This is a genomic window from Pseudomonas sp. R4-39-08 (assembly GCF_003852275.1).
Taxonomy (GTDB): domain Bacteria; phylum Pseudomonadota; class Gammaproteobacteria; order Pseudomonadales; family Pseudomonadaceae; genus Aquipseudomonas.
On record NZ_CP027733.1, the window covers coordinates 3,250,793 to 3,364,921 of the forward strand.

Below are 114,129 nucleotides of genomic sequence, written 5' to 3' on the forward strand. Positions count from 1 at the left end.
AATAGCGCGACCATCGACCAGAATGGTCGGAGCGACCCCGCTACCGATGCTGGCGGAAGTGCGATAGAAGTAAACCGTGGCCTCGTCCGGACGGGGTTGTGCCGGTGAAGTGAAGAATGGCTGGCCCGTCAGGTCTGGACCGCTGATGCAGCCGGTCAGTGAGGCCAGGCCTACGAACAGGCTGGCCCAGAGTAGCGTAGAGCGCTTCATAGCATAAAACTCCTTGAACTGGGATCAATGGGCGCGGCCTCGATGACTGTCACCGTTACCGGATTCAGATCGTGCACAGCCCTTTACCGAAGTCAGTGGCATCAGAACTCGGCCAAGGCGCAAAACCGCTCTTTGCCGTCACATTCAAGATGTTCCGATCCTTGAGCATCGGGTACTTGCGCTTCAGCTCCTGCACAGTGCTCTCGGCATTGTTCACGTTGGCTAGGCAAAAGCGCAGGGCATCGGCGCGCAGATCGCCGATATAGAGGGTTTCCCCGGCCTTCACCGAGAAAACCGCAGGCACAGGACGCGGCATCGATCGGCCCGCGTAATACACGTAATGCCACTGCGTGTACTCATACTCTCCAGGCGGCACTTCATACATGAAGTAGTGGCCCAGCACATGGGGTGATGGCTGATCATCTTCATTGCCCAGCGTCGTCAGCCGTAATGCAGTGCCGGGTGCCCCCTGTTGGTTGATCTCAACCACCAGCCCATGCGGCTGCATCATCACATAGCTCTCACCAATCGAACCCACGATGATCGCCTTACTCGGGTCCGGTGCGTGCTTGCCGTCGTAGCGTGACGTAGCGCACCCGGACAAAAGGGTCACGCAAAGTGCGACTGCGGCCCAGACTAGATGTTTACTGCTGACTTTCCCTAGCATTGGTCTTTTCCGATCAGTAATCTTGCAGTTCGTAGATCCCAGCCGAGCGAACTAAAAGTTCGCACATTTGGTCCCTCGTTGCCGGCTCGGCCGGACCTATTGTCCAGCTACCCGCACCTTGATAACAACCCGCTGTTGACCAATCACCTAAGTTATGGGGCCATTGTCTTCAACCCGCATTCGCCGCGGGGCTTGTACTAAAGGGACTGCAGTGGGTCAGGCGTGCTGTTGAGCACCGCATCTTTCGCCGCAATTCGCAGTGCCTGAAGGCAAAATCCGATTCCCTCGCCGCGGCTTGCTCCATTGCCTACGCGTGCGTCAGAATCCGCCGGCTTGTGCGCTAGAGAGGCTGTCTCTAAGGTGGCTCGGTCGCTGAATTGTTCAGTGATCGGGTTTAGTAGCCTGAGGGTTTATCCAAACAATGTGCACAAGCTTCATCGATCAGACATTGCGTCTGTGTTTGATGGTGGCTGTGCGCAGGGCACCTTCGGGTGCGCCGGCTTTGTTTGGATTCCCCGGTCTACTAACCTGCGCACAGCCGCCACCCTTATGTTTAGTAGCTAAAGGATGGTGGCCCTAAACAGGAATTCAAACATGCTCAAATCAGATTCAAGTGCCCTCTTCGATGTTGACCCCAACGCCAGCAACGAAAGCCTCATCACCAACAGCTACGAAACCTTCACCAGCGTCAGCACCCTGCTGCTCGACCTGTCCGAAGACCTCAACGGCAAACACCGCGACGTCGCCCTGGCCATCCACCAACTGAGCGAAATGGGCGTACTCCTCACAGCCAGACTCCTTGACCGAGAAGTGCCCTGCCCTGGCTGATGATCAGCTTCTCAACTCATTAGACCGATGACTCGCCGCGTCGTCGCAAGCTACATACAACGACTCGGCGATTTGGCGTTTGATGGCCTTGGTGGATTACAGCCTCGGCACAACCCCCTCTGCGATGACGAGAGCGGCGCCTGCTTTCGGCCAAGAACAGACTTCAGCTATCTACCAGGCGATATAGCGCTTGAGCGTGGGATGTCGCTAGCCCTGTACGCTGCAAATTTCGGCGACTTTGCGAGCTGGGAAGCGCGGTTGCGGCGATCACAAGACTGCCGTGTTTTTTTGCTTGCTCTATCCGATGAGATATCAGGGCTCCATGGTAGCCCTGGCCTCTTGCATTTTTTCGGGTGGCAGCCGTCCCAAGGTAGGCAACTCCATTGCAGGCCAGGTACATCAACGCTCCTGCCACGACCTTTCCATCAGCTTTAAGGACGTAGATTTTCAGACGTTCATTTGACATCAGTCCTGCGAACGAAGCCTGGTTCAACTGAAGATGCTCTGGCTTGGTATGAAATCCACTCGCATGCACGGCTGCGAACTCAGGAAGCGTTTGTGAGGTGGCTTCTTCGATTTCGAATGAGTGGTGACTCAAGACCACATTTTCGATGGTGCACGCGAGTTGCAGATGCGTCCACCCCTCAGACGCTCCAGCCGCTTCTCACCCACCAAAGCGTACTGTTCCAAAGTCGAGGCCTTTCCGATAAGAGGCGTTACTGTCGAATACTCTGCTGATTCCTTGAGCAAGCTCAATAGTGACTTGGGTCTGTCGGTACTATCGCCGTAGATGCGATTGAGCATCGGGCTAGGTGATGCCTTCACCTGAAAGCATGGAAAAGCCTCGTTGAAAAACACACGAGCACCAAAAGGGTTTCCACTTATCCGAGACAAACTCTCGACGCGGGCACACAAATACTCGCTTTCTGCGGCCTCAATCGCATGAGCCATTCCGACATTCATGTGCATAGTCCTTATTGCGTGATGTCCCAGAAGGTAACGGCAAATTCAACAATACACACCTCCAAACACACTGCTGGTAGATAACCTGCTCCGGTGTGTCCCTTGGGGATCGATAACTGCCTGTCGCGAAGGGCAGCTATCGGCCAAAAGCGGTCATCCAAAATGCTAATACACAGAAAGCAGCGACTCTAACTCCGCGCAGCGTTCAAGCTGCTTGTGGTAAAGGCTATGTGGAAGAGCCGACTCTTCGCTCTGAGTTAACGAAAAGCCACTCTCACAAGTGGCTTTTCTTTCTGCAGATTACTCTGAGCAGGGCGCGTCACAGCAGGGACTTCATACCGAGTACGATGCCGCAAGCGACTGCTCTCGCATCCGTCGATACCCCCAAATAGTTACTAGCAATACAGCGGCTCCGGCTGCCAGAGCAACGCTAAACCCATACCGAGCACCTTCCATATCCACGAGTTGGCCCGACGCCGCAGCACCCATCGCCACCCCAACATTCAAGCCTGCCAGTAGCCAGGTCATGCCTTCGGTCAATTGTCGTTCCGGCACAGTTCGCTCAACCAAGGACATTGCCACAATCATGGTGGGCGCAAAGAATAACCCGGCCACCAACACTGCTCCCGAGAGGCTGGCAATGTTACCAGCCATCAACAAGGGCAGTGTCGTTGCGGCAGTTGCAACGCCACCCAACAGCAGGAGTTTGTGCAACGGCGTTTTCAGTTTTAGCGCACCGAACAACAAGCCCGCGGCGCACGAGCCGATGGCGTAACAGGACAACACGATACTGGCCGCCGCCGGACTGCCCATTTGTTCAGCGAACGCGACACTCACGATATCGACCGTTCCAACGATGACGCCCATCGCGACCATCAGCAATGTTAATAGCCGGACGTCCGCCAGACGAAAAATCGAGGTTGTTCGCGTGCTCTTTTCTTCAGCGGATTCTACTGGCGGTTCGGTGGATACTTGTGCTGCCAAAGCAAGTGCGCCAATCGCCAGCAGTACAACTGCCGCTAACGGTCCTGCCTGGGGGAAGACGGCCACACTCAAACCAACAGAAATCGGGGGGCCTGCAATAAATGTCACTTCGTCCAGCACGGTTTCGAGTGAATAAGCTGTTTGCAGGTGCGGCTTGCCCCTGTAGATCGCAGTCCAGCGAGCGCGGACCATGGCCGACATGCTCGGCATGAAGCCCGCTAACATAGCGGCCACGACCAAAGTCCAATCGGGCGTATGCCAGTAAGTACAGGCAAGCAGTAAAAGAATACCCAAAACGCTGATACCAGCAGACAAGGGCAGTACCCTGCGCTGACCGTATCGATCCACCATGCGTGAAACTTGCGGTGACATCAATGCATACGTCAGGACGAAGGTGGCAGAAACCGCGCCTGCCAGTGCGTAGCTGCCCCGCAACTGCGAAAGCATGGTGATGATGCCGATACCTGTCATGGGGAGCGGTAAACGGGCGAGGAGGCCTGCCAGGGAGAATCCCTTGGTGCCGGGGGCTTGGAACAGTATTCGGTACGGATTGGCCATGCTCGATACTCCTTATCGAATGAGTTCAGCTTGTCGGGCCGTCGCTGAACTGGGAATATACATTCATTACGTATGATTAAAATCCTATAATCATACGCAGTGAATGTAAATAGCTTGTTGGTCTGGGAGATATCATGGTTCGACGTACACGCGCTGGTATGGAAGAAACACGTGCCACGTTGCTGAAGACCGCGCGCCAGGTTTTCAGCGAACATGGCTATGCCGAAACGTCCATGGATGATTTGACAGCGCTGGCTGGCCTGACGAGGGGCGCGCTTTACCATCATTTCGGCGACAAGAAAGGTTTACTCACGGCCGTGGTCGCTCAAATTGATGCGGAGATGGACACGCGGCTACAAGTGATTTCGGACAGTACGGACAACGCATGGGAGGCTTTCAGGGACCGCTGTCGCATGTACCTGGAAATGGCACAGGAGCCTGAAATACAGCGCATCGTATTGCGGGATGCGCGCGCTGTTCTGGGTAGCTCCCCACCAGAAGCGCATCAGCACTGTGCAGCCTCCCTACAAAAGATGCTTGAGCAACTGATGCTGCAAGAGACGGTTGTACAAACCGATCCCGGAGCATTGGCAATGCTGATCCATGGTGCCTTGTGCGAAGCAGCATTCTGGATCGCAGAAGCTGAGCCAGGTTCAGGCAGGCTGTTGCAGGCCCTGGGGGCACTTGAGCTTCTGCTTAAGGGCGTCCGTAGCTGAAATCAGGAGCATAGGGGGCGGAGCCAGTGTGGCTAATACAGTGCGGTTGATAATGGGGTGCTCTTCCCAGACGACGAATTCTTCATGGAGTTTTCGTGGTGGAGCAAAAAGAAGGGCGTAATCATTGCATCAGCATCACACCGAAGTGGCCTAACACCGATACTATCTACAGATCTGCCGAGAAGCTGGCTCGGCTTGCCAAAGTTTTCGAAATGCCCTTGAGCTGGAGGGCATGAGGTCTGATCGGAGAGTAGAACAGGACGCGCCATTGTCGGAGCGGAAGACGGCTATCGGTCAAAAGCGGACACTTGCCAAGTGTAGATTCCACTCTAAAGCTGACGCTTGAAATTGTCTTCGACAGTAGGGACGATTCACACTGGCAGCCTGCGCAGGCCTCACCTCGGATTTGCTCCGGGCCGGGCGCGAAGGCTGGACCATGCTAATCCAAACCTTTCCGGCGGATTGGTGAGTTCACACTTCGAGTTTCCATGCATATCAGATAGTCTTCAGCGAATACCTTTGCTGAGCGTAGCCATGGTCGACACATATACAGATGATCGCGCCCTTGAGCTTTATGCAGCGTTCAGGGGCAATCGGCGAAGTACGCCGCTACTGGAGCTGGCACCCTACCCGAAACTGTTTGGAGGGGAGAGCTTCAACATGGTGGCGATGCCTTTTCATGCGGTTGCGCAGGATGCATTGCGTGAGATTGCCAACTCAATTAACGGCTTCGTGAGATACATTCATTTCTTGCACGCTTGGCATCCGATCTACGAGAAGGCTTCAGAGGAGGATCAATACAATCTGCTGTTGGACCATGTCAAACCGCTGACCACTCTGTGCCTCTCGGCGCCGCAAGCCCTGCGTGGCCGACTAATACATGCAGCAACTGCGACCTCTTTTCATGCAAATGCATTCCTGAAATGGCCTGAAAACCCGCCGCACTGGAATGGTGGTCATACAAGTATGAAGCAGGCCAAGACCATGAGCGAAGCGTGGTCCCGCTGGCCAGTGCTTGCTACCTCATTGAATCGAATGGCAGAACAAACCTTTAATGAGGCGACAAGCGACTTTCGGAATCAGCATGAGCATGGCCATCCTCGCTCAATCGCGTTAGGACACATCAATGTGGTCAGGCGAATCGAAATCAACGGGCGGGTCGGCTGGTCGTTCGGGCAACAGGAGCCAATGCAACTGAGTGAGCTACTGCCTATTTTTGAACAGGAACATGGCTACTCCATGGCCGCGTTCATAGCGTATCTGGAGATGGTCAAGGAGCAACACACTGCCTATGACTTGCTTTAATGCAGATGATGAATGACCGCTCCTTGCCGAAACCCGCCAGTCACTCCCCCCTCACCCCCCATCCCACCCCACCAAAAAATCCACAAACGCCCTAACCCTTCCCGGCATCGCCGCCCCACCCACAAACACCGCATGAATCGGCTCCACATCCCCCGGGTTATACGCCTCCAACAACGGTACCAACTCCCCCCGCTCCAGATCCTCCGCCACACTAAACGCCCCAACCCGCGCAATCCCCGCGCCCAGCTTCGCCAATTGCGCCAACGCCTCTCCACTATTCCCCTCAATCGTTCCCGCAACTTTCAATGAAAAATCCCGCCCATCCACCCGAAACGGCCAGTCCGGCGCCGCCCTGCGGAAGTTGAAGCGCAGGCAGTTGTGTTCAAGTAAATCCTGCGGCGTAACCGGGGTGCCGTGGCGGGCCAGGTAGTCCGGTGAGGCGACGATGACCTGGCCGGTGGAGCCGATGGGGCGGGCGGTCAGGGGGCTGTCGGCCAGGTGGCCGAAGCGGATGGCGACGTCGGCCTGGCCGGCGAGGATATCCACGAGTTCATCGCCGAGCATCAGGTCGACCACGATGGCGGGATAGCGGGCGCTGAAGGCGGCGATCAGCGGCACGACGGTCAGGCGGCCGTGGGCCAGGGCTGCGCTGACTCTGAGGCGTCCGCGGGGGCGCCCTGGTCGGTGATGGCGTCTTCGACTTCGGCCATGTCGGCCAGGATGCGACGGGCGCCGCGCAGGTAGGCTTCGCCTTCGGCGGTGAAGGTGATGGCGCGGGTGGTGCGCAGCAATAGCCGGGTGCCGATGCGTCGTTCGGTGCGGGTGATGATGCGGCTGATGGACGACGGCGTCAGCCCCAGGGCGCGCGCGGCGCCCGACAGGCTGCCGTGCTCGGCGACCATGACGAACACTTCCATCTCTCCCGAGCGGCCGCCGATGTCCATTTGTGCCTCCTGCGCAAAGGTGTAGTTCCCAACCAGGGGCTACTGCTGCAAAAGGCTGGATTGTAGCATTCGGCACACAGATGAGGAGTCACCCATGCGTATCAATCCACCCCTTGTAGCCTTGTCCATCGGTGCCTTTGGCATCGGGGTCACGGAGTTTGCCCCCATGGGCATGTTGCCCGGTATTGCCGCCGACCTTGGCGTATCCATCCCCGCCGCCGGGCTGTTGGTGAGTGCCTATGCCATCGGCGTGCTGATCGGCGCGCCGATCATGACGCTCGCGACGGCCAGGGTGCCGCGCCGATACCTGTTGATCGGGCTGATGGCGATCTTCACCTTGGGTAATCTGCTGTCGGCGCTGGCGACCAATTACCAGACCTTGATGATCGCCAGGCTGGTGACGTCGCTGAACCACGGGGCGTTTTTCGGTATCGGTTCGATTGTGGCGGCCAGTGTGGTCGCGCCGGAGAAGCGCGCGGGGGCTGTGGCCGCGATGTTTTTGGGGCTGACATTGGCGACCATTGGCGGCGTGCCATTGGCCACCTGGTTTGGCGAGAACTTCGGCTGGCGCACGGCGTTCTGGGGCATCAGCGGGCTGGGCGCGGTGGTGATGGCCGCGCTGTGGTGGGCGCTGCCGAATGCACCCGCGCCGAAAGGCGGCAGCCTGATGGCGGAAATCCGCGTACTCGGTCGCGGGCCGGTGCTGGCAGCGTTGGCGCTGACCGTGGTGGGCTCGAGTGCGATGTTTACGGTGTTCACTTACATCGCGCCGATTTTGCGCGATGTCACCCATGCGTCGACCAACTTTGTCACCGGTATGCTGGTGCTGTTCGGTATCGGGCTGACCCTGGGCAACGTGTGGGGTGGCAAGTCGGCGGACCGTTCGGTAGACCGCACGTTGATTACATCGCTGGTGGTGTTGATCGCCGTGCTGTTGGCCTTTTCGGTGCTCATGCAATGGCCGCTGCCCGCCGCGCTGTCGATCCTGCTGTGGGGCGCCGCGAGTTTTGCCTTGGTACCGCCGTTGCAGATGCGTGTGATGGAGGCCGCCAAGGATGCGCCTAACCTGGCCTCTGCAATGAATATCGGCGCGTTCAATTTCGGCAATGCCATCGGCGCGGTGCTGGGCGGTGCGGTGATCAATGCCGGGCTGGGCTACCCCGCCGTTTCTCTGGCAGGTGCGTTGATGGCTGGCCTGGGTTTGTTGATGGTGCTCGGGTTGGGCTGGCGCTCGCGGCGCGCGGGTGCTTGTGGGAAAGACGCCCTGGCGTAGCGATCGTCTAGACTCCAGGCACCTTTCAACCCGGGGAGCCTGCCATGAACAACAAAAATACGATTTGCCTCTGGTACAACGGCGATGCGCTGGAGGCGGCGACCTTCTACGCCCAGACGTTTCCGGATAGCGAAGTGAAGGCGGTGCACTACGCGCCTGGCGACTACCCGGCCGGTAAGCAGGGTGATGAGTTGACCGTGGAATTCAGCGTGCTGGGCATCCCGTGCCTGGGCCTGAATGGCGGCCCTATGTTCAAGCACAGTGAAGCGTTTTCCTTCCAGGTGGCGACCGATGACCAGGAGGAAACTGACCGGTTGTGGAACGCCATTGTCGGCAATGGCGGGCAGGAAAGCGCGTGTGGCTGGTGCAAGGATAAATGGGGCCTGTCGTGGCAGATCTCGCCACGGGTGTTGGTCGATGCGGTGACAAGCAAGGACCCGGCGGTCGCCAAGCGAGCCTTTGACGCGATGATGACCATGCGCAAAATTGACATTGCCGCTATTGAAGCCGCCATCGCCGGGCGCTGATGGGGTGTATGAATGTGGGAGCGCACGAGCTTTAGCGAGGCCGCGATAGCGGTGGGTCAGGTGGTTTATAGGCCAGCAGTACCGCCGCCTTCGTAGCCTCGCTGGGGCTCGACAACTCCCACATTTGATCTGCATTGCCTGCGGGTGCTGTGCCCGCCATCCACCTCCCCCCTCACCCTCCATGCGCCAAAAAAAGTCATGCATCGGACCGCCTGGTTGCGAGCCTGGCGATAGCGGCCTATGTTTCAAGCCATGCTGTTGCTGTCCCCCACCCTACGCCCATTCCGTAACCAGGTGACGACATGCCTAACCTCCCCCGCCCCGCCGTACTTGAACTGATCGGTAACACGCCGCTGGTCAAGGTCAGCCGCTTTGACACTGGCCCTTGCACCCTGTTTCTCAAGCTTGAATCGCAAAACCCCGGCGGTTCCATCAAGGACCGCATCGGCCTGGCGATGATCGACGCCGCCGAGCGTGACGGTCGCCTGCGCCCCGGCGGCACGATTATCGAGGCCACCGCCGGCAACACTGGCCTGGGCCTGGCACTGGTCGGCCGAGCCAAAGGCTACCGGGTGGTGCTGGTGGTACCGGACAAGATGTCCACGGAAAAAGTGCTGCACCTCAAGGCCATGGGCGCTGAGGTGCATATCACTCGCTCCGATGTGGGCAAGGGCCACCCCGAGTATTACCAGGACGTGGCCGCGCGCCTGGCCAAGGATATTCCGGGCTCGTTCTTCGCCGACCAGTTCAACAACCCGGCCAATCCGCTGGCCCATGAAACCAGCACCGCGCCGGAGATCTGGGCGCAGACCCAGCATGATGTGGATGCGATTGTGGTGGGCGTCGGCTCGGCCGGCACCCTCACCGGCTTAACCCGTTTCTTCAAGCGCGTGCAGCCCGAGCTGGCCATGGTGCTGGCCGATCCGGTGGGTTCGGTGATGGCCGAGTACAGCCGCAGCGGTCGGCTTGAAACCCCTGGTTCCTGGGCGGTGGAAGGCATCGGCGAGGATTTCATCCCGTCGATTGCCGACCTGTCCAGCGTGCGCCAGGCCTACTCCATCAGCGATGAAGAAAGCTTCGACCACGCCCGCCAACTGCTCAAGGCCGAAGGCATTCTTGGCGGCTCGTCCACCGGCACCCTGCTCGCCGCCGCGCTGCGCTATTGCCGCGAGCAGACCGAGCCCAAACGCGTGGTCACCTTCGTGTGCGACACCGGCACGCGCTACCTGTCCAAGGTCTACAACGACCAATGGATGAACGACGCAGGCCTGTTGCAGTACAAGCACTACGGCGACCTGCGCGACCTGATCGCCCGCCGCTTCGAAGATGGTCGGGTGATCAGCGTGAGCCCCGACGACACCCTGCTCACCGCCTTCCAGCGCATGCGCCTGGCGGATGTCTCGCAACTGCCGGTGCTGGTGGACGGCAAGCAACTGGCGGGCGTTATCGATGAGTCCGACCTGCTGCTGGGCCTGCATCAGGACGCCACGCATTTTTCCATGAGCGTGGCCAGCGCCATGACCCGCACCCTGCACACCTTGGCCCCCAGCGCCAGCCTGGCCGAACTGCAGGCGGAGCTGGATCGCGGCCTGGTCGCCATCATTGCCGACGCCTCGGGCTTCCATGGCCTGATCACCCGCGTCGACCTGCTCAACCACCTACGGAGATCCCTTGCATGAGCCAGCCCGATAAAAGCGCCTTCGCCACCCGTGTGATCCATGCCGGACAGTCGCCCGACCCGGCCACGGGCGCGCTGATGCCGCCGATCTACGCCAACTCCACCTACCTGCAAGATAGCCCCGGCGTGCACAAGGGCTTTGACTACGGCCGCTCCCATAACCCCACGCGCTTTGCCCTGGAACGTTGCGTTGCCGACCTTGAAGGCGGCACTCGGGCCTTCGCGTTTGCCTCGGGGCTGGCGGCGATTTCCACGGTGCTCGAATTGCTCGATGCCGGTGCGCATATCGTTTCCGGCAATGACCTGTACGGCGGCACCTTCCGTCTGTTCGACAAGGTGCGTCAGCGCAGCGCCGGGCATACGTTCAGCTATGTGGACCTGAGTGATGTATCGGCGTTTGAAGCGGCGTTGCGCGACGACACGCGCATGGTCTGGGTCGAAACGCCCAGTAACCCGTTGCTGAGCCTGACCGACCTCAGCGCCATCGCCCGCCTCTGCCGCGCCCGCGGCATCCTCTGCGTGGCCGACAACACCTTCGCCAGCCCGTGGATCCAGCGCCCGTTGGAGCTGGGGTGCGACATCGTGGTGCACTCCACCACCAAGTACCTGAACGGCCACTCGGACGTGATCGGCGGCATCGCCATCGTCGGCGACAACCCTGATTTGGCTGAGCGCCTGGGCTTCCTGCAGAACTCGGTGGGCGCCATCGCCGGGCCCTTCGATGCGTTCCTGACCCTGCGCGGCGTGAAAACCCTGGCCCTGCGCATGGAGCGCCATTGCCGCAACGCGCTGGAACTGGCGACCTGGCTGGAGCAGCAACCGCAGGTGTCGCGGGTGTATTACCCGGGCCTGAAATCCCACCCACAGCATGAACTGGCCCAACGGCAGATGCGCGGGTTTGGCGGGATGATTTCAGTGGACCTGAACACTGACCTGGCGGGCGCCACGCGTTTCCTGGAAAACGTAAAGATCTTCGCCCTGGCCGAGAGCCTGGGTGGCGTGGAGAGCCTGATCGAACACCCGGCGATCATGACCCACGCCAGCATCCCGGCAGCGACGCGGGCGCAGTTGGGGATTGGCGATGGGTTGGTGCGGTTGTCGGTGGGAGTTGAAGATATAGAGGATTTGCGCGCGGATCTGGCCCAAGCCCTGGCCCGCATCTAAAGTCAGAAATCGATCAAATGTGGGAGGGGGCTTGCTCCCGATAGCAGTCTGTCAGCCACTGGGTCAGGTGACTGAACCACCGCTATCGGGGGCAAGCCCTAATGCCAGTCAGTTAAGGACGAACACTGTACCTGTGGCGAGGGAGCTTGCTCCCGCTGGGCCGCGAAGCGGCCCCAAAAATGGGACTGCTGCGCAGTCCAGCGGGAGCAAGCTCCCTCGCCACAGGTTACTTTTTACCCTTTCTACTTCTTAACTGACTGGCATTAGGGCAAGCCCCCTCCCACATTTTGCCCCTCATGCATCAGATAGCCATCAATGTGCCAAGGTAGCGTTTGCCCTTGCCGCATGCAGTTTCTTGTAGCTCTCGATCAAGCGCAAATGCCGGTCCAGCCCTTCCAGCTTCATGCTGGTCGGCGTCAGCCCATAAAACCGCACGCTGCCGTTGACCGAGCCAATCACCGCGTCCATGCGTTCGTTACCAAACATGCGGCGGAAGTTGGCTTCGTAGTCGGCCAGCTCCAAGTCGTCGTCAAGTTCCATCTCCAGCACCGCATTCACCGCCTGGTAGAACAGCCCGCGTTCGACGGTGTTGTCGTTGTACTGCAGGAACATTTCCACGCATTCCTTGGCCTCCTCATGCTGCTGCAGCGCGAGGAAGATCAGCAGCTTCAGCTCCAGGATGGTCAGTTGGCCCCACGCGGTGTTGTCGTCGAACTCGATGCCGATCAGTGTGGTGATATCGGTGTAGTCGTCCAGCTCGCTTTCGATCAAACGCTCGACCAGCGCGTGCAACTGCGCTTCGTCCAGGCGGTGCAGGTTAAGGATGTCTTCACGGAAAAACAGCGCCTTGTTGGTGTTGTCCCAGATCAGGTCGTCCACCGGGTAGATTTCCGAGTAGTCCGGCACCAGGATGCGGCAGGCGGTGGCACCCAGGTGCTCATAAACCGCCATGTACGACTCTTTGCCCATGCCTTCCAGAATACCGAACAGCGTCGCGGCTTCCTGGACGTTGGAGTCGTCGCCGTGGCCGGAAAAGTCCCATTCGACGAATTCATAATCGGACTGGGCGCTGAAGAAGCGCCACGACACCACACCGCTGGAGTCGATAAAGTGCTCGACGAAGTTGTTTGGCTCGGTCACCGCCTGGGCTTCGAAGGTCGGCTGCGGCAAGTCGTTCAAACCCTCGAAACTGCGGCCTTGCAGCAGTTCGGTGAGGCTGCGCTCCAGCGCCACTTCCATGCTTGGGTGCGCGCCGAACGAGGCGAATACGCCGCCGGTGCGCGGGTTCATCAGGGTCACGCACATCACCGGGAATTCACCGCCCAGGGACGCGTCCTTGACCAGCACCGGGAAGCCCTGGGCTTCCAGGCCTTCGATACCGGCCAGAATGCCGGGGTATTTGGCCAGCACCTCAGCCGGTACATCCGGCAGCGCAAATTCGCCTTCGATGATTTCGCGCTTCACCGCCCGCTCGAAAATCTCCGACAGGCACTGCACCTGGGCTTCGGCCAGGGTGTTGCCGGCGCTCATGCCGTTGCTCAGGTAAAGGTTTTCGATCAGGTTGGAGGGGAAATACACCACCTCGCCATCGGACTGGCGCACGAACGGCAGCGAGACGATGCCCCGCGCTTCGTTGCCCGAGTTGGTGTCGAACAGGTGCGAACCGCGCAGCTCGCCGTCGCGGTTGTAGATCTTCAGGCAGTAGGCGTCGAGGATTTCACGCGGCAACTCATCGTCCGGGCCCGGCTGGAACCAGCGCTCGTCGGGATAATGCACGAAGGGCGCGTTGGCCAGTTCCTCACCCCAGAACTGGTCGTTGTAGAAGAAGTTGCAGTTGAGCCGTTCGATGAACTCGCCCAACGCCGACGCCAGCGCGCCTTCCTTGGTCGCGCCCTTGCCGTTGGTAAAACACATCGGCGAGTGGGCATCGCGAATATGCAGCGACCAGACGTTGGGCACGATATTGCGCCACGAGGCGATCTCGATCTTCATGCCCAGGCCCGCCAGGATCGCGGACATGTTGGCGATGGTCTGCTCCAGCGGCAGGTCCTTGCCGGCGATGTAGGTGCCCGCCTCCGACGTCGAGCTGGGCATCAACAGCGCCTGGGCGTCGGCGTCGAGGTTGTCCACTTCCTCGATCACGAACTCCGGCCCGGCCTGCACCACTTTTTTCACAGTGCACCGGTCGATGGAGCGCAGGATGCCCTGGCGGTCCTTGTCCGAGATGTCCGCCGGCAGCTCGACCTGGATCTTGAAGATCTGGTTGTAGCGGTTTTCCGGGTCGACGATGTTGTTCTGCGACAGGCGAATATTCTCCGTGGGAATATTGCGCGTGGCGCAGTACAACTTCACAAAGTACGCCGCACACAACGCCGACGAAGCCAGGAAGTAATCGAATGGCCCCGGCGCCGAACCGTCGCCTTTGTAGCGAATCGGCTGGTCGGCAATCACCGTGAAATCATCGAACTTGGCTTCAAGCCGAAGGTTGTCGAGAAAGTTGACCTTAATTTCCATGCGGGCACACCAGAATAACGGGCTAAACAAAATGGCCGCCATTATGAAGATTTTCGTCGGGAAGTCTCAGGGTTTTGCGCGTGGGCTGCTGATCGGTATCGCTATGCCAGCAGCGCTCGAGCCGCTGGCATAACGTGATGGCCGGTCAGAGTTCGCGCGAAATCAGGCGTTGCGCCAGGCTGGTTCGATTGATCGCCAACTCGCTGCTGACGTCCGGCCCGCGATAGACCATGGACGTTTCATGGCGCACATAATCGCCCGAGCGCGCTGCGCTCAGCCAATTGAACGAGCCCACGCACAACAGCGCTTCATCGGCCATCACCAGCTTGCTGTGCACCTTGTTGACCACACGCACCTGCACGGCATGGTGCTTCAGGGTCGCCAGCGCATCCTTGAATTCGGCGACTTTGCCGGGGTCCCCGTCGGACTTGCTGCGGCCGATGCCAGTGTTGAAGTGCAAATCGGTATACACCGTGACCGGCACCCCGCGCTGCACGGTGCCGCACATGGCCTCAAGGGCGCCGCTTTCACGCATCCCCCTCAGGCGCACCCAGGGCGTCACGATCTGCACCTGCTGCTGCGCCGTCTCCAGGGTCTGCAACAGGAACTGATCATGTTCGGCAAACTCATGCAGGTGGCTCAACCCGGTGCGCGCCGTCAGCAAATCCGCCCGAGGCTGGAAATCAAAGGTGAGCGCATTGTCCGCGCTGTTCAACAAGTACTGCGCCAACCTGCCACGCGGCTTGCTGGCGGGGATCTGGCTGAACAGGTCCATATCGCCGAACACCAGAAAACTGTCTTTGGCGCGGGAAACCGCCACGTTCAACATACTGTCCCTACGGTCGATAAACGCACCGTCGGCATGCTTGGAATACACCGCAGAAAAAATCACCACCGGTCGTTCGGCGCCCTGGAAGGAGTGCACGGTGCCAACGGTCATTTCACCGTCGCCTTTGCCGGTACGGATACCCAGGGCGGTGCATGCCTCGGTAATGGCCTGGGTCTGCGCGCCAAAGGGGGTGATCACCCCGAGGATTTCCCAGAGCTCCTTGTTATAGCGCTGGGTCAGTTGCTGTTCATTGGCCTTGATCCAGGCAGCGATGGTCTGTGCCTCCAGCAGGTTATGACGGCTGCCGCCTTGCTTCTGCTGGCAGAGCCCGTCGATATGCAGGTAACCCAGGCCCGGCAAACCACCCTGCGGTTTGGCGCCGCGTCGCGGTTGCAGCTTGCCCTTGTAGCAGAGCGCATTGCAGTAATCGATGATCGAGTCATAGCAACGGCGGTGTTCATACAGATAAAGGCCGCGGGCCAGGTCGCGGTCGTAGTGATAGCTGCTGGTGGACTGCGCAATCGCCATGACGCTGCCACTGGCGGCACTGCGCCCGCTGTCACAGAAAGCCTCGTACTCATCGTCCACACGGCTGCGCGACAGCAGGCCGGCAGCGAGCAGGTTGCCGATATCCACCGACGGCGGCACCGACCATATCGGCTCGATTTGTTGCGTGTCGCCAATCACCAACGCTTGCCGCGCCAGGGCGAACGACGGCGCCGCTACTTCGGGCAGCACCTGGCCCGCCTCGTCTACGATCAGCAGGTCGATGAAGTTCAGCGCGTAATCGGCGACATAACCATTGCCGTCACGGCGGCTGCACGACAGCTCGGCCGGCAAGCGGTAGAACGTCGCCACCACGCAAGGCGTGAGCTTCATCCAGCGCCGCCAGTTTTTTTCCAGGGTCTTGCGGCCGTTTTTTTTGCGGCTTTTAAGAATCAGTGGCAGCTCATCGGCGACTTCCAACAGCCAGCGGCCCTCCCAATAATGCGTGGTCAGCAGGAACGTCTCAAAGCGCAGCGAGGTGTCCGCCCAACGGTCGCAGTCCTCCAGCGTCACCTCGGCGGCGGGCTTGCCGATGGCATCGGGTAACCGGGCAATCACCGCCTGCCAGTTCGACAGCTCGCGCTGTTCATCGCGCCGCAATTGCTCCACACGCTCACGCTGGGTTTCAAGGATTTTCAGGCTTTGGGCGGTGTGCGCCACGGCGGCCGTCAGCAGGCGCTCTATCTCATGCACGTCGCTGGCGCTCTGCAGCTGTGCATCAGTTTCATCGATGTGCAGTTTGGCCAAGCGCAGGCGCTTGGAGGCAATCGGGCCGAACCAGCCGAACAGCGTGTAAATCAATGACTCATGGGCCAGGTAATGCTTGAAATCTTTCAGGCGTGCCTTGGCGTTTGCCAACTGATCGGACTGCGCCCGACATTGCCCTTCAAGCGCCGCAATTGCCGTGTATGGATTATCGCCGAGCAAGGCCTTCATGGCGTCGCGCGCCGCGTTCAATCTTGCCCAGCCCTTCTCGATATCGCCCAGTTGCTGCTGACGCAGTTGAATCAGGGCCTGCAGCTTGTCGACGGTGCCCTTGAGCGTGGGCTGCGACGGCCCGGGAAAGGCGATGGCGGCATGCTCCAGATAAGCCTGCTGCGCTTTATCCAGATAGTCCTGCGTCTCCAGCTCCAGGTAAAAGCTTTTGGTCTGGTAGGTGCGGGCCATCTCCGCTTCCGCAGCGGCCTTTGGAAAGTAAGCGCCAAAGCTGTTGATATCCGGAAGCCAGCGCCCAGCAAAGGGGCCGGTGCCTGCCGAGAAGTCCTTGCCAAATGCCTTGATGATATTGGTGACCGCCTGATTGTTCGTAGAACTGGCGACAATCACCGGCGGCTCGCCGCCCTCGGCAGCGGCCTTGGCCCAAAGCGAGGCGACGACCGACAAGAGCAACGTGGTCTTACCGGTACCCGGCGGCCCGTTGACCGCCAGGATATCCCCGGCGTTACCCGCCAGCAGGTGCGCGAGGCTGTCGCGTTGGGCAGGCGCCAGCGCGTATTCGTCACCGGCATGCCCTCCTCGCTCGGCGAACAGGCTGTTGGCGGCCAGGCACGGCTCATCGGGCATGCGCTCACGTTGTGCGAACCGCTCGAACAACGGCGCATCCGGCTTGCCAAGGCGCAGGTGATCGTACAGCGCCACGATATTGCGGCTGAAACCGTCGGCCTTCTGTTCCTTGAAGACATAGCAATAGTTGACCGGATCAAAACCGTCCTCCGCGCCGTTCCAGGCGTTGCAGACGGTCTGGAACATCGTCTTGCAATAGCGCAGGTAAGTGATCCACTGCTCGCGGTAGTGCTCCGGCTGCACCTCTGTGCCGGCGGGTGGCGGCTCGAACTGCGGCGCATCTTGTGCGGTTAGAAACGTATCCAGGTCATGCTGGGCGCCGATGGTGAAGTTGTCGCGATCCAACGGCTCCAGAATATCGCGCGGCACCAGCGTGGGCCCGGTCGGATAGATAAGCCCGTCGCGGGTGACCGACACGCGGCAAATGATCGGCGTGATGAACGCCGGCAGCCCGTTGCGCGCCTGGCGGTGCTCCTGGCGTGAGGCATACACGAATGGGCGTAGCGTGACATCCACCTGGAGCAGTTGTGCCGGTTCGCCGGCAAATAGGCTGTCCACTTGCTCAACCGGCAAACAACCAGCGGCCAGTGAAGCCAAGGGTACTGCGGAGTAGGTTTTGACATGGCTCGGGGATAAGGCGCCATTGCCGTTTTCCGCGTCGGCCAGCGAGGTGCGCCAGTAGTTGGCGAGTTTCAGAGAATAATCGTTCATCGTCCTGATTCAGTGCAGACCGTGACTCACTGTTACGGTCGGTGGGTGGGGATGTGGACCGAGGGTAACGGTTCAGGGAGCAGGTGGGCAATCACTTGGGTTTAAAAGCAAACGGCGCAGGCTTGATGAATTACTGTTTGAATACAGGCCCTGACTGCTATGTTTCGCGCCTCACACGCAAAAGGACAGCTCATGGAACCGTTAGCGATGAACGCGGCGCTGGTGATCATCGATATGCAAAAAGGCATGGGCGACCCCACTCTTGGTCGACGCAACAACCCAGACGCCGAACTGCGCATGCAGCAGCTTCTTACCGCGTGGCGACAGGCGCAACGTCCAATTATTCATGTGCGACATATCTCTCGTTCCCCTGGCTCGGTGTTCTGGCCTGGTCAACCAGGCTGCGAATTCCAGGACGCGCTGCAGCCCCTCTCCCACGAACAAGTGATGGAAAAAAACGTCCCGGATGCGTTCATCGCCACGGGCCTTGAGCGCTGGCTGCACACGCGCTCGATCAGGCAAGTGGTGATCGTCGGAGTCATCACCAACAATTCCGTGGAGTCCACGGCACGCTCGGCTGGCAACCTGGGCTTTGACGTGATCGTGGTCGCGGATGCCTGCTTTACCTTCGATCAGACTGATCTATCGGGGCGGCTGTGGCCGGCGGAAGATGTACATGCGTTGTCGTTGAGTAACCTGGCGATGGACTATGCGAGGGTGGTCGAGGCCCAAGCGCTGCTGGCCTGAGCGCTTGTTCGGACGCGCATTAGATTGATTCCTTTCCGATCACAACGGTCACTGTGGCGAGGGAGCTTGCTCCCGCTGGACTGCGCAGCAGGCCCATTCTTTTAAAGCGAAGAGCGGGGCCGCTGCGCGCGCCAGCGGGAGCAAGCTCCCTCGCCACAGGTTATGGGTTTATTGCCGCTGCGAGGCCATCCAGTCAAGGAATGCATCAAGACGCAGCAGGAACGCTTCACCCTCGGCGCTTGGATTTCTGGCCTCAAACAGGAAGTAGGCGATTTGGGTAATCATGGTCGGGTAACGCTGCCGGAACAGTGCCACATGGTCCTCCAGCGTCTGCGGGCACATCGAGGCTACTGGTGACCGCTGCGTAGGCGTGGAACGGATCAACTTGCTCGCAGCTTCGCCCTGCAAACGCAGGCGCTGCGAGGCGTTCTCGGCTTGCGCAATGTCTGTTCGATAGCGGGTCAGCACATCCATCAGTAAAGGCTCGAAGTCAGACTGCGCAGGCGCGGCGCTCACAGGTGGTTCAGCACTCATAAGCTATGCACCTCGATCACCAGGCCTTCCTCTTCGCTCGGCACACGAAAGTGGCGGGTAATCAGGTCGAATTCGGCATCAGTGGCGGCGAAATCATGCTCGCCGCTGGCGTTGCGTGCGTGCAGTCGAGTCCGGCAGGTGGCGTCATCCAGCGCCAGGTAATGCAGGCAATGCGGTGCCTGGGCGGCCTGCGCCAGGGTGAGCAGCCATTCGCGATTAGCCAGGGTGTTGGCCGGAAAATCCAGCACCACATTGACGCCCGACTTCAGCAGATCGATCACCAGCGGCTCCACGACACCGCGGATCTGCCGGGCACAGGCCAGGTAATCGGCAATCGTCTTGATCTGACCGGGATACAGCGTGGCGAGCCAATGGTCTTCGCTGAGCAAGATGGCAGCGTGATCGGTGGCAAGACTGCTGGCGAGCGTAGATTTGCCGGACGCGATCTTGCCGCAAAGCAGATGCAGGGTAGCCATGGGACGGTTCCTTTGTGGGGCCGCAAAGCATGCCATGTTTCAGGCGGATCGGTGCTGCCAATACGTATGAAACGCCAGGGCGGCGATGTTCTTGTCCTTGGCTTCGAGCATGATGTCAAAGCGATCCAGAAACAGCAGTGCATAGTCGTTGGTCCAGCGGTTCCACATCTGGGCGCTGTGGGCGTAGAGGTCGCGCTTGGACACCACCTTCAGCAAGGCTGCCATTTCCAGTTTGTGCTCGGCGTCAAACCCCAGTGCCTGCAGGCTTTCCGGGGGCTGGGAGTAATGCATCGTGGGCCGAACGCCACGCCAGCTGTCGATGACTTGGGCGACGCGTGGGGAGTCGGGGTCGATGTAGTGGTCTTCGTTGATCCAGCAATGGTGAATGTCCAGCACCACCGGTGCCAGGTCGGCGACTTGCAGGCAATGGTCCAGGCCGTAGGTTTTCTCGTCATTCTCGAAGGTGATGCAGTTGCGCGCCACTTCGGACAGGCGCGGCCACACCGCCCGCGTGCCCTCGACACCCAGGCGCCCGGCGATATGCACGTTGCACTTGAGGTCCTGGAAGCGGCGGCCGTAACCCATCATGCGGATCATGTCGGCGTGGTATTCGAATTCGGCCAGGCTGTTCTCCACCACGCCGGGGTTTTCCGAGGCCAGCACACAGTACTGGCCGGGATGAAACGACAGGCGGATATCCGACGCCCGCGCCAGCTCGCCGATGGCGGCAAACCCTTCCTGCAATTGGCGCTGGATCGCCGGGTCCTGATACACAGCGGCAACGTCGGGGTGGCTGTAGAACGGCAACAGGTCACTGCTCAGGCGCAGCATGCGCAGGGTCGGCGGCAACTCGGCAACGTAGGCCAGCAGGCGCAATTGGGCGGCGAGGTTGTGGGTGACTACCTCGACCAGTTTATCCCGCGCGACCTTGGGCTCGACGCTGTTCATCCAGCGCAACGTGGTGGTACGCGGGTTGAACGGGCCTTCGATCAGCTTCAAGGCACTGGCCGAAGGCAGTCGTTCGGGATGCTTGTACTGGCATGCAAAGCCGATGCGCGGGTGGGTCATGGGAACGCCTGTAATAAGCAATGAAGGTTAGAGGCTTAGGTGAATCCGGCGGCCAAGGGTTCGAAAAACATCCGGACACGAACCTTCGGTGAACTTTCTCACAAACATCGCGCTCCTTTCCTATGCAAAGCCTATGTGCAAAGCCTATGCAAAGTCATCGCACGCCTAGCCAGGCGTGCCGAACGATAAGGAGCTGCATCCCCCATGACTACCCTTCCCGCCTATCGCTGCACGCCAGGCCCGCTGCATGCGACCTTGCTCGCCGGCAGCGTGCCGCTGTTCCTCGGCGCTACGCTCAGTGACATTGCCTACGGCCAGACCTACCAGATTCAGTGGGCCAATTTCGCCTCCTGGCTGATTGCCGGTGCGTTGGTGTTCAGTGGGTTTGCCCTGTTATTCGCCCTGGTCAATCTGCTGCGCGCCGAACGCAAGGCCGGGCGCCCAGCCGCCTACTTTCTGGTGTTGCTGGCCGCTTGGGTGTTGGGGCTGATCAACGCCTTCCAGCACGCCAAGGATGCCTACGCCATGATGCCGACCGGCCTGGTGCTGTCAGTGATCGTCACGCTGCTGGCGATGGTGGCGACGTGGATCGGCCTGACTAACCTGCGTTCGGGAGCTGACCAATGAAAACCACCCACACCTTGACCCTGTTAAGCGCAGCGTTGCTGCTGGCCGCGTGCGGCGGCGAAGGCGACAAGACTCAGGTCCACGGCCCCGACCCCAAGTTACCGGCCCAACAAAGCAGCCTGCTGCCGAGCATGAAGATCGCCGAGCCCGTCGCCTGGGGCGACCAGAAACCCAAGGTACCCGAGGGCTACAGCATCACGGCGATCGCCACCGACCTCGCCATCCCGCGCCAGACCCTGGTACTGCCCAACGGCGATATCCTCGTCGCCGAAGGCCGTGGCGGCAGTGCGGCCAAGCTCAAGCCCAAGGATGTGATCGCCAGCCTGATCAAGGCCGAGGGCAATACCAAGGTCAAGAGCGGCAACCGCATCACGCTGTTGCGCGATGCCGATGGTGACGGCACTTATGAGCTCAAGACCGTGTTCGCCGACAACCTCAACGCGCCCTATGGCCTGGCTTACGCCGATGGGAAAGTCTACGTGGCCAACCAGGACGCGCTGGTACGCTTCGACTATGCCGACGGCCAGACCAAAGCCAGCGGCGCCCCGGTCAAGGTCACCGACCTGCCGGCGCAGATCAATCACCATTGGACCAAATCCCTGGCGGTGAGCGAGGACGGGCGCCAGCTCTATGTCGGGATCGGCTCCAACAGCAACATCACCGAGCGCGGCATGGAAGTGGAAATCGACCGGGCGATGGTCTGGCAGATCGATGCCGCGACCGGTGCGCACAAGCCCTACGCCACTGGCCTGCGCAACCCCACGGCGTTGACCATCCAACCGGGCTCTGGGCAGCTGTGGACGGTGGTCAACGAGCGCGATGAACTGGGCCCGGACCTGGTGCCGGATTACCTCAGCTCGGTGCGCGAAGGCGCCTTCTACGGCTGGCCTTATAGCTACTGGGGCCAGAACGTCGACCCGCGTGCGCAACCGCAGAACCCGGCCAAAGTGGCTGCAGCGATCAAGCCGGATTACAGCCTCGGCTCGCACGTTGCGGCACTCGGTGTGGATTTCTCCATCCCGGCCATGGGCGAAAAATTCGCCGACGGCGTGTTCGTTGGCGAACACGGCAGTTGGAACCGCGATAATCCGGTGGGCTACAAGGTGATCTTCGTACCGTTCAGCAACGGCAAACCGGCTGGCGAGCCTGTGGACTTCGCCACCGGTTTTCGCGGGGAGGATGGCAAGACCCGTGGTCGCCCGGTCGGTGTGACGGTGGACCCGAAAGGCGCGCTGATCATTGCCGATGATTTGGCCAACACGGTATGGCGGGTAACGCGTAATCGATGAACCGACATTGCCGGAGCGGCTTGCCCGCTCCGGCACTCTCACTCAGAGGTCGGTGATTTCCTTATGGCGCGGCACCAGCGTCTTCATCACGCTCCACGCCACCAGGTACGCCAGGGCACAGATCGCAAACATGATCATGTAGCCGGTGTGAATGTCATTGATGGATTTGTAGTAGTCAAAGACCCAGCCGCCGATCTTGGTCATCACCACCCCGCCCAGGCCCCCGGCCATGCCGCCGATACCGACCACCGACGCGACGGTTTTCTGCGGGAACATGTCCGATACCGTGGTGAAGATATTGCACGACCAGGCCTGGTGTGCCGAGGCGCCCACGCCGATCAGCAATACCGGGACCCAAAAGCTGATGTAGCCCAACGGCTGCGCGAGCAGCACCACCAGCGGAAACAGCGCGATCACCAGCATGGCTTTCATGCGGCCATCATAGGGCGCGTCGCCCCGTGCCATGAAGTAACTGGGAAACCAGCCACCCCCGATACTGCCAACCATGGTCATGCTGTACAGCACGGCCAGCGGCATCACGATATCGGCGCCCTTCATGCCGTATTGCGCCGACAGGTAAGTCGGCAGCCAGAACAGGAAGAACCACCAGACGCCGTCCGTCATGAACTTGCCGAAAGCGAAGGCCCAGGTCTGGCGATAGGTCAGCAATTTGAACCACGATACTTTTTTCGGTGTTGCGCCCGCAGCCAATGGCGTGAAGGGTTGTACGGTCTGGTCGCTGCGGATGTAGGCCAGTTCTTCGGCCGACAGGCGTTTTTGCTGCTCAGGTTTTTCGTACACGGCGGCCCACACGGCCACCCACACGAAGCCCAGCATGCCGATGACCATGAAGGCCGCTTCCCAGCCCCACATCCCAGCGATCAATGGCACACAGATGGGCGCCAAAATCGCGCCTACGTTAGCGCCCGAGTTGAAGATCCCGGTGGCGAAGGAACGCTCTTTCTTGGGGAAGTACTCGGCCGTGGCCTTGATCGCGATGGGAAAGTTGCCCGCCTCGCCAATCGCCAGCACCGCGCGTGACAGCATGAAACCGGCAATCGACACCGGAATCACCGCCAGGCCGACGGCAGTGCTGATCGCCGCAAGGCCCTCACCCATCTGCACCGAGAAGGCATGCATGATCGCGCCGGTGGACCAGATGCCAATCGCCACGACGTAGGCGGCCTTGGTGCCGATCTTGTCGACAAACCGCCCGGCAAACAGCATGGAAATCGCATAGACGAACTGGAACACCGCCGCGATGTTGGCGTAATCGGTGTTGCTCCAGCCAAATTGCGTGGACAACTGCGGCGCCAGCAGGCTGAGCACCTGGCGGTCGAGGTAGTTGACGGTAGTGGCGAAAAACAGCATCGCGCAGATCGTCCAGCGATAGCTGCCGACCGCCTGGCCGACACGATGGGCACTGATGGGCTCGTTCAGATTCATGGCATCACTTTTTATTTTTGTTAGGTAGGACATATGTAACGTCATATGTCGTCGTACAACTGTGGCTTTTATATCGGGCTGCCTGGGCAGTGTCAATCTGAAAGATTGCTGTGAGCGAGGATTTACAGGGGTGTGAAAACTGTCAGGCTGAAGCGGTTGTAGGATGACAAACGCGCATCACCCGGCTTGGTGCTTGGCCAGGCACATCATCGAGCAGGCCGAATGGCTGCATGCCGATCTTCTCCAACACCCGGATCGACGCGGCGTGCTCCGGTCGTACCAACCCGAAAACCTCCGGCAAGCCCAGTGTTTCGAATGCCAGCACCAAGGCATCGCGCCCCAACTCAGTGGCATAGCCCTGCCCCCAGGCTTCGACGGCGAAGCGATAGCCGAGGTTGATGCGCGGCACTGTCAGGTAGTTGAGCGGCGCAATGCCGCCGAAGCCGATGATGTGTTCGGGAGCCTCACACCGTGCAACCGCCCACCAGCCGTAGCCCAGGGCAGACCATTGGTCGAGCCAGCGCTCCAGCAGGCGCTGCGCATCATCGACACTGGCCATGGGCCCTGCTGGGTTGAACAGGTTGGTCTGGGGGTCGCTGTAGATGGCGAATAATCGCCCCACGTCAGCAGGCTGTGGTTGGCGGTAGATGAGGCGTGAATGGTTGTTTGGCATACAAATGACGTCCCTATTGGCGGCATAACGCTGCGAGCCCAGTTTAACCAACAGATATGCGCTGAAATGCCATCAATGTGGGAGGGGGCAAGCCCTAATGCCAGTCAGTTAAGCGTACACCGCCGTCTGTAGGAGCGAGCTTGCTCGCGAAAAACGTCAACGATAACGCGTGCTTTCTGAATAAACGCGGTGCCTGTGAGTTTATCGCGAGCAAGGGCTAGCCGCCCGCCTCGCTCCTACAAAAAGCCTTAACTGACTGGCATTAGGGCTTGCCCCCGCTAGCCATAGGTATCTACACAATTTTGTAGCAGCCTACGCTAACCACGATGCGAAGCGAGTCGCTCTTGATCTTGCTTTTGATCTAGGCGCCCCGTTAAACCACGCTGGCCGGAATTCGACAGTGATTTGGGGGGTAAACCGGCAGGGATGCCGGTTTAGCCGCCCCGCGCCATGGATGGCGCGTGGCGGCGGCCCCCCAAATCAATGTCGGATTACGGGCACACCGAGCCTAGGCGAGGTGCCGAGTGGTGGGGCAAGAGCGTTTTGCTTACTTTTGCGCTTTTCAAAAGTGAGACGCCGTAAGGGCGGAACCCTAAGCCGCCGTTACCGCAGCAACGGATATGTACTCGCCTTGATCCAACATCCTGGTCGGCTGTCAGGCCGCCATCGGGAGCAACCCCCCTCCCACAGGCCTCACACCAACGACATTTCGCCAATGCGAGAAAAAATCCCGCGATGGGTGAATTATTTAGTGTCCGCTTGTATCTGAAGTGACAGAGCGGTGCCATCGCGGCGATGGCGCCTCCCGTTCAGCTTCTAGAGTGGCCCGCATGAAATTACGTAAGAAACGCGTCAAACCCATCGGTTTGAACGACATCACCATTGTCGACGACAACAAGATGCGCAAGGCGATCACCGCCGCCGCACTGGGCAACGCCATGGAATGGTTCGACTTTGGCGTCTATGGGTTTGTCGCTTATGTGCTGGGCAAGGTGTTCTTCCCCGACGCGTCCCCCAGCGTACAAATGATCGCGGCACTGGCCACCTTCTCGGTACCCTTCCTGATCCGTCCACTGGGCGGTCTGTTCTTCGGCGCTCTGGGTGATAAATACGGACGACAGAAAGTCCTCGCTGCCACCATCGTGATCATGTCCTTGAGCACCTTCGCCATCGGCCTGATTCCGGGGTACGCGTCCATTGGTATCTGGGCGCCGATCCTGTTGCTGTTGTGCAAAATGGCCCAGGGCTTCTCGGTGGGCGGCGAATACACCGGCGCGTCGATTTTCGTCGCCGAATATGCCCCGGACCGCAAGCGCGGGTTCCTCGGCAGTTGGTTGGACTTCGGCTCGATTGCCGGCTTCGTGCTGGGCGCCGGCATGGTGGTATTGATTTCCACCGTGCTCGGCGAGGCGGATTTCGAGGCCTGGGGCTGGCGCTTGCCGTTTTTCCTGGCCCTGCCCCTGGGCATCATCGGCCTGTACCTGCGCCACGCGCTGGAAGAGACTCCGGCGTTCCAGCAACATGTCGAAAAACTCGAACAGGGTGACCGCGAAGGCCTCAGCCATGGCCCCAAGGTGTCCTTCAAAGAGATCGCCACCAAGCATTGGCGCAGCCTGCTGACCTGCATTGGTATCGTCGCGGCCACCAACGTGACCTACTACATGCTGCTCACCTACATGCCCAGCTACCTGTCGCACAACCTGCATTACGCCGAAAACAGCGGTGTGCTGATCATCATCGCGATCATGGTCGGCATGCTGTTCGTGCAGCCGTTCATTGGCTTCGTCAGCGACAAGATCGGCCGCAAGCCCTTCATCATCGCCGGCAGCATCGGCCTGCTGTTCCTGTCGATCCCGGCGTTCATGCTGATTACCAGCGGCAAGACCGGGCTGATCTTCAGCGGCCTGCTGATTCTGGCAATTGTGCTTAACTTCTTTATCGGCGTGATGGCATCGACGCTGCCGGCGATGTTCCCCACTCACTTGCGCTACAGCGCGCTGGCCAGTGCCTTCAACGTCTCGGTATTGATCGCCGGTATCACGCCTACTGCAGTGGCCTGGCTGGTAGAAAGCACCAACGACCTGTACATGCCGGCTTACTACCTGATGGTGTTCGCCGTGGTCGGTCTGGTCACGGGCCTGACCATGAAGGAAACTGCCAATAAACCACTGCGTGGGGCGGCCCCGGCGGCCTCCGACATGGAAGAAGCCAAGGAACTGTTGCAGGAGCACCATGACAATATCGAGCAGAAGATCGAAGACATCGATGCTGAGATTGCGGCGCTCCAAGCCAAGCGCGAAAACCTGGTGCAACAGCATCCACGGATCAATTAAGACCTGGCTGTGCGTGGTCGCTGCTTGCGGCCACGCCATTGGAGCGTTCACATGATTCCAAGCGTCACCTCTGCCCAATCGCTGCTGAGCGCCGACGAACGCGCTGCCATCGCAGAAATCGAAGCGACCACCAACATCCTTAAACTGGTCACCCGACTGACCGGCATGCGCTTCGCCGGCATCGCCAAATTCACCGACCTGGAATGGGTGGTCTGCTCGGCCTACGACCCCATGCAGATGGGCATCCATGTCGACGACGTGCTCGACCTGGAAACCACCCTGTGCAGTGAGTTTTGCGTCGATCCCCAAGCCTTGTTCGTCCCGCAGATCAGCCTCGACGGCCGCTTTTCCGCACGCCCGGTGGTCAAGCAATTCGCCATCGAGAGCTATGCCGGCGCGCCGATTTTCCTGCCCGACGGGCGCCTGTTCGGCGCACTGTGCGCGCTGGATTCGCGCGCCACGCTGTTCGACGACCCCAACCTGCCAGAAACCCTGAGCCTGTTCGCACGACTGATCGGGTGCATCTTTTACGCTAACTTGACTCCGTCAGATCAGTAACACCTGCCCTGCCCCGCAGCGCGGCCATGTCGCGCTTGGGCGGTACGCCGAACAGGCGGCTGTACTCACGGCTGAACTGCGACGGGCTTTCATAACCGACTTTGAACGCGGCACTGGACACATCCTGGTGCTCGTTCAGCATCAAGCGCCTGGCCTCGTTCAAGCGCAGCCATTTCTGATACTGCAACGGACTCATCGAAGTCAGTTGGCGGAAGTGATGGTGAAAGGTCGCCGCGCTCATTTGCACGCGTGCGGCCAACTCTTCTACGCGCAGCGCGCTGTCGAAATTCAATTTCAGCCAATCGATGGCCTTGGCGATCCGATACCCCTGCCCGTCCACTGAACAGATCTGGCGCAGTCGGCCGGCCTGGTCGCTCTTCAATAACCGGTAGTGAATCTCGCGCTGGATCAACGGCGCCAGCACCGGGATTGCGTCAGGTTCATCCAGCAATGCCACCAGGCGCGCGAAGGCTGCCAGCATGCCGTCCGTCACCCGGCCGATGCCAACCCCTTTCATCATCGCGCGCTCACGGGTTGGCGGCAGGCCGCCCTGGGCGATCAGCTCGGCCAGCATGCGCAGGTCCAGCTTGAACATCAGCCCCAGGCACGGTTGCCCGGGGCTGGCGACCAGCACTTCGGAGTTGGCCGGAATATCCAGCGAGGTCAGCAGAAATCGCGACCTGTCGTAGGGATAGCCCTCACCGCCGACCCACAACCGCTTCCCGCCCTGTACCACCAGCACGACGCTTGGTTCGACCATGCACACCACCGGCGCGGCCGGCTGTTCACGCCGATAGAACCCCAGGCCCGGGATCGGCATCGGGAAGTCGCCGGGCGCCGGGATGCGCGAGCCGATGGCCTGGATCAGCGCGTCCAGCGGCGATTGATGGATCGTCATAGGGCCCTTCCACTGCTTCACTGAATGTCTTGGCAGGACTTTACCCGCGCCAGCCCCAGGCGTCGCCGCCAAACCTTGAAACTCAGAGGATCAGGCAAGTAATCCACTCAAATGCACTACAGAAGCCCGGCCGCCATCGGGAAAATGCTCGGACACTTCGCAAGGAACATCCCTATGAAACGCCTCTTGCTCGCGCTGGGTTTGCTGGTGACCTCCCTTTCTTCATTAGGAGCCGATATGTCCAACGGTGCTGATAACTTCTACACAAGCGACACGGTGACGGCCGAGAACGTCACCTTCAACAATCAATACGGCATGCAGGTGGCGGGCACGTTGTTCACGCCTAAACACCTCGCCGCCGGATCCAAAAGCGCCGCCATTGTCGTCGGCCATCCCATGGGCGCCGTCAGGCAACAAAGCGCCAACCTCTATGCCACCAAAATGGCCGAACAGGGCTTCGTTACCCTTTCCCTGGACCTGTCGTTCTGGGGCGAAAGCGCCGGCACGCCGCGCAACGCCGTACTCCCCGATCTCTACACCGAAGACTTCAGCGCCGCCGTGGACTTCCTCGGCACCCGCCCCCAGGTCGATCGTGAACGCATCGGTGCCATCGGCGTGTGTGGCAGCGGCAGCTTCGTGATCAGCGCGGCGAAGATCGATCCGCGCATCAAGGCGATAGCGACCGTCAGCATGTACGACATGGGCGCCGCCAACCGCAACGGCCTCAAGCACGGCGTGACGCTGCAACAGCGCCAGCAGGTGTTGCGCCAGGCTGCCAACCAGCGCTATGTCGAGTTCCAGGGCGGCGAGACCGTCTACACCGGCGGCACGCCCCAGACCCTCACCGGCGACGCGGTGGGCGATGAGTTCTACGATTTCTACCGCACCCCGCGTGGCGAAGTCACCCCGGCGGGCGCCTCGAAGTTGACCACCACCCGGCCGACGTTGACCAGCAATGTGAAGTTCATGAACTTCTACCCGTTCAACGACATCGAGACGATCTCCCCACGTCCGCTGCTGCTGATTGCCGGAGCCGACGCGCACTCCCGTGAATTCAGCGAAGACGCTTTCCAGCGCGCCGCCGAGCCCAAGCAATTGCTGATCATCCAGAACGCGGGGCACGTCGATCTCTACGACCGGGTCGACCTGATCCCGTTCGCCACACTCACCACCTTCTTCCAGGGCTATTTGAAGTGATGTCTGCTACATCCCAAACCCAACGCTGGGGCGCCGTGCTGGCGATGTCGCTGGCGGCGTTCGCGCTGGTCGCTTCCGAATTCATGCCGGTGAGCCTGCTGACACCCCTGGCCGCCGACCTGCACATCACCGAAGGCCAGGCCGGCCAGGGCATTTCGGTGTCCGGGGTGTTTGCCCTGCTCACCAGCCTGGTGATCGCCTCGATCGCCGCGCGAGTGGATCGCAAGCGCCTGCTGATGACGCTGACACTGCTTATGATCGTCTCCGGCAGCGTGGTGGCGTTCGCCCCGAACTACCTGGTGTTCATGCTCGGTCGTGGATTGATCGGCGTGGCGATTGGCGGCTTCTGGTCACTGTCGGCGGCCACGGCGATGCGTCTGGTGCCCCAGGCCGAGGTGCCGCGTGCCCTGGCCATCGTCAACGGTGGCAATGCACTGGCGACGGTGATCGCGGCGCCACTGGGCAGCTTTCTGGGCGGCATCATCGGCTGGCGTGGCGCGTTTTTCTGTGTGGTGCCGGTGGCCGTGATTGCACTGGTGTGGCTGCTGGTGAGCCTGCCTGCGCTGAAGAACAAGGCCGAGGCGAAAGCCGGCAATGTCCTGAGCCTGATGAAAAACCCCACCGTAGCCCTGGGGATGGTGGCCGTCAGCGTGTTCTTCATGGGCCAGTTCATGCTGTTCACCTACCTGCGGCCGTTCCTGGAAAGCGTGACCCGGGTTGACGTCTCCACGCTGTCGTTGATGCTGCTGGTGCTCGGCCTGGCGGGCCTGGCGGGGACGTTCCTGATTGAACGCTTCCTGAAGCACCACCTGTACCCGACGCTGATTGCCATCCCACTGATAATGGCAGGCATCGCCCTTGCACTGGTGGCGTTCGGCAGTTCCACCCTCATGACCAGCGTGTTGCTGGGCAGCTGGGGCCTGGTGGCGACCGCCGCGCCGGTGGGCTGGTGGACGTGGTTATCGAGAACCACGCCTGACAACGCCGAGGCTGGCGGAGGCTTGATGGTGGCTATCATCCAATTGGCGATTGCCGCAGGCGCCACGGTCGGCGGCGTGGCTTTCGACCTGAGCGGTTACCAGGCGACCTTCGAACTGAGCGCGGCCTTGCTGGTGGTCGCCACCGTGCTGGCCTACCTGGCGTCACGCCGCCCGCGGCCTGCCCGCGTTATCAGCAGCGCTAGCTGAAAAACTGACTCGGCGTCTTGCCGAACTGTTTCTTGAACATGCTGGTAAAGGCGCTGGGGCTTTCGTAGCCCAACTCAAGGGCCACATCGATAATTTTCTCGCCCACCGCGATGCGCTCCAGCGCCAACAGCAAACGGGCCTGTTGGCGCCACTGGCCGAAGGTCATCCCGGTTTCGCGGCGGAACAGGCGTTGAATGGTTTTTTGATCCAGGTCCAGGCGCTGGCTCCAATCGGCGACGGTGGACGCATCGCCCGGGTCTTGCTGCAGCGTCAGGCAGATGTGATTGATGCGCGGGTCGGCGGGCTGAGGAAGCGACAATGGCAGCGCGGGCAGGATAGCTAGCTCATCGAGGATCAGGCGCATGATCCTGGCGTCGCGCGAATCCTCGGCAAAGGGCGGTTTCAAGCTGACCGAGACTTTGATCAATTCACTCAGCAGCGGCGACACCGTCACCGTCTTCGGCTCGGTCGGCAGGTCCGGAAAGCTGTCCGGACGCACGAATACGCTGCGCATTTTCAAGGTGCCCACGCAACGCAGCGCATGCACCTGGCCACAGGGCATCCAGAACCCGCGATTGGGCGGCACCGTCCACTGGTTCAACGCCGAATACACCACCATCACGCCGCCAATGGCGTAGAGCAGTTGATGCTTGTTGTGGCTGTGCTCGGGAATCACCCAGTTTTCCGGGTAGTCAGTGGCCGAGCTGATGACGGCCCAATCGCCTTCATCGATCTCCTGGAGGAATTTGTCGAGGGATTTGATGATTTCGCCCTTTTTGCGATGAATTACGCCCGAATTGCGCGAGACAGGCATTTGCGTCGACTCTAGCATGGCTCCCGAAATAATTAGAAATGGGCCGCCCGCTCAAGTAGTGTCGGCCCCTGTTCGCTGCCTTGTATGGAATGCCTGCATGTCGACCCTCACCGCGACACCCGCCGCTGCCACCACGACGCCCCAGGTCAGCCCTTTGGTCATGCGCGTGCTCGGCGCCTGCGCCCTGGCGCATCTGATCAACGACCTGATCCAGGCCGTGCTGCCGTCGATCTACCCAATGCTCAAGGCCAACTACGGCCTGACGTTTACCCAGGTCGGCCTGATCACCCTGACCTTCCAACTCACCGCATCGCTGCTGCAACCCTGGATCGGCTACCACACCGACCGTCATCCCAAGCCCTGGCTGCTGCCGGCGGGCATGGTCTGCACCTTGATCGGTATTCTGATGCTGGCGTTTGTCGGCAGCTTCCCGCTGATTTTGCTGGCGGCGGGGCTGGTCGGTGTCGGCTCGTCGACGTTCCACCCGGAAACGTCCCGCGTGGCACGCCTGGCCTCGGGCGGCCGCTATGGCCTGGCGCAATCGACGTTCCAGGTCGGCGGTAACACCGGCAGCGCCTTCGGTCCACTGCTGGCGGCGGCCATCATCATTCCCTACGGCCAGAGCCATATCGCCTGGTTCGGCCTGTTCGCGGTGTTCGCGATCCTGGTGCTGTACGGCTTGAGCCGCTGGTACCGCCACCACCTCAACCTGTTCAAGCTCAAGCAAGGCGGCAAGCCGACCCATGGCCTGTCCAAAGGCCGGGTGACCTTTGCCCTGGTGGTGCTGGCGCTGCTGGTGTTCTCCAAATATTGGTACATGACCAGCCTGACCAGCTACTTCACGTTCTACCTGATCGAAAAATTCCAGCTGTCGGTCGCCAGCTCCCAGATGTACCTGTTCCTGTTCCTCGGCGCGGTGGCCGTGGGTACCTTCGCCGGCGGGCCGATCGGCGACAAGATCGGGCGCAAGACAGTCATCTGGTTTTCGATTCTTGGCGCCGCACCGTTCACCCTCGCCCTGCCCTATGTCGACCTGTTCTGGACCGCCGTACTCAGCGTGATCATCGGCTTTATCATCGCCTCGGCGTTCTCGGCCATCGTGGTGTTCGCCCAGGAACTGGTGCCGGGCAATGTCGGCATGATCGCCGGGATCTTCTTCGGCCTGATGTTCGGCTTCAGCGGGATCGGCGCGGCACTGCTGGGCTTGCTCGCCGATAGCCACGGTATCGAATACGTCTACAAGCTATGCTCGTTCCTGCCGTTGGCGGGCATTTTGACGATATTGTTGCCGTCGACCAAAGGGGTGTAGGCCTGCCGCTATCCAGGCGGGAGACGCTTAAACAATGTGGGAGGGGGCTTGCCCTAATGCCAGTCAGTTAAGGCTTTTTGTAGGAGCGAGCTTGCTCGCGAAAAACTCACAGGCACCGCGTTTATTCAGGAAGCACGCGTTATCGTTGACGTTTTTCGCGAGCAAGCTCGCTCCTACAGACGGTGGTGTACGCTTAACTGACTGGCATTAGGGCAAGCCCCCTCCCACATTGGTATTTTGTCGTCAGGTGCGTCGCGTAAAACCATTGACGACGATATACAGCAGCGGCCCTACCGACACGAACACCGCTGTCAGCAGGAAATAGGGGATCAACGACGCCACAGAGCGCCCCCGCCCCTGCGCATCCCGGTACATCCACACACACGCCAGTATCGCCATCAGGTACAGGTCAATCACCACCTGCGCGGTGTCTGGCCGTGACAACAATTGCTGCCCAAACGCAATGAGCGATTGCTCGGCCGTCAACATGGTCGCCACGGTATACAACGAAAACCCGAGCAAACCGGCCAGGGCGATATAGGGTCTGGGCATGTTCTTCTCCTTGGAGTGCAATATGGATCATCAAGCCGCTTACCTTAGCAGCAAGCTGGCACTGGGAAATATCTGTACGTAGACTGCCGCCATACCCCCCACTTGAAGGCGGCGAAAAAAATCTGATGCAAGTTACCGAAGTCTCCATTGCCCAATTGCGCGCTGCGCTTGAATCCGGCCAGACCAGCGCCGTTGAACTGGTGCAGGCCTACATGGCGCGGATCGACGCCTATGATGGCCCGCAGACCGCCACCGCGCTGAACGCCGTGGTGGTGCGCAACCCCGAGGCCTTGCAGGAAGCCGAGGCGTCCGATGCACGCCGGGCAAAAGGCCAGACGCTGGGGCCGCTGGATGGCATTCCCTATACGGCCAAGGACAGTTACCTGGTCAAGGGCCTCACCGCCGCGTCCGGCAGCCCGGCGTTCGCCAAGCTGGTCGCCCAGCGTGATGCCTTCACCATCGAGCGTTTGCGCGCTGGCGGGGCCATCTGCCTGGGCAAGACCAATATGCCGCCCATGGCCAACGGCGGCATGCAGCGCGGCGTCTATGGCCGCGCCGAAAGCCCGTACAACGCCGATTACCTCACCGCACCGTTCGCCTCGGGTTCGTCCAACGGCGCCGGCACGGCCACGGCGGCAAGTTTCGCCGCGTTTGGCCTGGCCGAAGAAACCTGGTCGAGCGGTCGCGGCCCGGCCTCCAACAACGGCTTGTGTGCGTACACGCCTTCGCGTGGGGTGATTTCGGTACGCGGCAACTGGCCGCTGACCCCGACCATGGACGTGGTGGTGCCCTATGCGCGCACCATGGCTGACCTGCTGGAAGTACTCGACGTGGTGGTCGCCGAAGACCCGCACACCCGTGGCGACCTGTGGCGCCTGCAACCCTGGGTGCCGATCCCCAGCGTCAGTTCGGTGCGCCCGGCGTCCTACGCCGAACTCGCGGCGGGCAGCGCGGCCCTGGCCGGCAAACGCTTCGGCGTGCCGCGCATGTACATCAACGCCGACCCTGAGGCCGGCACCAGTGAGAAACCCGGGATCGGCGGACCGACCGGGCAGAAAATCCACACCCGCGCCTCAGTGATCGAGCTGTGGCAAGCCGCACGCCACGCCCTGGAAGCCGCAGGCGCCGAAGTCATCGAAGTGGATTTCCCACTGGTGTCCAATTGCGAAGGCGACCGCCCCGGCGCGCCCACAGTGTTCAACCGTGGCCTGGTGTCCCGGCAATTCCTCCACGATGAACTGTGGGAATTGTCGGCCTGGGCGTTCGATGACTTTTTGCGTGCCAACGGCGACCCGGCGTTGAACCGCCTGGCAGATGTCGATGGCCCGAAGATCTTCCCCCACGACCCCGGCACCCTGCCCAACCGCGAAGACGACCTGGCCGCCGGCATGGATGAATACGTGCGCATGGCCCAGCGCGGCATCACGCCGTGGAACGAGATCAGCAGCTTGCCCGACGGCTTGCGCGGCCTCGAGCAAACCCGCCGGCTGGACCTGGAAGACTGGATGGACCGCCTGGGGCTCGACGCGGTGCTGTTCCCCACCGTGGCTGACGTGGGCCCGGCCGATGCCGATGTCAACGAAGCCTCCGCCGATATCGCCTGGAGCAATGGCGTGTGGGTGGCCAACGGCAACCTCGCCATTCGCCACCTTGGCGTTCCTACGGTCACCGTGCCGATGGGCGTGATGGCCGATATCGGCATGCCGGTCGGGCTGACATTTGCCGGGCGGGCGTATGATGATTCGGCGCTGCTGCGCTTGGCGTCAGCGTACGAAGCCACCGGCAGCAAACGCATGATTCCACCGCGTACACCGCCGTTGTCAGCCGGCTGATCACCGCCCCATGTGGGTGTGGACTTGCCCTAATGCCGGTCAGTTAAGAAGTAGCAGGAGCGAGAACTAACTTGTGGCGAGGGAGCTTGCTCCCGCTGGGGCGCGAAGCGGCCCCAAGCAATGGGACTGCTGCGCAGTCCAGCGGGAGCAAGCTCCCTCGCCACAGGTTCGGTGTCGCCTTAACTGACTGGCATTAGGGCTTGCCCCCTCCCACAGGTTCAGCCGAGTTCCACGTCGGCAAATAAGTAATTTCAGAATATTTCAAGAACCCTCTTTCCTTCCCCTGCCGATTTATTGCATGGTTGTATGACGACAGACCTCATCGTGTCGCTCCCCAACAACAATAAGGACTCCCCATGCAAAATCTCAAAGTGCTGATCGCTTTCCTGTGCCTGTTCTCCGGCTACGTCGCGGCCGCACCGGCGCCCGCCGAGAAGGAAGTAGCCCAGGCGGTCGACCAACTGACCCAGGCTATGTTGCACCTGGACCTCAAGCAACTGCATGCGCTGACCGCAGACACCCTCACCTACGGCCATTCCAGCGGCAAGGTGCAGAACAAGGCGCAGTTCATCGAAGACCTGGAAACTCACAAGAGCGCGTTCAAGACCCTGGAAATGCAAAACCAGAGCATCACCCTCAATGGCGATACCGCTCTGGTGCGCAACCACTTTCACGCCCTGGCGGTGAACAGTGGCGTCGAAGTGCCGACCGATATCGATAACTTCCAGGTCTGGCAGAAACAGAAAGGCCAATGGCTGCTGATCGGCCGCCAGGCCTACAAATACTGACCCTTGCCGGTGAGCCGCTCAGCCACGGCTCACCATTGCACTACTTTGCGCACCTTGAGCAACGCCTCACGCAGCGCCGTCATCGACACCGACCCCAACGCCAGGCGCAGCGCGTGGGGCACATGGGCCGAGACGGCAAACGGCTCGGCGGTGGAAACGCCAATACCCTCGCGCTGTAAGGTCATGGCCACCTGATCGGCGCGGGCATCTTCGGCCAGCGGCAGCCACAAAAAATACGATGAGGGATGGCTGATATAGCTCAGCCCCGTCAGCACTTGCGCAGCCAAACCTTGCCGCGCCTGGGCATCTGCACGTTTTTGCGCCTCCAACTGCGCAACGGTGCCATCTTCGATCCAGGCCACGGTAATCGCACTCATCACCCCCGGCACGTTCCAGGTGGTGGCCATGACGGTGCGCTCCAATACCTTGACCCAAGCCAGGGGCGCCGCGATAAAACCGACGCGCAAGCCGGTGGCGACACTTTTGGAAAACCCACCCACGTAGACAGTGCATTCAGGCGCCAGGCTCGCCAGCGGCGGCGGTGCGTGTTCGGCCAGGAAGGCGTAGGCGGCGTCCTCGATGATCATCAAGTGGTGCTCTCGTGCAATCGCCACCAGGCGCTCGCGCTGCGCCAGGCTCATCACCCAGCCCAGCGGGTTATGCAGGGTGGGCATGCTGTAGACCGCGCGCACCGGCCGCTTGCGGCACAGGGCCTGCAGGTGATCGAGGTCCGGGCCGGTGGCGCTGGCCGGGATCGCGACGATTTCCAGGTGCAGGGTCTCGGCCAATACCTTGAAGCCCGAATACGTCAATGCGTCGACGGCGATCACATCGCCGGGTTTGAGCAGCGCCATCAGGGTTACCGCCAAGCCGTGCTGGGCTCCGCTGACCAGCAATACCTGTTCGGCCTGCACCGCCAGCCCGCGCTGCAACAGGTGCTGCGCGACCGCCGCGCGTTCATGCAGGCGGCCGGCGTGGGGCTGGTAACGCAACAGCGCTTCCAGGTCGCCGGATAACGCCAACTGGCGCAGTGCGCCACGCAAAAGCTCGGCCTGGCCGGGCAATGACGGGTAGTTGAAATTCAAATCGAGCATGCCTGCCGCAATGGGCATCTGCCCACTGCCCTGGCCCGGCGGTAACGCCAGTTCGCGTACGAAGGTGCCACGCCCGGTTTCACCACTGACCAACCCCATCGCCTCAAGCTCGGCGTACACGCGGCTCGCGGTGACCAGCGCCAGGCCATGCTCGGCGGCGAGTTGGCGGTGCGTGGGCAGGCGCGTGCCGGGCGGCATTTTGCCCGCACGAATGGCCTCGGCGAAGGTATCGACCAGCGACTTGTAGCGGGCTCGCGGCATTGGTGATGTATCCATGACAATTTTTTGATTGCCTCAATCTTCAGCCCTAGGATGCCGGGTACGCAACTTCCCTTTTTCGGACATCCTCCATGGAACGCACCTCCATTCTCGGCAGCCTGGACAGCAGCACCCAAGGCTGGATCAACGGTTTTATTGGCGTGGTGATCTTCAGTGGTTCGCTGCCGGCCACGCGCCTGGCGGTGATGGAATTCGACCCGGTGTTCTTGACCATGATCCGCGCGACGCTTGCGGCCATCCTGGGGCTGTGCCTGTTGTGGTGGTTCCGCGAAAAACGCCCCACCCGCCCGCAATGGGCGCCCTTGGCTATCGTCGCGTTCGGCGTGGTGATCGGTTTTCCGCTGCTCACGGCGCTGGCGCTGCAATACGTGACCTCCGCACACTCCATTGTGTTTATCGGCCTGCTACCGCTGGCGACGGCGATCTTCGGCGTGCTGCGCGGCGGCGAGCGGCCGCGACCGGTGTTCTGGTTGTTTTCGGGGCTGGGCAGTGCGCTGGTGATGGGTTACGCCTTCGCCCAGGGCCTGAGCGCCGCACCCGCCGGGGACCTGCTGATGCTATTGGCGGTGCTGGTCTGCGGCCTGGGCTATGCCGAAGGCGCCAAGCTCTCGCGCAGCCTGGGTGGCTGGCAGGTGATTTGCTGGGCCCTGGTAATGTCGCTGCCCGTCGTCGCGCCGTTGAGCTGGCTGCTGGCGCCCGCGTCGTTCACCGGCATCAGCCTGCCGGCCTGGCTGAGCCTGGGTTACGTCGCGCTGTTCAGCATGTTGATCGGCTTTGTATTCTGGTATCGCGGCCTGGCCCAGGGTGGCATCGCGGCGGTCGGCCAGTTGCAGTTGCTGCAACCGTTCTTTGGTTTGGCGCTGGCGGCGGGCCTGCTGCATGAGCAGGTCAGCCTGGGCATGCTGCTGGTCACGGTGGCGGTGATCGGCTGCGTGGCCGGCGCGAAGCGCTTCGCGCGCTAGCGCTAGGGGCCAGGGGCTGCTAAACAGAAATGGCGTCCGCGCCCGTGGCCGCACGGGTTGATCCTGGTCTACATTTGACGGCAACCGCTAATCGAGGACTGCACCGATGACTCGTCTCACCGCCAAAGACTTCGCTCCCGAACTGCTGGAACTCTACGATGGCTACGCCCACGGCACGCTGAACCGCCGCGAATTTCTCGACCGCGCCGCGCTGTTTACCTTCGGTGGCCTGACCGCCTCGGCCCTGCTCGCCGCCCTGAGCCCCAACTACGCATTCGCCGAACAGGTGAAATTCACCGACCCCGCTATCGTTGCCGACTACGTCACTTACCCGTCACCCAAGGGTAATGGCACGGTGCGCGGCTACCTGGTGCGCCCGGCCAAGGCCGTGGGCAAACTGCCTGCGGTGGTGGTCGTGCATGAGAACCGAGGCCTCAACCCGTATATCGAAGACGTAGCGCGGCGCCTGGCCAAAGCCGGCTTTATCGCCCTGGCGCCCGATGGCCTGACCTCGGTGGGCGGCTACCCCGGCAACGATGAAAAAGGCGTGGCCCTGCAGCAGACCGTCGACCCCACCAAACTGATGAACGACTTTTTCGCGGCCATTGAGTGGCTGATGCACCACGACAGCAGCACCGGCAAAGTCGGCATCACCGGTTTCTGCTATGGCGGTGGCGTGACCAATGCGGCGGCGGTGGCCTACCCGGAACTGGCGGCGGCCGTATCGTTCTACGGGCGTCAACCCGAGGCCAAGGACGTACCCCGCATCAAGGCACCGATCATGCTGCATTACGGGGAGCTGGATGCGCGCATCAACGAAGGTTGGCCGGCCTACGAGCAGGCGCTTAAAGCCGCCGGCACGACGTATGAGGCATTTATCTACCCGGGAGCCAACCACGGCTTTCACAACGATTCGACGCCGCGTTATGACGAGGCAGCAGCGAACCTGGCGTGGGAGCGCACCCTGGGATGGTTTCGCAAGTACCTTGCCTGACACACTCCAGCTGTGGGAGGGAGCTTGCCCCAATGCCAGTCAGTTAAGCGTACACCGCCGTCTGTAGGAGCGAGCTTGCTCGCGAAAAACTCACAGGCACCGCGTTCATTCAGAAAGCACGCGTTATCGTTGACGTTTTTCGCGAGCAAGCTCGCTCCTACAAAAAGCCTTAACTGACTGGCATTAGGGCTTGCCCCCGATGGCGGCACCCGCGCAGGCTTCACCCTAAGTCAATCCGTTACAGGGAAACGAAAATAACATGCAGGAAAAATCCCGTTTTAGCGTACGAAACCTGCTGATTTCAGCGTCTCTGCTGGTTGCTACTCCGTGCCTGGCAGCACCCGACCTGCGCGAAGTAGTGGACAGTCACGTCAAGCCACTGATGCAACAACAGCGCATCGTCGGGCTGTCGGTGGCCGTGGTGAAGGATGGTCAGGCGCAATACTTTAACTACGGCGTGGCGTCCAGGGAAGGCAAGCAGCCCGTCACGCAAGACACCTTGTTCGAAGTCGGCTCAGTGTCCAAGACCTTCACTTCAACCCTCGGGGGCTATGCCCAGGCCAGCGGCAAGTTGAAGCTGTCGGACCGCGCCAGCCAGCACTGGGCCGAACTGGCCGGCAGTGTGTTCGATCACATCAGCCTGTTGCAACTGGCGACCTACACCGCAGGCGGCCTGCCGCTGCAGTTCCCAGGTGCGGCCGACAGCGCCGCGACCATGCTCGATTACTACAGGCATTGGCAACCCACCGACACCCCCGGTACGCGACGCCTCTACTCCAACCCGAGCATCGGCTTGTTCGGCTACCTCGCGGCGAAAAGCCTGGGCCAGCCGTTCAATGTCGCCATGGAACAGACCTTGCTGCCGGCGCTGGGCTTGAAGAACACCTACCTCAACGTGCCCGCCGACAAGCTGGGCCGCTACGCCCAAGGCTACGACAAGCAGGAAAAACCCGTGCGCGTGGGCCCAGGCGCACTCGACAGCGAAGCCTACGGCATCAAGACCAGCACCCAGGACCTGGCGCGCTACGTAATGCTCAACCTGCACCCCGAAACCTTGAGCGCGCCGCTGCAACAGGCGATCGCCACCACACACAGCGGTTACTACCGCGTCGACGGCATGACCCAGGGCCTGGGCTGGGAATACTACCCCTACCCCATCACCCAGCAGGCCTTGATAGAGGGCAACTCCACACCAATGGCGCTGGAGTCGCACGCCGTCAAGTGGCTGCAACCGGCGCAGGCCCAACCGGCCAATGTGCTCTACAACAAAACCGGTTCAACCAATGGTTTCGGCGCCTACGTGGCGTATGTACCGAGCAGGGATATTGGCGTGGTGATCCTGGCCAACAGGAACTACCCGAATGCCGAACGGGTGAAAGTGGCCCATGGGATCTTGACTGCCCTGGATAAATAATACCCAGCGCACTGTACCTGTGGCGAGGGAGCTTGCTCCCGCTGGGCCGCGAAGCGGCCCCAAAAATGGGACTGCTGCGCAGTCCAGCGGGAGCAAGCTCCCTCGCCACAGGTTACTTTTTACCCTTCCTACTTCTTAACTGACTGGCATTAGGGCAAGCCCCCTCCCACATCGGCTTGTCGTTGTTTACGGATACTTACTCGGCATACGCCCACGTCATCCGAAACGACGCGCCACCCCACTCCGAGTCCAGCACCTGCACCTGTCCGCCATGCCATTGGCTGACCCGCTGGACCAGCGCCAGGCCCAGGCCGAAGCCGCCGGTACGGCGGTCGCGGCTTGAATCCAGGCGCATGAAGGGTTCAAAGATCTTGGCGCGGCCCTCCACCGGAATACCGGGACCGTCGTCGCTGACCTGCAGTTCGTAACCGCTGCCGAACTTGATCAACGACACTTCAACCCGCCGGTCGGCATAGCGAATGGCGTTGCGCAGCAGGTTGATCACCGCGCGCGCCATGAATCGTGGCTCGATGCGAATCACATCGACCTCACAGGTACGCAGCGACAACTGCACACCTGCGGCCTCGGCCTCCAGCGCCACGCTGCCGATCACGCTGTCCAGCCAACTGTGGGCCTCGATGCTTTCGCGGGTAACCTGGGTCGCGCCGCGTTCCAGGCTGGCGTAGGTCAACAGCTCGGAGACCATTTCTTCAAGTTCGCCAAGGTCGGCGTACATATCGGCGATCAGTTCGCGGCTTTGGCGCGGATCGGCCTGCTGCTTGAGTTGGTCAAGCTCGAAGGACAAGCGCGCAATCGGCGTGCGCAGCTCGTGGGACACTGCGTTGGTCAGTTCGCGCTGGTTGGCGATCAGGCTTTCGATGCGCTCGGCCATCTGGTTGAAGTGCCCGGCCAGCGCACGCACGGTGGAGCGACGCGGCAACAGGATGCGCGAACCGAGGTCGTTGTCGCCAAAGCGCTGCGCCGCCAGGCGGATGTGCTCCAGGTCGCGCCAGTGCGGGCGCACCCAGAAGTACAAGACGATGGCCAGGCTCCCGCCCAGGAGGCCATAGGCCCACAGGTACAACCATTTCGGTTCTTCCGGCAATTGGATTTCGAGCAACTGCGGGCCGTCGTCGATGGGCGCGAGGAACTTCATGAAGTCCTCGCGCACCACCACCTGGCCGGCCGCCAGCAGTGCCTGTTCGCGCGCGCTCAGGTGCTGGCTGGCGCGCTGCACCAGTTGCAGGCGCAGGCCGTAATGCGGTTGCAACTGATCCAGACGCGCCTGGCGCGCCTCGCCCTGTACCGGCCGCAGTTGTTCCACCAGGGCCCACGCCGGACCGCGCAGGGCTTCGCGATTATAGGTTTCATTGGACTCTGGCATGTACGCGTCCAGGCCATAGTTGACCAACCAGATCGCACCGGCCAAGCCAAGCGCGAGGATCAGGTACAAGCGCAGATACAGGCGCAGCATCTACAGCTCCCAGGCGAAAGGATTGAACAGGTAGCCCTTGCCCCAGATGGTCTTGATGCACACCGGCTCGCGCGGGTTGTCATTGAGCTTGCCGCGCAGTTTGCTGATGTACACATCGACGCTGCGGTTCAGGCCATCGAACGCAATGCCGCGCATGCGGTTGAGGATGTCGTCGCGCGAAAGGATGGTTCCCGAGCTGCTCGCCAGTAGCCAGAGCAATTCGAACTCCATGGTGGTGAGGTCGATTTTTTCATCGCCCAGGCTGACCACCCGGCAACTGCGGTTGATCGACAACCGGCCGAATTCCAGGTAATCGCGTACCGTCGTCTCGGGCACTTGCCGACGTTGCAGCGCCCGCAGGCGCGCCAGCAACACCGGCGGCTTGATGGGTTTGATCACATAGTCATCGGCACCGGACTCCAGGCCCAGGATATGGTCCAGGTCATCTTCCTTGGCGGTGAGGATCACAATCGGTGTGTCGGACACCGCGCGGATCTCGCGACACACATGCAGGCCGCTCTGGCCCGGCAACATCAAGTCGAGCACGACGATTTTCGGTTTGAACGCCAGGAATGCCGCCAAGGCCAAATCGCCCCGGTGCACCGCCTGCACCTCGAAACCATGTTGCGACAGAAAATGCGCGATCAGCCCTGCCAGCTTCTCATCGTCCTCGACGAGCAGGACTTTGCCCAGACCCAGGTTTTCCATAAGTTCTCAGTGTGCGAACGCCGATTGAAAGGCCGGCAGTATAGGTGGCAAGCTGCCCAACGGGAGCCGCCGCACGCAGGGTGCCAGCAAGCTTCATGCTTTTAAGAGTTTTTAACAAATAGCCTGCACTCTTTTACGCCATTCACAGGGAGTTATATGCGCAAGGATTATTTGGCGTTCTTCGTTTCACTGTTCCTGTCGCGGCTGGCGGACCAGATTCTGCTGTTCATCGTGCCGCTGATCGTGTTCCAAACCACCCAGAGTGTGTCTTGGGCGGGCCTGGCGTTCTTTGTCGAGTCACTGCCGCGCTACCTGGCCTTTCCGGTGTGCGGGGCGTTGTGCGACAGGTTTTCACCCGTGCGCATCCTGCATGTCAGCCAGGTGTATCGGGCGTTGGCCTGCGTGGTAGCGGTGGCGCTGTACGGGCTGTTCGACGGTATCCAATGGCTGGTGATCCTGTCGGCGTTGTGCGGGGTATTGACCACCCAGGGCATCATGGCGCGGGAAGTGCTGATGCCGCATATTTTCCAGCATTACTCCTACACCAAGACGTTGTCTTATTCGCAGATCGCCGACCAGAGCGGCCTGGTACTCGGGCCGTTGGCGGCGGCGCTGATGCTGGAAGTCTGGGCGTGGCCCTGGGTAGTGCTGGGCATCGCCGCACTGTTTGTGCTGGCGGACCTGGCGATGCTGGCCTGGCAGCGCAACACCCGCGTGAACCTGCAGCCCCATGCGCCGCAGCCCGCGGGCCTCTGGCTGCAGCCACTGCGCACCGCTTTGGGCCACATCCGCAGCCGGGTGGAGTTGAAGCGCATCATTACCCTGGCCATCGGTGTGAACCTGATCGTCGGCGTGACGCTGGCCACGTCGGCGGCCCTGGTCACCGGGCAATACGCGGCGGACAAGGACGCCTACGCCCTGCTGCAAGCCGCTGGCGCGGTGGTCACCCTGGTAATTCTGTTTTACCTCGCGCGTTCGAGCCTGGCGCTGAAGGTGCTCGGCGGGTTGTCGTATTCGATGATTGCCGTGGGCGCGCTGATCACCGCCCTCAGCCCAGGCGTATGGGTGTACGCCGTGGGTTTCCTGCTGGTGAGCGGTTTCGACAAGATGTTCAACGTGTACATGCGCAGCACCCGTCAGCGGGTGATTCCAGTGCAGGATTTCGGCAAAACCGTGGGGGTGATCACCCTGCTCAACAACCTCGCCCAGCCCTTGGCGGGCTTGCTGATTGCGGTGCTGGCAGCGCCGCTTGGCACGCAAACGGTGATCCTGCTGCTGACCGGGATCAGCGCCGTGATCGGCGTAGCCGTGGCCTCAGGCTGGCACGCCACTGTGAAAGCGGAACTCGACGTCGGCTGACTCGATCAACGCCTGCTCGGCCGCCCTCACCCGCTCGATCACCTGGGCGATGTCCTTGGCGTCACCGTACTGGTAGGCCAGTTTCAAGTAACCCTGGAAGTGCCGCGCTTCGCTTTTGAGCAAACCGAAGTAGAACTTGCCGAGTTCTTCGTCCAAATGCGGCACCAGCGCTTCGAAACGCTCGCAACTGCGCGCTTCGATAAAGGCCCCCACCACCAGGGTATCCACCAGCTTGACCGGCTCATGGTTGCGCACCACCTTGCGCAAACCCGAGGCGTAGCGGCCGGCGGACAATTGGCGCAGTTCAACCTTGCGTTTTTTCATCAGGCGCATGACCTGCTCGTGGTGCACCAGCTCTTCACGGGCCAGGCGCGACATCATGTTGATCAGGTCGAGGTGGCCGTGATACTTGGCGATCAGGCTCAGGGCGGTGCTGGCGGCTTTGAATTCGCAGTTCTTGTGGTCGATCAGCAGGGTGTCCTGGTCGGCCAGCGCGGCCTGGACCCAGGCGTCGGGGGTGCGGCAACCGAGGAATTCGTGGATTTCGGGCAGGATCATCGGGCTCACGGGCAAAGGATCACAAAAGGGCGCCGATTATACCGACCACGCCGCAGACCACCAGCCATGGGCCTTGATGTACATCAAGATGACGGCACGCGTGCAGCAACTATAGTTGTTGCAGGCCCACTCCTGGAGAACCGACCATGCAAGCCATCCGCAGCATCCTGGTGGTCATCGAGCCCGAGCATCCCGAAAGCCTGGCCCTCAAGCGCGCGAAGCTGATCGCCGGGGTCACCGACGCGCACCTGCATTTGCTGGTCTGTGACAGAAAGCATGAACATTCGGCGCTGCTGAGCCTGCTCAAATCCGGCCTGCAGGAGGACGGGTACAGCGTCACGACCGAACAGGCGTGGAACGACAGCTTGCATGAAACCATCGTCGACGTGCAGCAGGCCGAGGGCTGCGGCCTGGTGATCAAGCAGCATTTTGCCGACAGCCCGCTGAAAAAGGCCCTGCTGACGCCGGCAGACTGGAAACTGCTGCGCTATTGCCCGACGCCCGTGCTGCTGGTCAAGACCGCTACGCCCTGGGCCGGTGGAGTAATCCTGGCCGCCGTCGACGTGGGCAATACCGACAGCGAACACCGCTCGCTGCACAATTCCATCATCGACCACGGCTTTGATATCGCCAGCCTGGCCAAGGCGCAGTTGCATGTGATCAGCGCACACCCCTCGCCGATGCTGTCGGCGGCGGACCCGACGTTTCAACTGCGGGAAACCATTGAGGCGCGTTATCGCGAGCAGTGCCAGGCCTTCCAGGCCGAATTCGATGTGGATGACGCACACCTGCATATCAAGGAAGGCCCGGCGGATGTGCTGATTCCCCATATTGCCCACCAGTTGCAGGCGGCACTGACGATTATCGGCACCGTGGCGCGCACTGGAATTTCCGGGGCGTTGATCGGCAATACGGCAGAGGTGGTGCTGGATGCGGTGGAAAGCGATGTGCTGGTGCTCAAGCCGCAGACGCTGATGGACCATTTGGAAGAACTCGCCACCCAAGCCTGAAGCAATGAAGATCAAAATGTGGGAGGGGGCTTGCCTCAAGGCTTTTCTGTAGGAGCGAGCTTGCTCGCGAAGAGCTCAGGCCCCCCGCGTTTATTCAGAATGAACGCGTTGCCTGGGCGTTTTTCGCGAGCAAGCTCGCTCCTACAGGGGCCCCCTGTACCGTCAGGTAGATAGCGCATCCTTCAGGAATCCCGGTGCGATATAACGCTGGTAATGCGCCTCGGACAAGATAAAGAACTCCCGATCAATCGCATCGCGCAGGTCTGGCAAGGGCCAGTCGCGAAACTCCGGTAGCAGCACCATGCCATAGGCCTCCAGGTTATTGATCACCCGTGCCCCACGCGCAATCAACTGATAGGCCCAGCAATACTCGGACTGGTGCGGCACGAAGCGAATCTTGCGTTGTTCCAGCTGCCCGCGCAGGGTCTTGGGGGCAAAAACCTCGACTTTGCCGGCCATCACCTGCACCAGCAATTGCTCGAGCCTGAGCCAGACCGCACGCTTTTCTTCTTCGTTATAGCCATTCCACTGGATCACTTCGTGGTGAAAGCGCTTGCAGCCGCGACACACGAGATCGCCGTAGACCGTGGAGCACAGGCCGACGCAGGGGGTCTTGATGGTTTGGTTGGACATGGGCGAAAACACGCAGATCAGCGAAACAGTGCGCCATGTTAGCCCTTTGTCTAAGGTTGATCACCCTGCAAACTTGGTGACGCAACTTACCTTTAGATTTTTTTTGCCGTAGAATCACCCGGCCTTGTAAGGCGCCAATAATCCGCTGGAAGCTGTTTTCAAAGCGTCACGAGCACAGTCGTTCCTTCAGAACGGTGTTGGCGCAGGTTTGACCCAGGTAGGTCAACACTTGCGCCAACCCTCATCAGCTCCGTTCTGCAGGCGTAAAACTTTGAAAGCAGCTTCTGTAAGGACGGTCGGCAGCGCTGGCTTTGCGGCCCAAAAAGCCCCCGAGCGCACGCGTGCCGGTCATTCCTGGATGAGCGTCCCGTGGGACCACTGATGAGGGTAATAACTGTGCTTGAAGCCTACCGCAAACATATCGAAGAGCGTGCCGCCCTGGGTATCGTGCCCCAGCCGCTTAACGCCGAACAAACCGCAGGCCTGGTCGAGCTGCTGAAAAATCCCCCGGCTGGCGAAGAAGAATTCCTCGTTGACCTGATCACCAACCGCATTCCACCGGGCGTTGACGAAGCTGCCTACGTCAAGGCCGGTTTCCTGTCCGCCCTGGCCAAGGGCGAAGCCACCTCCCCCCTGATCGACAAAAAGCGCGCTGTTGAACTGCTTGGCACCATGCAAGGCGGCTACAACATCGTGACGTTGGTCGAGCTGCTGGACGACGCCACGCTGGCGCCTGTCGCGGCCGCCCAACTCAAGCACACCCTGTTGATGTTCGATGCGTTCCACGACGTGGCGGAAAAAGCCCGCAATGGCAACGAACACGCCAAAGGCGTGATCCAGTCCTGGGCCGACGGCGAATGGTTCCGCAACCGTCCGACCCTGGCCGACAAGATCAGCCTGCGCGTGTTCAAGGTCACCGGCGAAACCAACACCGACGACCTGTCCCCTGCCCCGGACGCCTGGTCGCGCCCTGACATCCCGCTGCACGCCCTGGCCATGCTGAAAATGGCCCGTGAAGGCATCGTGCCGGACGAGCAAGGCAAGACCGGCCCGATGAAGCAGATCGAAGAAATGCGCGGCCAAGGCTTCCCGATCGCCTACGTTGGCGACGTGGTCGGTACCGGTTCGTCGCGTAAATCGGCGACCAACTCCGTACTGTGGTTCTTCGGCGACGACGTTCCCTTTGTTCCGAACAAGCGCGCCGGCGGTTTCTGCTTCGGCAGCAAGATCGCTCCGATCTTCTACAACACCATGGAAGATGCGGGCGCACTGCCGATCGAGTTCGACGTCACCAACATGCACATGGGCGACGTGATCGACCTGTACCCGCATGCTGGCAAAGTCTGCAAACACGGCACCGATGAAGTCATCACCACCTTCGAAATGAAGACCCCGGTGCTGTTGGACGAAGTACGCGCCGGCGGCCGTATTCCGCTGATCATCGGTCGCGGCCTGACCGACAAGGCCCGTGCCGAACTGGGCCTGGGCCCTACCGACCTGTTCAAGCTGCCTGAAGCGCCTGTCGACACCGGCAAGGGCTTCACCCTGGCGCAGAAAATGGTCGGCAAGGCGTGCGGCCTGCCGGAAGGCAAAGGCGTGCGCCCTGGCACCTACTGCGAACCGAAGATGACCACCGTCGGTTCCCAGGACACCACCGGTCCAATGACCCGTGATGAACTCAAAGACCTGGCGTGCCTGGGCTTCTCGACCGACCTGGTGATGCAGTCGTTCTGCCACACCGCGGCCTATCCAAAGCCGATCGACGTGACCACCCACCACACCCTGCCTGACTTCATCATGACCCGTGGCGGTGTATCGCTGCGTCCAGGCGACGGCATCATCCACAGCTGGCTGAACCGCATGCTGCTGCCGGACACCGTCGGTACCGGTGGTGACTCCCACACCCGCTTCCCGATGGGCATCTCGTTCCCGGCCGGCTCCGGTCTGGTCGCGTTCGCCGCTGCCACCGGCGTGATGCCGCTGGACATGCCGGAATCGATCCTGGTGCGCTTCAAAGGCAAGATGAAGCCTGGCATCACTCTGCGTGACCTGGTGCATGCCATTCCTTACTACGCGATCCAGGCTGGCCTGCTGACCGTAGAGAAGAAAGGCAAGAAAAACGCCTTCTCCGGCCGCATCCTGGAAATCGAAGGCCTGAACGACCTGACGCTGGAACAGGCTTTCGAGCTGTCCGACGCCTCGGCTGAACGTTCGGCTGCCGGTTGCACCATCAAGCTGTCCAAGGACTCCGTCACCGAGTACCTGAACTCCAACATCACCTTGCTGCGCTGGATGATCGGCGAAGGCTACGGCGATCCACGCACCCTGGAACGTCGCGCCCAAGCGATGGAAGCCTGGGTTGCCAACCCGGAGCTGATGGAAGCCGATGCCGACGCCGAATACGCCGAAATCATCGAGATCGACCTGTCGGAAATCAACGAGCCGATCCTCTGCGCACCGAACGACCCGGACGATGCCCGTCTGCTGTCGAGCGTTGCCGGTGAGAAGATCGACGAAGTGTTCATCGGTTCGTGCATGACCAACATCGGTCACTTCCGCGCTGCCGGTAAGCTGCTGGAGCAGGTCAAGGGCCAGTTGCCAACCCGCCTATGGCTGTCGCCGCCGACCAAGATGGACGCTCACCAACTGACCGAAGAAGGCTACTACGGCATCTACGGCAGGGCTGGCGCGCGCATGGAAATGCCGGGCTGCTCGCTGTGCATGGGTAACCAGGCACGTGTAGAGCCGAATTCGACCGTCGTGTCGACCTCGACCCGTAACTTCCCGAACCGTCTGGGCGATGGCGCCAACGTCTACCTGGCCTCGGCCGAGCTGGCGGCAGTCGCCTCTACCCTGGGTCGCCTGCCGACCGTCGAAGAGTACATGGGCTACGCGGCGAAACTGGACACCATGGCCAGTGACGTCTACCGCTACCTGAACTTCGACCAGATCGCCGAGTTCCGCAAGATCGCGGCAAGCGCCAACATCCCGGTGATTCAAGCCTAACGGTATGTTGATGTGATAGGCGCCGCGTATCGCAAGGTACGCGGCGTTTTTTTATGCCTGGAATACAAACAAATGTGGGAGGGGGCTTGCTCCCGATAGCAGTGGTTCAGTCAATTCATAGTTGACTGATACACCGCCATCGGGGGCAAGCCCCCTCCCACATTTAGTTCTGGGACAGCCTTGGAGATTGCGTCAGACCTTAAGCCATCAGCGAATACACCAACGCAGTAATCGCCACCAACCCCACCGCCGTTACAAACACATTCGACGCTTGCCCCCGGTACTTGGCCATGGCCGGCACTTTGCGGATGGCGTACATCGGCATCAGGAACAGGATCGATGCAATCACCGGCCCGCCCAGGGTCTCGATCATGCGGAGGATGCTCGGGTTAAGCGTGGCGACAATCCAGCACACCACCAGCATGAAGGCGGCCGTCATGCGGTCCAGGGACTTGGCTGCCGGACGGCGGCCGGTCTTCAGCACCAGGCCCTTGAGGCCCTCGCTGGCACCGATGTAGTGGCCCAGGAACGACTTGGCAATTGCCACGAATGCAATCAACGGCGCGGCGAACTCGATGGTCGGGTTGTCAAAGTGGTTGGCCAGGTACGACAGGATCGACAGATTCTGCGCTTTCGCCTCGGCCAACTGCGCCGGTGACAGGGTCAGCACGCAGCTGAACACAAAGAACAGCACCATCACCACCATCAACAGGTGCGCGCGGGACAGGATCTGCGAGCTACGCTCGTCGGCGTGTGCCCCATACTGACGTTTCTGGTCTACCGCGAAGGCCGAGATGATCGGCGAGTGATTGAACGAGAACACCATCACCGGAATCGCCAGCCACAAGGTGTTGAGCAAGGCCGACGGCGCCGGAATCTCACGGGCGGTACTGAGGATGCCGCCCGTCCAATGCGGCACCAGGTATACGGCGAGGAACAGCAAGGCAACGATAAACGGATATACCATCAGGCTCATGGCCTTGACGATCACCTTTTCGCCGCAACGCACCACCGCCAGCAAGCCCAGGATCAGCACAAACGCCAGCACTGCCCGAGGCGGCGGCATGATGTGCAGTTGGTGTTCCATGAAGCTGCTGACGGTGTTGGTCAGGGCCACGCTGTAGATCAGCAGGATCGGGAAGATCGCAAAGAAGTACAGCAAGGTGATCAGCGCGCCGGCTTTAATGCCGAAATGCTCTTCGACCACATCGGTAATGTCGGAGCCTTCCCGGCCGGAGAGTACGAAACGCGTCAGCCCACGGTGGGCAAAGAACGTCATTGGAAAGGCCAGCAGCGCCAGGATCACCAGCGGCCAGAAGCCCCCCAGGCCCGCGTTGATCGGCAAGAACAAAGTACCGGCGCCGATGGCGGTGCCGAACAGCCCAAGCATCCAGGTGGTGTCCTGGCGGCTCCAGCTTGTGAGCGTTGCAGGTGTCGTTGCATAGCGTTCGTCGACGCTATTGGCCTGATCATTCATCCGGTCGGATCTCCGCATTCACACGGCCGGGACGAGTCAGAAAAACCTGACAGGCAGCGCCCCGACCTCAACAGGGGCGCGATTGTCCGGGATTCTCGTGCATAAGCAAAGACTTAGCTGAGGAATGGTTCGGTGGGGGAGCCGGCTGCACGGTAATGCGTAGCGCACTCAACTTCGTTCGAGAGCAAGCTCGCTCCTACAGCAACCTACGTTCCGTCTTACAAATCCCGCATACTCATGCGCTCAAGCACTTCAGGAAGAACCTTGCATGACTACCACTGTTCTGGTCCTGGTTGAGACCATCAACGAATACCTGCAAATCATCGAGAGCAATGATTTCCATGTGATCCTGGCTCCGACGCCTGTCGAACGTGCCCAGGCGATCAAGGCCCACGGCGGGCAGATCAAGGCTGTGCTCACCCGTGGCCCGCTGGGGCTGTATGCCGAGGAAATCGCCGCGCTGCCGCTGCTGGAGATTATCTGCGTGATCGGTGCCGGCTACGAACATGTAGACCTGCAGGCCGCCGCCAACCGTGGGATTGTGGTGACTAACGGCGCCGGGGTGAATGCGCCGTCGGTGGCCGACCATGCCATGGCCTTGCTGCTGTCGCTGGTGCGCGGTATCCCCCAGACTGACGCCGCCGTGCGCCGCAGTGAATGGCCAAAGGTGATGCGCCCTTCCCTGGGCGGCAAGCAACTTGGGATTCTCGGGCTGGGCGCCGTAGGCCTGGAGATCGCCAAGCGCGCGTCCCTGGGGTTTGGCATGGAGGTGAGCTACCACAACCGCCAACCCCGCGATGACGTGGATTACACCTACTGCTCAACCGCCGTGGAATTGGCGCGCACCTCGGATTTCCTGATCCTGGCCACGCCCGGTGGCGCCAGCACTCGCCACCTGATCGATCGCCACGCCCTCGACGCCCTGGGGCCGAACGGCTATCTGGTCAATATCGGTCGTGGCAGCGTGGTGGTCACCGCCGACCTGGTGGCTGCGCTGGAACAGCGACGTATCGGCGGCGCCGCGCTGGACGTCTTCGACGACGAACCCAAGGTGCCCGATGCGCTCAAGCGCCTGAACAATACCGTGCTGACCTCCCATGTAGCCGGCCTGTCGCCCGAAGCCACCCACGACACCGTGCAACGGGTCGCCGACAATCTGGTGGAATACTTTGCCGGTCGCCCTGTACTGACCCCCGTGACACTCCCGTCGCGCAACCCGTAGCGAATACCCGCGCCGGGGCCGTGCCGCCCTGGTGATTTGCGTGGATCAGGCCCGCTGATCATTCCCCAACACGCTAACCTATTAAGCCGCCCCGACCTTGTCGCTGGGCGGTGACGCGCATTAGATTAGCCAATAGTCCAAGGCCTTTAAAATAAGCAGAAGGGATAAGCATGCCGCTTAACGACCAATCGACCCAGATTCGCCCCGGCGAAGAACTTGATGCCGGCCTGATCGATCCCTACCTCAAGGCCCATATTCCCGGCCTGCACGGCACGCTCAAGATCAGCCAGTTTCCCGGCGGCGCCTCCAACCTGACCTATCTGCTGGAATACCCGGACCAGGAATTCGTGTTGCGTCGCCCGCCCTTCGGCCACAAGGCCAAGTCCGCCCACGACATGGGGCGTGAATATCGCATTCTCAACCAGCTCAAGGATGGCTTTCCGTACTGCCCCAAGGCCTACGTGCACTGCACCGATGAAACGGTGATCGGCGCCGAGTTCTATGTCATGGAACGGGTCAATGGGATTATTTTGCGCTCCGACCTGCCGGCCGAACTGGGCCTGGACGCGAGCCGAACCGAAGCGTTGTGCAAAAGCTTTATCGACAAATTCGTCGAACTGCATCAGGTCGACTACACCGCCTGCGGCCTGGCCGACCTGGGCAAGCCCCAAGGCTACGTGGAACGCCAGATCCGCGGCTGGAGCGAGCGCTACGAAAAAGCCCTGACCCCCGATGCACCGCGCTGGGAAGCCGTGCGCGCCTGGCTCAACGATAAAATGCCGGCCGACCACCCGACCTCCAGCATCGTGCACAACGACTATCGCTTCGACAATGTGATTCTCGACCCGCGCAACCCGATGCAGATCATCGGCGTGCTCGACTGGGAGCTGACCACCCTGGGCGATCCGTTGATGGACCTGGGCAACACCCTTGCCTACTGGATCGAAGCCGCTGACCCCGCGCCCGTGCAGTTGATGCGTCGCCAGCCAAGCAATGCGCCTGGCATGCTCACCCGCCGCCAGTTCGTCGACTACTACGCCGAACGCTCGGGCATCCAGATCGACAATTTCGACTTCTACTACACCTACGGTCTGTTCCGCCTGGCCGGCATCGTGCAGCAGATCTACTACCGTTTCTTCCATGGCCAGACCCAGGACAAACGTTTTGCCCAGTTCATCCACATGAACAAGCTGCTGGAACAGATGAGCCTGGCAGTCATCGGCAAATCCGCCCTCTGATAACAATCACAAGGAACCCTTCATGTCCAAGACCCACCTGTTCGACCTCGACGGCAAGATCGCTTTCGTTTCCGGCGCCAGCCGTGGCATCGGCGAGGCCATCGCCAAGCTGCTGGCCCAGCAAGGCGCCCATGTGATTGTCTCCAGCCGCAAACTCGAAGGCTGCCAGCACGTTGCCGACGCGATCATCGCCGACGGCGGCAAGGCCACTGCAGTGGCCTGCCATATCGGTGAAATGGAGCAGATCACCCAGGTGTTCGCCGGTATCCGTGAACAGTTCGGCCGCCTGGACATCCTGGTCAACAACGCCGCGACCAACCCACAGTTCTGCAACGTACTGGACACTGACCTCGGTGCGTTCCAGAAAACTGTCGACGTGAACATCCGCGGCTACTTCTTCATGTCGGTGGAGGCCGGCAAGCTGATGCGTGACAACGGCGGTGGCAGCATCATCAACGTCGCCTCGATCAACGGCATTTCCCCTGGCGTGTTCCAGGGCATCTATTCGGTGACCAAGGCCGCCGTGATCAACATGACCAAAGTGTTCGCCAAGGAATGCGCCGAATTCGGCATTCGTTGCAACGCGCTGCTGCCAGGCTTGACCGACACCAAGTTCGCCTCGGCGCTGGTCAAGAACGACGCGATCCTGAAGATGGCCCTGGCGCAGATCCCGCTCAAGCGCGTGGCCGACCCCAGCGAAATGGCTGGCGCGGTGCTGTTCCTGGCCAGTGATGCGTCGAGCTACACCACTGGCGTGTCGTTGAACGTGGACGGTGGTTTCCTGTCCTGAGGCCGCCGGGTTTCTTCCGATCGATTTGCGCGTAACCTTGGCGCAGATCGATCTGCCCCAGGATGAAACATGGAACTGCACCTCGTCATCAATGGCCGCAAGGACCTGGCGGCCCAGCTTTACCAGCAACTGCGCGAAGCCATCGCCACCGGGCGGCTGGCAGCCGGCGCGCAATTGCCGCCCAGCCGGCTGCTCGCCGAGCAATTGGGCGTATCGCGCAAAACGGTCTCGGATACCTACGCCACCTTGACGTATGAAGGCCTGCTGGTCGGCAGGATTGGCCGAGGCACTTTCGTCAATGCGTGGGCACCGCAGCCCGACCGTGTACAGACCGCCACCGACCTGGCTTGCGCCGCCAACCTGAGCAAATGGGCGGCACTGCCCTCGCCTATGCACCACCCCGCCAGCGGCGACATCCTGCGCTACGAATTCATCGGCGGGGCAACCACGCGCAGTCAGTTCCCCCAGGAAGAATGGCGGCGCTGCACCCAGGATGCGTTACGCCGTATCGCCAAGAACAGCGGTTTCTATAGCCAACCGGAGGGCTTGCCGGCACTGCGCGAGGCCATCGCCGGGCATATCGCGTTTTCACGCGGGGTGAAATGCCGCGCCAGTGACATCGTGGTCACCAATGGCGCGCAGCAGGCGCTGGACCTGATCGCCCGCGTGGTCCTCGAGCCAGGCAGCATTGTCGCCATGGAAGACCCTGGCTACAGCCCGGCGCGCCAGTTGTTCGTGGCGATGGGGGCGAAGGTCGCCAGCGTTCCGGTCGATGCACAGGGCATTCAGGTCGACCAGATCCCCGAGGGCACGCGGCTCGTCTATGTGACGCCGTCCCACCAGTTTCCCCTCGGCATGCCCATGAGCCTGGCGCGGCGCAAAGCCTTGCTGGACCGCGCCATCGAACTCGGCGCGATCATCATCGAAGACGACTACGACAGTGAGTTCCGCTACCAGGGCCGCCCCACCGACTCCCTGCAGAGCCTGGACACGCGAGGCGTGGTGACCTACGTCGGGACCTTTTCGAAAACCCTGCTGCCCGAGTTGCGCCTGGGCTACGCGGTGCTGCCGCCGGCGATCCATGGCGCGGTGCTCAAGGCCAAGCAATTGACCGACCAGCACAGCTCTACCCTGCCGCAATGGGCGCTGGCCAAGTTCATCAGCGAAGGCTATCTGCTCAAACATATTCGCCGCTGCCACAGCGTGTATGCGGGGCGCCGCGAACGGATCCTGCAGCGCCTGGCGGGCGACCTGTCGCCCTGGTTCGAGGCGGTGCCGACGGTGGCTGGGTTCCACCTGGCAGCACTGTGCAAGGTGCCGGTGGATATCCCGTTGCTGATGCAACTGGCGCGGGAGGTGGAGGTCGGCTTGTATCCCCTGGATGGTTTTTTCCACGACGTTGCGCCACGCGCGGGGCTGATTCTCGGCTTCGGTGCCATCGAAACCCTCGATATCGACCCGGCGCTGGATAGGGTGCGCGACATCCTGTTGCGGATTGGCTAGGGGGTTTTCCGGCGGATTGGTCATTGGTCGATCCTGCCCCCGGGCGTAGGGTGAACAGGTCTCCAACCCCGTGGAACCCCATCATGAAACGACTGCTCGCCACCGCTGCGATACTCACCTCGCTCACGGCCTACGGCCACGAGCCGGTGTACAACCAGGAAACCCTCAAGGTGCTGCAAGCGCACGCCTTGACCAATGTGCCCGGCAAGAAAACCATCATGCTCACCGTGGACTACGCCCCCGGCCAGGCCACCGTGCCCCACAGCCACACCGGCACTGCCGTGGCTTATGTGCTGGAAGGTGCAGTCACTTCACGGGTCAACGATGAGAAAGCCGTGACCTACAAGGCCGGCGAGTCGTTCTACGAGCCCGCCGGTTCACGGCACTTCGAATCGAGCAACGCCAGCCAGACCCAGCCTGCCAGGCTGCTGGTGGTGATGGTGCTGGACGACAAGGCCGAGGTGCTGACGCCGCTTGCCCAATAAGCTGCATCCCGTTCCGATCAATGTGGTAGGGGGCTTGCCCTGGCTTCCTGTAGGAGCGAGCTTGCTCGCGAAAAACGTCAACGATAACGCGTGCTTTCTGAATGAACGCGGTGCCTGTGAGTTTTTCGCGAGCAAGCTCGCTCCTACAGACTAAGCCCCCTCCTACATTGTCAGGCAAGGCTCTTGCTGACCACCTCGAACACATCGCTGGACAGCTCGCCCGCGCCCAGGATGCGTTCCAGTTCCGCCTTCATCAGCGCTTGCCGCGCGGCGTCGTATTTACGCCAGCGCGTCAGCGGTGCCAACTGGCGCGACGCAATCTGTGGGTTCAGCGTGTTGAGCTGGATCACCAGGTCCGCCAGGAAGCGGTAGCCCGAACCATCCGCCGCGTGGAAGTTGATCAGGTTCTGCCCGGCAAAGGCGCCAATCAGGGCGCGCACTTTGTTCGGATTCTTGATGGTGAACGCCGGATGTTCCATCAATGCCTTGACCCGCGCCAGCCCGCCCGGCAGGGTGCTGCCGGCCTGTACGCTGAACCATTGGTCCATGACCAGCGGGTTGTCCTTGAAGTTCTCGGCAAACACCGCCAGCGCCTGGGCTTTTTCCGCTTCGAATGGCGAGTTCACCAGCACGGCCAGGGCCGTCAGGCGCTCGGTCATGTTGTCGCTGGTGTCGAATTGGTCCAGCGTCGCCGCCAGCACTTCAGGCCTGCCGCTGAGCATCAAATAGGACAATGCGATGTTCTGCAGGGCACGCCGGGCAAAGTGCTCGGCCTCTGCCACGTAGGGCGTTTTCCGGGACAGGTCACGGTTGGCCTGATAGCGCAGCCACAGCCCTTCGAACAGGTTGTCGGCCAGTTGCTTGCGGGCAAATTCGCGGGCGGCGTGGATCGCATCGACATCCGCCACTTCACTGATTTCGGCCAGGTAGGCTTCGCTCGGCAACGAGAGCATCTCGGCGACCATGGCCTGGTCCAGGCGTTCGTCGCTCAATACCGTGCGCAACGCGTCGATCAGGCGTTGATCGAGCTTCAGCGGCTGCCCCGCCTGATGCTGGCCGATCAGTTCCTGCAACACCTGCACCGACAACTGCTGGCCGGCGTCCCAGCGGTTGAAGCCGTCGCTGTCGTGCTGCATCAGGAACATCAATTGGTCGCGGTCATACGGGAAGCTCAGTTTCACCGGTGCCGAGAAGCCACGCAGCAGTGAAGGCAACGGTTTTTGCGCGACGTCAACAAAGGTGAAAGTCTGCTCGGCTTCGGTCACCGAGATCACACGGGAGGTACCGCTTGCCGTGGCTTCACCTTCCAGGCGCAAGGCGATACCGGCGCCCTTGTCGTCCAGCAGGCCCAGCTCGACCGGGATCACGAACGGCAGTTTTTCTACCTTGTCCGGGGTTGGCGGGCAGCTCTGGCGGAAGGTCAGGCTGTAGGTCTTGGCCGCCGCATCGAAGGACTCGCTCACCGCCAGACGTGGCGTGCCGGCCTGGCTGTACCAGCGCTTGAACTGGCTGAGGTCGACGCCGTTGGCATCTTCCATAGCCTTGATGAAGTCATCGCAGGTCACGGCCTGGCCGTCGTGGCGCTCGAAATACAGGTCGCTGCCTTTGCGAAAGCCTTCGGCGCCGAGCAAGGTGTGGAGCATACCGACGACTTCCGAACCCTTTTCGTACACGGTCAGGGTGTAGAAATTGGAGATTTCGATAAAGCTGTCCGGGCGCACCGCGTGGGCCATGGGGCCGGCGTCTTCGGCAAACTGGTGGGTACGCAGGTACGCCACATCCTGGATGCGCTTGACCGTGGCCGAGTTCATGTCGGCGGAAAAGCCCGAGTCACGGAACACGGTAAAGCCTTCCTTGAGCGACAGCTGGAACCAGTCGCGGCAGGTCACGCGGTTGCCCGACCAGTTATGGAAGTATTCGTGGGCGACGATGGCTTCGACACGCTGGTGGGCCGCATCGGTAGCGGTTTCGGCGCGGGCCAGCACGGCGCTGGAGTTGAAGATATTGAGGCCCTTGTTCTCCATGGCGCCCATGTTGAAGTCGCTGACCGCCACGATCATGAAGATGTCGAGGTCGTACTCGCGGCCGTAGGTCTCTTCATCCCAGCGCATGGATTTTTTCAGGCTGGTCATGGCGTGCTGGCACTTGTCGATGTTTTCCGGCTCGACATAGATGCGCAGCGCGACTTCGCGCTGGGTCATGGTGGTGAAGCTGTCTTCGACACACCACAGGTCACCGGCCACCAGGGCAAACAGGTAGGCCGGTTTCTTGAACGGGTCTTCCCAGGTCGCCCAGTGCCGCCCGTCTTCGCCGGGGCCGCTGGCAATCGGGTTGCCGTTGGACAGCAGCACCGGGTAGCGATGCTGCTCGGCGATCACCGTGGTGGTGAACACGCTCATCACGTCCGGACGGTCGAGGTAGTAGGTGATCTTGCGAAAGCCTTCGGCCTCGCACTGGGTGCAGAACATGCCACCGGATTTGTACAGGCCTTCAAGGGCGGTATTGGTTTCCGGATGAATCTTGACCGTGGTGTCGAGGGTGAAGGTTTCGCTCTGTGGCTGCAGCGTCAGGTGGCTGTCGGTCAACTGGTAGTCAGCAGCCGTCAGCGCCTGATCGGCGAGGTTCACGCTCAGCAGCTCCAGTTGCTGGCCGTCCAGCACCAACGGCGGCAGCCCGGCGCCGCGCTCGGGGTTGCGGCGCATCACCAGCTGCGCGTGGACCAGGCTGTGGTCCTCGAACAACTCGAAGGTCAGGTGCGTCTCGTCGATCAGGTAGTCCGGCGCCTGATAGTCCTTCAGGTAAATCATCTTCGGTTGTTCGGTGCGCATGGGTGGCATCCTTCTACTGATGCACGGCGAGCTGGTAGGCCGTGTATTTACGAATATTGATCACGCCGGTATCGAAGATCAGGTATTGGCCCTTGATCCCCAGCAGCGTGCCTTCGGCAATCGGATTCTTGTCCAGGTTGAAGCTGACGATCTTGGCCGGGTACTGCTGCACCGGATAACGGATCTCGATCGGTTCGATGTCGGCAATGGTTTGGATGGCCTGCAGGCCAAAGCGTTCCTGCAACCCCAGCAAACCTTCGGCGCAGGAGGCGAACAACTCATCGCGTACCTGCTTGAGGTCGACCGACTGCGCGTCGCCCTTGAGCAGCGCGCGCCAGTTGGTTTTGTCGGCCACCTGGCTACGAAACAGATCCTCGACAAAGCCCGATTGCTGGCGGGTGGCCACGCGCATGATCGGCAGCGCCTGGCTGGCGCCCTGGTCGAGCCAGCGGGTCGGCAACTGCGTGGCGCGGGTGATGCCGACCTTGATCCCCGACGAGTTGGCCAGGTACACCACGTGGTCGGTCATGCAGAAGGTTTCACCCCAGCCCGGATCGCGGCAGGTGCCAGCGTCGTAATGGCAGCGCTCGGGACTCATGATGCACAGGTCACACTGGGCCAACTTGGTCATGCATGGGTAGCAATAACCCTGGCTGAAGCTGTTTTTGGTCTTGCGCCCGCAATGGCTGCAATGAATGGCACCAAGGTATTCCAGGCGAATATGGGTGCCAATCAACGGGTTGACCGCAACCTCGGTGTCGCCAAGACGAAACGCGTATTGAACGGTCGGCTCACCGAGTTTCGCCGACATTTTGCTGACTGCACCGCGACCGATTTCAATCAATGGATCGCATCCGACTTGAACAGGATGTTCGGCACCGGTGCCGATTTCGACGCGCATTCCTGCGGGCCCATGTAACCGGTGCGCTGGTCTTCGGGCAGGTTCTGCAGTTCCCAGGCAATCACCGCTTGCAGCGACAGCTCGCGCTGTTCGGCGGTGAGCTTGCGGCCGTCGGACCATTTGCCGATTTCCACGGCGAGCTTGAGGCTCTCGTAGATGTCCGGGGTGATGTTTTCGATCATTTCAGCAAAAGAGGACATAAGGCTCTTCCTTATCAAATAGACGATTTGCGACGGTTGTACAGCCCGCCCAGCAAACCGGTCAGGCAACCGATAACCAAGCCGCCCACATGGGCCGCGTTGGCGATTTCGCCGAAACCGATCATCGAGACCAGCCCCGACAGGCAGAGCACCAGCCACACCAGCATCATCGCCAGCACCCCACGGGGCAGGCGATATGCCGGGTTGGGCGAGAGTAGTTGAAAGATCCAGCAATGCCCGAGCAGGCCATACAACACGCCGGACAAACCGCCAAACAGGCCCGGGCCGCCGTATGCATACTGCGCGTAATTGGAGACCAGGCTGAACAACAGAGTCAGGCCCAGCAGGTTGATGCTGCCCTGGCGCGCTTCGATGCGGCGGCCCAGCTCCCAGTACCACATGCCATTCATGGCCAGGTGCAGGATGCCGAAGTGAATCAGCATTGGCGTGACCAACCGCCACCACTGCCCGGACGCCAGGCTGTCGGCCAGCGGCGTGAACTGAATGTATTCGCCCAGCACCCGGAACGGCAGGAAGGTCAGCCAGGCCACGGTTTGCAGGTTTTCGCCAAGCAGCGTCACCGCGCCGACGACGAGGCTGGCCAGCAGCACCAGCGCCGTGACCGGGCTATGGCGTACCTGCTGGACAAACCCTGGCCGGGCCACGGGCGCCCGTTCGGGAATGTCCAGTTGCTGGTCCGGATCACCGGCGGGAAAGCGTTGGTACAACACGCGCACATCGTCGCTGATGCTCTCGGGCACCCATAGCACTTGTTCGCCGGCTTCCTCGCTGACGCGATGAGGCACCTGCATGCGTTGCAGCAACTTGACGAAACCGCCCAGGTCGACACTCAGGGGCAGGCGCAATACAGCCACGGTACTCATTGACTAACCTCAGGTCGCTCAACGTCGACCCAGACGAATTTATGCGGATCCAGTTGGGTTTCCTGGTCCAGGCGATACGCCACCAGCTTGCCGTACAGCACCGCGCTGTAGTCCAGGCAGGCCAGGTTCGGGCGGATCGGTGCCGGTTTGCCGCTGCGCCAGTAATGGCCGACGAACAACAGCGGCTCGTCGACGCCATAGCGCAGCAGGGAATTTTTTTCAGTGGAAGACAATGGCGTGCGCGCCACCGGCTCGGGCAGGGCATCGGGCTGGAACACGATGTCGCCGTAGGTTTTCGGGTCGTCTTCCCAGAATTTGGTACGGAAGAACGAGCGCGTCAGGCCATCGCCACCGGTCAGAGTGAGCCCGTGGGGCAAGCGCATGTCGGTGCCGCGCAACAGGCGATCGAACGCGTTGCAGGCGAAACTGCCAGGCACGGCGGCGGCCTGCAGGAAATGCTGATCGATGCAGCCATCCGGGAACGTGGCGCGCAGCGGCTGGATGAACCCCTCATCCCAGCACGCATGCACCACCCGGAAACGCCCAGCGTCGACAAACAGCGGCATGTCGTAGAACCAGCCGAGGAAGTCGTGCCAGTCGGCCGGGTGCTGCTCGAACTGGGTCAGGGTTTCCTGGATCAGCCGCCCATGGCGCGGGGTGTGCTCACGCACGAACTGCTTGCCACTGCCCGGCGGTGCCGGCGTGGTCCAACCCAGCGCATTGAACTCATGGTTGCCCATGATGCACAGCGCCTGGCCGGCCTCGGTCATGTCGTGGACGATATGCAGCGCTTCGCGGATGCGCGGGCCGCGGTCGATGATATCGCCGAGAAACACCGCCATGCGCGACGGGTGGCGCCAGGTGCCGCCCTGCTTGTGGTAGCCCATCTGGTCGAGCAAGTGCTCCAGCGTGTGGGCGCAACCGTGCACGTCACCAATCAGGTCGTAGCTACGCGCGGGATCGAGCATCAGTCGCCTCCGCCCCCCAAGCGGCTGCCCCAGCCCAGCTTGGTGCGGCACACTTCGTAGTAGTTGTGGTCCAGCGGGTGGATCAAGCGCAACTTCTGTGCCTTCTTGCTAACGGTGATGGTGTCGCCGGGAGCGCAGGTGAAATGGTTCTGCCCGTCGCAGGACACTTGTGGGTAGATTTGCATATCTTTGGACACCACGATCTTCAGCTCACTGTTGCCATCGACCACAATCGGCCGACTCGACAACATATGGGGGTACATCGGCACGATCACAATGGCATCGAGCTTGGGGTGCATGATCGGGCCACCGGCCGACAGCGCGTAGGCGGTCGAGCCGGTCGGCGTGGCGACGATCAGGCCGTCGGCCTTCTGGCTGCACACGAACTGGCCGTCGATATACAGCTCGAACTCGATCATCCGCGTGGATTTGCCCGGATGCAGCACCACGTCATTGAGGGCATCGCCCTGGCCGATGGCTTCGCCGTGGCGGCGCACTTCGGCCTGCAGCAGGAAGCGGTTTTCCACCAGGTAATGGCCGTCGAGCACCTTGGCCACTTCGACTTCCAGTTCGTCCGGACGGATATCGGTAAGAAACCCCAGGCTGCCGCGGTTGATCCCCAGCACCGGCACGTTATGCCGCGCCAGCGCCCGGGCTGCGCCGAGCAGGCTGCCGTCGCCGCCGACCACGATGACCATGTCGCACACTTCGCCGAGCATCTTGCGCGAGGAAGTCTGCAGGCCGTGTCCCGGCAGGATTTCGCCGATGGTGTCTTCGAGGATCACATGCAGGTGGCGTTCCAGCAGGAATTTTTTCAGCCGGCGGACGGTGTCCAGCACCTGGGTACTGCCCAGGCGACCGATAATGCCGATATTGCGAAATTGCTCCATGGGGCTCCTGCGGGCATAGGGTGCGGCAAAAAGAAAGGATTATGGGCGAAAGGCCGGCTCAGGCAAAATCCTTTGTCGCCGCCGCGCCTTGATGACAATGGTTCTCAGGCGGTTCTCAGCACCTGCACGCAACGTAAGAGGCTATGCTCGCACCATGACTCTGTTCCCCGACTTGCACGCCCTGCCCCGCCAACTGCGACACCCCGAAGTGCGCGACCTGGCGTGGGTGATGCTGGCGCCACCGATGCTCGCACACACGCCATGGCCGCAACGCCATCCGCTGGCGGGCAGCGACTGGGTACAGGCGCCGCAGTTGCTCGAAGCCTGGCTGCGTGCGCTCGATCAGGACAGCAGCGCGCTGCAGCATTGGCTGAGCCTGGCGCGCACCCGGCGCCTGGGCCTTTATTATGAGCGCCTGTGGCAGTTTGCCGTGCAACATGCGCCGGGCGTGGAGCTGCTGGCGGCCAACCTGCCGATCCGCCGCGCCGGGCACACCCTGGGTGAGCTGGACATGCTGCTGCGCGACCGCGATGGCGTGCATCACTTGGAACTGGCGATCAAGCTGTATCTGGGCCCGCAGGCTGGCAACGGCCGCGACACGGCGCAGTGGCTGGGGCCGGGCTGCCATGACCGACTCGACCGCAAACTGGCGCACCTGGCCCAGCATCAATTACCGATCTCAGCACGCCCGGAGAGCCGCGAAGCCCTGGCGGCGCTGGATATCCAGCAGTTCGATGCGCACTTGTGGCTGGGTGGATATCTGCTGTATCCGTGGCCGGGCCAGGCCGAATCACCCCATGGCGCCCATCCGCAGCACTTGCGTGGGCGGTGGTTGCATCAGCGGGATTGGCCGGACTTTGTCAGCGCGAGCGCGGCAGGCCGCTGGCAACCCTTGCCTCGGCATGCCTGGCTGGCGCCGGCGCATTACCCGGCAAGCGAGGTGTGGAGCGAGGAACAGATGCAGGGCTGGCTGGCAGACCTGGACCCGATGGCGCCCGCGCAGTTACTGGTGCGGTTGGTGCAGAAGGGTGAGGACTGGGAGGAAGCCGAGCGCTTGTTTCTGGTGGCGGATCTTTGGCCGAATGTGCCGGGGGCTGGCTGATAAATCTGTGCTGTACTGGCGACCGCTATCGGGAGCAAGCCCCCTCCCACAGGGGAATGCATTCCAAATGTGGGAGGGGGCTTGCTCCCGAATGCATTGGCTCAGGCGCTATAACTGGTCGATATGCCGATACTCCAGCTGCAACCCGGCAGCCAACTCCTGCGCCCGCCCCAGCCTGATCGGCCCGCGCTCGATGTCCACCAGTAACCCCGGACACGCCAACTGCGCCAACCCGTCGATCGCCTTGAGCCGCCCATCGGTCATCACCAGCATCCGCTGCTGCTCCGCCGGGTAACGCTTACGCCGCGCCACCAACCAATGGGCCGCCTCGCTCAAGGCTGCCAGCAACGGCGTACCGCCACCGGCGCCTAGCTGTTCCAGCCAATCCGCCAAGCCTTTCGAGGCCTTCAAACCCTGCACCTGCCACTGCGGCGACTGCCCGCTGGCGGTCAACAACGCCAGGCGCGCCCGTTGCCGGTAGGCGTCATCGAACAGCTGCGCCAACAGGCCCTTGGCATCGCTCAACGCCCGATGCCGTCGGGTGGAGGCCGAGGCGTCGACAATCACCAGCCACAGCTCATGGGCCGAACGGTTGCGCACCTGCCAGCGCAGATCCTCATGGCGCTGCGGCCTGCCACCGAGCAAGGTGCCCGGCCAGTTGATCAACCCCAGCTTCGCACTGCGCGCCTTGCCCTGCCTGCCATTGTCCAGTCGCCCCGCCTTGGGCCGGGCATCCGCCCCCGCGTCAGGTCGGGGGCGAATGCCTAGGGCTTTTTTGGCCAGGTGGGCACATCGCGACGGGAACCGGTGGCCAGGGCCGGCGCAGGCATGTCGCCCCATTGGCCTTGGCCCGGCGAGGTATCCGAGGGTTGCGGCGACTGCCCTGGATTCGGCGGGCTGGCCGGTGGCGACTGTTCCTGGCGCCGATGACGCAAGGCAAATTCCGCAACCGCTTCAATGTCTTCTTCGGCAATCCTGTCAGCGCCCCGCCACGCGGCATGAGCGCGGGCGCCGCGTAGCCAGACCAGGTCGGCACGCAAACCGTCGACCCCCGCAGCAAAGCAGCGCTCGGTGATTTGCGCCAAGGCGTGATCATCCAGTTCAATACCGTCCAGCCGTGCCCGCGCCTGGGTGCAGCGCTCGCGCAGCGCCGCCTGCGGCTCATTCCACTGCTGACAGAACGCAGCGGGATCACGGTCGAAATCCAGGCGACGACGAATAATCTGCCCACGCTTGGTGGGCAGCGTTTGCCCGCTCAATGCCACGTTGAAACCAAAGCGGTCGAGGAGCTGTGGACGCAACTCGCCCTCCTCCGGGTTCATCGTGCCGATCAGCACAAACCGCGCCGAGTGCCGATGGGAGATGCCATCACGCTCGATCAGGTTGGTGCCGCTGGCGGCCACGTCCAGCAACAGATCGACCAGGTGATCGGGCAACAGGTTGACTTCATCGACATACAACACGCCGCCATCGGCCTTGGCCAGCACGCCGGGGGAGAACTGCGCGCGGCCCTCGCCGAGCGCGGCGTCCAAATCCAGGGTACCCACCAGGCGCTCTTCGGTAGCGCCCAGGGGCAAGGTGACAAACTGCCCACTGGCGAGCAGGTCTGCCAGGCCACGGGCCAGGGTGGACTTGGCCATGCCGCGCGGGCCTTCGATCAGCACGCCGCCGATTTGAGGATCGATAGCGGTCAGGCATAGCGCCAGTTTCAGCGCGTCGGCACCGACCACGGCGGCCAGCGGGAAATGCGGAATATCGGTCATCAGTGGTCTTCTTCTATATCCAGCAACAGGTTTTCCAACGCTTCGCGGTAGGCGCCCGGCGCTTGCCACAGGCCGCGTTGCTGGGCTTCGAGCAGGCGCTCGGTCATGTCGCGCAGGGCGTCGGGGTTATGTTGTTGCACAAAAGCGCGAGTGTCCGGGTCCAGCAGGTAGGCGTCGGCGAGCAACGCGTACTGGTGGTCGTCGATCAGTGCCGTGGTGGCGTCGAAGGCGAACAGGTTGTCCACGGTCGCGGCCATTTCAAACGCGCCTTTATAGCCGTGACGCTTCACGCCCTCGATCCACTTCGGGTTGGCCGCGCGGGAACGAATGACTCGGTTGAGCTCTTCCTTCAAGGTGCGGATCTTCGGCAGGTCCGGCTGGCTGTGGTCGCCATGGTAGCTGGCGGCCTTGGCGCCGCTCAGGGTTTCCACAGCGGCGAGCATGCCGCCCTGGAATTGATAGTAGTCGTTGGAGTCGAGCACATCGTGTTCACGGTTGTCCTGGTTCTGCAACACCGCCTGCACCTGGCTCAAGCGCTGGGCGAACTGCTCGCGGGCGGCGGTGCCTTCGTCAGCGCCGCCATAGGCGTAGCCGCCCCAGTTCAGGTAGACCTCGGCCAAGTCCTCGCGGCTTTGCCACAGGCGGCCATCAATCGCGCCCTGCACGCCCGCGCCATAGGCCCCCGGCTTGGCGCCGAAAATGCGCCAACCGGCCTGTTTCGCCGCAGCCTCTTCATCCAGGCCCGATTCGCGCAAGGCCTGGCGCTCACTGCGCACCTTGGCAGCCAGCGGGTTCATGTCGTCTGGCTCGTCCAGGGCGGCGACCGCTTGCACCGCCGCATCGAACAGGCGGATCAGGTTGGCGAAGGCATCGCGGAAGAAGCCGGACACCCGCAACGTCACGTCGACGCGGGGACGATCCAACAGGCTGATCGGCAGGATCTCGAAGTCATCCACGCGCTGGCTGCCGGTGGCCCAGACCGGCCGCACGCCCATCAGCGCCATGGCCTGGGCGATATCGTCGCCGCCGGTGCGCATGGTGGCCGTGCCCCACACCGACAGGCCCATCTGGCGCAGATGATCGCCGTGGTCCTGCAGATGCCGTTCGAGCAGCAGGTTGGCCGACTGGAACCCAATGCGCCAGGCCGTGGTGGTCGGCAGGTTGCGCACGTCCACCGTGAAGAAATTGCGCCCCGTGGGCAGCACATCCAGGCGGCCGCGGCTCGGCGCGCCGCTGGGGCCGGCCGGCACGAAGCGACCGCTCAAGGCGTCCAGCAGGCCGCGCATTTCTGCCGGGCCGCAGGCATCCAGACGCGGCGCCACGACCACGCGCAGGCTTTCGACAACGGCCTTCACGTCCTCCCAGCCAGGTTCCTCCAGCTCTTCCAGCGGCCCTTCCAGCGCCTGCTCGATCAAGCGCGCCGCGTACAGCTCCAGACGCTCGCGGGTGTCGCCGGCGGTGCGCCACACCTGCGCGTCAAGGTCGCGCAACACCTCGGGCCGACGCCCGGTCCACGGTTCGGCGAGCGCGCAGTCCAGAGGGTCGAAGCCCAGCTCGAACGACTTGGCCAGCACCCGCAACAGGCTCGATTGCGCGCCACGGCCATCGCCCCGAGGGATGCGCAACAAGGCCAGCAAGGTATCGATGCGCAAGCGCCCAGCCGGCGACTCGCCAAAGATATGCAGGCCGTCGCGGATCTGGGATTCCTTCAAGTCACACAGGTAGGTATCCAGGCGCGGCAACCAACTGTCGGCATCGGCATTGCCGTCCAGCTCAAGCTCCTCGTCGATATGGGTTTCGCGCACCAGCTTGAGAATGTCTTTCTGCAGTTCCAGCGCGCGTCGTGGGTCGAGCAACTGCGCTTCATAATATTCGTCGGCCAGCAGCTCCAGGTTGCGCAGCGGGCCGTAGGTTTCGGCGCGGGTCAGGGGCGGCATCAGGTGGTCGATGATCACCGCCTGGGTGCGACGTTTGGCCTGGGCGCCCTCGCCGGGATCGTTGACGATAAACGGGTAGATATTCGGCAGCGGGCCGAGCAGCACGTCCGGCCAGCAGTTCTCCGACAGGCCCACGCCCTTGCCCGGCAGCCATTCGAGGTTGCCGTGCTTGCCAACGTGAATCAGCGCATGGGCGCCGTAGGTATGGCGCAGCCAGAAATAGAACGCCAGGTAGCCGTGGGGCGGCACCAGGTCAGGGTCGTGATACACCGCACTCGGGTCGACCTGGTAACCGCGCGCCGGCTGGATGCCCACAAAGGTTTGATCCAGGCGCAGGCCGGCGATCATCAGGCGACCGTCGCGGCACATCGGGTCCTGATGGGGCGCGCCCCAGCGCTCCAGCACCGCCTGGCGATTGGCTTCGGGCAGGCGCTGGAACATCGCCGCGTAGTCGTCCAGCGCAAGGCTCTGATGACACGGGCGCAGGTCGAGGCTGTCGAGGTCGTTGGTGACGCCGCCCAGCAACGCATGGATCAAGGCCGTGCCGCTGTCCGGCAAGGTGGCAGGCACCGGATACCCTTCGGCGTGCAGCGCGCGCAGGATATTCAGCGCCGCCGCCGGCGTATCCAGGCCCACGCCGTTGCCGATACGGCCGTCACGGGTTGGATAATTGGCCAGGATCAAGGCCACGCGCTTATGCTCATTCGGCACCCGCGCCAGCTCGACCCAGCGGCGCGCCAGTTCGGCGATAAAGTCCATGCGTTCGGGCGCGGCGCGGTAGCACACCACGTCCGACTGGCTGCGCTCACTGCGCCAGGCCAGGTCCTTGAAGCTGATCGGCCGGCTGATGATGCGCCCGTCCAACTCCGGCAAGGCGATGTGCATCGCCAGGTCGCGAGGGCCCAGGCCTTGTTCGCTGGCCTGCCAGCCGGGCTGGTTGTCCTGGGCGCAGATCGCCTGGATCACCGGGATATTGCGGCGAAACGGGCGCAGATGCGGCGCTTCGGGGCTCGATTGAGCAAAGCCGGTGGTGTTGAGGATCACCGCCGCCTGCACCTCATCCAACAGGTCTTCGACCACCTCCAGGCAACCGGGCTCTTTCAAACTGGCGACTGCGATCGGTAAGGGGTTAAGGCCCGCTGCCTGCAGGCGCTGGCAGAACACGTCGATGAACCCGGTATTGGCGGCCTGCAAGTGCGAGCGGTAGAACAGCACCGCCGCCACCGGATAATCCACGCGCCACTGCGCCTGCCAATCAGCCAGGTGGGCGTTGGCGGTCAGCGGGTGGTAGATCGAGGTGCGCGGCAGGCTTTGCGGCTCAGCCCAGGCATAGTCGCGCCCCAGATAGCCGGCGGCCAGGCAGCGATAGAAGTCCAGCGCGTTACCCAGGCCGCCCTGGCGCAGGAACTGCCACAGCCGGTCACGCTCGGGCGCCTCCACGCTGCTCAAACCGCTGAGTTCCGGGTCTGGGCGATCATCCCCCGGTACCAGGATCAGCGTGACGCCACGCTCCGCCAACGCCACCAGACGCTCGACGCCATAGCGCCAGTAACCGATGCCGCCATGCAGCGAAATCAGGATGACCTTGGCGTGGCGCAGCACGTCATCGACGTACAGGTCGACCGAGGCATGGTTCTGCACCTGCATCGGGTTGGCCAGGCGCAGGCTGGGGTAATCCTCGGGCAACTGCCGGGCCGCCTCGGCAAGCAGCGCCAGGCTGGAATCGCCGCTGCACAGGATCACCAACTCGGCGGGGGTTTGGCCAAGGTCGGCGATGTTGTCGTCCGCGACGAAGCCACCGGGCTGGGTCCTGAGCAGGTGCATGGGTCAGGCGCTGATGGCGGCGCGCAGTTGCGCTTCAAGGCCTGCCGCGTCAAGCGCCTGGCCGATCAGCACCAGGCGTGTGGTGCGTGCCTCATCGGCGCCCCAGGCACGGTCGAAATGCTTGTCGAAACGCGTGCCCACGCCCTGGATCAGCAGGCGCATCGGTTTGTTCGGGATGGCGGCGAAGCCCTTGACGCGCAGGATGCCGTGCTGCACCACCAATTGCGTCAGGGCGTCGAGCAGCAGGGCTTCGTCGGCTGGCGGCAGGTCGATGGAGATGGAGTCGAACGCGTCGTGGTCGTGATCGTCCTCACCTTCATGATGATGGTCGTGATGGCTATGGCGCGCATCGATATGCTCCTCGGAGCCGGCGCCCAGACCGATCAACACGTCCAGTGGTACGCGACCGCTGCTGGCTTCGATGACTTTCACCGCCGGCGGCAACTCCTCGGCCACTTCCAGGCGCACGCGGGCCAGGTCTTCGGCGCTGATCAGGTCGGCCTTGTTGAGGATCACCAGGTCGGCACTGGCCAGTTGGTCGGCGAACAGCTCGTGCAGGGGCGACTCGTGGTCCAGGTTCGGGTCGAGCTTGCGCTGGGCGTCGACCTGGTCCGGGAACGCGGCGAAGGTGCCGGCGGCCACGGCCGGGCTGTCGACCACGGTGATCACCGCGTCCACGGTGCAGGCATTGCGGATTTCCGGCCATTGGAAGGCCTGGACCAGCGGCTTGGGCAGGGCCAGGCCCGAGGTTTCGATGAGGATATGGTCGAGGTCGCCACGCCGGGCCACCAGTTCGCGCATCACCGGGAAGAACTCTTCCTGCACGGTGCAGCACAGGCAGCCATTGGCCAGCTCGTACACGCGGCCGTTGGCTTCTTCTTCGGTGCAACCGATGGAGCACTGCTTGAGGATGTCCCCGTCAATGCCCAGCTCGCCGAATTCATTGACGATCACCGCAATGCGACGGCCCTGGGCGTTGTCGAGCATATGGCGCAGCAAGGTGGTCTTTCCCGAGCCGAGGAAACCGGTAACGATGGTGACGGGGAGTTTGGCCAGTGTTTTCATCGGATGCCCTTTGGGGCGGGCATACGGGACGATAGGCCCTGCGACGGCGCGCAGCAGCGGATTTCGTCACCGGATCACCCCGCCCGGTTGAATTGAAAAATCGAGTGCGAGGCAGGTCTCCTGGCTTGGGGCTTGCGGGTCTTGCGACCGGCGCTGACTGCGCCTTCCCGCCGGATCGGCAGTGGCGTGGCAGTCAGTAGAACCCTTCACAGTTGCGGGGGCAGCCGCGGCTTGAACCGCGTTCCCTTCTTAGCTTCGGCCTGGGCCGAAGAACCTCGAGCGAGCAAGGCTACGCAGTGCAGGGTCGGCGGTCAATGTCCCCTACCCGGGAGGCAGGGTTCACGCGTAATGAAAGCTGACAGGCACATCGCCAACAATGTCGGTATGCCGTATCTGCCCGTGGCTTTGGAGATAGAAATCAATTTCGCCGTTGCCGGTCAGGTCGAGTACAACCCATGACTCGTCCGTCTGCGGATCGTAACCCACGCCCACCTCGCCTGCCCGCCCAGTGAACTGGCTGACAAAAATCAGCGAGCCAAGGCCATGCCTGCGCAACAGCGGGGAAATATCGATGCTGTCCTGCCCACTGACAAAGTCCATCAACTGGTCCGGGGCGTATAACGTCGAATCACTGGCATACTGGTAGATGAACGTATCGCTGCCCGCGCCTCCTCGCATGTGGTCCGCGCCGGCGCCGCCGGTGAGGTGGTTGTCAGCGTCATTTCCGATCAGCACGTCTTTACCTGAACCACCGATGGCGTTTTCCAGGGTAACGCCCTTGGCGATGGAAACATTGCCCTTCATTCCTCCTACATCGGAAAAAGACTGGGCGCGCAGGTTGATCACCTGGTCCTGATGATATCCAGAGAAGTCCAACGTATCGTTGCCGCCGCCGTCCCAGACGCAAAACACAGCACCGTCGCGAGACGAATTCAAGGACAGATCGTCTCGCTGGGTATTGGAGTTGAACCCGTAGGTAGTATCGGTATTGCGCGTCTGATGGTTGGCACCATAAACCCTCTGAGCCCAGGCGATGTCGGCCATCAATGGCGAGGAGGCGTGTTGCCCCTTGAAATCCTGATGAGTATGGCTCACGTCAAAATAGCTCATGACTGAGTAGCCCCGACTGTCTTGTGCATAGGCGGCTTGCGCGTGGTAGGTGGCGGGCCCACGAGTAGCGTCATAATCGCCTGTATGTGCGGCGCCCAGGATGTGGCCGATCTCGTGCGTGAGCGTTTGGCGCCCGAAGCCGTTGACCTGCGGTGCACGGTTATCCGCATAGCCGGGGTTCACACGCACCCGGCCCTGATAATGTGAGAACAAAGCGTCGGCGACTGCCGGCGCCTTGTCGTTGACAAACCGTAACCGGCCTTCGGATTCAATGGCATCTTCTTTAAAAGTAACCTTCGCAACATCCGCCCAGGACTGCATTGAGCGTCGGGCCTGATTTTTTTGTATCTCATTAAACTTACTTTCATTTTTTGCAACTTCATTAAACGTATAAGAGAGTTGCACTGTGTGGTCGCCATTACTGTCATTCAATCTACGCCCCTTACGATCGATCTGGTGCGCCATATCGCTCAACGACCACACAGGTTTATTGAAGCTTGCGCGGGAATACGGATCATCGGCGCGCTGGGAGCGATCTCCATGCGCAGGGGCGTTAACGCTTGAGAATGCTTGCTGGGACTCGGGCAACTTGTGCGGTTGATCCGTATGTGCGCAAACATTACCCGGATTAAACTTGGCGCGAGATACACTCATCGTGAACTAAGCCTCATAAATGACACATCAACATTCAAGGCGCCCAGCTTCCAACAAGAAACATTCAAAATAAAGCGCGACACCCACACAAACCAATTAAAGATATTACTCATCAGCTGCTCACGCCCTCCCCATCCAGCGCCCGCCCCCACCTCGATTGACGCCCAGGTCTCGCCCGTGTTTTCCTATGCAACTTGTTTCGGGTGCCCTTCACAGGGTGAAACGGGAAACCGGTGCGCCATAGACCCATGGCAAGTCCGGTGCTGCCCCCGCAACGGTAAGCGAGCGAAGCGTCAAATCCACTGTGCTGTGCATGGGAAGGAGATGCTTGACAGGCCAAGCGCCCCTCGCAAGCCCGGAGACCGGCCCGAAAAATTCAGATAACAAACCCGCGGTGGGCGGGCGCTGTTCAGAACCCTGCGTGCCCGGCTCGCGGGGTTTTCATGCGCTCGTTTCACCCTGACACCCAGAAGGGACGCGCCATGTCGATCATCAGCAGCACCTCGCACACCGCCAGCAGCTCCGCCACCCTGGGCCAACGCCTGACCGCCGCTATCGGGGCGTCGATCCTCGGCGCGTGCCTGGTGTATTTCGCGGGTTTCTCACACATCGAAGCCGTGCACAACGCTGCTCACGATACCCGCCACAGCGCCGCGTTCCCGTGCCACTGAGACCTGCCGACATGATCAAGCGTATTGCCCAAACCGCAGGTTTCACAGGCCTGCTGGCCGCCCTGCTGCTGACCCTGCTGCAAAGCTTCTGGGTCGCCCCGCTGATTCTGCAGGCGGAAACCTTTGAAAACGCCCCGGCAGCCACCGAACCAGCGCATGAACATGCCGCAGGCGCCGCCGCCCATACCCACGATGCCGAAGCCTGGGAGCCGGAAGACGGCTGGCAGCGCGTGCTGTCCACAACCGGTGGCAACCTGGTAGTTGCCGTCGGGTTCGCCCTGATGCTGGCCGGCCTCTACACGCTGCGCGCACCGACCCGCACGGCCCAAGGCCTGCTATGGGGGTTGGCCGGTTACGCGACCTTCGTGCTGGCGCCGACCCTGGGCCTGCCGCCAGAGCTGCCGGGCACCGCTGCCGCTGACCTGGCCCAACGCCAGATCTGGTGGATCGGTACTGCAGCCTCTACCGCCGCCGGTATTGCGCTGATCGTGTTCGGCCGCAACTGGCTGCTCAAAGTGCTGGGCGTGGCGATCCTGGCCGTGCCGCATGTGGTCGGTGCGCCGCAACCGCAAGTGCATTCGATGCTCGCGCCAGAAGCCCTGGAGGCCCAGTTCAAGATCGCGTCGCAGCTGACCAACGTGGCGTTCTGGCTGGCACTGGGCCTGATCAGCGCCTGGCTGTTCCGCCGCAACCGCGACGATCAATACTCGGCATGACCCTGGTGGTCGGCCTGGGCTGCCAGCGCGGTTGTGATCTTCACACCCTGCTGAGCCTCTTTGACACCGCCCTCACCGAGGGCGGGATTGAACGCCAAGGCATTACCGCACTGGCAAGTATCGACCTCAAGCGCGAGGAACCGGGGCTGCTCGCCCTGTCCCGATTGCTGGGCTTGCCGTTGCAGTGTTTCAGCGCTGAACAACTGGCCGTCTATGAAGATCGGCTGAGCCATAAATCGGCCGTTGCCTTTACGCATACCGGCTGCCATGGGGTCGCCGAAAGCGCTGCCCTGGCCCTCGCCGAACATCTTGCCAACGCCCCCGCACGCCTGCTGATCACCCGCAAAAAAACCGCCCAGGCCACCTTTGCATTGGCCTGCGCCGGTTAAAACCTCGATAATCGTCCCTTCCGATCATGAGCAGTCTTCATGCTCGCCCGTTTTTCGACAGGAATCTCCCATGACCGTCTACTTCATCGGCGCCGGCCCCGGCGATCCGGAACTGATTACCGTCAAAGGCCAGCGGCTGATTCGCAGTTGCCCGGTGATCATCTACGCGGGCTCGCTGGTGCCAACGGCGGTGCTGGAAGGTCATAACGCCGAACACGTGGTCAACAGCGCTGAACTGCACCTGGAGCAGATCATCGACTTGATCAAGGTCGCCCATGCAAATGGCCAGGATGTGGCACGCGTGCACTCCGGAGATCCGAGCCTGTACGGCGCGATTGGCGAGCAGATTCGTTACTTGCGCGAGCTGGGCATACCGTTCCAGATCATTCCTGGCGTCACCGCAGTAGCGGCGTGTGCAGCGCTGCTTGAGACCGAGCTGACCCTGCCGGACATCGCCCAAAGCGTAATCCTGACGCGCTACGCCGATAAAACCAGCATGCCGGCGGGCGAAGACTTCGACAGCATGGCGCGACACGGCACGACCATGGCGATTCACCTGGGGGTCAACCACCTGGAGAAGATCGTCGCCGAACTGTTGCCGCATTACGGCGCGGACTGCCCGATTGCCGTGGTGCATCGGGCGACGTGGCCAGATCAGGATTGGGCAGTTGGCACGCTTGAGGATATTGTGGCCAAGGTTGAGGCAAAAGGTTTCCGGCGTACCGCGCTGATCCTGGTGGGCCGCGTGCTGACCAATGACAGCTTCAGCGGGTCATCGCTTTACCGTGCCGGCCATGCCCATCTCTATCGCCCCGGATAAACACCGCCAAAACTGTGGGAGGGGGGCTTGCTCCCACAGTTAATGTTCTGCGTCATCAATGTCGCGCAACTACTTGAAAAAAAACAATAAAAAACGGCGCTCACGGGGCGCCGTTTTTATGCTCGCAGTGAACACCTTACTCAGTAGTAGGCGTTTTCTTTCTGCGTGTGGTCAGTCACGTCGCGTACGCCCTTGAGCTCTGGAATACGCTCCAGCAGGGTGCGCTCGATGCCTTCGCGCAGGGTCACATCCGCTTGGCCACAGCCCTGGCAGCCGCCGCCGAATTTCAATACGGCGATGCCGTCCTCAACCACATCGATCAAGCTGACCTGACCGCCGTGGCTGGCCAGCCCCGGGTTGATCTCGGTCTGCAGGTAATAGTTGATGCGCTCGTTGACCGGGCTGTCGGCGTTGACGTTCGGCACCTTGGCGTTCGGCGCCTTGATAGTCAACTGGCCGCCCATACGGTCGGTGGCGTAGTCGACTACGGCGTCGTCGAGGAAGGCTTCGCTGAAGTTGTCGATATACGCGGTGAAGCTTTTCAGCCCCAGAGCGGTGTCTTCAGGTTTCTCTTCCCCAGGCTTGCAGTAGGCAATGCACGTCTCGGCGTACTGGGTGCCGGGCTGGGTGATAAAGACGCGGATGCCGATGCCTGGGGTGTTCTGCTTGGACAGCAGGTCAGCCAGGTAATCGTGGGCGGCGTCGGTAATGGTTATGGCAGTCATGGAAACTCCTCACAGGCTTGCCGGCAGTTTACGCCAAATCATTACAGAGGTACAAAGTCCTAGTATTTTTGTCGGGAAATAATTACCCGATCCTCCACACCTAGCCGCCGCTTGAGCGAGCGATAGGTTTCCTTTCCTTCTCCAGCACCAGGACGGCGCTGACGATTACACCAAGCGTATAGGTACCCGGTCCGGGTTCAATGTATGCGCTCTATTAAGTGGCGGCGATCCCAACGGCCAGCGCCTTCGCCAACATGAGTGATATTCATGTTAATCCCGACACGCTTAAAATTCGCACAGGTTTGGTATGATCGATACCCTTCGTAATGCCTGACTTAGAGTAGTCCCATGTCCGATCGTAGCGCTCGTCTGCAAGCCCTTCACCACGCCCTCAAGGAACGCATCCTGATCCTTGACGGTGGCATGGGCACGATGATCCAGAGCTATAAGCTTGAGGAGCAGGACTACCGTGGCAAACGCTTCGCCGACTGGCCAAGCGACGTCAAGGGCAATAATGACTTGCTGGTGCTCACCCGCCCTGACGTGATTGGTGGAATTGAAAAGGCCTACCTGGATGCCGGTGCCGACATCCTTGAAACCAACACCTTCAACGCCACGCGCATTTCCATGGCCGACTACGGCATGGAAGAGCTGGCCTACGAGTTAAACGTGGAAGGCGCGCGCCTGGCCCGTAAAGTGGCCGACGCCAAGACCCTCGAGAACCCGGCCAAGCCGCGCTTCGTCGCCGGCGTTCTCGGCCCCACCAGCCGCACCTGCTCGCTGTCGCCGGACGTGAACAACCCCGGCTACCGCAACGTGACCTTCGATCAATTGGTGGAAAACTACACCGAGGCCACCAAGGGCCTGATCGAAGGCGGCGCCGACCTGATCCTGATCGAAACGATCTTCGACACCCTTAACGCCAAAGCCGCGATCTTCGCGGTGCAAGGCGTGTTCGAGGAACTCGGCGTAGAGCTGCCGATCATGATTTCCGGCACCATCACCGATGCCTCCGGGCGCACGTTGTCCGGCCAGACCACCGAAGCGTTCTGGAACTCCGTAGCCCACGCCAAGCCGATTTCGGTCGGCTTGAACTGCGCGCTCGGCGCCAGCGAACTGCGCCCGTACCTGGAAGAATTGTCGAACAAGGCCAATACCCACGTTTCCGCGCACCCTAACGCCGGCCTGCCCAACGAGTTCGGCGAGTACGACGAACTGCCCTCGGAAACGGCCAAGGTCATCGAAGAGTTCGCCCAGAGCGGCTTCCTCAATATCGTCGGTGGCTGCTGCGGCACCACGCCGGGGCATATCGAAGCCATCGCCAAGGCCGTGGCCGGTTATGCGCCGCGCTCGATCCCGGACATTCCCAAGGCCTGCCGCCTGTCCGGCCTGGAGCCGTTCACCATCGATCGCAGCTCGTTGTTCGTCAACGTCGGCGAACGCACCAACATCACCGGTTCCGCCAAGTTCGCCCGGCTGATCCGTGAAGACAACTACACCGAAGCCCTGGAAGTCGCCCTGCAGCAGGTGGAAGCCGGCGCCCAGGTGATCGACATCAACATGGACGAGGGCATGCTCGACTCGAAGAAGGCCATGGTGACCTTCCTCAACCTGATCGCCGGCGAACCGGACATCTCGCGCGTGCCGATCATGATCGACTCCTCCAAGTGGGAAGTGATCGAAGCCGGCCTCAAGTGCATCCAGGGCAAGGGCATCGTCAACTCCATCAGCATGAAGGAAGGCGTGGAGCAGTTCATTCACCACGCCAAGCTGTGCAAGCGCTATGGCGCAGCCGTGGTGGTGATGGCGTTCGACGAAGCCGGCCAGGCCGACACCGAAGCGCGCAAGAAGGAAATCTGCAAACGCTCCTATGACATCCTGGTCAATGAAGTGGGCTTCCCGCCGGAAGACATCATCTTCGACCCGAACATCTTCGCGGTCGCCACCGGCATCGAAGAGCACAACAACTACGCCGTCGACTTCATCAATGCCTGCGCCTACATCCGCGACGAGTTGCCCTACGCGCTGACCTCCGGTGGCGTGTCCAACGTGTCGTTTTCGTTTCGTGGTAACAACCCGGTGCGCGAGGCGATCCACTCGGTGTTCCTGCTGTATGCGATCCGCAACGGGCTGACCATGGGTATCGTCAACGCCGGCCAACTGGAGATCTACGACCAGATCCCGGCCGAGCTGCGCGATGCGGTGGAAGACGTGGTGCTCAACCGCACCCCGGACGGCACCGACGCCCTGCTCGCCATTGCCGACAAGTACAAGGGCGACGGCAGCGTCAAGGAAGCCGAGACCGAAGAGTGGCGTGGCTGGCCGGTGAACAAGCGCCTGGAACACGCGCTGGTCAAGGGCATTACCACACACATTGTCGAAGACACAGAAGAGTCGCGACTGTCGTTCGCGCGCCCGATCGAGGTGATCGAAGGCCCGCTGATGTCCGGGATGAACATCGTCGGTGACCTGTTCGGCGCCGGCAAAATGTTCCTGCCCCAGGTGGTCAAGTCCGCCCGAGTGATGAAGCAGGCCGTGGCCCATCTGATTCCCTTTATCGAGCTGGAAAAGGGCGACAAGCCGGAGGCCAAGGGCAAGATCCTGATGGCAACGGTCAAGGGCGACGTGCACGACATCGGCAAGAACATCGTCGGCGTGGTGCTGGGGTGCAACGGCTATGACATCGTCGACCTCGGCGTGATGGTCCCGGCGGAAAAGATCCTGCAGGTGGCCAAGGAACAGAAGTGCGACATCATCGGCCTGTCCGGCTTGATCACCCCGTCCCTGGACGAGATGGTGCATGTGGCCCGCGAGATGCAGCGCCAGGACTTCCACCTGCCGCTGATGATCGGTGGCGCCACCACCTCCAAGGCGCACACGGCGGTGAAAATCGAGCCCAAGTACAGCAATGACGCGGTGATCTACGTGACCGACGCCTCGCGTGCCGTGGGCGTGGCCACGCAGTTGCTGTCCAAGGAATTGAAAGCCGGTTTCGTCGAGAAAACCCGCCTGGAATACATCGACGTACGCGAGCGCACCGCCAACCGCAGCGCCCGCACCGAACGCCTGAGCTACCCGGCGGCGATTGCCAAGAAGCCGCAGTTCGACTGGAGCACGTACACCCCGGTCAAGCCGACCTTTACCGGCACCAGGGTGCTGGAGAATATCGACCTCAACGTGCTGGCCGAGTACATCGACTGGACACCGTTCTTCATTTCCTGGGACCTGGCCGGCAAATTCCCACGCATCCTCACCGATGAAGTGGTGGGTGAAGCGGCCACCGCGCTGTATGCCGATGCCCGGGAAATGCTCAGGAAGTTGATCGATGAAAAACTCATCAGCGCCCGCGCGGTGTTCGGCTTCTGGCCGACCAACCAGGTGCAGGACGATGACCTGGAAGTCTATGGCGAAGACGGCCAGCCGATCGCCCGGCTGCACCACCTGCGCCAGCAGATCATCAAGACCGACGGCAAGCCGAATTTCTCCCTGGCCGACTTTGTCGCGCCCAAGGACAGCGGCGTGACCGACTACATCGGTGGCTTCATCACCACCGCCGGCATCGGCGCCGAAGAGGTCGCCAAGGCCTATCAGGACGCCGGCGACGACTACAACTCGATCATGGTCAAGGCCCTCGCCGACCGCCTGGCCGAAGCCTGCGCCGAGTGGTTGCACCAGCAAGTGCGTAAAGAACACTGGGGCTACGCCAAGGACGAACAGCTGGACAACGATGCGCTGATCAAGGAGCAATACAGCGGCATCCGCCCTGCCCCAGGCTACCCGGCGTGCCCGGACCACACCGAGAAAGCCCAGTTGTTCCAGCTGCTCGACCCAGAGGCCCGCGAAATGCAGGCCGGCCGCAGCGGTGTGTTCCTCACCGAGCACTATGCGATGTTCCCGGCGGCAGCCGTCAGCGGCTGGTACTTCGCTCACCCGCAGGCGCAGTACTTTGCCGTGGGTAAGGTCGACAAGGACCAGGTGCTGAGCTACACCGCGCGCAAGGGCCAGGACCTGAGCGTGACCGAGCGCTGGCTGGCGCCGAACCTGGGCTACGACAACTGATAGGCTCTTGCACCCATGCAGGGGCTTGTCGAGCCCCTGCACGGGCGTTGCGGTCTACAAACCCAAACGGGTAAGCACCGGTAATCGTGTAGGCGGTAGTTAGCTATATGGGCCGCCATGACGCGGGGGCTCGGCTATGCTTTGTCCTACCTCACTCAGTTGCACCTCATGACGAGGACTCCATGGACGACCCACAGCACAAACCGCCCACGTTCTGGCAGATGCTCCACAGCGTCATGGCCGCCGCCTTTGGCGTGCAAAGCGGCAAGAACCGCGCCCGCGACTTCACTCACGGCAAGCCGAGCCACTTCGTGATAATGGGTATTGTATTCACGGCAGTGTTTGCGCTGACGCTGTTTGGCATTGTCAAGCTGGTGCTGCACCTGGCCGGGGTATGAAGCCGGCCGAGGCGGCAAGGACTGCAAGCTGAAGGGATGACTTACTGGTGGCTGACCCAGAACACAGCGGTGCCCACTACAAGGATGATCAGGAACAGAATCGCCCAGGCATCCACGGTGCTGTCGGGTTTACGTATTTTTGTCGAATTGCTCATCGCATCGCCTCTTGTCGGTTTTATAGGTGATTGCCCTAAGACTCGACACCAGTAAAGACCAGACTTGCCCCTATGACAAATGTGGATATCGCAATAACCCTTCCCATTAGTCATTTTGGTTATTTGCATATACTCAAACATCACTTTTGCGCATAAACGCAAACTGGTATCGTGCGCCGGCTCCGTTGGGAGTGCGCGGCCGTGCGCGCAGATTTGCCGAGAACAGGACCTATATGTACGTATACGACGAATACGATCAGCGCATCATCGAGGACCGCGTCAAGCAGTTCCGTGATCAGACCCGACGCTACTTAGCAGGTGAACTGAGCGAAGAAGAGTTCCGCCCTCTGCGCCTGCAAAATGGCCTTTATGTTCAGCGCTTTGCGCCGATGCTGCGGGTGGCTGTGCCCTATGGCCAGCTGACCTCGCGCCAGACGCGCATGATGGCCAAGATCGCCCGCGACTTCGACAAAGGCTACGCCCACATCAGTACCCGCCAGAACGTGCAGTTCAACTGGCCGGCCCTGGAGGACGTGCCGGACATCCTGGCTGAACTGGCGACCGTGCAGATGCACGCCATTCAGACCAGCGGTAACTGCCTGCGCAACGTGACCACCGACCAATTCGCCGGCGTCGCCTTCGATGAAGTGATCGATCCGCGTCCCTGGTGTGAAATCGTGCGTCAATGGACCACCTTCCATCCCGAATTTGCCTACCTGCCGCGCAAGTTCAAGATCGCCATCAATGGCTCGACGTCGGACCGCGCCGCCATCGAAGTCCACGACATCGGCCTGGAGCCGGTGCACAACGCCGCCGGCGAGCTGGGTTTCCGGGTGTTGGTGGGTGGCGGCCTGGGGCGTACCCCGGTGGTCGGCGCCTTTATCAACGAGTTCCTGCCGTGGCAGGACCTGCTGAGCTACCTCGACGCGATCCTGCGGGTTTACAACCGTTATGGTCGCCGCGACAACAAGTACAAGGCCCGGATCAAGATCCTGGTCAAGGCGCTGACCCCTGAGGTGTTCGCGCAGAAAGTCGACGCCGAGATGGAACACCTGCGCGGCGGCCAGACGACCTTGACCGAAGCCGAAGTGCTGCGCGTGGCCAAGCACTTCGTTGATCCCGAGTACAAGGCCCTGACAAATCAGGACGCCGAGCTCGCGGCACTCGACCAGCAGCACCCAGGTTTCGCCCGCTGGCGCGCGCGCAATACCCTGGCGCATAAACAACCGGGCTATGTGGCGGTGACCCTGTCGCTCAAACCCACCGGCGTGGCACCGGGCGACATCACCGACAAGCAGCTGGACGCCGTCGCCGACCTGGCCGACCGCTACAGCTTCGGCCAGCTGCGCACCTCCCACGAGCAGAACATCATTCTCGCGGACGTCGAGCAGAGCCAACTGTTCACCCTGTGGGGCGAACTGCGCGAAGGCGGTTTCGCTACGCCGAACATCGGCCTGTTGACCGACATCATCTGCTGCCCGGGCGGCGACTTCTGCTCCCTGGCCAACGCCAAGTCGATCCCGATCGCCGAATCGATCCAGCGCCGTTTCGACGACCTGGACTACCTGTTCGACATCGGCGAGCTGGACCTGAACATCTCCGGGTGCATGAACGCCTGCGGCCACCACCACGTCGGCCACATCGGCATCCTGGGCGTGGACAAGAAAGGCGAAGAATTCTATCAAGTGTCCCTGGGTGGCAGCGCCAGCCGCGAGGCGAGCCTGGGCAAAATCCTCGGCCCGTCCTTCGCCCAGGAAGCCATGCCCGAGGTGATCGGCAAGCTGATCGACGTGTACATCGAACAGCGCACCGAAGATGAGCGTTTCATCGACACCTATCAGCGCATCGGCATTGACCTGTTCAAGGAGCGCGTCTATGCAGCGAATCATTAAGCACAACGAAGTCGTCGACGAAACCTGGCACCTGCTGCCCAAGGATGCGAGCTTCGACGGCATCTCCAACTGCGACGACCTGATCGTCCCATTGGCGCTGTGGCGCGAACACGGCCACGCCCTCAAGGCCCGCGACGGCGGCCTGGGCGTGTGGCTGGACGCCGATGAAGAAGCCGAGGAGATCGGTGATGATGTGGAGCATTTTCAGGTCATCGCCCTGAACTTCCCGGCCTTCACCGACGGGCGCAACTACTCCAACGCCCGTCTGCTGCGTGAGCGCTATGGCTACAAGGGCGAACTGCGGGCGATTGGCGACGTGCTGCGCGACCAACTGTTCTACCTGCGCCGCTGCGGCTTCGATGCCTTCGCCTTGCGCGCCGACAAAGACCCGTACGAAGCGCTGGAAAGTCTCAAGGATTTTTCGGTGACGTACCAGGCGGCAACGGATGAGCCGCTGCCGCTATTCCGGCGCCGCTGAGTAAAAAAATGTGGGAGGGGGCTTGCCCCCGATTGCGGTGGGTCAGCCAGCTTAGTAGGTACTGACCCACCGTCATCGGGAGCAAGCCCCCTCCCCAGTTGGATCTGCGTACATCCGGCAGCTTTTGCGGCGGGCGCACGACGTCGGAATAGATAGCAACCCACATATAGCCAGCCGAACACGGTTAAGTGACCAATGGTTTCTCAATCGACCCACCCGCCAATACCGCGCGGCCATGACGCAATCTTCACATTAGAGGCGGAGCATTCGCCGTGATCGAACTGTCCTCTACTGATCAGCAGTTATTCATCTCACTGACGATTGGAGTTCTTCATGGCGAAAATCAACCTGGCCCAGCAGTTGGCAACCACCCTTGAACAGGCGGGTATCAAGCGCATCTGGGGCCTGACCGGCGACAGCCTCAATGGCCTTACCGACGCCCTGCGCAGCATGGACAGCATCGAGTGGATGCATGTGCGCCACGAAGAAGTGGCCGCGTTCGCCGCCGGTGCCGAAGCCGCCGCCACCGGTGAGCTGACGGTGTGCGCCGGCAGTTGCGGGCCGGGTAACCTGCACTTGATCAATGGGTTGTTCGATTGCCATCGCAACCATGTGCCGGTACTGGCGATTGCCGCGCAAATTCCGTCCTCGGAGATCGGCCTGAACTACTTTCAGGAAACCCATCCCCAGGAGCTGTTCAAGGAGTGCAGCCATTTCATCGAGCTGGTGAGCAACCCCGAGCAAATGCCCCAGGTGCTGCATCGCGCCATGCGTTCGGCGATCCTCAATCGGGGCGTGGCGGTGGTGGTGATCCCCGGGGATGTCTCGCTGCTGGAAGTGGAGGACAAGCTCAAGCCCTGGCCGGCGCTGCATGCACCGCGCACCTTGCCGGCAGAGGCCGATCTGCAGCGGCTGAGCGAGATCCTCCAAAGCAGTGAAAAAGTCACCCTGCTGTGCGGCAGCGGTTGCGCCGGCGCCCATGATCAAGTGGTCGCGCTGGCCGATGCCCTCGGCGCGCCGGTGGTGCACGCACTGCGCGGCAAGGAGCATGTGGAGTGGGATAACCCGTTCGACGTCGGCATGACCGGCCTGATCGGGTTCAGCTCCGGTTACCACGCCATGCTCGATTGCGACACCCTGATCATGCTCGGCACCGACTTCCCCTACCGCCAGTTCTACCCGACCGACGCGACGATCGTTCAGGTCGACCGCGACCCCCAGGCCCTGGGACGACGTACGACCCTGGACCTGGGCATCGCCGCCGATGTCAGTGAAACCCTCGATGCGTTGCTGCCACGCCTGACCCGCAAGACGGATCGCAGCTTTCTTGAAACCTCGTTGAAGCATTACGAAAAAGCCCGCCAGGGTCTGGATGACCTGGCGCAACCGTCCAAGGCGGATCGGCCGATCCATCCCCAATACGTGGCACGCCTGCTCAGCGAGCTGGCCGATGACGACGCGATCTTCACCGCCGATGTCGGCTCACCGACCGTATGGGCCGCGCGATATTTGAAAATGAACGGCAAGCGCCGGCTGATCGGCTCGTTCAACCACGGTTCGATGGCCAACGCCATGCCCCAGGCCATCGGCGCACAGGCGGCATTCCCTGGGCGCCAGGTGATCTCGATGTCTGGCGACGGCGGTTTCACCATGTTGATGGGGGATTTCATTTCTCTGGCGCAATTGAACCTGCCAGTGAAACTGATCGTGTTCAATAACGCGTCACTGGGTTTCGTCGCGATGGAGATGAAGGCGGCAGGCTACCTGGACACAGGAACCGAGCTGAAAAACCCGGACTTCGCGGCCATGTCCAACGCCATGGGCATCCTGGGGATCCGTGTGGAGCAATCCGAAGACCTGGAGCCGGCCCTGCGCCGCGCCCTGGCCCACGACGGCCCGGTGCTGGTAGATGTGGTGACCGCGACTCAGGAGCTGGTGATGCCGCCGAGCATCAAGCTGGAACAGGCCAAGGGGTTCAGCCTGTATATGCTCAAGGCCGTGATGAGCGGGCGTGGCGATGAAGTGATCGAGCTGGCACGCACCAACTGGCTGCGATGATGCCCTGTGGGAGGGAGCTTGCTCCCTCCCACATCAGCACGCCTTGTCAATTCAGCCCTTTTGTTTTTCGACCCACTGGCCGAACGCATCGATAAATGCCTGCAGGAACGGCCTAGTCTTTTCCGACAGCTTGCCCGCCTCGTCGAACACACTGCCCGCGCCGCCCAGGTAGGCTTCCGGCGCTTGCATGCACCAAACATCCAGAAACACCAAAGACTGGCGCAGGTGATGGTTGGCACCAAAGCCACCCATGGCGCCCGGCGACACGCTGATGATCGCCCCCGGCTTCGCGCCCCAGACACTCTGCCCATAAGGGCGGGAGCCTACGTCGATGGCATTCTTCAACGGCGCGGGCACGGAACGGTTGTATTCCGGGGTCACGAACAGCACTGCGTCGGATGAACTCACCTGTTTGCGGAAAGTACTGTAGGCTTCGGGCGCTGCCGCACCTTCAATGTCCTCGTTGTAGAGCGGCAGATCGCCGATCTCTACGATATTCAACTTGAGGTTGGCGGGGGCCAGTTCGGCCAATGCCAGGGCGACCTTGCGGTTGATCGACTCTTTTCTCAGGCTGCCAACCAGGACGGCAATCGTGTAGACCTTGCTCATTGAGGTTTCCCGACGTGTGACTAAAGGAGCGAGTAGTTATAAAGGCTTCGCGGCGCGTGCACCAGAGTGTTTTGCGAATGCCCAAGAAGTCGCCACGCTCGCGCCCGCGTAGGAAACATCTGAAACTTTAAACGAATAGTATTTTTTTCTTATAGGTAAACTACCCCGCTCACTGACGGTCTACAGAACCGCAAATCGAGTGTTTATCTCCAGAGGTTCTAAACAGATGGCAGCAGTATTAGTCGGACAGTTTCATGCCAGAGACGCGGAAGGCCGCGTGTATTCGGTGCATGAGTTCCAGGAATCCAACCCGGCGCACGGCGACCTGGCTGGCTCGGCGCCTACCACCTCCTACAAGCTGGCCATTGGCGACCGTGTAGAAAAACTGGAAGGTGATGAGTTCAAATTGATCCAGTCGGGCACGATTATCGTCCGCGAATCTCCGACCTCTCTCGTGTCATAAGATTTCGCCCTGTCCACCTGCCCAGTCCTCGCGACTGGGCTGGGGATGCTTACGGGCTGCGGATTTCCGTTACTTCAATGCCCTGCTCGCCTTGCTTGAGCGTCACCACCAACTGCCCTCTCTCCCCCTCCACCGCATACATCGAACGCTTGTAGCCCGACCGATCGTAAGCGGGATACGCCTCCACCTGCCTGATCAACGTCATACCGAGCACCGCGCCCACCTGTTCGGCGACCTGTTCCTGGGAACGGATAAACGCTTCGAGTGCGAGGTTTTCCGGCGCGTATTCATCGTGATTATTGAAGAAGTAAGCCGCCAGGCAGCCCACGGTCACCAGGACCAGGAGTTGCTTGGCCGTTACCCCGAAAAGCGTCGAGGGTAGAGGCATTTGAGACCAGACCTGTTTTTGTTGTAAGTACCGGGTATCCGGCATTGGTCGTTGCTGATCAGACGCCTCATTCTAGTGAGGTCCTGGCTTAACGCCATAGGCAGGGGCGACCCGTGCAGTCTTTTTTGCGCACGGGGACCTGCGCCATTGAATCCCCACCCCACTGCACATAGACTCCGGCCATGCGTTTACGTCATATCGAAGTGATTCAGGCCATCTTGCAGACCGGACACCTCGGCACGGCCGCCGAGTGGTTGCAACTCCCCGTGGGCGAGGTAGACGCCACGCTCAAGGATGCCGAACTGCAACTGGGCTTCATGCTGTTTGCCAGTATCCGCGGGCGCCTGCAAGCCACCCGCGAAACCCTGGAGCTGCAAGCGCAAATCGCCCCCCTGTACGACGCGCTTGAGCCGATACAGCGCCTGGCCAGCCGCTTGAAACACCATCACGCGCCGACCTTGCGCGTGCTGTGCACCCCGCCGCTGGCCAACCAATTACTGCCCCAGAGCATCGCCCTGCTGCGCCGACGGTTCCAGGATACGCCGTGCAACCTGTCGAGCCAGCCGACCCGGGAGATCGTCAGGCGCCTGTTGCTGCATGAAACCGATGTGGGCCTGAGCCTGCATGACCCGCAACACCCGCACATTCAGAGTCGCGTGCTGGCCCAAGGCAAACTTCAATTGCTTGCCCCCCATGGCTGGCTGAAACCCAAGCAGAAGTACATTGCGCTGCAGGATCTGGCTGGGCAGTCGATGATTGGCCTGGAAGGCCACGACCCGCTGAGTCGTCTGCTGGACGCCAAGCTGCAGGCCCTGCGCCCGCTGCCGGTGGTGCAGACGCGGGTACAGACGTACCAGATGATGCGCAGCATGGTCGAGGCGGGAGAAGGCCTGGCGGTGGTCGACCCGTTCACCGCCTTCGGTGCGCGGGACGCGGGGCTGGATGTGTGCCCGATATCACCCCCGATCAGCGTCAACCTGTATGCATTGGCCCTGCAGGACGGAGCCGCTTCACCGGCCCTGAATGCACTGCTGGAGATCGTCACGCAAAAGGCCGAAAACCTGCTGTCCAACGACACCAAGCCGCAGTAGACGCGAGCTGACGTGCTACCCCGTCTCAGATCGATTCGACTTCGCTCTTGAACAGCCGATACCAGAAAATCGCCACTTCGCGGGTTTGCGGGTCGATGCCACGATAGCGCAGTTGATCGATACCCCCCATCACGTACCCGCTACGTTCATACAGGCGACAGGCACCGAGGTTGTTGTTCTGGGTTTCGAGCATCATGCCCGGCAGGTTCTTCTTGCGTGCCCAGAACTGCGCCACGTCCAACAGCGCCTTGGCGACACCGTGACGCCGCGCAGGCAGCGCCACCGCCAACTCGTCGACATGGGCAAAACCGTTCCAGTTGGTACTGATCACGACGTGGCCCACCGCGCAATCATCCAGATAGGCCATGAAGACCGCGCTGTCGGCCGCACTGCGAAAGCTGGCGAATTCTTCAGGGTCGATGCCGTAACACTTGCGGTACGGCAGGATGCGCTCCACCGGCCATTGATCGACCCGCTTGCCCATCTGCGGCACACCATAGGCGCTGACCTCAAAACTGAAGTCATTGCCCCATACATAAGCGTCGAAGCCTTCGTCGGCGACTCGCACACTGAGCCCTGGATACTTCGGGTTCATGACAGCTTGCATAACGTTCCTTAACCTTTGATGCAATCGACGGTGTAACAACGACCACTGCCGTCATCTTCGTGTTGCAACCCATGCACATCGGCGACAAAACCGGGAAAACTGCTATCGAACGTCCGGGCAAACGCCAGATAGTCGATGATCGAACGGGTTGACTCGGTAAAGCGCTCGCCCGGCATGATCAGCGGAATACCCGGCGGATACGGCACCAGCATCACGGCTGCGATGCGTCCTGGCAAGGCATCGATGGATACCGCTTCCACTTCGCCCCTGACCAACTGGTCGTAGGCATCGGCCGGCTTCATCGCAATCTCCGGCAACACCGTATACATGCGCTTCAGATGCCTGGCCGTCGCGTTGCTGCGATAACAACTGTGCAACTGGTCGCACAGGTCCCGCAACCCCAGGCCCTGATAACGGACCGGCCCCTGGGCATAGACCGAGGGCAGGCAACTGGCCAGGCTGGTATTGGCATCATAGCTGCGTTTGAATTCCAGCAACTCGGTGAGCAAGGTACTCCATTTGCCTTTGGTGATGCCCATGGAAAACAGCACGAGGAAAGAATACAGCCCGGTTTTTTCCACCACCAGGCCGCGCTCCCAGAGAAACTTGCTGACCACGGCGGCGGGAATCCCGCGATCGCTCAAGGCGCCGCCGGCGGTGAGGCCGGGCATTACCAGGGTGACTTTGATCGGGTCCAGCAGCACATAATCTTCAGCCACGTCGCCAAAACCATGCCAGTCATCCTGAGGGTGCAGCAGCCAGTCCGCGGTGACGACCCGGTCGATACCGGCCACCGACGGCGGCTGCCAGATCGAAAACCACCAGTCATCAGCGGCGATATGCTGACGCAGGTTGGCCAGCGCACGACGGAAACTCAGGGCCTCATCGAACATTTCCTGCAACAGCGAGCGACCCGCCGGGCCTTCCATCATCGCTGACGCCACGTCCAGGGAGGCAATGATGCTGTATTGCGGCGAGGTGGAAATATGCATCATGAACGCTTCGTTGAAGCGGTCACGGTCCAGTTGCCGCGCTCCGCCGTCCTGCACGTGAATCATCGACGCCTGGCTGAAGGCCGCCAGCAGTTTGTGGGTGGAGTGCGTGGTGAACACCAGCGGGCTGTCCGGCGTGCGCGAGGTACCCATGCCGTAGCGCCCGGCGAAAAACTCGTGGAACGCCGCGTAGGCATACCAGGCCTCATCGAAGTGCAGCACCTCGACGCTGTTACCCAGTTGCTGCTTGATCAGCTCGGCGTTGTAGCACAGGCCGTCGTAGGTGGAGTTGGTGACCACCGCCAGCTTTACCTTCGCCGGACGACCATGGGTCAGCGGGCTGGCGTCGATCTTGGCGCGGATCGAGTCGGCGCTGAATTCGCTCAAGGGGATGGGGCCGATGATCCCCAGCTCGTTGCGTTCCGGGCACAGGTACAAGGGGATCGCGCCGGTCATGATGATCGAATGCAGTACCGACTTGTGGCAATTGCGGTCGACCAGGACCAGGTCATCGCGACCGACCATGGAGTGCCAGACGATCTTGTTGGCGGTGGAGGTGCCGTTGATCACGAAAAACGTGTGGTCAGCGCCAAAATTGCGCGCCGCGCGGGCTTCGGCTTCAGCCAGCGGCCCGGTGTGATCGAGCAGCGAGCCCAGCTCGGGGACCGAGACAGACAAGTCCGAACGTAACGTATTTTCCCCGAAGAACTGGTGAAACGCCTGCCCCACCGGGCTTTTGCGATACGCCACGCCACCGCCGTGGCCCGGGGTGTGCCAGGAGTAATTGGAGTCGGCGGTGTGTTGCACCAGGGCCTTGAAGAACGGCGGCAACAAACCATCGAGGTAGGCGCGCGCCGCACGCGCGACCTGGCGCGCGAGAAACGGTACGGTGTCTTCGAACAGATACAAGATGCCGCGCAACTGGTTGAGTTCGCTCATGGCATCCGCCGGGGCGTTTTCCAGGGTGACTTGCTCGCCCAGCGCGAAGATCGGCAGGTTGGGCGCCCTCACCCGCGCCAGGCGGATCAGCTCGACCATGTTTTGCAGCAAGTGGGTATTTTCCCCGGCGCCCTCGGCGGCGATCAGCATGCAGGCAAGGCCGTGGTGGGTGGCCGCCACCAGTCGCCCTTCGGCGTAGTCCACGGCGGAAAAGATACTGAAGCCCTCCTGCTCCAACTCCCTGGCGATGCCTCGAACCCGATCACCGGCAACGGTGTCGGCCTTGATGTCGCGGTGCACGATAAGGACGGGAAACTTCAGGTCTTTGTACATGGGCGCTCCTACTCCTGAGGGCTTGCACTCAGGGTAGAAGCTGGAAGCGAAAGTGGCGAATGAAGATTTTCACAGACAATGAAGATCAATTGTGGGAGGGGGGGGTGCCCTCCATTGCCACATTTGCCCTCCGCTGTTTGAGGATGGATGACCTGTAGGTACAATCAGCGCCCTCTTCCACTCTCCCAAGGAACCGCCATGTCCGGGCTTGAACTGTTCGCCGCCGCCCTGGGGGTGATCGCTGTGTGGCTGACGGTCAAGCAGAACCCCTGGTGCTGGCCTATCGGCCTGGTGATGGTGTTGCTCTATACCTGGGTGTTCTTTGACGTGAAGCTGTATTCCGACATGCTGCTGCAGGGGGTCTACGCCGTGCTGCAAGTCTACGGCTGGTGGCAATGGACCCGTGCCGGCGCGGTCAAGCAAGGCCGTCAGGTCAGCAGCCTGAGCTGGCCGGCGATCTTGACCGCCCTGGTCGTCGGCGCGGTGTTCAGCCTGTTGCTCGGCGCCGCCATGGCCCACTGGACCGACGCAGCCCAACCCTGGCTCGACGCGGCCCTGACGGGTTTCAGCCTGGTAGCGCAGTTGTGGATGGCGCAAAAACGCGTGCAGTGCTGGCCGCTGTGGATCGTGGTGGATGTGATTTTCGTCGGGCTATTCCTCTACAAAGGCCTCTACCTCACCGCCGCGCTCTACGCACTGTTCACCGTAATCGCCGTGCAAGGCTGGCGTGAATGGCGCGCCGACCCGGCGTTGCACGCATGAAAGTGGTGGTACTGGCGGGCCCTGAATCCAGCGGCAAAAGTTGGCTGGCGGCTGAGCTGCACGCGCACTTCGGCGGGCTGATGGTGGGTGAATATGTGCGCTATTTCATCGACCATCACCAGCGCGACACCTGCCTGGCGGATATCCCGGCGATCGCCCAGGGCCAGTTGGCCTGGGAAGACGCCGCCCGCGCTGCACAGCCTGATTTGCTGATCCTCGACACCCACCTGCTGACCAACACACTCTGGAGCCAGACCCTGTTCGGCGACTGCCCCATCTGGCTCGACAGCGAACTGCTGGCCCGTCACTACGACCTGCATCTGCTGTTATCGCCCGAAGACGTGGAATGGAGCGCCGACGGCCAGCGCTGCCAACCCGACCTGGCCGACCGCCGAGCGTTCTTCCAGGCCAGCCTGGACTGGCTGCACGCGCACCACCAGCCTGTGGTGGTGATCCGGGGAGACTGGCAAGCGCGCCGGAACGCGGCGTTTGCTGCGGTCGAGCGCTTGCTTGGGGCGACAACTGTCGGTTAACGCTTTTTGCGCGTGCCGAGCTGAATCCAGGTCGGCGCGTGGTCGCTGGCATGCGCCTCGTTACGCACCCAGGCATCGACGCCCGCGTCCTTGAGATAGGGCTTGAGCGCCGGGTTGAGCAACAGGTGGTCGATGCGCAGGCCGGAATTTTTCTGCCAGTGCTGGCGGAAATAGTCCCAGAACGTATACACCCGCTCTTCGGGGTACAAATGACGCACTGAGTCGGTCCAGCCCTGGTCAAGCAGGCGTTGATAGCAGGCGCGGCTCTCGGGTTGCAATAGCGCATCCTTGAGCCAGGAGCGTGGGTTGTAGATGTCCAGGTCGGTGGGCACCACATTGAAATCCCCGGCCAGCACCACCGGGTGATCACTGGCTTGCAACGCCTGGGCATAGTCGATCAGGCGTTCGAACCAGGCCAGCTTGTAGTCGAATTTAGGCCCCGGTTGCGGGTTGCCGTTGGGCAGGTACAAACAGCCGACCAACACGCCGTGCACGGCCGCCTCGATATAGCGGCTTTGCTGGTCGCTCTCGTCACCGGGCAGGCCCCGCCGGCTTTCCAGCGGTTGCGCGTCCTTGGCCAGAATCGCCACACCGTTCCACGAGGCCTGGCCCACGCAGATCGCGCCGTAGCCGGCCGCTTCGAACTCAGCATAGGGAAACAGGCTTTCCGGCGCCTTGAGTTCTTGCAGGCAGACGACGTCCGGCTGCTCGCGGGCCAGCCACTGCAGCAGGTTGGGCAGACGGGCACGAATACCGTTGATGTTGAAGGTGGCGATTTTCAGCGCTTTCATGGGGTGGGGTCCTTTCGGGGCTCTTGGGATAGAGCCCCGAAATGCCGCAGATGTTCCATGCGCGAGCGAGTCGGTCTCAGTAACCCAACGACAGGCCCGTGTTGCGACGCGGGTCATTCGCGCCATAGAAGCGGTTGTTGCCCACCGGCTTGCCACCCAGGGCCGGCGCGCCCACCAGGATCGCGGCCAGGTGGTTGGCGTCCTGGGGACCGGCGAACGTATGCCCCCAGCTCTCGAGGATCTTCTGGGTGTCCTGGCTCACCGCGAAGGTTTCAAGGTTGGTGGTCTGCGGCATCCACTGCTGGTGGAAGCGCGGCGCGTCCACGGCCTCCTGAATGTTCATCTTGTAGTCGATGACATTGAGGATGGTCAGCAAGGTCGCGGTAATAATGCGGCTGCCGCCTGGCGTGCCCACCACCATCACCGTCTTGCCATCCTTGGTCACGATAGTCGGGCTCATCGACGACAGCGGCGCCTTGCCCGGCGCAATGGCGTTGGCTTCACCCTGGACCAGGCCGTACATGTTCGGCACGCCGACCTTGACGGTGAAGTCGTCCATTTCATCGTTGAGGATCACCCCGGTCTTGCTCGCCATCACGCCCGCGCCAAACCAGTCATTGAGGGTGTAGGTGACGGAAACGGCGTTGCCCCAAGTGTCGACGATGGAATAGTGGGTGGTGTTGTTGCCTTCATGGGGCGACACGCCCGGCTTGATCGCCTGGGAATCCCCGGCCTTGTGTGGCTCGATCGCGTCGCGCAATTTGGCCGCGTAATTTTTATCCAGCAGATGGGCGATCGGGTTCTTCACGAAATCCGGGTCGCCGAGGTAGCTGTTGCGGTCTACATAGGCGTGGCGCATCGCTTCGATCTGGTAGTGCAAGCCCTGGGCCGAGTGGTACCCCAGGTCTGCCATCGGGTAGCCTTCGAGGATGTTCATGATCTGGCAGATCACCACGCCGCCAGAGCTTGGCGGCGGCGCCGAGACCACATGGTAGCCACGGTAATCGCACTCGATAGGCGCCAGTTCGCGGGTCTTGTAGGTGTCCAGGTCAGCCTGGGTGATCAGGCCCTTGCCGGCCTGGCTCGACTCCACCAGGGCGTTGGCGACCCAGCCTTTATAGAAGCCATCGCTGCCCTTGGCGGAAATTTCCTTGAGGGTCCTGGCCAGGTCCTTCTGCACCAGTTTCTGGCCGACCTGCATCGGTTGGCCGTTATGCAGGAAGATCCCGCGCAGATCCTGGTCTTTCTCGAATTCGCCGGTGGCGGTGTGTAGCAGGTCGACATCACCTTGCTCCAGGGCAAAGCCGTTCTCCGCCAGTTTGATCGCCGGCGCGATCACCTGGGCGCGCTTGAGGGTGCCGTACTTGCTCAGCGCCAACTCCATGCCCGAGACAGTGCCAGGTACACCGACGGCCAGGTGGCCCTTGGCGCTCAGGCCTTCGACGACATTGCCGTCCTTGTCCAGGTACATATCGGCCGTGGCCGCCAGCGGGGCTTTTTCGCGAAAGTCGAGGAAGGTCTTGCGCCCGTCCGCCAGCTGCACGGTCATGAAACCGCCGCCGCCCAGGTTGCCCGCCGCCGGATACACCACCGCCAGTGCATAGCCCACGGCCACCGCCGCATCCACCGCGTTACCGCCGGCCTTGAGCACCTCCACGCCGACCTGAGTGGCCAGATGCTGGGCGGTGACCACCATGCCATTTTCACCGGCCACCGGGGCCTGGGAAGCGGCGTGCACACCACTGACCGTCAACAGGAGGGCAGTGGCAATCAAGGTGCGGCTGAAGGGTTGGTATTTCATCCATGGCTACTCTATTTATTGAGATGCACCAAAATAGCCCTTCCCTTATTCAATCCCCAGCGCGATGGCGCTTTTGTTACAGAACCTGTCGGTCATGGAACGGCTGCCTGAAACAATCAGCACTGGCCTATAAATTGAATGGCGCTAGAATCAGCGCCACTCTTTATTTGCCGCCTCATACGAGCCCCTCCATGAGCTTTGATTTCGACACGATCCACCCACGCCTCGGCACCGGCAGCACCAAGTGGAACCGCTACCCGCAAGACGTCTTGCCAATGTGGATCGCCGACATGGACATCGCCGCCCCACCTGCCATCCTTCAGGCATTGCATGCGCGCCTCGACCAGCAGGTGCTCGGCTACAGCGTCGCCGGCCCGGATGTGCGCGAGGCGATCATCGCCGACCTGTGGGCCAAGTACGCCTGGCGCGTGCAACCGGATGAGCTGCTGTTCCTGCCCGGCGTCGAGCCGGGTTTCAATATGGCCCTGCACGCGTTTGTCCAGCCAGGCCAGCCGGTGGTGCTGCAAACCCCCAACTATCGGCCGATTCGCCTGGCGCCCGGCCACTGGAATTTGCCACGCATTGAACTCCCGTTCGAGTGGATCGAGGGCGAATACCGCACGCCCCTGCCGGCGCTGCGCCAGGCACTGAGCGGCGCCGGTGCGCTGCTGTTGAGCAACCCGCACAACCCCATCGGCAAAGTCTTCCCTCATGCAGAACTGCTGGCCGTGGCCAATGCCTGCCTGGAAAGCGGTGCGCTGATCATCTCCGATGAAATCCACGCCGAACTGTGCTTTGACGGCCGTCGGCATATCCCGATTGCCAGCCTCAGCGAAGAGATTGCCCAGCGCACCATCACGCTGATGTCGGCGAGCAAGGCCTATAACGTGGCCGGCCTGAAGACCTGTTTCGCCGTGGTGCAGAATGCCGAAATCCGCGAGCGTTTCAACCAGGCCCGTTGCGGCATGGTCGACAGCGTCAGCCCCCTGGGCCTGGAAGCTACCCGCGCCGCCTACAGCCAATGCGGCGCCTGGCTCGACGCGCTGAAGCACTACCTGCAAGCCAACCGTGATTACCTGCTCGATGCCGTGCACACCCGCCTGCCCGGCGTGGTGATGCATGCACCACAAGGCACCTTCCTGGCCTGGCTCGATTGCAGCGCCCTGGGCCTGGAAGACCCGCAGCAGTTCTTCCTGGAACAGGCCAAGGTCGGGTTGAGCGCCGGCATTGAGTTCGGCGATGACAGCCAGCAGTTCGTGCGCCTGAACTTCGGCTGCCCACGGTCGATGCTGGAAGAGGGTCTGCAACGTATGGAACGCAGCCTGAAAAACCGCTGAATGGGCTGGAACCGCGAAAGGCTTTTTCAGCACTCAAGGGAATCCCCTTGTGCGGCTGAACCTTTCCCGGAGCTTTGCGCCCTATGCTGTCGACACGCCCTGCAACCAACGGCCCTGTGCAATTCACAGAATCATTCAAGCCGAACCCGTCACCGCGCGAACCTGCACCAACGGGCTCGGCTCTAAAGGCCGCTGCCTCCACCGCATCGCATCGATTGATGCGCTTTGTGGGGCTGAAACATCCTCTGGCTAACCCGCCCGGCGCGCGTTCAGACATCAAGACTGTGGAGGTTGAAATGGGCCGGTCAGTCTCTTTGAATGGAGGCCACGACCCGCTCGCTACCCGCGGGTTGTCGGACTGCTCGGCGCTGGCAGTGCTCACCGGCTGGAACGGATCCACCTACCAGAATCGCACCTTGATGCATCTTACCGGCAGTAATCTGGAACTGGGCCTGAATCCGGGAAATAGCGATACTCGAGCATTGATGCACAGATTGCAGGCATCGCTGGACAAGAACAGTCATGTGATCCTGGTAGCCGGGGTGAATTCAAGTTCCCTGCAAGGCATGGCAACGACCATCGGGCAAACCCTGCACGGCGAGCAGCCGCTACGGGACCTGCTCAACGGCCGCTCAGGCGCGGCAGTGACTCTGGCCAGTTCCACCGGCATCACAATCAATGCCGATGGCACCTTCAAATTGCTCGACGGACCCGGTAAAGGGGTACTCAGTCGCGAAGACGTCGCCAGCGTGTTTGATCGCGTCGACTGAAAGCGCCCGCCTGAGGCTTTTTAAAGCTTGGCGATCGACACTTCGGTGGATTTCACAAAGGCAATCACTTCACTGCCCACCTTCAACTCCAGGTCACGCACCGAGCGGGTGGTGATCACCGACGTGACGATGCCGGACGCGGTTTGCACGTCGATTTCCGACACCACTTCACCCAGCAGGATTTCCTTGATCACGCCCTTGAACTGGTTGCGCACATTGATCGCTTTAATGGTCATGTCGGCTTTCCTTTTGGCTGTTGAGTCAATCCGCACGAATGCGCAGGCACTCAAAATGCGCTTTCGGAAAGAACAATAAAAGGAATATATAACTCTTTATTTATTCGATATGGATATATAAAAACTGTTGCCCAGCCAACAGCACTTCAACAATCTGCCTGCATCCGCCACAGCCTCCACTCGGCACACACGCGCAAACACGCGACAACGCAGGTGGCACAGAGACTGCATATTCCTGAAAAGCATGATGGAACATGCGAACTAATTTTCTGAATATAAGAAAGCCTCTCTAAACGCCCACGTGCCCGGAGCTGTTCCATGAAACCCTTCGCCCAACGCTTACTTGGCGCATGCGCCCTCGCCCTGTGCCTGCAACCAATGGCCCAGGCCGCCGACACCGATCCGGCAAAAGTCAATCTCGACTACGCCTACTACTCGCCCGTCAGCCTGGTGCTCAAGCATTTTGGTTGGCTTGAACAAGCCTTGCCGAATTCCAAGGTAGGCTGGGTATTGAGCCAGGGCAGTAACCGTTCGCTGGAATACCTCAACAGCGGCGGCGTGGATTTCGCCTCTTCCGCCAGTTTGTCCGCGGTGCTGAGCCGGGCCAACGGCAGCCCGATCAAATCGGTGTATGTGTACAGCCGCGCCGAGTGGACGGCCCTGGTGGTGCGCAAGGATTCGCCCTTCAACAGCGTCACCGACCTCAAGGGCAAGAAAATCGCCGCTACCAAAGGCACCGACCCCTACCTGTTCACCCTGCGCAGCCTGCAACAGGCCGGGCTGAACAAGGACGATGTGGAACTGGTGCACCTGCAGCATCCGGACGGCCGCACCGCCCTGGAAAAAGGTGACGTTGACGCCTGGGCCGGCCTCGACCCGCATATGGCCGCCAGCCAGATACAGGCCGGTTCGCGCCTGCTGTACCGCAACAAGGACTTCAACAGCTACGGCGTGGTCAGCGTCACCGAGCAGTTCGCCAAGGCGCATCCGCAGACCATCACCACGGTACTGGGCGCCTATGAAAAGGCCCGGGATTGGGCGGTCAAGCACCCGGATGAGTTCGCCAAGCTGCTCGCCGATGAATCCGGCCTGCCGTTGGAAGTGGCCAAGCTGCAGCTGTCGCGTACCGACCTGAGCACACCGTTCTTGAGCAGCAAGGATGTGCTCGCCTCCAAGGCCGCCGCGCCGATCCTGGTGTCCGAAGAGCTGGTGCGCAAAGGGGTGAACGTGGACCAGGTGATCGACCAGTTGCTCGACACCTCGTTCGGCCGCTAAGGAGCGCGTGATGACCAGCAAAACCCAAGCCTTGCCCCTCGCCGCGCCACGGCAGATCAAGCGCAGCGCCTGGCCGCAACGGCTCAAGGGCCTGGTGGTGCCCGTACTGATCCTGTTGGTGCTGGAGGCGGTGGTGCGCGTCGGCTGGCTGCCGTCGTACCAGATGCCGGCGCCCAGCGAGATCGCCGTGACCCTGGCGGACCTCGCCGAAGGCGCGCTGTGGAAACACATCAGCGCCAGCCTGGTGCGAGTGCTGCTGGGTTTTGCCATTGGTGCGAGCCTTGCGTTGGTGTTTGCCGCCTGGGTGGGCTTGAGCCGCGAAGCCGAGGCCTATCTGGAGCCGACCTTCGCCGGGTTGCGCTCGATCCCGAGCCTGGCCTGGGTGCCGTTGCTGCTGTTGTGGCTGGGCATCGACGAGACCTCCAAGATCGTGCTGATCGCGATTGGCGCGTTCTTTCCGGTGTACCTCAATGGCGTTGCGGCCATCCGCGATATCGATCGCAAGTTGGTGGAAGTCGGGCAAATGTATGGGTTCAATCGGCGCCGCCTGGTACGTCGCATCCTCTTACCGGCGGCCCTGCCCGGCCTGTTTACCGGGTTGCGCAGCGGCCTGAGCCTGGCCTGGATGTTTCTGGTGGCGGCCGAGTTGATCGCGGCCACCAAAGGGCTGGGTTACTTGCTCAGCGATGGGCGGGAAACCTCGCGGCCGGATATCGTGCTGGCGGCGATCATCGTACTGGCGCTGCTCGGCAAGGTCAGCGATGGCCTGCTCGCGGCACTGGAAAAGCGCTGCCTGGCCTGGCGCGACACCTTCCAGGGAGCCGGACAATGAGTGTGCAACCGCTGCTGGGCATTCACGTTGTGCGCAAAAGCTTCGACAGCGCCACCGTCTTGAACGATGTGCGCCTAGCCTTGCAACCGCGCGAAACCGTGAGCCTGCTGGGGCCCAGCGGGTGCGGCAAAAGCACCTTGTTGCGCATTGTCGCGGGACTGGACAACGACTACCAGGGCGAACTGCACAGCCCCAACGGCGAGGTGGCCTTCGTGTTCCAGGAACCACGGTTGATGCCCTGGCTTACGGTGGAGCAAAACATCGGATTCAGCGCGGACAATCACTACGACAAGGCCTGGGTCACGCAGTTGATCGAAGAAGTCGGCCTCACGGGCTTTGCCCAGGCGCTGCCCAAGGCGTTGTCCGGCGGCATGGCGCAACGGGTCGCGATCGCACGGGGCCTGTATTCACGGCCGCAGGTATTGCTGCTGGATGAACCGTTCAGCGCCGTGGATGCGTTCACGCGCATGAAGCTGCAGGACCTGCTGCTGCAACTGGCCGAACACCATGCCATCGCCTTGCTGCTGGTGACCCATGATGTGGACGAGGCGCTGTACCTCAGCGACCGGGTATTGGTGATGGGCAATCGGCCCAGCAGCATTCGCCAGGTGCTGGCGGTGGATTTGCCGCACCCGCGGGACCGGCGCGATCCGTCGCTGGCCCGGCTCAAGGCGCTGTGCCTGACCGAGCTGCAACACGCCCACGTCATCTGAGTTTTCCCTTCCAGCGGTCAACGCCCAGGCTCCGACTTGCGCGTTGACCATCGCCGCCACACACCATATAGTGTGCCCACAAACAGAACGGACCACTATATAGTGTGCAGTCTCGGTAATTTCCGACCACACTATGCGCCGTATTTCAATGCCTTGAAGCCTGCAAACCGCATATTTTTTGGACGGTTCCACGCACCGTCAAAACAGATCAGGAAGGAGTATTTCGATGCTGAGTTGGGATGAAGTCGACAGCGAAGACAGCGTTGCCCCCGTGATCAAAGGCGCCAACGCCGGCCACGCCACCGAAGCCAACATGGACCGCCTCGACGGTGCCGGCGCTGCCGCCGCCATCGAAGCCCGCGCCGTCACCGCCAATGACTCCGCCGCCATCGTGCGCGCCAAGGCAGCCCTGGACAAACTCGACGTCGCCGAAGGCCTCGCCGAACTCGAAGGCGCCTCCGCCCGCGTCGCCGTTGACGAAAAACGCATGATCAACTGCCGCGCCGACCTCAACCAACTCGTGCCCTTCAAGTACGACTGGGCCTGGCAGAAGTACCTCGACGGCTGCGCCAACCACTGGATGCCGCAAGAGGTCAACATGACCGCCGACATCGCCCTGTGGAAAGACCCCGAAGGCCTGACCGACGACGAACGCCGCATCGTCATGCGCAACCTCGGCTTCTTCTCCACGGCGGATTCGTTGGTCGCCAACAACCTGGTGCTGGCCGTGTACCGCCTGATCACCAACCCGGAGTGCCGTCAGTACATCCTGCGCCAGGCCTTCGAAGAAGCGATCCACACCCACGCCTACCAGTACTGCATCGAATCCCTGGCCATGGATGAAGGCGAGATCTTCAACATGTACCACGAGATTCCATCGGTCGCGAAGAAAGCGGCCTGGGGCCTGAAGTACACCCGTTCGATCTCCGATCCGAAGTTCGAAACCGGCACCGTCGACACCGACAAGGAACTGCTGCGCAACCTGGTCGCCTACTACTGCGTACTGGAAGGCATCTTCTTCTATTGCGGCTTCACCCAGATCCTCTCCATGGGCCGCCGCAACAAAATGACCGGCGTGGCCGAGCAGTTCCAGTACATCCTGCGCGATGAGTCGATGCACCTGAACTTCGGTATCGACGTGATCAACCAGATCAAAATCGAAAACCCGCACCTGTGGGATGCCGAGATGAAGGAAGAAGCGACCCAGATGATCCTGCAAGGGACCCAGCTGGAGATCGAATATGCGCGCGATACCATGCCACGCGGCGTGCTCGGCATGAATGCGGCGATGATGGAGGATTACCTCAAGTTCATCGCTAACCGTCGTTTGTCGCAGATTGGGTTGAAGGAAGAGTATCCAGGCACGACTAACCCTTTCCCGTGGATGAGCGAGATTATGGACTTGAAGAAAGAGAAGAATTTCTTTGAGACCCGTGTGATCGAGTATCAGACCGGCGGCGCTTTGAGCTGGGATTGATTTAACAGCACAGATCCAACATGTGGGAGGGGGCTTGCTCCCGATAGCGGTGTATCAGTCACAGCTGCTTTAACTGAACCACTGCTATCGGGAGCAAGCCCCCTCCCACATTGAGAACGAAATTGCCTTTTATGCCCAACCAAACCATCAAGACGCCCTGTGTAGGCCTGTGCTCCACCGTCTACGGTGACCTGGTCTGCCGGGGCTGCAAGCGTTACCACCACGAAGTGATCCAGTGGAACGGCTATAACGCCGAGGAAAAACACGCGGTGTGGCTGCGCCTCGAGCAGTTGCTGGTGCAGGTCATGGCCAGCAAGCTGGAAGTGGTCGACCCGCAGCGTCTGCGCCAACAACTGGAAGACCGCAAGATTCGCTTCATGCCGCAACAGTCGCCGTATTGCTGGGCATACCAGCTGATTGCGCGGGGTGCGCGGGTGATGTCGAAGCTGGACGCCTATGGGTTGGCGTTGCTGCCGGAGTTTCGTGAACGTAGCCTCACGGACCTGCGCGATGCGATTGACCGGGAGTTTTTCCTGTTGTCCGAGGCACATTACGAGCGCTATATCGCGCCGGTTTTTCTGCGCGATTCCTTTGGTCCAGCCCTGATCGCCACGCTCTGACGCGCAATTGTGTTTAAAATGCCGCCCGCTCAACGACTGACGCTCAACGATGACCCCAGACGCACTCGCTACCCTGCACGCCCATCTGCTCACCGCCCTGGCCAGCGCTCCGGCTGAAACCCGGCGCCTGTTTCACGGCCGTGGCCGCTGCTGGCCGGGCCTTGAGCAGGTGACGGTGGACTGGCTGCAAGGCGTGGTGCTGGTAGCGCTGTTCAAGGAAACCGAGCATCTGCAGGCCCTGAAACAGCAGTTGTTGCAGATCGACTGGGCAAGTTTCGGTGCCCATACCGTGGCCCTGCAACACCGCTACCTGCCGCAAAGCACCACCGAGTGGCTGGTGGGCCAGGCAATCGATGAGCTGACCATCACCGAAGGCGGCCTGCGTTACCTGATCGACCTGGGTAAAAAGCAGAACAGCGGCCTGTTCCTCGACATGCGTTACGGGCGCAACTGGGTGCGCGAGCAGGCCAGGGGCCAGCGCGTGCTTAATCTGTTTGCCTACACCTGCGGATTCTCCGTGGCCGCTATCGAAGGCGGCGCCGACCATGTGGTGAACCTGGACATGGCCCGTGGCGCCCTGAGCCGTGGCCGTGACAACCATCGCCTGAATGGTCACGACTTGAGCAAGGTAAGCTTTCTGGGCCACGACCTGTTCAAGTCTTGGGCCAAAGTCACCAACAGCGGCCCCTATGACTTGGTGATCATCGACCCGCCGTCCTTTCAGAAGGGCAGCTTTCTGTTGACCAAGGATTACCAGCGCGTACTGCGCCGCCTGCCGGATTTGCTCACGGCCCAGGGCACGGTGCTGGCGTGCATGAACGATCCGGCGTTTGGCGAAGACTTCCTGATCGACGGCGTCACCCGCGAGGCACCGGGCCTGGGCTTTGTAGAACGCTTGGCAAACCCACCGGAATTCCCGGATATCGACCCGCAAAGCGGGTTGAAGGCCCTGGTGTTTCGCCAAGGCTGATGCCGAAAAGTCCTACGCTTGCTACGCTAAGGCATACGCCGGGCGGTGAACCTTATCCCTGCCTTCCCGGTCGATACCTGCATTCCCCGGCCAGACTCGACAGCGTTACGCTGTCGGCTGCCCCGTTTGACCCTTTGGAGAACCGCCCGTGATATCGACCCTGCATGTAGCCAGAATCAAAGCCTGGGGCGCCCACGGCTTTACCGCCACCGGTGTGGTACTGGCATTCCTGGCCACCCTGGCGCTGCTGGAAAACTCCCCCAAGGCCTGCCTGCTGTGGCTGGGCCTGGCACTGGTGGTGGATGGCGTCGACGGCTCCCTGGCGCGACGGGTCAACGTCAGCACGGTATTGCCCAGCTTTGACGGCTCGGTATTGGACCTGGTGATCGATTACCTCACCTACGTATTCATCCCGGCACTGTTTATCTACCGTTATATCGATCTGCCGGAATTCACCCACCTGTTTGCGGTGTCGGTGATTTTGGTGTCGTCGCTGTTCTGCTTCTGCAACGTCAACATGAAGAGCAAGGACAACTATTTCGTCGGCTTCCCGGCGGCATGGAACGTGGTGGCCTTGTGTGTATACATCATCCAGCCCGACGCCTGGATCACCTTGCTCACTGTAATCGGCCTGGCGCTGCTGACCGTGACGCCGATGAAGTTCCTGCACCCGTTCCGGGTCAAGCGGTTCATGCCGATCAATATCGCGGTAACCACAATCTGGCTGCTGTGCAGCTTCCTGATGGTGGTGGATTATCCGAACACCAACCCGTGGACGTTCGGCTTATGGTCGCTGATGTCGGCGTACTTCCTGAGCATTTGCATCTGGCGCACGGCGTTGGAGTGGATGGGAACCCATAAATAGCCAGGCGAACACAGTAAAATGTGGGAGGGGGCTTGCTCCCGATAGCGGTGGATCAGTCAGCTTATTTGTCACTGACAGGCCGCCATCGGGAGCAAGCCCCCTCCCACATTTGGTTATGCGCACATCCGGCAGGTAAGATGGCGGGCCTGCGTGCTCACCCAACAATAAGCCCTGCCCATGCCCTTCGAACTCAGCGTTGACCTGACTACCCTCGCCATTCTCGCCGTCGTGGCTTTTATCGCCGGCTTCATCGATGCCATCGCCGGCGGGGGTGGCTTGCTTACCACCCCTGCCCTGTTGACAGCCGGCATGCCGCCGCACTTGGTGCTGGGCACCAATAAACTCAGTTCCACCTTTGGCTCGGCCACCGCCAGCTTCACGTTCTACCGCCGCAAGCTGTTCCACCCGCGCCAGTGGGTGCATGCCATCGTCGGCACCTTGATCGGCGCGCTGACCGGCGCCGTGGTCGCGCACTATTTGCCCGCCGAGACCCTGAACAAGATGCTGCCGGTGATTGTGTTCGCCTGCGGGGTGTACCTGCTGTTCGGCGGCACGCCCAAGGCACCGCTGGACGCCGAGGCGCCGATCAAGAAGAAATGGCAGGCTACCCAGGGCTTCGGCCTGGGCTTCTACGACGGCGTGGCCGGGCCCGGAACCGGTGCGTTCTGGACCGTGAGCACCATGCTGCTGCACCCGATCGACCTGGTGAAGGCCAGCGGCGTGGCGCGCAGCATGAACTTCGTCAGCAATGCCGCGGCGCTGACAGTGTTTATCATCAACGGCTCGGTGGACTGGGTGGTCGGCCTGGCAATGGGTATCTCGGTGATGGGCGGCGCGTTCTTTGGCGCGCGCAGCGCAATCAGCGGCGGCGCCAAGTTCATTCGCCCGGTATTCATCACCGTGGTGCTCGGCCTGACGGTGCGCCTAGCCTGGCAGCACTGGTTCAGCGTGGCCTAAGCGACGGGCCACATACAGGTCGATCAGGTAACGCGCAATCGAGCGTGACGCCGGCAACGGTGGCAGGTCGTGGATGTTGAACCACTGCGCGTCTTCGATCTCGTCGGCCTGGGGCACGATATCGCCACCGGCATACTCGGCATGGAAACCCAGCATCATCGAATGCGGGAACGGCCAGCACTGGCTGCCCATGTACTGCAGGTTCTTCACCTCGAGCTGCACTTCTTCGCGCACTTCGCGGATCAAACAGTCTTCGGCCGACTCACCCGGCTCGGCAAAGCCGGCCAGGGTGCTGTAGACGCCGGTGACAAAGCGCGGCGAACGGGCCAGCAGAACCTCATCGCCACGGGTCACCAGCACGATCATGCTCGGCGAAATTCGCGGATAGCTGCGCAGGTCGCAGGGTTGGCAGTACATCGCCCGCTCCCGTGGCACCTGGACCATGGCCTGGCCGCAACTGCCGCAGAACCGATGCTCGCGCGCCCAGGTGCCGATCTGCGCGGCATAGCCCAGCACTTTGTACAGGGTGTGGTCGCCTTGCAGCATAAAGCCGCGCAGGCCTTGCCAGCTGCAACCCGGTACTTCGCCAGCGCTGTCGAGTTCCAGCAGGTACACCGGCTCGCCATCGAGGTGACCGATGCCGTGTTCGGCAAACACCGACAGGTCCTGGCGCTTGAGCCACTCCCGAGGGAACAGAGGCCCATTGGCATCCTGCAAAAAGCCGTCGCGGCTGCGGGCGACGGCCCAGCCGCCGGCAGCGTCATTGTCCAACAGCGTTGTGGTAATCCAGCCTGGGGTCATATCGATCAATCCAAGAATTCGGGTGCCTGCTTGCTCATATGGGCCGCGATGGCCACGCGCAGGTCGTTGGATTGCAACATAGCCGAGTTCCAGGTGGCAACGTATTCCAGGCCGTCGTTGAGAGTGTGGTCGCGCATATAGCTGATCATGGCCTTGGTGCCGGCCACGGCAATCGGCGACTTGGCGGCGATTTCATGGGCAATGGCCATGACCCCGGCCAACAGGCTGGCCTGGTCAGCAAACACGCGGTTGACCAGGCCGATGCTGCGCGCTTCCTCGGCACCGAACTGACGACCGGTGTAGGCCAGTTCGCGCAACATACCGTCGCCGACGATGCGGGGCAGGCGTTGCAAGGTGCCGACGTCGGCGGCCATACCCATGTCGATTTCCTTGATCGAGAACTGCGCGTCCTCGGCGGCGTAGCGCATGTCGCAGGCGCTGATCAGGTCAATGGCGCCGCCGATGCAGTAGCCGTGGATCGCTGCCAGTACCGGCTTGCGGCAGTTGTCGACCGCATTGAACGAGGCTTGCAGCCCGAGGATTTTGCGCCGCAGCAGGCGCGCATTGCGGCCCACATCCTTGCCCAACTCATTGGCCACCGAGGCCAGCAGCATCAGGTCGATGCCGGAAGAAAAGTGCTTGCCGGCACCACTGAGCACCACGGCGCGCACGGCATCGGTGTCGTCGACCCATTGGAAGATCTCGATGATTTCGCGCCAGAACGCCGCGTTCATCGCGTTGATCTTTTCCGGGCGATTGATCTGCACATGGGCAACGTTGCCGCTGAGTTCCACTACGAACGCTTGGTATTCGGACATGGCCGTGATCCCTGACTGGCGAGTGATAAGGCCCGAACTATAACAAGGGCAGGCAACGGCGCATCGGCCAAAAGCGGGACTGGCAAAAAACCTTGCCAGGCGCCATCCTTGGCGCTTTAAGCCGCCCCACCGCGGCGTTCGACGTTTGAAGGATATGCCCCATGCACGCCCAGCCGCTCACCCCCGCCGAGTTCGACCAGATCGAAGAAACCCTGCTCAAGTACGGCGACGACCTTTCGGTGCTCAACGTCGCCGAACTCGACGGCTATTTCACCGCGCTGGTATCGAGCCCGACGCAGGTGGATATCGCCGAGTGGTTTCCGGCCATCTGGGGCGGGCAGAACCCGGACTGGGAAAGCCCCGAAGAGGCCGGGCAGGTCCTGGACCTGTGTGTACGCCACTTCAATACGCTGGCGGCGCAACTGGCCGGCAATTCCAAGGCGTTCAAGGCGCTGTTCGATGAAAAAGAGCACCAGGGCCAGGCCGTGACCCTCGCCGAAGAATGGTGCTTCGGCTATATCCGTGGCGCGGCCATCGGCAACTGGCCGCCGCTGCCCGCCGAACTGGCCACTCAGTTCGAGAAAATCTCCTGGTGCGCCGAGCAGGATAATTTCGAATTACCGACGGACCTGGATGTGCAGGCCCATCAGCAGCGGGTCAGCGAAATAGAACCGGCGGCGCGGGCGCTGCACGATTACTGGCTGAGCAAGCGCTAAATCTCGACAAGCACCGCACCTTTGGCCGATTATTCGGGTCCGCCCCGTCGGCCACTCCATGCCACCTCGCCTTGATCAGGAGCCTTGTCCCTTGAGTTCGCAGAAAACCGTGACCGTTACCCCGCCCAACTTTCCTCTCAATGGCAAGGTCGCGCCCCCCGGCTCCAAATCCATTACCAACCGCGCCCTGCTGCTGGCGGCCCTGGCCAAGGGCACCAGCCGCTTGAGCGGCGCCCTGAAGAGCGACGACACCCGTCACATGTCGGTGGCCCTGCGGCAGATGGGCGTGAGTATCGACGAGCCGGACGACACTACGTTCGTGGTCACAGGCCAGGGCAAACTGCAATTGCCGCCACAACCGCTGTTCCTCGGCAATGCCGGCACCGCCATGCGCTTTCTCACCGCTGCCGTGGCGACCGTGCACGGCACCGTGGTGCTGGACGGCGACGAGTACATGCAAAAGCGCCCGATCGGGCCGCTGCTCGCCACCCTCGGCCAGAACGGCATCCAGGTCGACAGCCCGACCGGCTGCCCACCGGTGACCGTGCACGGCGTGGGCAAAGTCCAGGCCAAGCGTTTCGAGATCGATGGCGGCCTGTCCAGCCAGTATGTCTCGGCGCTGCTGATGCTCGCGGCATGCGGCGAAGCGCCGATTGAAGTCGCCCTGACCGGCAAGGACATCGGCGCCCGTGGCTATGTGGACCTGACGCTGGACTGCATGCGTGCCTTCGGCGCCCAGGTGGAAGCCGTCGACGACACCACCTGGCGCGTGGCCCCGACCGGCTACACCGCCCATGATTACCTGATCGAACCCGACGCCTCCGCAGCCACCTACCTGTGGGCCGCAGAGGTATTGACCGGCGGCCGTATCGACATCGGTGTCGCCGCCGAGGCGTTCACCCAGCCGGACGCCAAGGCCCAGGCGCTTATCGCCCAGTTCCCGAACATGCAGGCGACGGTGGTGGGCTCGCAAATGCAGGACGCCATTCCGACCCTGGCGGTGCTCGCCGCGTTCAACGATACCCCGGTGCGTTTCACGGAACTGGCCAACCTGCGCGTCAAGGAATGTGACCGCGTGCAGGCGCTGCACGATGGCCTCAACGCAATCCGTCCGGGCCTGGCGACCATCGAGGGCGACGATCTGCTGGTTGCGGCTGACCCGGCCCTGGCAGGCACGTCCTGCAACGCCTTGATCGATACCCACGCCGACCACCGCATCGCCATGTGCTTTGCCCTGGCCGGGCTGAAAGTCGCGGGCATTCGCATTCAGGACCCGGACTGCGTGGCCAAGACCTACCCTGGATACTGGAAAGCCCTGGGCAGCCTTGGCGTAACGCTCAGCTACTAAGACAACAGCGCAGGTTCAGGGAGGGCACGCACATGACCATTCGCCAACCCTGCCCGCCCGGCGCCTGTGACTGCGAGCGCGAACGTTTACTGGAGGCGCCCGAGCCCGACCTGCGCATTCTCAACCTGACACGCCAGGAAGAAAAACGCCTGCTCGAGCGCCTGGAGAACCTCAAGAGCCTGCAGGACCTCGAGCATCTGCAGCAGCGGATGTTCGAACAGTTGGGCATCCGCCTGCATATCGCGCCGGGCCACACCGAGGTCAAGAGCATGCGCGGGATCCAGATCGTCATCGACGAGCTGCCCGGCCTGTGTCGCAAGACCCGCCAATCGATTCCAGCGGCGATCCGTCGCGGCCTGGAGAAGCAGCCGGAGATTGCCTACCGCTTGCTGGACGCCCACGACCTGTTTCGCGACGTTTGAATCACCCCGCTAACGTCTCGCGCACAAACAGCGTCTGTCCTGTCTCCCTGGCCTTGCGCAGATGCGCCTCAGCACTGTCGCTTTCCGACTCCAGCAGCAACTGCGAGGTCAACACTTGCGCTCCGCAGTAGTCGAAGATCCCGTAGTCGATCTGCGTGCGCATGGCCTGGGCATAACCGTGCCGGTCGAAGGCATCGGCATCGGCAGCCCCCAGGGCCAGCAGGTGCACCTGCAAGTGCCGCAACTTCTTGGTCACCGGTGTATCCGGGCCGTAATCGATCGCCCAGCCGTTGACGAAGACACGGTCGATCCAGCCCTTGAGCAACGCCGGCATGGACCACCAGTAGATCGGGAACACCACGACCAACGCGTCGGCGCGCTCGATGCGGGCCTGTTCGGCGAGGACATCCGCCGGCGGCGTGGCCCGGCTGCGGTGTACCCGGTGGTCGGCGGCGGTGTAGCGCGGGTCAAAGCCTTCGGCAGCGAGGTCGGCGATTTCAAAGGTGTGCCCGGAGGCGCTCAAACCGCCACCCACGTGCGCGGCCACGCTGTGCGTCAGGGATTGGCTGTCGTGATGAGCCACAACGATGAGTGCATGCATGACATTGACTCCTTTTAGGCTTAAGCTACTTTTAGTAAGTTACCTTATTTAAGTTACTTTTGGTATATAAGCATGTCAAGCGAACAATCCCCTGCCCCGCGTCGGCGTCTTTCCCGCGAAGAACGCCTGCAACAGTTATTGGAAACCGCCTGGCAACTGGTGCGCGAGGAAGGCACCGACGCCCTGACCCTGGGGCGCCTGGCCGAGCTGGCCGGGGTGACCAAACCGGTGGTGTACGATCATTTCGTCAACCGCTCGGGCCTGTTGGCCGCGCTGTATGAAGATTTCGATGGGCGCCAGAACCAGGTGTTTGTCGACGCCATCGAGGCCAGCAGCGCGACGCTTGAAGCGCGCGCGTGGGTGATCGCCTCGTCCTATGTGGATTGCGTGTTGCTGCAGGGCCGCGAGATTCCGGGGGTAACGGCGGCGCTCAGGGGCTCGCCGGAGCTGGAGGCGCTCAAGCGCAAGTACGAGGCCATCTTCCTCGACAAATGCCGCGATGCCCTGGCGCCCTTCGCGCCGGGAGGCACGCTTTCCCAAGCGGGCCTGCGCGCCATGCTGGGCGCGGCCGAAGCCTTGTCCCATGCCGCAGCCAGCGCGGAAATCAGCCGCGAAGAAGCGCAGCAGGAACTGCTGGCGACCATCCTGGCGATGGTCAAGCGCGGCGCCGCCTGAGGCTGGAAAGGTCATCGGCTAAAAGCAGATCAATGTGGGAGGGGGCTTGCTCCCGATAGCGGTGGTTCAGTCGATTGATAGGTGACTGACACACCGCCATCGGGAGCAAGCCCCCTCCCACAGTGTCACCGGTTCTCAACCCAAGCGTTCGTTTACAAACCGCTGCACCTTGCGCGTCAATTGATCCAGGTGCCGGTCGCGCTGCTTTTCCGCGTCCACCATCGCGCGCTTTCCGTGCTTTTGCAGCAGGTAGGTATGGATCTGCCGCACTTCCAATGAGCTGTAGATAGCCGCCACGTCGAGCACGCCCATCAACCCATCGGTGCCGTAGTCCCGCGTATTCATCAGCACTTGGGTGCCACGCGCGCCGCGCACCTGGAAGCCCATCGCTTCGAATGCCGGGACCTTCTCCACCGAGCACGCCAGCTCCCCATGGGGATAGCGCGCCAACACGTCACCCAGCATGGCCCGGGCCACGCCTTGGCGCCTGAAAGCCGAGTGCACGGCCATAAAGGCCACGCCACAGGCTTGAGGGTCGTCCTTCACCGGGAGGTACAGGCAAAAGCCAACGACGGTCTCCTCCTGCATCGCCACGAGCAGTTCAACGCTGATGCCCTTCGATCCATCCAGCGCCTCCAGGTACAGGTGCACCTCAAACCCGATGGCGTACTGGTAAATGTTGTAGAGCAGGTTGCTGGGCGCCAGTGCCACGCTGCTGATGTCGGTGAGGTTGTCGACCACCAGCTGCAGGATCTGGCTGTTGACCGATTCGGGGCACGGCGTGGTGTAGCGGGTAAGGCTGAACATGCAAATTCCTGGGGTTTCACGTCAAGGCAGTGGCGATTGTACCTGTTGCACGCCGTGAAGCCTCGGCCCTCAACAGCCGGCACTCAAGCATTGAACAAAAAAAGTTCGGACCAACGGGTGCATGCACGCACCTGGATCGCGCATCATGGGCACTTTCAAGCTCAAGGGTAACGTCCATGCGCGTTCTGTCATTGATGATGGGTCTTACGACGCTGGCCGCCAGTACGGTGTTCTGCGCCAGCGCGATGGCGAATGAAGAAAGTCAGTTGGTACAACAGATCAACCAGTACCGCAGCCAGGTGCAGCGCTGCGGCGACCAGGGTTCCCAGGAGTTGCCGCCGCTGAACAGTGATACACGGCTGGTGCTGCCGGCCACCAATGTCGGCGATTTGCAGCAGTCGCTGGCGCGGGCCGCGTACCCCATGGTCAACGTGCAGGCCATCAGCCTGTCCGGGCCCAGGGATGCCGAGGCCGCCATGAAAGCGGTGCGTGAAAGCTTCTGTCGCGTGGTACTCGACCCGCAATTCGTCGACATCGGCGTGAGCAACAGCGGCCAGGACTGGCGCATTGTGCTCGCCCGCCCGCTGCTGACCAGCGGCCTGGGCGACTGGCAGACCGAAGGCCGCAAACTGCTCGACCTGATCAACGCCGCCCGCGCCCAGCCGCGCCAGTGCGGCACCCAGGCGTTCACCGCGACCACGCCGCTGTCGTGGAACGACGATCTGGCCGGTGCCGCCAACAGCCATACCCGCAACATGGCCAACGGCAACTTTTTCGATCATCTCGACCACGACGGCCGTACCCCCGGCGATCGCGCCGAGCTGGCCGGGTATATCGCAAAAAACATCGGCGAAAACATCGCCGCCGGCCTCGATACCCCACGCAAGGTGCTCGACGGTTGGCTCGCCAGCCCCGGCCATTGCGCCAACCTGATGAACCCGCAATTTCGTGAATTGGGCGCCGCCTATGCAATGGACCCAAAAAGCGATGCGGGCATCTATTGGACGGGGCTGTTCGGCGCGCAATAACGGTGGGCGGCGGCCCAGCCCTGCGACCACTCGTTCCGCCAAATGGGCAATGAAATCAAAGGGCCACCTAGGAGATAATAGCGCTGAACTGATCCAGGTCATTCCGGTCTGTTGCAAGTGGTCTGACCTCTTCAAAGCCTAACAACGCGTAGCGAGCAAGGTGTGAACCCAATGATGAATTGGCTGCAAGGCAGCAGCGTAATGGCAGAGCGGGTTCGTCGGCATGATTGGGCCAGTACGCCCCTGGGGCCGGTTGAACACTGGCCGGACGTGTTGAAGACAACCGTTGCGCTGTGCTTCGCCTCCAGCTTTCCCCAAGCCATCGTCTGGGGGCCTGAGTTGATCACGCTCCACAACGATGCATTCGTGCCGATCCTGGGCAACAAGCCCGACGCCCTGGGCCGTCCGTTCAACGAGGTGTGGCACGAGGCATGGGATGACATCCGCCCTATCGCCGACACCGCGTTCGCCGGGCAGGCCACCTATATCGAAAACTTTCCGCTGTTGATCCTGCGTGACGACACGCCTGAACAAGCGTACTTCACCTTTTGCTACAGCCCGATCCGTGATGCAAAAGGCGCGGTAGTGGGGTTGCTCGATACCGTGACCGAAACCACCGCCACGGTCTTCCTCACCCGGCGCCTGGCCGTGCTGGACGCCATCGGCAACAGCGTTGCCACGGCCACCGACCCCGAAGCGATCATGATGTCGACCACCCGCTTGCTGGCCGAACACCTGCAAGTGTCGATTTGCGCCTACGCCGACATGGAAGACGATCAAGACAGCTTTACCATTCGCGGCGACTGGTCGGCGCAAGGCTCGCCGAGCATCATCGGCCATTACAGCCTGGCTGCGTTCGGTGAGCGCGCGGTGGCCTGCCTGCGCGCCGGCGAGCCTCTGGTGATCGGCAATAACCTGCTCGAGTTGCCGGCCCATGAAGCCGCGAACTTCCAGGCACTCGGTGTAACGGCGACCATTTGTATGCCGTTGATCAAAGACGGCCGCCTCACCGCGCTGATGGCCGTGCACGACAAACAGCCCCGCCACTGGTCCTCCTATGACCTGGCGCTGTTGGGCGAAGTCACCGAACGTTCCTGGGCGCATATCGAGCGCGTACGCGCCGATGCTGTGGTGCGTGAGGGCCTGGCGGCCTATACCGAACTCAATGCGACCCTGGAACAGCGCGTCGAAGAACGCACACGCGCCCTCGCCCAGGCCGAAGCCGCGTTGCGCCAGTCGCAAAAGCTCGAGGCCATCGGCCAACTCACCGGCGGCGTCGCCCATGATTTCAATAACCTGCTGACGATCATTCGCTCATCCGTGGACTTCCTGCGCCAGCCGGGGCTCTCGGAAGAACGCCGGCAACGCTATATGGGCGCGGTGTCCGATACCGTCGAGCGGGCCAGCAAGCTCACCAGCCAACTGCTCGCCTTCGCCCGCCGCCAGCCGTTGAATCCGCAGGTGTTCGATGTCAGCCAACGGGTGCGCAACATCGGCGACATGCTCGAGAGCGTCACCGGCGCACGCATTCAGGTGCAGGTGCAATTGCCTGACCAGCCTTGCTATGCGCGCATCGATCCCAGCCAGTTCGAAACCGCCCTGATCAACATCGCCCTCAATGCCCGCGACGCCATGGACGGCCAGGGCAGCCTGACCATCAAGGTCGCCGCCCAGCAACCGCTGCCGCGCATCCGCGGGGATGCCGAGTCGCGCCTGCCCTACATCGCTATTTCCCTGGCCGACACGGGCGTGGGCATTCCCGGCGATACCGTCGAACGCATTTTCGAGCCGTTCTTCACCACCAAGGCCGTCGGCAAGGGCACCGGCCTGGGCTTGTCGCAGGTGTTCGGCTTTGCCAAGCAATCGGGCGGCAATATCGATGTGGCCAGCACCCTGGGGCAAGGCACGGTGTTCACCCTGTACCTGCCCGAGGTGGAAGGCGAAGCCGCGCCCCGGCAGGACGCAGAGCAAGACCTTACACCCCCGCTGGACCTGGCCCAACGGCATGTACTGATCGTGGAGGACAACCTGGAGGTGGGACGCTTCGCCAGCCAGATCCTCAAGGATCTGGGTTACCAGACCACCTGGGCCACCAACGCCGAACAGGCGCTGACGCTGGCCGGCAACGACGCCCAGGCCTTCGACGCGGTGTTCTCGGATGTGGTGATGCCTGGGATGACCGGCGTCGCCATGGCCAAGCTGATGCGCCAGCGCCGGGCGGACCTGCCGGTAGTGCTGGTCTCCGGATACAGCGAAGAACTGGCGGACAGTGGTTATGAAGGCTTTGAATTCCTCGCCAAACCCTACTCCGCCGAACAGGTTGCGCGCGCGTTGGCCAAGGCCATGGCCAAGGATCAGCCCGCCACGGCCACCTGATTGCGGCCCAGCGCCTTGGCCCGGTACAGCGCCTTGTCGGCGCTGTCCATCAAGCCATACAAGTCCAGCGCCTGGGTATGGGTCGAAGCCAGGCCCAGGCTGGCACTCAAGCCCTGCACTGGGTCGGCCCTCAGGTCGCCAATGGCCTGGACCAGTTGCTCGGCGATGCTGCGCG

Annotated in this window: 101 protein-coding genes, 2 pseudogenes and 2 riboswitches (2 of these 105 only partly in view); of the genes and pseudogenes, 58 read left to right on the plus strand and 45 right to left on the minus strand. The window is 61.6% G+C overall.

The window, feature by feature from the left end; genetic code table 11:
- Together C4J88_RS15015 and C4J88_RS15020 are read right to left on the minus strand one after the other, a co-directional pair.
- Positions 1-210, minus strand: the start of a protein-coding gene (locus C4J88_RS15015; RefSeq protein ID WP_124363056.1) for a DUF2846 domain-containing protein. 312 nt of this gene lie to the left of the window's left edge; the window shows 210 of its 522 coding nt (coding positions 1-210); it begins with the start codon at positions 208-210; the stop codon falls past the left edge of the window.
- 64 nt (positions 211-274) lie between these two features.
- A complete protein-coding gene (locus tag C4J88_RS15020; RefSeq protein WP_256657412.1) occupies positions 275-748 on the minus strand; it encodes a hypothetical protein in 474 nt (157 codons plus the stop codon).
- 723 nt (positions 749-1,471) lie between these two features.
- Here C4J88_RS15020 and C4J88_RS15030 point away from each other — a divergent pair.
- Positions 1,472-1,705 (plus strand): DUF6124 family protein, encoded by a 234-nt coding sequence (locus C4J88_RS15030; RefSeq protein ID WP_124363059.1) that lies wholly within the window; start codon positions 1,472-1,474, stop codon positions 1,703-1,705.
- Between the two features lie 163 nt (positions 1,706-1,868).
- Here the strand turns inward: C4J88_RS15030 and C4J88_RS15035 are convergent.
- Both C4J88_RS15035 and C4J88_RS15040 read right to left on the minus strand, forming a co-directional pair.
- Positions 1,869-2,668, minus strand: a pseudogene (locus C4J88_RS15035) (GNAT family N-acetyltransferase).
- A 333-nt stretch (positions 2,669-3,001) separates the two neighbouring features.
- The gene (locus tag C4J88_RS15040) at positions 3,002-4,210 is read right to left on the minus strand and encodes an MFS transporter (protein ID WP_124370877.1); all 1,209 of its coding nucleotides are present in this window, start codon (positions 4,208-4,210) and stop codon (positions 3,002-3,004) included.
- 134 nt (positions 4,211-4,344) lie between these two features.
- On the opposite strand from C4J88_RS15040, the gene C4J88_RS15045 reads away from it, so the two are divergent.
- Both C4J88_RS15045 and C4J88_RS15055 read left to right on the plus strand, forming a co-directional pair.
- Positions 4,345-4,926 (plus strand): TetR/AcrR family transcriptional regulator, encoded by a 582-nt coding sequence (locus tag C4J88_RS15045; protein WP_124407413.1) that lies wholly within the window; start codon positions 4,345-4,347, stop codon positions 4,924-4,926.
- Between the two features lie 534 nt (positions 4,927-5,460).
- A complete protein-coding gene (locus tag C4J88_RS15055; RefSeq protein WP_124407414.1) occupies positions 5,461-6,231 on the plus strand; it encodes a hypothetical protein in 771 nt (256 codons plus the stop codon).
- A gap of 51 nt (positions 6,232-6,282) precedes the next feature.
- On the opposite strand, the pseudogene C4J88_RS15060 reads toward C4J88_RS15055, so the two are convergent.
- Positions 6,283-7,175, minus strand: a pseudogene (locus C4J88_RS15060) (LysR substrate-binding domain-containing protein).
- A 94-nt stretch (positions 7,176-7,269) separates the two neighbouring features.
- On the opposite strand from C4J88_RS15060, the gene C4J88_RS15065 reads away from it, so the two are divergent.
- The 4 genes from C4J88_RS15065 (at position 7,270) to C4J88_RS15080 (ending at position 11,817) form a co-directional block, all read left to right on the plus strand.
- Complete coding sequence (locus C4J88_RS15065) at positions 7,270-8,448, plus strand: MFS transporter (protein ID WP_124407415.1); 1,179 nt, start codon at positions 7,270-7,272, stop codon at positions 8,446-8,448.
- A gap of 44 nt (positions 8,449-8,492) precedes the next feature.
- A complete protein-coding gene (locus C4J88_RS15070) occupies positions 8,493-8,975 on the plus strand; it encodes a VOC family protein (RefSeq protein WP_124407416.1) in 483 nt (160 codons plus the stop codon).
- Positions 8,976-9,277: 302 nt separating this feature from the next.
- Complete coding sequence (locus C4J88_RS15075; protein ID WP_124367223.1) at positions 9,278-10,654, plus strand: cystathionine beta-synthase; 1,377 nt, start codon at positions 9,278-9,280, stop codon at positions 10,652-10,654.
- Complete coding sequence (locus tag C4J88_RS15080; protein ID WP_124407417.1) at positions 10,651-11,817, plus strand: cystathionine gamma-synthase; 1,167 nt, start codon at positions 10,651-10,653, stop codon at positions 11,815-11,817. The genes C4J88_RS15075 and C4J88_RS15080 overlap by 4 nt, the downstream gene beginning before the upstream one ends.
- 312 nt (positions 11,818-12,129) lie before the next feature.
- On the opposite strand, the gene C4J88_RS15090 is transcribed toward C4J88_RS15080, so the two are convergent.
- The gene (locus C4J88_RS15090) at positions 12,130-14,331 is read right to left on the minus strand and encodes an OsmC domain/YcaO domain-containing protein (RefSeq protein ID WP_124407418.1); all 2,202 of its coding nucleotides are present in this window, start codon (positions 14,329-14,331) and stop codon (positions 12,130-12,132) included.
- Positions 14,332-14,476: 145 nt separating this feature from the next.
- Positions 14,477-17,980, minus strand: a complete 3,504-nt coding sequence (locus C4J88_RS15095) for an AAA domain-containing protein (protein ID WP_124407419.1) — start codon at positions 17,978-17,980, stop codon at positions 14,477-14,479.
- A gap of 192 nt (positions 17,981-18,172) precedes the next feature.
- Between C4J88_RS15095 and C4J88_RS15100 the strand changes: the two genes are divergently transcribed.
- Entirely contained in the window at positions 18,173-18,727 is a 555-nt protein-coding gene (locus C4J88_RS15100) for a cysteine hydrolase family protein (protein ID WP_124407420.1), read from the plus strand.
- 168 nt (positions 18,728-18,895) lie between these two features.
- Here C4J88_RS15100 and C4J88_RS15105 read toward each other — a convergent pair whose 3' ends face one another.
- Genes C4J88_RS15105 through C4J88_RS15115 form a run of 3 tightly spaced genes read right to left on the minus strand, consistent with a single transcriptional unit; the run spans position 18,896 to position 20,805 of the window.
- Positions 18,896-19,261, minus strand: coding sequence for a hypothetical protein (locus C4J88_RS15105; RefSeq protein ID WP_124407421.1), 366 nt, complete (start codon positions 19,259-19,261; stop codon positions 18,896-18,898).
- Positions 19,258-19,737 (minus strand): ATP-binding protein, encoded by a 480-nt coding sequence (locus tag C4J88_RS15110; RefSeq protein ID WP_124407422.1) that lies wholly within the window; start codon positions 19,735-19,737, stop codon positions 19,258-19,260. The genes C4J88_RS15105 and C4J88_RS15110 overlap by 4 nt, the downstream gene beginning before the upstream one ends.
- 39 nt (positions 19,738-19,776) lie before the next feature.
- Complete coding sequence (locus C4J88_RS15115) at positions 19,777-20,805, minus strand: UV damage endonuclease UvsE (RefSeq protein WP_124407423.1); 1,029 nt, start codon at positions 20,803-20,805, stop codon at positions 19,777-19,779.
- Positions 20,806-21,009: 204 nt separating this feature from the next.
- On the opposite strand from C4J88_RS15115, the gene C4J88_RS15120 reads away from it, so the two are divergent.
- On the plus strand, positions 21,010-21,432 hold the full coding sequence (locus C4J88_RS15120) for a DUF2231 domain-containing protein (protein WP_124407424.1): 423 nt from the start codon (positions 21,010-21,012) through the stop codon (positions 21,430-21,432).
- Positions 21,429-22,721, plus strand: coding sequence for a sorbosone dehydrogenase family protein (locus C4J88_RS15125; RefSeq protein ID WP_124407425.1), 1,293 nt, complete (start codon positions 21,429-21,431; stop codon positions 22,719-22,721). Before C4J88_RS15120 ends, C4J88_RS15125 begins: the two co-directional genes overlap by 4 nt.
- 42 nt (positions 22,722-22,763) lie before the next feature.
- On the opposite strand, the gene C4J88_RS15130 is transcribed toward C4J88_RS15125, so the two are convergent.
- Complete coding sequence (locus C4J88_RS15130; RefSeq protein ID WP_124367234.1) at positions 22,764-24,167, minus strand: MFS transporter; 1,404 nt, start codon at positions 24,165-24,167, stop codon at positions 22,764-22,766.
- Positions 24,168-24,309: 142 nt separating this feature from the next.
- The gene (locus C4J88_RS15135) at positions 24,310-24,840 is read right to left on the minus strand and encodes a GNAT family N-acetyltransferase (RefSeq protein WP_124407426.1); all 531 of its coding nucleotides are present in this window, start codon (positions 24,838-24,840) and stop codon (positions 24,310-24,312) included.
- Positions 24,841-25,670: 830 nt separating this feature from the next.
- Here C4J88_RS15135 and proP point away from each other — a divergent pair.
- Positions 25,671-27,173: a glycine betaine/L-proline transporter ProP gene (gene proP / locus C4J88_RS15140; RefSeq protein ID WP_124407427.1), complete on the plus strand. Its 1,503-nt coding sequence runs from the start codon at positions 25,671-25,673 to the stop codon at positions 27,171-27,173.
- 51 nt (positions 27,174-27,224) lie between these two features.
- Positions 27,225-27,731, plus strand: a complete 507-nt coding sequence (locus C4J88_RS15145; RefSeq protein ID WP_124407428.1) for a GAF domain-containing protein — start codon at positions 27,225-27,227, stop codon at positions 27,729-27,731.
- On the opposite strand, the gene C4J88_RS15150 is transcribed toward C4J88_RS15145, so the two are convergent.
- The gene (locus C4J88_RS15150; protein ID WP_124407429.1) at positions 27,706-28,629 is read right to left on the minus strand and encodes an AraC family transcriptional regulator; all 924 of its coding nucleotides are present in this window, start codon (positions 28,627-28,629) and stop codon (positions 27,706-27,708) included. The genes C4J88_RS15145 and C4J88_RS15150 overlap by 26 nt on opposite strands.
- A 174-nt stretch (positions 28,630-28,803) precedes the next feature.
- Between C4J88_RS15150 and C4J88_RS15155 the strand changes: the two genes are divergently transcribed.
- A complete protein-coding gene (locus C4J88_RS15155) occupies positions 28,804-29,826 on the plus strand; it encodes an alpha/beta hydrolase (RefSeq protein ID WP_124407430.1) in 1,023 nt (340 codons plus the stop codon).
- A complete protein-coding gene (locus tag C4J88_RS15160; RefSeq protein ID WP_124407431.1) occupies positions 29,826-31,013 on the plus strand; it encodes an MFS transporter in 1,188 nt (395 codons plus the stop codon). Before C4J88_RS15155 ends, C4J88_RS15160 begins: the two co-directional genes overlap by 1 nt.
- Here C4J88_RS15160 and C4J88_RS15165 read toward each other — a convergent pair.
- Entirely contained in the window at positions 31,006-31,827 is an 822-nt protein-coding gene (locus C4J88_RS15165) for a helix-turn-helix domain-containing protein (protein ID WP_124363083.1), read from the minus strand. The genes C4J88_RS15160 and C4J88_RS15165 overlap by 8 nt on opposite strands.
- A 97-nt stretch (positions 31,828-31,924) precedes the next feature.
- On the opposite strand from C4J88_RS15165, the gene C4J88_RS15170 reads away from it, so the two are divergent.
- Complete coding sequence (locus C4J88_RS15170) at positions 31,925-33,136, plus strand: MFS transporter (RefSeq protein WP_124407432.1); 1,212 nt, start codon at positions 31,925-31,927, stop codon at positions 33,134-33,136.
- 243 nt (positions 33,137-33,379) lie between these two features.
- Here the strand turns inward: C4J88_RS15170 and C4J88_RS15175 are convergent, their stop codons facing one another.
- Positions 33,380-33,688: a DUF2834 domain-containing protein gene (locus C4J88_RS15175; protein ID WP_124407433.1), complete on the minus strand. Its 309-nt coding sequence runs from the start codon at positions 33,686-33,688 to the stop codon at positions 33,380-33,382.
- 122 nt (positions 33,689-33,810) lie between these two features.
- Between C4J88_RS15175 and C4J88_RS15180 the strand changes: the two genes are divergently transcribed.
- Both C4J88_RS15180 and C4J88_RS15185 read left to right on the plus strand, forming a co-directional pair.
- Positions 33,811-35,520 carry an amidase gene (locus C4J88_RS15180; RefSeq protein ID WP_124407434.1) on the plus strand — a complete coding sequence of 570 codons (1,710 nt, stop codon included), beginning with the start codon at positions 33,811-33,813 and terminating at the stop codon, positions 35,518-35,520.
- Between the two features lie 356 nt (positions 35,521-35,876).
- On the plus strand, positions 35,877-36,308 hold the full coding sequence (locus tag C4J88_RS15185) for a nuclear transport factor 2 family protein (protein WP_124367244.1): 432 nt from the start codon (positions 35,877-35,879) through the stop codon (positions 36,306-36,308).
- 29 nt (positions 36,309-36,337) lie between these two features.
- Here C4J88_RS15185 and C4J88_RS15190 read toward each other — a convergent pair whose 3' ends face one another.
- Positions 36,338-37,663: a PLP-dependent aminotransferase family protein gene (locus tag C4J88_RS15190; RefSeq protein ID WP_124407435.1), complete on the minus strand. Its 1,326-nt coding sequence runs from the start codon at positions 37,661-37,663 to the stop codon at positions 36,338-36,340.
- A gap of 89 nt (positions 37,664-37,752) precedes the next feature.
- On the opposite strand from C4J88_RS15190, the gene C4J88_RS15195 reads away from it, so the two are divergent.
- The 3 genes from C4J88_RS15195 to ampC all read left to right on the plus strand — a co-directional run bounded on the left by C4J88_RS15195 (position 37,753) and on the right by ampC (position 41,051).
- Positions 37,753-38,643 carry a DMT family transporter gene (locus tag C4J88_RS15195; RefSeq protein WP_124407436.1) on the plus strand — a complete coding sequence of 297 codons (891 nt, stop codon included), beginning with the start codon at positions 37,753-37,755 and terminating at the stop codon, positions 38,641-38,643.
- 106 nt (positions 38,644-38,749) lie between these two features.
- The gene (gene yghX, locus C4J88_RS15200) at positions 38,750-39,637 is read left to right on the plus strand and encodes a YghX family hydrolase (RefSeq protein WP_124407437.1); all 888 of its coding nucleotides are present in this window, start codon (positions 38,750-38,752) and stop codon (positions 39,635-39,637) included.
- 259 nt (positions 39,638-39,896) lie between these two features.
- Positions 39,897-41,051, plus strand: a complete 1,155-nt coding sequence (gene ampC, locus C4J88_RS15210; protein WP_124407439.1) for a class C beta-lactamase — start codon at positions 39,897-39,899, stop codon at positions 41,049-41,051.
- Between the two features lie 196 nt (positions 41,052-41,247).
- Here the strand turns inward: ampC and C4J88_RS15215 are convergent, their stop codons facing one another.
- Both C4J88_RS15215 and C4J88_RS15220 read right to left on the minus strand, forming a co-directional pair.
- On the minus strand, positions 41,248-42,525 hold the full coding sequence (locus C4J88_RS15215) for an ATP-binding protein (RefSeq protein WP_124407440.1): 1,278 nt from the start codon (positions 42,523-42,525) through the stop codon (positions 41,248-41,250).
- Positions 42,526-43,233 (minus strand): winged helix-turn-helix domain-containing protein, encoded by a 708-nt coding sequence (locus C4J88_RS15220; RefSeq protein ID WP_124407441.1) that lies wholly within the window; start codon positions 43,231-43,233, stop codon positions 42,526-42,528.
- 156 nt (positions 43,234-43,389) lie between these two features.
- Here C4J88_RS15220 and C4J88_RS15225 point away from each other — a divergent pair, with 156 nt between their 5' ends.
- Complete coding sequence (locus C4J88_RS15225) at positions 43,390-44,592, plus strand: MFS transporter (protein ID WP_124407442.1); 1,203 nt, start codon at positions 43,390-43,392, stop codon at positions 44,590-44,592.
- On the opposite strand, the gene C4J88_RS15230 is transcribed toward C4J88_RS15225, so the two are convergent.
- Positions 44,548-45,150: a tRNA-(ms[2]io[6]A)-hydroxylase gene (locus C4J88_RS15230; RefSeq protein WP_124363096.1), complete on the minus strand. Its 603-nt coding sequence runs from the start codon at positions 45,148-45,150 to the stop codon at positions 44,548-44,550. The genes C4J88_RS15225 and C4J88_RS15230 overlap by 45 nt on opposite strands.
- Positions 45,151-45,296: 146 nt before the next feature.
- Here C4J88_RS15230 and C4J88_RS15235 point away from each other — a divergent pair, with 146 nt between their 5' ends.
- The gene (locus tag C4J88_RS15235) at positions 45,297-46,160 is read left to right on the plus strand and encodes a universal stress protein (RefSeq protein ID WP_124407443.1); all 864 of its coding nucleotides are present in this window, start codon (positions 45,297-45,299) and stop codon (positions 46,158-46,160) included.
- Positions 46,161-46,322: 162 nt separating this feature from the next.
- Here C4J88_RS15235 and C4J88_RS15240 read toward each other — a convergent pair whose 3' ends face one another.
- Positions 46,323-46,793: a DUF1289 domain-containing protein gene (locus C4J88_RS15240; protein ID WP_124407444.1), complete on the minus strand. Its 471-nt coding sequence runs from the start codon at positions 46,791-46,793 to the stop codon at positions 46,323-46,325.
- Positions 46,794-47,189: 396 nt separating this feature from the next.
- Between C4J88_RS15240 and acnB the strand changes: the two genes are divergently transcribed.
- Complete coding sequence (gene acnB / locus C4J88_RS15245) at positions 47,190-49,799, plus strand: bifunctional aconitate hydratase 2/2-methylisocitrate dehydratase (RefSeq protein WP_124368976.1); 2,610 nt, start codon at positions 47,190-47,192, stop codon at positions 49,797-49,799.
- Between the two features lie 199 nt (positions 49,800-49,998).
- Here the strand turns inward: acnB and C4J88_RS15250 are convergent, their stop codons facing one another.
- Complete coding sequence (locus tag C4J88_RS15250; protein ID WP_124407445.1) at positions 49,999-51,276, minus strand: serine/threonine transporter; 1,278 nt, start codon at positions 51,274-51,276, stop codon at positions 49,999-50,001.
- Positions 51,277-51,544: 268 nt separating this feature from the next.
- On the opposite strand from C4J88_RS15250, the gene C4J88_RS15255 reads away from it, so the two are divergent.
- The 5 genes from C4J88_RS15255 (at position 51,545) to C4J88_RS15275 (ending at position 56,514) form a co-directional block, all read left to right on the plus strand.
- Entirely contained in the window at positions 51,545-52,498 is a 954-nt protein-coding gene (locus C4J88_RS15255; protein WP_124407446.1) for a 2-hydroxyacid dehydrogenase, read from the plus strand.
- A gap of 170 nt (positions 52,499-52,668) precedes the next feature.
- Positions 52,669-53,736, plus strand: a complete 1,068-nt coding sequence (locus C4J88_RS15260; RefSeq protein ID WP_124407447.1) for a phosphotransferase family protein — start codon at positions 52,669-52,671, stop codon at positions 53,734-53,736.
- Positions 53,737-53,758: 22 nt separating this feature from the next.
- On the plus strand, positions 53,759-54,526 hold the full coding sequence (locus C4J88_RS15265) for an SDR family oxidoreductase (protein WP_124363102.1): 768 nt from the start codon (positions 53,759-53,761) through the stop codon (positions 54,524-54,526).
- Positions 54,527-54,595: 69 nt separating this feature from the next.
- Complete coding sequence (locus C4J88_RS15270) at positions 54,596-56,029, plus strand: PLP-dependent aminotransferase family protein (RefSeq protein WP_124407448.1); 1,434 nt, start codon at positions 54,596-54,598, stop codon at positions 56,027-56,029.
- A gap of 83 nt (positions 56,030-56,112) precedes the next feature.
- On the plus strand, positions 56,113-56,514 hold the full coding sequence (locus C4J88_RS15275; RefSeq protein ID WP_124407449.1) for a cupin domain-containing protein: 402 nt from the start codon (positions 56,113-56,115) through the stop codon (positions 56,512-56,514).
- A 170-nt stretch (positions 56,515-56,684) separates the two neighbouring features.
- Here C4J88_RS15275 and pepN read toward each other — a convergent pair whose 3' ends face one another.
- From pepN to C4J88_RS15305, 6 genes are read right to left on the minus strand one after another with little or no spacing between them, the layout of a single operon-like run.
- The gene (pepN, locus tag C4J88_RS15280; protein ID WP_124407450.1) at positions 56,685-59,342 is read right to left on the minus strand and encodes an aminopeptidase N; all 2,658 of its coding nucleotides are present in this window, start codon (positions 59,340-59,342) and stop codon (positions 56,685-56,687) included.
- Between the two features lie 13 nt (positions 59,343-59,355).
- Entirely contained in the window at positions 59,356-60,186 is an 831-nt protein-coding gene (locus tag C4J88_RS15285) for a DUF2797 domain-containing protein (RefSeq protein ID WP_164487684.1), read from the minus strand.
- Complete coding sequence (locus C4J88_RS15290) at positions 60,183-60,443, minus strand: YeaC family protein (protein WP_124367263.1); 261 nt, start codon at positions 60,441-60,443, stop codon at positions 60,183-60,185. Before C4J88_RS15290 ends, C4J88_RS15285 begins: the two co-directional genes overlap by 4 nt.
- Positions 60,444-60,457: 14 nt before the next feature.
- Positions 60,458-61,327, minus strand: coding sequence for a rhomboid family intramembrane serine protease (locus tag C4J88_RS15295; protein ID WP_124407451.1), 870 nt, complete (start codon positions 61,325-61,327; stop codon positions 60,458-60,460).
- Positions 61,324-62,295, minus strand: coding sequence for a metallophosphoesterase (locus tag C4J88_RS15300; RefSeq protein ID WP_124367265.1), 972 nt, complete (start codon positions 62,293-62,295; stop codon positions 61,324-61,326). The genes C4J88_RS15295 and C4J88_RS15300 overlap by 4 nt, the downstream gene beginning before the upstream one ends.
- Positions 62,295-63,185, minus strand: a complete 891-nt coding sequence (locus C4J88_RS15305) for an NAD(+) kinase (protein ID WP_057725186.1) — start codon at positions 63,183-63,185, stop codon at positions 62,295-62,297. Before C4J88_RS15305 ends, C4J88_RS15300 begins: the two co-directional genes overlap by 1 nt.
- 154 nt (positions 63,186-63,339) lie before the next feature.
- On the opposite strand from C4J88_RS15305, the gene C4J88_RS15310 reads away from it, so the two are divergent.
- Positions 63,340-64,287: a DUF1853 family protein gene (locus tag C4J88_RS15310; protein ID WP_124407452.1), complete on the plus strand. Its 948-nt coding sequence runs from the start codon at positions 63,340-63,342 to the stop codon at positions 64,285-64,287.
- Between the two features lie 108 nt (positions 64,288-64,395).
- On the opposite strand, the gene C4J88_RS15315 is transcribed toward C4J88_RS15310, so the two are convergent.
- The 5 genes from C4J88_RS15315 to C4J88_RS15335 form a co-directional block, all read right to left on the minus strand.
- Positions 64,396-64,998, minus strand: a complete 603-nt coding sequence (locus tag C4J88_RS15315) for a VWA domain-containing protein (protein ID WP_124408629.1) — start codon at positions 64,996-64,998, stop codon at positions 64,396-64,398.
- A gap of 53 nt (positions 64,999-65,051) precedes the next feature.
- A complete protein-coding gene (locus tag C4J88_RS15320) occupies positions 65,052-66,050 on the minus strand; it encodes an ATP-binding protein (RefSeq protein WP_124407453.1) in 999 nt (332 codons plus the stop codon).
- Positions 66,050-69,811: a cobaltochelatase subunit CobN gene (cobN, locus tag C4J88_RS15325; protein ID WP_124407454.1), complete on the minus strand. Its 3,762-nt coding sequence runs from the start codon at positions 69,809-69,811 to the stop codon at positions 66,050-66,052. Before cobN ends, C4J88_RS15320 begins: the two co-directional genes overlap by 1 nt.
- A gap of 3 nt (positions 69,812-69,814) precedes the next feature.
- Entirely contained in the window at positions 69,815-70,876 is a 1,062-nt protein-coding gene (gene cobW, locus C4J88_RS15330) for a cobalamin biosynthesis protein CobW (RefSeq protein ID WP_124407455.1), read from the minus strand.
- Positions 70,877-70,968: 92 nt separating this feature from the next.
- A riboswitch (cobalamin riboswitch) is annotated at positions 70,969-71,169 on the minus strand.
- A gap of 46 nt (positions 71,170-71,215) precedes the next feature.
- On the minus strand, positions 71,216-72,640 hold the full coding sequence (locus tag C4J88_RS15335; RefSeq protein WP_164487719.1) for a M10 family metallopeptidase C-terminal domain-containing protein: 1,425 nt from the start codon (positions 72,638-72,640) through the stop codon (positions 71,216-71,218).
- Positions 72,641-72,824: 184 nt separating this feature from the next.
- Positions 72,825-73,026, plus strand: a riboswitch (cobalamin riboswitch).
- Positions 73,027-73,122: 96 nt separating this feature from the next.
- Here C4J88_RS15335 and C4J88_RS15340 point away from each other — a divergent pair.
- The 4 genes from C4J88_RS15340 to cobM all read left to right on the plus strand — a co-directional run bounded on the left by C4J88_RS15340 (position 73,123) and on the right by cobM (position 75,236).
- Entirely contained in the window at positions 73,123-73,311 is a 189-nt protein-coding gene (locus C4J88_RS15340; protein ID WP_124407456.1) for a CbtB-domain containing protein, read from the plus strand.
- Positions 73,312-73,322: 11 nt separating this feature from the next.
- Positions 73,323-74,027, plus strand: a complete 705-nt coding sequence (locus C4J88_RS15345) for a CbtA family protein (RefSeq protein WP_124407457.1) — start codon at positions 73,323-73,325, stop codon at positions 74,025-74,027.
- Positions 74,024-74,416, plus strand: coding sequence for a cobalamin biosynthesis protein (locus tag C4J88_RS15350; protein WP_124367271.1), 393 nt, complete (start codon positions 74,024-74,026; stop codon positions 74,414-74,416). The genes C4J88_RS15345 and C4J88_RS15350 overlap by 4 nt, the downstream gene beginning before the upstream one ends.
- 70 nt (positions 74,417-74,486) lie before the next feature.
- Entirely contained in the window at positions 74,487-75,236 is a 750-nt protein-coding gene (cobM, locus tag C4J88_RS15355) for a precorrin-4 C(11)-methyltransferase (RefSeq protein ID WP_124367272.1), read from the plus strand.
- Between the two features lie 140 nt (positions 75,237-75,376).
- Here cobM and nfuA read toward each other — a convergent pair whose 3' ends face one another.
- The gene (gene nfuA, locus C4J88_RS15360) at positions 75,377-75,961 is read right to left on the minus strand and encodes a Fe-S biogenesis protein NfuA (RefSeq protein ID WP_017136914.1); all 585 of its coding nucleotides are present in this window, start codon (positions 75,959-75,961) and stop codon (positions 75,377-75,379) included.
- A 348-nt stretch (positions 75,962-76,309) separates the two neighbouring features.
- Between nfuA and metH the strand changes: the two genes are divergently transcribed.
- From metH to poxB, 5 genes are all read left to right on the plus strand, one after another.
- The gene (gene metH, locus C4J88_RS15365) at positions 76,310-80,020 is read left to right on the plus strand and encodes a methionine synthase (RefSeq protein ID WP_124407458.1); all 3,711 of its coding nucleotides are present in this window, start codon (positions 76,310-76,312) and stop codon (positions 80,018-80,020) included.
- A gap of 182 nt (positions 80,021-80,202) precedes the next feature.
- The gene (locus C4J88_RS15370; RefSeq protein WP_124367274.1) at positions 80,203-80,418 is read left to right on the plus strand and encodes a DUF2970 domain-containing protein; all 216 of its coding nucleotides are present in this window, start codon (positions 80,203-80,205) and stop codon (positions 80,416-80,418) included.
- A gap of 388 nt (positions 80,419-80,806) precedes the next feature.
- The gene (locus C4J88_RS15375; RefSeq protein WP_124407459.1) at positions 80,807-82,465 is read left to right on the plus strand and encodes a nitrite/sulfite reductase; all 1,659 of its coding nucleotides are present in this window, start codon (positions 80,807-80,809) and stop codon (positions 82,463-82,465) included.
- The gene (locus C4J88_RS15380) at positions 82,449-82,943 is read left to right on the plus strand and encodes a DUF934 domain-containing protein (protein WP_124367276.1); all 495 of its coding nucleotides are present in this window, start codon (positions 82,449-82,451) and stop codon (positions 82,941-82,943) included. Before C4J88_RS15375 ends, C4J88_RS15380 begins: the two co-directional genes overlap by 17 nt.
- Before the next feature lie 333 nt (positions 82,944-83,276).
- A complete protein-coding gene (poxB, locus tag C4J88_RS15385) occupies positions 83,277-85,001 on the plus strand; it encodes a ubiquinone-dependent pyruvate dehydrogenase (protein WP_124367277.1) in 1,725 nt (574 codons plus the stop codon).
- Positions 85,002-85,052: 51 nt separating this feature from the next.
- On the opposite strand, the gene C4J88_RS15390 is transcribed toward poxB, so the two are convergent.
- Positions 85,053-85,610 carry an NADPH-dependent FMN reductase gene (locus tag C4J88_RS15390; RefSeq protein ID WP_124367278.1) on the minus strand — a complete coding sequence of 186 codons (558 nt, stop codon included), beginning with the start codon at positions 85,608-85,610 and terminating at the stop codon, positions 85,053-85,055.
- A gap of 226 nt (positions 85,611-85,836) precedes the next feature.
- On the opposite strand from C4J88_RS15390, the gene C4J88_RS15395 reads away from it, so the two are divergent.
- Positions 85,837-86,073 (plus strand): hypothetical protein, encoded by a 237-nt coding sequence (locus C4J88_RS15395; protein WP_124363127.1) that lies wholly within the window; start codon positions 85,837-85,839, stop codon positions 86,071-86,073.
- Between the two features lie 49 nt (positions 86,074-86,122).
- Here the strand turns inward: C4J88_RS15395 and C4J88_RS15400 are convergent, their stop codons facing one another.
- Positions 86,123-86,461 carry a hypothetical protein gene (locus C4J88_RS15400; RefSeq protein WP_124367280.1) on the minus strand — a complete coding sequence of 113 codons (339 nt, stop codon included), beginning with the start codon at positions 86,459-86,461 and terminating at the stop codon, positions 86,123-86,125.
- Between the two features lie 182 nt (positions 86,462-86,643).
- Here C4J88_RS15400 and C4J88_RS15405 point away from each other — a divergent pair, with 182 nt between their 5' ends.
- Entirely contained in the window at positions 86,644-87,552 is a 909-nt protein-coding gene (locus C4J88_RS15405; protein ID WP_124407460.1) for a LysR substrate-binding domain-containing protein, read from the plus strand.
- 25 nt (positions 87,553-87,577) lie between these two features.
- On the opposite strand, the gene C4J88_RS15410 is transcribed toward C4J88_RS15405, so the two are convergent.
- Positions 87,578-88,159 carry a GNAT family N-acetyltransferase gene (locus C4J88_RS15410; RefSeq protein ID WP_124367282.1) on the minus strand — a complete coding sequence of 194 codons (582 nt, stop codon included), beginning with the start codon at positions 88,157-88,159 and terminating at the stop codon, positions 87,578-87,580.
- Positions 88,160-88,167: 8 nt separating this feature from the next.
- Positions 88,168-90,423 carry an Orn/Lys/Arg decarboxylase N-terminal domain-containing protein gene (locus C4J88_RS15415; RefSeq protein ID WP_124407461.1) on the minus strand — a complete coding sequence of 752 codons (2,256 nt, stop codon included), beginning with the start codon at positions 90,421-90,423 and terminating at the stop codon, positions 88,168-88,170.
- A gap of 198 nt (positions 90,424-90,621) precedes the next feature.
- Here C4J88_RS15415 and pnuC point away from each other — a divergent pair, with 198 nt between their 5' ends.
- Together pnuC and C4J88_RS15425 are read left to right on the plus strand one after the other, a co-directional pair.
- Positions 90,622-91,185, plus strand: coding sequence for a nicotinamide riboside transporter PnuC (pnuC, locus tag C4J88_RS15420; RefSeq protein WP_124370940.1), 564 nt, complete (start codon positions 90,622-90,624; stop codon positions 91,183-91,185).
- The gene (locus C4J88_RS15425) at positions 91,182-91,718 is read left to right on the plus strand and encodes an AAA family ATPase (RefSeq protein WP_124408631.1); all 537 of its coding nucleotides are present in this window, start codon (positions 91,182-91,184) and stop codon (positions 91,716-91,718) included. The genes pnuC and C4J88_RS15425 overlap by 4 nt, the downstream gene beginning before the upstream one ends.
- On the opposite strand, the gene xth is transcribed toward C4J88_RS15425, so the two are convergent.
- Both xth and ggt read right to left on the minus strand, forming a co-directional pair.
- A complete protein-coding gene (gene xth / locus C4J88_RS15430) occupies positions 91,715-92,509 on the minus strand; it encodes an exodeoxyribonuclease III (protein ID WP_124407462.1) in 795 nt (264 codons plus the stop codon). The genes C4J88_RS15425 and xth overlap by 4 nt on opposite strands.
- 76 nt (positions 92,510-92,585) lie before the next feature.
- Entirely contained in the window at positions 92,586-94,310 is a 1,725-nt protein-coding gene (ggt, locus tag C4J88_RS15435) for a gamma-glutamyltransferase (protein ID WP_124407463.1), read from the minus strand.
- Between the two features lie 191 nt (positions 94,311-94,501).
- Here ggt and C4J88_RS15440 point away from each other — a divergent pair, with 191 nt between their 5' ends.
- Both C4J88_RS15440 and C4J88_RS15445 read left to right on the plus strand, forming a co-directional pair.
- Positions 94,502-95,647, plus strand: coding sequence for a MalY/PatB family protein (locus C4J88_RS15440; protein ID WP_124407464.1), 1,146 nt, complete (start codon positions 94,502-94,504; stop codon positions 95,645-95,647).
- 296 nt (positions 95,648-95,943) lie between these two features.
- The gene (locus C4J88_RS15445; RefSeq protein WP_124407465.1) at positions 95,944-96,417 is read left to right on the plus strand and encodes a hypothetical protein; all 474 of its coding nucleotides are present in this window, start codon (positions 95,944-95,946) and stop codon (positions 96,415-96,417) included.
- A 20-nt stretch (positions 96,418-96,437) separates the two neighbouring features.
- Here the strand turns inward: C4J88_RS15445 and C4J88_RS15450 are convergent, their stop codons facing one another.
- Complete coding sequence (locus tag C4J88_RS15450) at positions 96,438-96,653, minus strand: molybdopterin-binding protein (RefSeq protein ID WP_003173733.1); 216 nt, start codon at positions 96,651-96,653, stop codon at positions 96,438-96,440.
- Between the two features lie 318 nt (positions 96,654-96,971).
- On the opposite strand from C4J88_RS15450, the gene C4J88_RS15455 reads away from it, so the two are divergent.
- The 8 genes from C4J88_RS15455 to C4J88_RS15490 all read left to right on the plus strand — a co-directional run bounded on the left by C4J88_RS15455 (position 96,972) and on the right by C4J88_RS15490 (position 104,362).
- Positions 96,972-97,928 (plus strand): aliphatic sulfonate ABC transporter substrate-binding protein, encoded by a 957-nt coding sequence (locus C4J88_RS15455; RefSeq protein WP_124367289.1) that lies wholly within the window; start codon positions 96,972-96,974, stop codon positions 97,926-97,928.
- A gap of 10 nt (positions 97,929-97,938) precedes the next feature.
- Positions 97,939-98,760, plus strand: coding sequence for an ABC transporter permease (locus C4J88_RS15460; protein WP_124407466.1), 822 nt, complete (start codon positions 97,939-97,941; stop codon positions 98,758-98,760).
- The gene (locus tag C4J88_RS15465; protein ID WP_124407467.1) at positions 98,757-99,473 is read left to right on the plus strand and encodes an ABC transporter ATP-binding protein; all 717 of its coding nucleotides are present in this window, start codon (positions 98,757-98,759) and stop codon (positions 99,471-99,473) included. The genes C4J88_RS15460 and C4J88_RS15465 overlap by 4 nt, the downstream gene beginning before the upstream one ends.
- A 226-nt stretch (positions 99,474-99,699) precedes the next feature.
- The gene (locus C4J88_RS15470) at positions 99,700-100,950 is read left to right on the plus strand and encodes a ribonucleotide-diphosphate reductase subunit beta (RefSeq protein ID WP_124367292.1); all 1,251 of its coding nucleotides are present in this window, start codon (positions 99,700-99,702) and stop codon (positions 100,948-100,950) included.
- A gap of 131 nt (positions 100,951-101,081) precedes the next feature.
- Entirely contained in the window at positions 101,082-101,570 is a 489-nt protein-coding gene (locus C4J88_RS15475; protein WP_124370948.1) for a DUF1289 domain-containing protein, read from the plus strand.
- Positions 101,571-101,619: 49 nt separating this feature from the next.
- Entirely contained in the window at positions 101,620-102,540 is a 921-nt protein-coding gene (locus C4J88_RS15480; RefSeq protein WP_124407468.1) for a class I SAM-dependent methyltransferase, read from the plus strand.
- Between the two features lie 148 nt (positions 102,541-102,688).
- Positions 102,689-103,405, plus strand: a complete 717-nt coding sequence (pcsA, locus tag C4J88_RS15485; protein WP_124407469.1) for a phosphatidylcholine synthase — start codon at positions 102,689-102,691, stop codon at positions 103,403-103,405.
- A gap of 177 nt (positions 103,406-103,582) precedes the next feature.
- Positions 103,583-104,362 carry a TSUP family transporter gene (locus tag C4J88_RS15490; RefSeq protein ID WP_124367295.1) on the plus strand — a complete coding sequence of 260 codons (780 nt, stop codon included), beginning with the start codon at positions 103,583-103,585 and terminating at the stop codon, positions 104,360-104,362.
- On the opposite strand, the gene nudC is transcribed toward C4J88_RS15490, so the two are convergent.
- Positions 104,330-105,163: an NAD(+) diphosphatase gene (gene nudC / locus C4J88_RS15495; protein WP_124370951.1), complete on the minus strand. Its 834-nt coding sequence runs from the start codon at positions 105,161-105,163 to the stop codon at positions 104,330-104,332. The genes C4J88_RS15490 and nudC overlap by 33 nt on opposite strands.
- 5 nt (positions 105,164-105,168) lie before the next feature.
- Positions 105,169-105,981, minus strand: coding sequence for a crotonase/enoyl-CoA hydratase family protein (locus tag C4J88_RS15500; RefSeq protein ID WP_124407470.1), 813 nt, complete (start codon positions 105,979-105,981; stop codon positions 105,169-105,171).
- A gap of 161 nt (positions 105,982-106,142) precedes the next feature.
- On the opposite strand from C4J88_RS15500, the gene C4J88_RS15505 reads away from it, so the two are divergent.
- From C4J88_RS15505 to C4J88_RS15515, 3 genes are all read left to right on the plus strand, one after another.
- A complete protein-coding gene (locus tag C4J88_RS15505) occupies positions 106,143-106,697 on the plus strand; it encodes a UPF0149 family protein (protein ID WP_124407471.1) in 555 nt (184 codons plus the stop codon).
- A 91-nt stretch (positions 106,698-106,788) separates the two neighbouring features.
- A complete protein-coding gene (gene aroA, locus C4J88_RS15510; RefSeq protein ID WP_124407472.1) occupies positions 106,789-108,045 on the plus strand; it encodes a 3-phosphoshikimate 1-carboxyvinyltransferase in 1,257 nt (418 codons plus the stop codon).
- A 32-nt stretch (positions 108,046-108,077) separates the two neighbouring features.
- Entirely contained in the window at positions 108,078-108,467 is a 390-nt protein-coding gene (locus C4J88_RS15515; RefSeq protein ID WP_124407473.1) for a hypothetical protein, read from the plus strand.
- 1 nt (position 108,468) lies between these two features.
- Here the strand turns inward: C4J88_RS15515 and C4J88_RS15520 are convergent, their stop codons facing one another.
- A complete protein-coding gene (locus tag C4J88_RS15520) occupies positions 108,469-109,068 on the minus strand; it encodes an NAD(P)H-dependent oxidoreductase (RefSeq protein WP_124407474.1) in 600 nt (199 codons plus the stop codon).
- A gap of 72 nt (positions 109,069-109,140) precedes the next feature.
- Between C4J88_RS15520 and C4J88_RS15525 the strand changes: the two genes are divergently transcribed.
- Entirely contained in the window at positions 109,141-109,743 is a 603-nt protein-coding gene (locus C4J88_RS15525; RefSeq protein WP_124407475.1) for a TetR/AcrR family transcriptional regulator, read from the plus strand.
- A gap of 135 nt (positions 109,744-109,878) precedes the next feature.
- Here C4J88_RS15525 and C4J88_RS15530 read toward each other — a convergent pair whose 3' ends face one another.
- Complete coding sequence (locus tag C4J88_RS15530; RefSeq protein WP_124407476.1) at positions 109,879-110,550, minus strand: GNAT family N-acetyltransferase; 672 nt, start codon at positions 110,548-110,550, stop codon at positions 109,879-109,881.
- Between the two features lie 176 nt (positions 110,551-110,726).
- Between C4J88_RS15530 and C4J88_RS15535 the strand changes: the two genes are divergently transcribed.
- Both C4J88_RS15535 and C4J88_RS15540 read left to right on the plus strand, forming a co-directional pair.
- Positions 110,727-111,578 (plus strand): CAP domain-containing protein, encoded by an 852-nt coding sequence (locus tag C4J88_RS15535; protein WP_124363163.1) that lies wholly within the window; start codon positions 110,727-110,729, stop codon positions 111,576-111,578.
- Between the two features lie 171 nt (positions 111,579-111,749).
- Positions 111,750-113,954 (plus strand): ATP-binding protein, encoded by a 2,205-nt coding sequence (locus C4J88_RS15540; protein ID WP_124407477.1) that lies wholly within the window; start codon positions 111,750-111,752, stop codon positions 113,952-113,954.
- Here the strand turns inward: C4J88_RS15540 and C4J88_RS15545 are convergent.
- Positions 113,933-114,129 carry the 3' end of a diguanylate cyclase gene (locus tag C4J88_RS15545; RefSeq protein WP_124407478.1) on the minus strand. The gene runs 931 nt beyond the window's last position, so the window shows 197 of its 1,128 coding nt (coding positions 932-1,128); the start codon falls outside the window, past its right edge; the stop codon is at positions 113,933-113,935. The two genes, C4J88_RS15540 and C4J88_RS15545, sit on opposite strands and share 22 nt — an antisense overlap.

Excerpts from the sequence above, each read along its gene's own strand:
- C4J88_RS15530 (WP_124407476.1), bottom strand. The coding sequence starts at position 110,550 with ATGTTCAGCCTTACCCGCTACACCACGCCGTGCCCCGAATCGGTCAAC.
- C4J88_RS15305 (WP_057725186.1), bottom strand. The coding sequence starts at position 63,185 with ATGGAGCAATTTCGCAATATCGGCATTATCGGTCGCCTGGGCAGTACC.
- C4J88_RS15030 (WP_124363059.1), top strand. The coding sequence starts at position 1,472 with ATGCTCAAATCAGATTCAAGTGCCCTCTTCGATGTTGACCCCAACGCC.
- cobM (WP_124367272.1), top strand. The coding sequence starts at position 74,487 with ATGACCGTCTACTTCATCGGCGCCGGCCCCGGCGATCCGGAACTGATT.
- C4J88_RS15460 (WP_124407466.1), top strand. The coding sequence starts at position 97,939 with ATGACCAGCAAAACCCAAGCCTTGCCCCTCGCCGCGCCACGGCAGATC.
- C4J88_RS15535 (WP_124363163.1), top strand. The coding sequence starts at position 110,727 with ATGCGCGTTCTGTCATTGATGATGGGTCTTACGACGCTGGCCGCCAGT.
- C4J88_RS15390 (WP_124367278.1), bottom strand. The coding sequence starts at position 85,610 with ATGAGCAAGGTCTACACGATTGCCGTCCTGGTTGGCAGCCTGAGAAAA.
- C4J88_RS15225 (WP_124407442.1), top strand. The coding sequence starts at position 43,390 with ATGCGCAAGGATTATTTGGCGTTCTTCGTTTCACTGTTCCTGTCGCGG.
- C4J88_RS15170 (WP_124407432.1), top strand. The coding sequence starts at position 31,925 with ATGTCGACCCTCACCGCGACACCCGCCGCTGCCACCACGACGCCCCAG.
- C4J88_RS15310 (WP_124407452.1), top strand. The coding sequence starts at position 63,340 with ATGACTCTGTTCCCCGACTTGCACGCCCTGCCCCGCCAACTGCGACAC.
- C4J88_RS15475 (WP_124370948.1), top strand. The coding sequence starts at position 101,082 with ATGCCCAACCAAACCATCAAGACGCCCTGTGTAGGCCTGTGCTCCACC.
- C4J88_RS15375 (WP_124407459.1), top strand. The coding sequence starts at position 80,807 with ATGTACGTATACGACGAATACGATCAGCGCATCATCGAGGACCGCGTC.
- C4J88_RS15100 (WP_124407420.1), top strand. The coding sequence starts at position 18,173 with ATGGAACCGTTAGCGATGAACGCGGCGCTGGTGATCATCGATATGCAA.
- C4J88_RS15275 (WP_124407449.1), top strand. The coding sequence starts at position 56,113 with ATGAAACGACTGCTCGCCACCGCTGCGATACTCACCTCGCTCACGGCC.
- C4J88_RS15345 (WP_124407457.1), top strand. The coding sequence starts at position 73,323 with ATGATCAAGCGTATTGCCCAAACCGCAGGTTTCACAGGCCTGCTGGCC.
- C4J88_RS15190 (WP_124407435.1), bottom strand. The coding sequence starts at position 37,663 with ATGCCGCGAGCCCGCTACAAGTCGCTGGTCGATACCTTCGCCGAGGCC.
- ampC (WP_124407439.1), top strand. The coding sequence starts at position 39,897 with ATGCAGGAAAAATCCCGTTTTAGCGTACGAAACCTGCTGATTTCAGCG.
- C4J88_RS15070 (WP_124407416.1), top strand. The coding sequence starts at position 8,493 with ATGAACAACAAAAATACGATTTGCCTCTGGTACAACGGCGATGCGCTG.
- C4J88_RS15155 (WP_124407430.1), top strand. The coding sequence starts at position 28,804 with ATGAAACGCCTCTTGCTCGCGCTGGGTTTGCTGGTGACCTCCCTTTCT.
- cobN (WP_124407454.1), bottom strand. The coding sequence starts at position 69,811 with ATGCACCTGCTCAGGACCCAGCCCGGTGGCTTCGTCGCGGACGACAAC.
- C4J88_RS15455 (WP_124367289.1), top strand. The coding sequence starts at position 96,972 with ATGAAACCCTTCGCCCAACGCTTACTTGGCGCATGCGCCCTCGCCCTG.
- pepN (WP_124407450.1), bottom strand. The coding sequence starts at position 59,342 with ATGCGCACCGAACAACCGAAGATGATTTACCTGAAGGACTATCAGGCG.
- C4J88_RS15505 (WP_124407471.1), top strand. The coding sequence starts at position 106,143 with ATGCACGCCCAGCCGCTCACCCCCGCCGAGTTCGACCAGATCGAAGAA.
- C4J88_RS15265 (WP_124363102.1), top strand. The coding sequence starts at position 53,759 with ATGTCCAAGACCCACCTGTTCGACCTCGACGGCAAGATCGCTTTCGTT.
- C4J88_RS15195 (WP_124407436.1), top strand. The coding sequence starts at position 37,753 with ATGGAACGCACCTCCATTCTCGGCAGCCTGGACAGCAGCACCCAAGGC.
- C4J88_RS15135 (WP_124407426.1), bottom strand. The coding sequence starts at position 24,840 with ATGCCAAACAACCATTCACGCCTCATCTACCGCCAACCACAGCCTGCT.
- C4J88_RS15415 (WP_124407461.1), bottom strand. The coding sequence starts at position 90,423 with ATGTACAAAGACCTGAAGTTTCCCGTCCTTATCGTGCACCGCGACATC.
- cobW (WP_124407455.1), bottom strand. The coding sequence starts at position 70,876 with ATGAAAACACTGGCCAAACTCCCCGTCACCATCGTTACCGGTTTCCTC.
- C4J88_RS15145 (WP_124407428.1), top strand. The coding sequence starts at position 27,225 with ATGATTCCAAGCGTCACCTCTGCCCAATCGCTGCTGAGCGCCGACGAA.
- C4J88_RS15405 (WP_124407460.1), top strand. The coding sequence starts at position 86,644 with ATGCGTTTACGTCATATCGAAGTGATTCAGGCCATCTTGCAGACCGGA.
- C4J88_RS15270 (WP_124407448.1), top strand. The coding sequence starts at position 54,596 with ATGGAACTGCACCTCGTCATCAATGGCCGCAAGGACCTGGCGGCCCAG.
- poxB (WP_124367277.1), top strand. The coding sequence starts at position 83,277 with ATGGCGAAAATCAACCTGGCCCAGCAGTTGGCAACCACCCTTGAACAG.
- C4J88_RS15235 (WP_124407443.1), top strand. The coding sequence starts at position 45,297 with ATGCAAGCCATCCGCAGCATCCTGGTGGTCATCGAGCCCGAGCATCCC.
- C4J88_RS15445 (WP_124407465.1), top strand. The coding sequence starts at position 95,944 with ATGGGCCGGTCAGTCTCTTTGAATGGAGGCCACGACCCGCTCGCTACC.
- C4J88_RS15110 (WP_124407422.1), bottom strand. The coding sequence starts at position 19,737 with ATGGCTACCCTGCATCTGCTTTGCGGCAAGATCGCGTCCGGCAAATCT.
- C4J88_RS15490 (WP_124367295.1), top strand. The coding sequence starts at position 103,583 with ATGCCCTTCGAACTCAGCGTTGACCTGACTACCCTCGCCATTCTCGCC.
- C4J88_RS15340 (WP_124407456.1), top strand. The coding sequence starts at position 73,123 with ATGTCGATCATCAGCAGCACCTCGCACACCGCCAGCAGCTCCGCCACC.
- C4J88_RS15150 (WP_124407429.1), bottom strand. The coding sequence starts at position 28,629 with ATGACGATCCATCAATCGCCGCTGGACGCGCTGATCCAGGCCATCGGC.
- C4J88_RS15045 (WP_124407413.1), top strand. The coding sequence starts at position 4,345 with ATGGTTCGACGTACACGCGCTGGTATGGAAGAAACACGTGCCACGTTG.
- C4J88_RS15040 (WP_124370877.1), bottom strand. The coding sequence starts at position 4,210 with ATGGCCAATCCGTACCGAATACTGTTCCAAGCCCCCGGCACCAAGGGA.
- C4J88_RS15255 (WP_124407446.1), top strand. The coding sequence starts at position 51,545 with ATGACTACCACTGTTCTGGTCCTGGTTGAGACCATCAACGAATACCTG.
- C4J88_RS15240 (WP_124407444.1), bottom strand. The coding sequence starts at position 46,793 with ATGTCCAACCAAACCATCAAGACCCCCTGCGTCGGCCTGTGCTCCACG.
- yghX (WP_124407437.1), top strand. The coding sequence starts at position 38,750 with ATGACTCGTCTCACCGCCAAAGACTTCGCTCCCGAACTGCTGGAACTC.
- C4J88_RS15320 (WP_124407453.1), bottom strand. The coding sequence starts at position 66,050 with ATGACCGATATTCCGCATTTCCCGCTGGCCGCCGTGGTCGGTGCCGAC.
- nudC (WP_124370951.1), bottom strand. The coding sequence starts at position 105,163 with ATGACCCCAGGCTGGATTACCACAACGCTGTTGGACAATGACGCTGCC.
- C4J88_RS15175 (WP_124407433.1), bottom strand. The coding sequence starts at position 33,688 with ATGCCCAGACCCTATATCGCCCTGGCCGGTTTGCTCGGGTTTTCGTTG.
- C4J88_RS15370 (WP_124367274.1), top strand. The coding sequence starts at position 80,203 with ATGGACGACCCACAGCACAAACCGCCCACGTTCTGGCAGATGCTCCAC.
- C4J88_RS15095 (WP_124407419.1), bottom strand. The coding sequence starts at position 17,980 with ATGAACGATTATTCTCTGAAACTCGCCAACTACTGGCGCACCTCGCTG.
- xth (WP_124407462.1), bottom strand. The coding sequence starts at position 92,509 with ATGAAAGCGCTGAAAATCGCCACCTTCAACATCAACGGTATTCGTGCC.
- C4J88_RS15350 (WP_124367271.1), top strand. The coding sequence starts at position 74,024 with ATGACCCTGGTGGTCGGCCTGGGCTGCCAGCGCGGTTGTGATCTTCAC.
- metH (WP_124407458.1), top strand. The coding sequence starts at position 76,310 with ATGTCCGATCGTAGCGCTCGTCTGCAAGCCCTTCACCACGCCCTCAAG.
- C4J88_RS15395 (WP_124363127.1), top strand. The coding sequence starts at position 85,837 with ATGGCAGCAGTATTAGTCGGACAGTTTCATGCCAGAGACGCGGAAGGC.
- C4J88_RS15090 (WP_124407418.1), bottom strand. The coding sequence starts at position 14,331 with ATGGAAATTAAGGTCAACTTTCTCGACAACCTTCGGCTTGAAGCCAAG.
- C4J88_RS15295 (WP_124407451.1), bottom strand. The coding sequence starts at position 61,327 with ATGAGTACCGTGGCTGTATTGCGCCTGCCCCTGAGTGTCGACCTGGGC.
- C4J88_RS15470 (WP_124367292.1), top strand. The coding sequence starts at position 99,700 with ATGCTGAGTTGGGATGAAGTCGACAGCGAAGACAGCGTTGCCCCCGTG.
- C4J88_RS15125 (WP_124407425.1), top strand. The coding sequence starts at position 21,429 with ATGAAAACCACCCACACCTTGACCCTGTTAAGCGCAGCGTTGCTGCTG.
- C4J88_RS15465 (WP_124407467.1), top strand. The coding sequence starts at position 98,757 with ATGAGTGTGCAACCGCTGCTGGGCATTCACGTTGTGCGCAAAAGCTTC.
- C4J88_RS15260 (WP_124407447.1), top strand. The coding sequence starts at position 52,669 with ATGCCGCTTAACGACCAATCGACCCAGATTCGCCCCGGCGAAGAACTT.
- C4J88_RS15450 (WP_003173733.1), bottom strand. The coding sequence starts at position 96,653 with ATGACCATTAAAGCGATCAATGTGCGCAACCAGTTCAAGGGCGTGATC.
- pnuC (WP_124370940.1), top strand. The coding sequence starts at position 90,622 with ATGTCCGGGCTTGAACTGTTCGCCGCCGCCCTGGGGGTGATCGCTGTG.
- C4J88_RS15130 (WP_124367234.1), bottom strand. The coding sequence starts at position 24,167 with ATGAATCTGAACGAGCCCATCAGTGCCCATCGTGTCGGCCAGGCGGTC.
- C4J88_RS15250 (WP_124407445.1), bottom strand. The coding sequence starts at position 51,276 with ATGAATGATCAGGCCAATAGCGTCGACGAACGCTATGCAACGACACCT.
- C4J88_RS15300 (WP_124367265.1), bottom strand. The coding sequence starts at position 62,295 with ATGCTCGATCCCGCGCGTAGCTACGACCTGATTGGTGACGTGCACGGT.
- C4J88_RS15160 (WP_124407431.1), top strand. The coding sequence starts at position 29,826 with ATGTCTGCTACATCCCAAACCCAACGCTGGGGCGCCGTGCTGGCGATG.
- C4J88_RS15540 (WP_124407477.1), top strand. The coding sequence starts at position 111,750 with ATGATGAATTGGCTGCAAGGCAGCAGCGTAATGGCAGAGCGGGTTCGT.
- C4J88_RS15055 (WP_124407414.1), top strand. The coding sequence starts at position 5,461 with ATGGTCGACACATATACAGATGATCGCGCCCTTGAGCTTTATGCAGCG.
- C4J88_RS15515 (WP_124407473.1), top strand. The coding sequence starts at position 108,078 with ATGACCATTCGCCAACCCTGCCCGCCCGGCGCCTGTGACTGCGAGCGC.
- C4J88_RS15425 (WP_124408631.1), top strand. The coding sequence starts at position 91,182 with ATGAAAGTGGTGGTACTGGCGGGCCCTGAATCCAGCGGCAAAAGTTGG.
- C4J88_RS15440 (WP_124407464.1), top strand. The coding sequence starts at position 94,502 with ATGAGCTTTGATTTCGACACGATCCACCCACGCCTCGGCACCGGCAGC.
- C4J88_RS15525 (WP_124407475.1), top strand. The coding sequence starts at position 109,141 with ATGTCAAGCGAACAATCCCCTGCCCCGCGTCGGCGTCTTTCCCGCGAA.
- C4J88_RS15165 (WP_124363083.1), bottom strand. The coding sequence starts at position 31,827 with ATGCCTGTCTCGCGCAATTCGGGCGTAATTCATCGCAAAAAGGGCGAA.
- C4J88_RS15335 (WP_164487719.1), bottom strand. The coding sequence starts at position 72,640 with ATGAGTGTATCTCGCGCCAAGTTTAATCCGGGTAATGTTTGCGCACAT.
- C4J88_RS15480 (WP_124407468.1), top strand. The coding sequence starts at position 101,620 with ATGACCCCAGACGCACTCGCTACCCTGCACGCCCATCTGCTCACCGCC.
- C4J88_RS15115 (WP_124407423.1), bottom strand. The coding sequence starts at position 20,805 with ATGACCCACCCGCGCATCGGCTTTGCATGCCAGTACAAGCATCCCGAA.
- C4J88_RS15290 (WP_124367263.1), bottom strand. The coding sequence starts at position 60,443 with ATGTCCTCTTTTGCTGAAATGATCGAAAACATCACCCCGGACATCTAC.
- C4J88_RS15075 (WP_124367223.1), top strand. The coding sequence starts at position 9,278 with ATGCCTAACCTCCCCCGCCCCGCCGTACTTGAACTGATCGGTAACACG.
- C4J88_RS15120 (WP_124407424.1), top strand. The coding sequence starts at position 21,010 with ATGACTACCCTTCCCGCCTATCGCTGCACGCCAGGCCCGCTGCATGCG.
- proP (WP_124407427.1), top strand. The coding sequence starts at position 25,671 with ATGAAATTACGTAAGAAACGCGTCAAACCCATCGGTTTGAACGACATC.
- C4J88_RS15500 (WP_124407470.1), bottom strand. The coding sequence starts at position 105,981 with ATGTCCGAATACCAAGCGTTCGTAGTGGAACTCAGCGGCAACGTTGCC.
- C4J88_RS15215 (WP_124407440.1), bottom strand. The coding sequence starts at position 42,525 with ATGCTGCGCCTGTATCTGCGCTTGTACCTGATCCTCGCGCTTGGCTTG.
- C4J88_RS15400 (WP_124367280.1), bottom strand. The coding sequence starts at position 86,461 with ATGCCTCTACCCTCGACGCTTTTCGGGGTAACGGCCAAGCAACTCCTG.
- C4J88_RS15520 (WP_124407474.1), bottom strand. The coding sequence starts at position 109,068 with ATGCATGCACTCATCGTTGTGGCTCATCACGACAGCCAATCCCTGACG.
- ggt (WP_124407463.1), bottom strand. The coding sequence starts at position 94,310 with ATGAAATACCAACCCTTCAGCCGCACCTTGATTGCCACTGCCCTCCTG.
- C4J88_RS15185 (WP_124367244.1), top strand. The coding sequence starts at position 35,877 with ATGCAAAATCTCAAAGTGCTGATCGCTTTCCTGTGCCTGTTCTCCGGC.
- C4J88_RS15230 (WP_124363096.1), bottom strand. The coding sequence starts at position 45,150 with ATGATCCTGCCCGAAATCCACGAATTCCTCGGTTGCCGCACCCCCGAC.
- C4J88_RS15220 (WP_124407441.1), bottom strand. The coding sequence starts at position 43,233 with ATGGAAAACCTGGGTCTGGGCAAAGTCCTGCTCGTCGAGGACGATGAG.
- C4J88_RS15065 (WP_124407415.1), top strand. The coding sequence starts at position 7,270 with ATGCGTATCAATCCACCCCTTGTAGCCTTGTCCATCGGTGCCTTTGGC.
- C4J88_RS15105 (WP_124407421.1), bottom strand. The coding sequence starts at position 19,261 with ATGAGTGCTGAACCACCTGTGAGCGCCGCGCCTGCGCAGTCTGACTTC.
- C4J88_RS15410 (WP_124367282.1), bottom strand. The coding sequence starts at position 88,159 with ATGCAAGCTGTCATGAACCCGAAGTATCCAGGGCTCAGTGTGCGAGTC.
- C4J88_RS15080 (WP_124407417.1), top strand. The coding sequence starts at position 10,651 with ATGAGCCAGCCCGATAAAAGCGCCTTCGCCACCCGTGTGATCCATGCC.
- nfuA (WP_017136914.1), bottom strand. The coding sequence starts at position 75,961 with ATGACTGCCATAACCATTACCGACGCCGCCCACGATTACCTGGCTGAC.
- C4J88_RS15380 (WP_124367276.1), top strand. The coding sequence starts at position 82,449 with ATGCAGCGAATCATTAAGCACAACGAAGTCGTCGACGAAACCTGGCAC.